The organism is Rickettsia endosymbiont of Urophora cardui, from assembly GCF_964030725.1.
In the GTDB taxonomy this organism is placed as follows: domain Bacteria; phylum Pseudomonadota; class Alphaproteobacteria; order Rickettsiales; family Rickettsiaceae; genus Rickettsia.
In genome coordinates this window covers 402967-518309 of sequence record NZ_CAXIPY010000006.1, presented here as the reverse complement: position 1 = coordinate 518309, position 115343 = coordinate 402967, and the positions used below count along the sequence as shown (strand labels likewise).

Below are 115343 nucleotides of genomic sequence, written 5' to 3'. Positions count from 1 at the left end.
GAAAGATGAATAAAGTGATTCTCAAAAGTTTTTTGTTGTTCGTATGATTCATTATATATTACATCATAGCAAAATGCTATGTCCCCTAAATGCATATAATCAGAATCCCCTAAATTTTCAAGGATAATAGGCTTATTACTAGAAGCTATTTCGTTACCGCTAAAATGTAAATCTTGCCAATTTAATTCATTAGCAGGAAAAGAAAGAACGTTAGTTGCTTTTTCTATATTACGAAATTGCTTGTTTAAGGTCAATATTTCTTCGTTATTTGTTAGCAAAATTGATAGTTCGAATTGCTTTATTTCACTAAAATTATCAAATTGTGATAAGGTTTTTTGAGTAGTTTTTTTAATCAAAGCCTTATTTATTTGCTTATATTCACGCCATTTGCTATAGTTTTTTATAATCTCTACGTTTATCATTACTGAAGTTTTGACAAAAAATTTTTAAAATGATGCTCCTCGCAGCAGAGCTACGAGGTATCTAAAAAAGTTTTAGTTGTTTCTTATGATATCACGAAGCAGAGCTTCGGGGAATTAAACCCTGAGAGATTAATGGTAGAAATGATTTATTAATCCACTGCTCGCTAATTTTACAAAAATCATCGACAAAACAAAATAATGCAGTAATGGCTCTGTTTCATCAATTGTGTAAATTTCGTGAGCCATGAAATCCTACCATCAAATTTGATCATAAAATGAGCCATAGCTTCATTCCAGGCTCTGTCTCATCAATTGTGTAAATTTCGTGAACCATTAAATTCTACCATCAAATTTGATCATAAAATGAGCCATAGCTTCATTCCAATTGGGGATAGGCATAGACCATTTTTTGGTAATATAATCAATTGTCAGATATAAAACCTTAAATACTGCGTCATCATTTGGAAAGATGCGTTTATTCTTAGTAACTTTTCTCAATTGGCTATTCAGCGATTCTATCGCATTTGTAGTGTAAATAATCTTACGAATCTCCTTTGGATATTGCAAGAAAATTATCAAATTATCCCAATTATTATACCAAGATTTAGCTATATGCGGATATTGCTTACTCCATTTTTGATCAAATGACTCAAGAGCTAATTCTGCTTCTTTTTCAGTAGCAGAAGTATAGATTAGTTTCAAATCCGCTGCTAATTGCTTTCTATCTTTATATGATACATATTTGAGGCTATTCCTGATCTGATGGACAATACAAATTTGATGTTCAGTTTTCGGATATACTGATGCAATAGCATCAGACATACCAGTTAGATTATCACTACAAGCAATTAAGATATCTTTTACTCCTCGATTCTTCATTTCAGTAAAATTACCAAGCCAAAATTTAGCTCCTTCATTCTCACTTATCCATAAGCCTAAAATATCCTTTCTGCCAGATAAATCTATTCCTAAAGCTACATATACTGATTTATTAAGAATAAGTTTATCTTGTCTTACTTTCACTACTAAACAGTCAAAATATACTATAGAGTATACTGATTCAAGAGGTCTACTCTGCCAAATCTTGACCTCATCTATTACTTCATCTGTAATCCTGCTGATTAGGCTCTCACTGATCTCAGCTCCATATAATTCTTGCAATTGTGTTTTAATATCAGACACACTCATACCCTTCGCATATAAGGATATTGGAAAGTTCTATAATTAATTAAGCCAGATATAATCAATTTTTAATCTCTCAGGGTTTAATTCCCCGAAGCTCTGCTTCGTGATATCATAAGAAACAACTAAAACTTTTTTAGATACCTCGTAGCTCTGCTGCGAGGAGCATCATTTAAATATAGATATATCATGGCTCATTTAACGATAGATGAAAGATTTAAAATATACGAAATGAATAAGAGTGGTTATAGCTCGCGATATATAGGGACAAAGATTGGCCGTGATAAAAGCACTATATGTTATGAACTCAAGAGAATGAGGCATAATTATAGACCAGATAGGGCTAACACACTTGCTTGCAGTTTAAGGCAAGGTAAGAGAAAAAGAAAATTAGATATTGATAATAATTTACGAGCAGAAATAATAAAGCAGTTAACACAGGGTATTTCACCAGATATAATTTCAGGTAGACGTAAACTATCACGAGATACTGTCAATATTTCTACAGAGAGTATATACCAGTTTATTTATACATCTCCTATAGCACAAAGGCAAAAATTATATTTATCTTTAGCAAGAAAAAGGAAAAATAGGTTGCATCATGGTACAAGAATCAGAAACAAAAGAATTACAATACCAAATCGAGTTTCCATTACTGAAAGACCAGAGATAAATAGAAAGATAGCAGCAATAGGTCATTTAGAAGGTGATTTCACTTTTAACAAAGGTAATCAAAGTCGTAATATAGGCGCTCTTGTGGATATCAGAACACAAAAAGTGTTTCTCACTTTAAACCGTTCAAAAAGAACACAAGATGTGATTGGTAACATGAATAAAAAACTTAAACAATTGTCGCATATAATCAAAAGCATAACGTTAGATAATGGCAAAGAATTTACCAATCATGAACAACTATTGCCAAAATCTGAACGAAAAGTATATTTTTGCAATCCTTATTCTCCATGGCAAAAACCATTGATAGAGAAGATTAACTCAATGGTGCACAGAGTATACTCTAAATCTTTAGATATAAAAAAATTAACAATAAAGCAATTACAAGAAATTGAGGATTTTTTAAATAATTTACCAAGAAAAGTGCTCGGTTATAAAACACCCAATGAGGTATGGGAAGAAAATATAAATCTGGCTTAATTAATACTGGAATTTACCTCCACGCAACAATGCCGCCGCGAGGTGACATTAATAAATCTCTTGAGATTGATCTTTTTCGCTAGGCACGTAATCAAAAACGTCATCATTATAATTGTTGTCTACGATTCCGCTTTCATCTTCAATTATCAGGATGTTCTTGATCTTAAATGCTTCCATAATAGAACCACCAGGCGTGATTTGACCAGTTGCTCTATCTACAGCTTGTAGCTTTATTGAATCAGGTACTTTAAAAGGTAAGGGCGGTTCATCTTTATAAGCGTTACTCATAAAATCAATAAAAATAGGTAATACTACGCTTGATCCTGTCGCTCTTCTTCCTAGAGTTCTTGGCGTATCATATCCAACATAACTACCCACAACTATTTTGGGTGTGAAGCCTATAAACCATGTATCTTTACTATCGTTACTAGTACCGGTTTTTCCGCCGATAATTTTCCCTAATTTCTTTGCAGAGTAAGCAGTTCCCCTATCTACTACACTTGTTAAAAGTGAAGTAATTTGATAGTCACTTGCTGCATCCGTGACCATATAAATATTTTCTGCCGGAATTTCTAATATAGCGTTATCTAAATCATTATCTGAAACGTTACAAGTTGTACATTCTCTATCATCTCTGCGATAAATAACTTTGCCGTTACGATCTTTGATTAATTCAACAAAATGCGGCTTTATTCTTTTGCCACCATTAGCAATAATGCCATAAGCATTAGTTATTCTCTCAAGTGTTGTTTCAATGGAACCAAGTACCATAGAATAAACTTTCTGCGGATTATCATTAATTCCGAATCGCTTCATTATATCAACGATTTTGGTGAGTCCCACCGCAGTTGCTACTCTAACTGTTACAAGATTACGGGATTTTTCAAGTCCGGTACGCATAGTAATTGGTCCTAGAAACTTACCCTCATAATTTTTAGGACGCCAGCTTGGCATACCAGGACCTTGTGAAATCTCAATAGGACCATCATTAAAAATCTGATTTGGTTTAACGCCATTTTCAAGGGCTGCTAGATAAACAAAAGTTTTACTTAAAGAACCTGGTTGACGAAGTGCCTGTGTTACCCTGTCAAATTTACTAGCAAAGAAATCATATCCGCCGACGCTTGCAAGTACCTGTCCAGTATGTGGATTCATGACCATAATAGCACCATTTACTTCTGGAATTTGCCGTAAGGCATAATAATCTTTTACAGGCTCTACAACTATTACATCACCCTTTGTTAGTAGCTTTTTAGCTGATTTAAGCTCACTTTTTGCCCATTTCATTTCAGAAATAGGGATTTTAGATTTAGCTCCGCTTGCAAAACCGATCTCAGCTTGAGTATCAGTAACTTCTAAAACTACAGCGATTTTATATTCTAGAAGCGATGGTGTGGTTGGTAATTTTTTTAGTTCTTCTTGCCAGTTATTAAGTGAGATAGTAGCTATAGCTTTTCTGAAACCACGTTTTCTATCAAAATCTCTAAGACCTTTTCGTAGTGACTCTTCAGCAAATTTTTGCATTTTAGCATCTAAAGAAGTAATAATAGTAAGACCGCTAGTATAAAATTCATCTTTACTACCTAACATTTTAATTACTTCATCCCTAACTTGCTCAGCATAATAATCAGCCGTAACAGTTTCATCCTGATCTCGTTTTCTTAGCGTAATTGGACTATCTACTGCCTCTTTTGCTGCATCGCTTGTGATATAACCATCTTCTAGCATCCGCATTATTACATAATCACGACGCGCTTTAACCCTAGCATAATTTTTCTCAGGATTAAGTTCAGAAGGTGCTTTAGGTAATGCTGCAATAAAAGCTGACTCCGCAATAGTTAGCTCCTCTACTGATTTGTTAAAATAATTTTGTGCGGCAGTAGCAACCCCATACGCACCACGCCCAAAAAATGTTTGATTGAGATATAATTCTAAAATCTGATCTTTGGTAAATACTCTTGAGATCATATAAGATAAAATAGCTTCTTTGATCTTACGTTGAAACGATACTTCATTGGTAAGTAGAAAATTCTTTACTACCTGCTGAGTAATAGTAGAAGCACCCTCCATACGCCTATGATGAAGACAATTTGATATGTTAAGAAACGCTGCCCTAACTATTCCAAATAAATCAACCCCTTGGTGGTTATAGAAATTTTTATCCTCTGCAGCAATAAAGCTTTCTTTTAATGAGGTAGGAATACTGTTAATTGGGATAAATACACGCCGCTCGAAAGCATATTCCTCCATTAATTTTCCATCACGAGAATAAATACGGGTTACCGAGGGAGGATAATATCTTGCTAACTGTCTATAATCAGGTAAATCACGAGAATAGTAATATATTATATAAGCGACAATCCCGCAGCCTATTAAAAAAAGCAAAGCAAAAATTTTAAAACAAAAAAATAGAGATTTATACGGCTCTGTTTCATCAATTGTGTAAATTTCGTGAGCCATTAAATCCTACCATCAAATTTGATCATAAAATGAGCCATAGCTTCATTCCAATTGGGGATAGGCATAGACCATTTTTTGGTAATATAATCAATTGTCAGATATAAAACCTTAAATACTGCGTCATCACTTGGAAAGATGCGTTTATTCTTAGTAACTTTTCTCAATTGGCTATTCAGCGATTCTATCGCATTTGTAGTGTAAAGAATCTTACGAATCTCCTTTGGATATTGCAAGAAAATTATCAAATTATCCCAATTATTATACCAAGATTTAGCTATATGCGGATATTGCTTACTCCATTTTTGATCAAATGACTCAAGAGCTAATTCTGCTTCTTTTTCAGTAGCAGAAGTATAGATTAGTTTCAAATCCGCTGCTAATTGCTTTCTATCTTTATATGATACATATTTGAGGCTATTCCTGATCTGATGGACAATACAAATTTGATGTTCAGTTTTCGGATATACTGATGCAATAGCATCAGACATACCAGTTAGATTATCACTACAAGCAATTAAGATATCTTTTACTCCTCTATTTTTCATCTCAGTAAAATTACCAAGCCAAAATTTAGCTCCTTCATTCTCACTTATCCATAAGCCTAAAATATCCTTTCTGCCAGATAAATCTATTCCTAAAGCTACATATACTGATTTATTAATTAAAAATTTTTTGTCAAAACTTCAGTTTACCAACGGTGACTTATGAATACTCGCATTATCCATTATTACACATTGTCCAGGTTTTAGTGATGGGCATAATAGCTCACCTACCCACTGATTAAATAATTGCTTATCAATATAACCGGAATGCTCTAACGGAGCAATTAATTCTTTGGTGCCCTTATTATAACCAGCAACTATATTTACTCGCTCAGTAGCAAAACCTGCTTGCCCTGAGTAAGCTCTTGTTCCTCTTTCTGACCATCCGTACAACATGGTTATATTATTACTTACCCCCATTTCGTCACAATACACAAGTTTATCAGATGCTATTTGATCAATATATTCCACAAATTGTTTTCTAGCTTCTTCATCCCTGCTTTTGTATTTTGGCTCTTTTTTTATATGTAATTTTCATTCTACTGAAGTTTTGACAAAAAATTTTTATTAAAAAAAGTGGCGAGTGTATCAATCTATAATTTGTATTATATATCAAATAATTTACTTTAAATTGTAGAAATATCGCTTTTAAGCTGATAAAAGCACTAAATATTTAACTTTAAATATAAATTTTTACTTTAGTCAGAAAAATTAGAATTTTTGTCAAAACTTCAGATTCTATGAAGCGTGTCATAAAATGTGCTCATTGGCTGATGAACGAACATTAGAATTACCCATGACGAATATTAAAATTACCCATTTTTGAGTAAAAAATATTGTCTAAAGTGTTACATTATTATCCTCCGATTTTATAGTTAATTTTTTGCCTTTAGCTGTAGCGATTCTATAACTTTCAGTATTGAGTTCAAGAATTGAAGAATGGTGAACCAATCTGTCAATAACTGCTGACGTAGTCATTTCATCTTTAAAAATAGTATTCCATTTTGCAAAAACTAAATTGCTAGTAACTAAACAACCCTCAGCTATAAGCTGAGGGGTTATAAAGTGGAATCGATTAGAAATCGATCATCATTTACTGGCTCACCTTCTTGTTCATCAATATACTGCTGTATCATTTCGTCAGTAATATTACCTGAACTCACCGCCATATATCCTCTAGCCCAAAAATGATTACCCCAAAATTGTTTCCTTAAATGAGCAAATTCTTGCAATAATATTCTTGAGCTACTCCCTTTTAGATATTGTACAAGCTTACTTAAAGCCACTTGAGGACGGTATGAAATAAATATATGAACATGATCACAAGATACTTTACCTGAAATTATATATGCTTCATGTTCCATGCAAATTTGCCTTAATAAATCCCTGACTCTCTCAGTTACTTTTCCTACCAATGCTCTTTTTCTATACTTTGGTATCCATATAATATGTACTTTTAAATCATACTGGCTATGACTATTTTTTCTATAACTTCTCATATCTTTTTATCAATTCGTTGCTAAAGCAACTTCATTATATCTTCCCTTCGCCTGAAGGCGAGGGATTTTTTATCCCCGTAGGGGGACATTAATACACTACGCATTTCATAACGTTCAGCTAATAAGGTAAATAAAACATCAGTTTCTTCACGATTATATGGTACATATGATATATCATCAATTATCAATATTTCAAAATAATCGAATTTTTTAATAATTTGCTTAAGTTTTAAACTAAGCTTTGCTTCTAGTAATTGTTGAACCAAATTAGCTGCTGTTGTATATAATACACGTCTACCAGCAAGACACCACTCACGTGCTAAACCTATACTAAGATGACTTTTGCCAGTGCCAGGATTACCAAAAATAAGTATATTTTCATAGCGATCCATAAATTCTCCTTGTGCAAGATATTGGATCTTAGTTGGCGATAATCCTGGGATACGCTTAATATCAAAGTTGCTTAATAACTTATCTCGAGAGAGTTTTGCTTGCTTCAGCAATCTGGCAATACGTTGTTGTTGTCTATGTTCTAACTCACGTATGGCTAACTCCTGTAGATAATCTATATATGTTTTCTTTTCTTGCTCAAAGCTTTCTGCAACTGATTTATAGCACGATGCAAAAGTAGGTAAGCAAAGGTTCTTGAGTAAATTATTTAGCGGTTGCGGAGTTATTATCTGTTTACTCATGCAACCTCCATTGTTTTAAAGCAATGTAATTGATCATATTCAGACAGTATTGGTTGATTAATTTTTACTGAACAAACAGTTTGAGTCTGGTTATTTAGTAAATCTGTAATATGATCAATTATTGGCTCAATCTTCTTTTCTAATAGCACTTCTAATGCAGTAACTACATTCAATTCTCCATACATTTTTGCTAATTGTAATATTTTAAGATATATTTTATGCCCTTTATATGGATATATAGAGATAAGCTGGTCATATACCTGACGAAATATAGCACGTGGGAATAAAGCTTCATAATATTGATATTGAACAAATGCTCCAGGTTTACGTACTAAACTATCAATAATATGTCTATAATCAATAACATAGCCATTGCTGATTCTAGACATTTTTTGTAAACATTTGTTACCATAGTAAAGCTCTATTTCTTCAGAATAAATATAAGCTTTTAAAGTATAACCTATTAAGCGACTAGGCACAGAATAAGCTACAGATAAAATACTAACTGTACTGCTTGGATTAACACGTACTGATAATATTGTAGGTGCATTCCATTTCCTGATTGGTAACTCTTTTAAATGAACTAATTCTTCAGCTAATTTTTCTTTTCTACAGCTATTTCGCTTTTCTTTAATTTGTGTAAGGAATAATTCATAAGCTTTTAAATCAACAAAATTACGTGATCCACGTAATAGCAGATGTTGATTCACTGCTTGCTTAAATGTATCATGACTTTTTTCAACAGAACCATTTTCATGACTGACGCCTGGATTATTTGGAAAGTTCTATAATTAATTAAGCCAGATATAATCAATTTTTAATCTCTCAGGGTTTAATTCCCCGAAGCTCTGCTTCGTGATATCATAAGAAACAACTAAAACTTTTTTAGATACCTCGTAGCTCTGCTGCGAGGAGCATCATTTAAATATAGATATATCATGGCTCATTTAACGATAGATGAAAGATTTAAAATATACGAAATGAATAAGAGTGGTTATAGCTCGCGATATATAGGGACAAAGATTGGCCGTGATAAAAGCACTATATGTTATGAACTCAAGAGAATGAGGCATAATTATAGACCAGATAGGGCTAACACACTTGCTTGCAGTTTAAGGCAAGGTAAGAGAAAAAGAAAATTAGATATTGATAATAATTTACGAGCAGAAATAATAAAGCAGTTAACACAGGGTATTTCACCAGATATAATTTCAGGTAGACGTAAACTATCACGAGATACTGTCAATATTTCTACAGAGAGTATATACCAGTTTATTTATACATCTCCTATAGCACAAAGGCAAAAATTATATTTATCTTTAGCAAGAAAAAGGAAAAATAGGTTGCATCATGGTACAAGAATCAGAAACAAAAGAATTACAATACCAAATCGAGTTTCCATTACTGAAAGACCAGAGATAAATAGAAAGATAGCAGCAATAGGTCATTTAGAAGGTGATTTAACTTTTAACAAAGGTAATCAAAGTCGTAATATAGGCGCTCTTGTGGATATCAGAACACAAAAAGTGTTTCTCACTTTAAACCGTTCAAAAAGAACACAAGATGTGATTGGTAACATGAATAAAAAACTTAAACAATTGTCGCATATAATCAAAAGCATAACGTTAGATAATGGCAAAGAATTTACCAATCATGAACAACTATTGCCAAAATCTGAACGAAAAGTATATTTTTGCAATCCTTATTCTCCATGGCAAAAACCATTGATAGAGAAGATTAACTCAATGGTGCACAGAGTATACTCTAAATCTTTAGATATAAAAAAATTAACAATAAAGCAATTACAAGAAATTGAGGATTTTTTAAATAATTTACCAAGAAAAGTGCTCGGTTATAAAACACCCAATGAGGTATGGGAAGAAAATATAAATCTGGCTTAATTAATACTGGAATTTACCCTTTTTATGATTTGAGTTATTTTTGTTGGGCTATACATTGGTATTGACTGTAATAAAAAATGTACGTGATCTTTATCTACTCCTATTTCTAAAAATCTAATTTCATAACGATCTTCTATGTGCTCACAAATTTTACACAAATAATCATCTAGTTCTTGATTGAATATTACTCTTCTATACTTTGCCGGCGTTACCAAATGATATATTAGTACTGTGCATTATGACTCTTATGTATATAACTGCTTTCTTCCATTCAAGTAGTATATCACGAAGCAGAGCTTCGGGGAATTAAACCCTGAGAGATTAAACAAACTAAATCTAAAACAAAAGCAAATCCTCCCCTGCCTAAAGTCTAGAGCTTTTAAAGGAAGATATGTTCTAAGCTATGAATAAAAAAAATTTATACTATACCAGAAAGACGTGAGCAAGACTTAAAAAGGTGAGGAAGCCTAAAGCATCGGTTAGGGTAGTCAGAAAGACGCCAGAGCCAGCAGCTGGGTCAATATCGAAATAGTGCAGTAATATCGGAATAGCAGAGCCAAATAACCCTGCTACCAGAAAGTTTAAGATTACAGCAATAGCAAAAATTACGCTAAGATTAAGGTCCATCAGCATCACAAAGCTAAGTCCTGCACCGATAATTGCTAGCACAAAGCCGTTAAAACCCGATACGGCTATTTCTTTCAAGATTATTTTACTTACGTTACTATAATGAATATCTTTATTGGCAAGTGCTCTAACTGTTACTGTCATAACTTGCGTGCCTGCATTGCCGCCCATAGAGGCTACAATAGGCATAGTAGCTGCAAGTGTTACAAGCTTTGCAATAGTATCATTAAAATGATTAATAATAAGCGAAGTCATGCAAGCGGTAATCAGATTAACAAATAACCATGGAAAACGATGTTTTACAGTGTAAAAGAAATTAAAAAAGGTATCTTGTGTATGCACACCGCTTAGCGATAATATATCCTTTTCGGCTTGTTCTTCAATAATATAGATTATATTGTCAATAGATACGCTACCAATTAATTTACCATTTTTATTGACCACTGGCACTATAGTTAAAGCATATTGTTTAAAAATGAAACTAAGTTCAGTTAAAGCGGTGAAACTATCAGCCAGTTTAAAATCTTTACTCATTAAATTTTTCACCAATTCATTTTTTTCATGCTTAATTAAAGTACTAAGCGAGATGATACCGATAGGACGTAGTTTATTGTCTGTAACAATAGCAGCGTGGAAGTCATTTCTGACAGTTTTTATAAAATTTAACGACTCTTTAACAGTCCAATTTTCTTGAAGATTAACAAAGTCTCGCTCTATTACCCTTCCTACTGTATTTTCTGGATATGTACACCCAATAGTGATTTGATGTTTTTTTTCTTTAGAAAGATTGCTTAATATTAAATCTTTAATATCATCATCTAAGTCAATTACAACTTCGATAGCATCTTCTATATCAAGCTTATCAATTAATTCTGCTGACTTTTTTATGCCAAGCGTTTCTATTATTAAAGGTTTGCTATAAGCATTTAATGAAACCAAGGTTTCAGGTTTGATTTTGTCTTGTAGTAGGGGAATGATTATTTTATAGATTTTAGGACTTAAATTATCTAAGAAATCAGCTAAATCAGCATAATGAAGTTCTGCAAGCCTGCTAGCTGCAGCATTATAATTATGATCTTCTAATAAATCATTAATTTGATCAAAAATTTCAGCAAATTGATCATGATGATCAGGTAATATACTTTTGAACATAATGAAATTAGGCATAATTCCTTACCTATAGTCAATTGATTTGAAATTTGTGCTTCGTTGTTCGTCGTCTCGCCTATTATTATAAGCTCTACCCTCACGCCTGTTACAAAATTCAACTGAATTGACTATACATAGTCTGGCTTGCAGACTTATTTAGTTATAATTATTTATTGGTTAACTAGGTTTGACGTAGAACGTAGAATGATGTACGATTTGTTAGTCAATATAAATTACAGAACACAAATAAGCAATAGTTTTTTAACTATGCTCAATAATGGCTTTGTTGCATAAATAAGATTTGTAGAGCAAGAGTGGTGATAATCTGGTAAGATGTCCTGAATTAAAAATAATCCAGATTATATGAGATCTCGGAAGAAAGCCCCTTTTAGTAAATCACGCAAGTATTCTAAATATAAAATAACGAATTGGTCAGAATATAATAATTTTTTACGCAATAGGGGTCGCATAGATTTTATGATTGCCAGTGATTTGGCGATTGGCTGGTATGCTGATTACAGAGAGGAAATGAAACGAGGAAGACCTAGACGCTATAGTGATCACGCTATATTACAGTGTTTGAAGATCAGATGCTTATTCGGTCTTAAGTTACGCCAAACCCAAGGCTTTATAAACTGGCTCTTTGAAATATCGGGTTTATCTATTAGATGTCCAGACTATACAACATTAAGTAAGCGTATGAAGTCATTAGATCTTAGGTATTTACATGGAAATCAAGATAAAAAATGGTAAATGGTAAATTCCAGTATTAATTAAGCCAGATTTATATTTTCTTCCCATACCTCATTGGGTGTTTTATAACCGAGCACTTTTCTTGGTAAATTATTTAAAAAATCCTCAATTTCTTGTAATTGCTTTATTGTTAATTTTTTTATATCTAAAGATTTAGAGTATACTCTGTGCACCATTGAGTTAATCTTCTCTATCAATGGTTTTTGCCATGGAGAATAAGGATTGCAAAAATATACTTTTCGTTCAGATTTTGGCAATAGTTGTTCATGATTGGTAAATTCTTTGCCATTATCTAACGTTATGCTTTTGATTATATGCGACAATTGTTTAAGTTTTTTATTCATGTTACCAATCACATCTTGTGTTCTTTTTGAACGGTTTAAAGTGAGAAACACTTTTTGTGTTCTGATATCCACAAGAGCGCCTATATTACGACTTTGATTACCTTTGTTAAAAGTTAAATCACCTTCTAAATGACCTATTGCTGCTATCTTTCTATTTATCTCTGGTCTTTCAGTAATGGAAACTCGATTTGGTATTGTAATTCTTTTGTTTCTGATTCTTGTACCATGATGCAACCTATTTTTCCTTTTTCTTGCTAAAGATAAATATAATTTTTGCCTTTGTGCTATAGGAGATGTATAAATAAACTGGTATATACTCTCTGTAGAAATATTGACAGTATCTCGTGATAGTTTACGTCTACCTGAAATTATATCTGGTGAAATACCCTGTGTTAACTGCTTTATTATTTCTGCTCGTAAATTATTATCAATATCTAATTTTCTTTTTCTCTTACCTTGCCTTAAACTGCAAGCAAGTGTGTTAGCCCTATCTGGTCTATAATTATGCCTCATTCTCTTGAGTTCATAACATATAGTGCTTTTATCACGGCCAATCTTTGTCCCTATATATCGCGAGCTATAACCACTCTTATTCATTTCGTATATTTTAAATCTTTCATCTATCGTTAAATGAGCCATGATATATCTATATTTAAATGATGCTCCTCGCAGCAGAGGGCTTTGTTGCATAAATAAGATTTGTAGAGCAAGAGTGGTGATAATCTGGTAAGATGTCCTGAATTAAAAATAATCCAGATTATATGAGATCTCGGAAGAAAGCCCCTTTTAGTAAATCACGCAAGTATTCTAAATATAAAATAACGAATTGGTCAGAATATAATAATTTTTTACGCAATAGGGGTCGCATAGATTTTATGATTGCCAGTGATTTGGCGATTGGCTGGTATGCTGATTACAGAGAGGAAATGAAACGAGGAAGACCTAGACGCTATAGTGATCACGCTATATTACAGTGTTTGAAGATCAGATGCTTATTCGGTCTTAAGTTACGCCAAACCCAAGGCTTTATAAACTGGCTCTTTGAAATATCGGGTTTATCTATTAGATGTCCAGACTATACAACATTAAGTAAGCGTATGAAGTCATTAGATCTTAGGTATTTACATGGAAATCAAGATAAAGAATTTAGTTGTATTTCAATGGATAGTACAGGGATACAAGCCTACACAGGGAACGAATGGCTAGAAAATAAGCATGGTAAGCAATATAAGCGTCGCATATGGAAAAAGCTACATATCGTTATAGAAGATCAAGGTATGATACTTGCCGATAGTACCACAGAGCATACTATAGATGATAGATCACAGATTGGACTACTAATAGCTAATGTCAGAGCCAAGGATTTTCTGGGAGATCGAGGGTATGACGGTGAATCTACATATCAATTGTTGAGAAAGAAGAAGATAAAACCAGTTATTAGACCCCCAAACTCTTCAGTAAAAGTTCAATCGCTTAGGGATAAAACTGAGAGAGATGCAGCTGTTATATATCAACAAAACAAAGGATACCAAGCATGGAGGGTAAAGAATAATTATGGTAGAAGGGAGCGTGTAGAGAACACGTTCTTTCGATTTAAAAGAGTCTTTTGCAATGATTGTGTAAATTTTTGTTGAGCCTATATTAGAAGTAATTAAAAATATAGGTAACAGAAATGCAAATAGAGAAGAATAAAAAAATAAATGAAGCAATAGATTTGCTGATAGAAGGTGGAGTAGATTTAAAAACAGTACTAAGTCAGAATGGATTAATTAAGGAATTAACCAAGGGTATTTTAGAGCGAGCACTGCATGCTGAGATGTCAGAACATTTAGGTTATAGCAAGTATGATAGAGCTGAAACTGAGAATGCGAGGAATGGTAGTTTTAGTAAGAATCTGATTAGTGAGAATGGTACTATAGAGCTAAATGTTCCAAGAGACAGACAAGGTAAATTTGAACCTATAATAGTCTCAAAGAAACAAACAAGAATAGATGGCTTAGACCAAAAGATAATATCCTTATATGCGAAGGGTATGAGTGTGTCTGATATTAAAACACAATTGCAAGAATTATATGGAGCTGAGATCAGTGAGAGCCTAATCAGCAGGATTACAGATGAAGTAATAGATGAGGTCAAGATTTGGCAGAGTAGACCTCTTGAATCAGTATACCCTATAGTATATTTTGACTGTTTAGTAGTGAAAGTAAGACAAGATAAACTTATTATTAATAAATCAGTATATGTAGTCTATCCGCCAAAAACACTTCAAATCCTGATCATTTGTAATGGGATAGAGTTTTGACAACAAATTGCTAAGATTTTCAATAAAAATTAATAAGTTATGTTAATTTTTACTGATACATTTCTGTGTTGGTCTAATTTTGATATGGAGCTATTGTTAACGATTTTTTATCGTTCATCTAGTTTTTGCATGATGATATTTTTGATTTATGTGGAGTTAGACACGATTTGTAAATGATTTGCAATGCATCGTAAATTCAAACCAATAGCAGAGATTATTGGATTGATAATATCTCCTATCATACCTTTCAAGAAGTTTCTACCCATCCGACCATATTGCTTTAAGTGACCTATTATTGGTTCTATGGCACTGCGTCTCTTGATCATAGACTTGTCCTCTTGTAACAACTTCTTCCGCGTTTTTGGGGTATATACCTTACTCTTCTCCTTTACATTGCTACCACTATACCCAAGATCAACAAATGATTTCTTTATCTTGATTCCAGTGACACTCTCTACTGCTTCAAAGCTCTGATGCAATGTATGACCATCATAAGGATTATTATGAAACGATTTTGCGGATAAAACAAAATTTCTACGACCACTTACTACTACCGCTACTTTATTGCCAAACTCATATGGCTTGTTGCGTTTTCCCTTTCCTATACACTCTACTTCAGGGGCATGAAAACTATATAATACTTTGTTATCTTCTTTATATTGCTTTTTAGCTTCTCTTTTTAAAACAGATTGGTTATGTATTTGTTTTATTTTTTGCAATACTTCTTGATTTTTGAGAGACAAGTTTAATTGCTTATTTTTGATCTCACGCTCACATACTCTAATCAAACGACCCAGTAATATTTTTAAATGCTTCATTATTTTCCAACGCTTCTTGGCTTTACTATGTTCTTTATATTTCCATAGCTTTACTATATCGCGTTTATAGGTTCTAGCGTATGTTTCATTCAAATGTATACCCAAACTGTTGCAAAGCTTTACTATGCTAAGCCTAGCTTTATCCATTAAATAAACATCGTGTGGGTGTTTGATATTCTTAATTTGTACAGTCGTATCAGCGATGATTAATTCCAAATCTTTTTTTTTAATTGTGTTAGTTTTTATCCCAACCCTGATCAACTCCGATAATATCTCATTATATCCAGCTTCACCTAATACACTACGAAACCGTCGTATACTAGTTTCCGAGATAGCTATGTCTTTTTCTATATATTCCCACCCGCAGAAATACTGCCAATACATATTCTCTTTTAGCTCTTCCTCTGATAATGAATCTGAAAAATTATACATTGCTTGTAGCATCGTTATGCCAAGCATCACTCTATGACATTTTCTATTTCTACCAAATTTCTTAATACAAACATTTTTTGATAACCACTCTTCGAGCCTAGACCAATTTATTAATCGGAAAGTTCTATAATTAATTAAGCCAGATATAATCAATTTTTAATCTCTCAGGGTTTAATTCCCCGAAGCTCTGCTTCGTGATATCATAAGAAACAACTAAAACTTTTTTAGATACCTCGTAGCTCTGCTGCGAGGAGCATCATTTAAATATAGATATATCATGGCTCATTTAACGATAGATGAAAGATTTAAAATATACGAAATGAATAAGAGTGGTTATAGCTCGCGATATATAGGGACAAAGATTGGCCGTGATAAAAGCACTATATGTTATGAACTCAAGAGAATGAGGCATAATTATAGACCAGATAGGGCTAACACACTTGCTTGCAGTTTAAGGCAAGGTAAGAGAAAAAGAAAATTAGATATTGATAATAATTTACGAGCAGAAATAATAAAGCAGTTAACACAGGGTATTTCACCAGATATAATTTCAGGTAGACGTAAACTATCACGAGATACTGTCAATATTTCTACAGAGAGTATATACCAGTTTATTTATACATCTCCTATAGCACAAAGGCAAAAATTATATTTATCTTTAGCAAGAAAAAGGAAAAATAGGTTGCATCATGGTACAAGAATCAGAAACAAAAGAATTACAATACCAAATCGAGTTTCCATTACTGAAAGACCAGAGATAAATAGAAAGATAGCAGCAATAGGTCATTTAGAAGGTGATTTAACTTTTAACAAAGGTAATCAAAGTCGTAATATAGGCGCTCTTGTGGATATCAGAACACAAAAAGTGTTTCTCACTTTAAACCGTTCAAAAAGAACACAAGATGTGATTGGTAACATGAATAAAAAACTTAAACAATTGTCGCATATAATCAAAAGCATAACGTTAGATAGTCTATCCGCCAAAAACACTTCAAATCCTGATCATTTGTAATGGGATAGAGTTTTGACAACAAATTGCTAAGATTTTCAATAAAAATTAATAAGTTATGTTAATTTTTGAGTCTTTTGCAATGATTGTGTAAATTTTTGTTGAGCCTATATTAGAAGTAATTAAAAATATAGGTAACAGAAATGCAAATAGAGAAGAATAAAAAAATAAATGAAGCAATAGATTTGCTGATAGAAGGTGGAGTAGATTTAAAAACAGTACTAAGTCAGAATGGATTAATTAAGGAATTAACCAAGGGTATTTTAGAGCGAGCACTGCATGCTGAGATGTCAGAACATTTAGGTTATAGCAAGTATGATAGAGCTGAAACTGAGAATGCGAGGAATGGTAGTTTTAGTAAGAATCTGATTAGTGAGAATGGTACTATAGAGCTAAATGTTCCAAGAGACAGACAAGGTAAATTTGAACCTATAATAGTCTCAAAGAAACAAACAAGAATAGATGGCTTAGACCAAAAGATAATATCCTTATATGCGAAGGGTATGAGTGTGTCTGATATTAAAACACAATTGCAAGAATTATATGGAGCTGAGATCAGTGAGAGCCTAATCAGCAGGATTACAGATGAAGTAATAGATGAGGTCAAGATTTGGCAGAGTAGACCTCTTGAATCAGTATACCCTATAGTATATTTTGACTGTTTAGTAGTGAAAGTAAGACAAGATAAACTTATTATTAATAAATCAGTATATGTAGCTTTAGGAATAGATTTATCTGGCAGAAAGGATATTTTAGGCTTATGGATAAGTGAGAATGAAGGAGCTAAATTTTGGCTCGGTAATTTTACTGAAATGAAGAATCGAGGAGTAAAAGATATCTTAATTGCTTGTAGTGATAATCTAACTGGTATGTCTGATGCTATTGCATCAGTATATCCGAAAACTGAACATCAAATTTGTATTGTCCATCAGATCAGGAATAGCCTCAAATATGTATCATATAAAGATAGAAAGCAATTAGCAGCGGATTTGAAACTAATCTATACTTCTGCTACTGAAAAAGAAGCAGAATTAGCTCTTGAGTCATTTGATCAAAAATGGAGTAAGCAATATCCGCATATAGCTAAATCTTGGTATAATAATTGGGATAATTTGATAATTTTCTTGCAATATCCAAAGGAGATTCGTAAGATTATTTACACTACAAATGCGATAGAATCGCTGAATAGCCAATTGAGAAAAGTTACTAAGAATAAACGCATCTTTCCAAATGATGACGCAGTATTTAAGGTTTTATATCTGACAATTGATTATATTACCAAAAAATGGTCTATGCCTATCCCCAATTGGAATGAAGCTATGGCTCATTTTATGATCAAATTTGATGGTAGAATTTAATGGTTCACGAAATTTACACAATTGATGAGACAGAGCCGTTTTATATCTGACAATTGATTATATTACCAAAAAATGGTCTATGCCTATCCCCAATTGGAATGAAGCTATGGCTCATTTTATGATCAAATTTGATGGTAGAATTTAATCTCTCAGGGTTTAATTCCCCGAAGCTCTGCTTCGTGATATCATAAGAAATAACTAAAACTTTTTTAGATACCTCGTAGCTCTGCTGCGAGGAGCATCATTTAAATATAGATATATCATGGCTCATTTAACGATAGATGAAAGATTTAAAATATACGAAATGAATAAGAGTGGTTATAGCTCGCGATATATAGGGACAAAGATTGGCCGTGATAAAAGCACTATATGTTATGAACTCAAGAGAATGAGGCATAATTATAGACCAGATAGGGCTAACACACTTGCTTGCAGTTTAAGGCAAGGTAAGAGAAAAAGAAAATTAGATATTGATAATAATTTACGAGCAGAAATAATAAAGCAGTTAACACAGGGTATTTCACCAGATATAATTTCAGGTAGACGTAAACTATCACGAGATACTGTCAATATTTCTACAGAGAGTATATACCAGTTTATTTATACATCTCCTATAGCACAAAGGCAAAAATTATATTTATCTTTAGCAAGAAAAAGGAAAAATAGGTTGCATCATGGTACAAGAATCAGACAGGAGTTTCGCACTTAGCAAAGTTGCGAATCAGTTAAAAGCCATCTGATATTGTTTTGAATTGATGTTTTTATAACTTCCCAAGTTTGTTGATATAAAGTAATGTTTTCATTTATCCTCCTTTTATTCATATCAAGTCAGGCAAATACTGCAAGGCAAATATGATTTCTTTGAGCTCGGCCCGTGCGTGCCTGACAGCGTTCAATACCACAAGTTTGTTTTAATTCTCGATGATAAACCTCTATAGACCAACGTGCCTTAACAATTTTCTCTATTTGCTCACGTGTGGGATTTTCCAAGTTCGTTGTTATGTAATCAATGCGACCATTCTTTGCCACAAACTTAAATACCGTAACCCAACCGTATCCACGTAGGTGAATTTTTAGCCCCTCATCGGGTATCTCTAAACTTTCCAAGCTAACATTATGATTAACTTTTCTATTTTTCCTTAGGGTGGTAACCCATAGCCAGCCTAAATTACGTATATGTTTTAAATTCTCCAACCCGCTATACCAAGCATCCATGACTATGGCATCAGGATTGAGACCTCTTTCTTTAGCTAAAGTAAGCATATCACAAAAATGCTCATTCTTTGTTTTACCATCAGTGTCTTTATCATATATTCTATAATCTACGGGAGTAGATTGAGCAATTTTAGTATTGTAATGTAGTAAGTTTACCATTCCTATACCAGGTATAACATCATGTACAGCTCCAGAATATTGATAACGTACAAGCTCAATCTTCTGACTGTATTGCTTTGATAATAAGGTGTCATCCCCCACTAATAAACACGGTGCTTCCCAATCTATATATTTTGACACTTCCTTATAGATTTCGCTATAGCTAACACGGAAATGTTTCTACCACAGATTAGGAAAAACTTAGGCATTGATCAATAATTTTATGTAAACAGTTTTTAAAGTTAGTCCAGCAATGTTTAATAGGATTTAGATCTGGTGAATATGTGAGTAAATACAAAAACTATGGTAAAAACCTTTTCGCGTTAGCTATAGGACGAAAATCCTTACTCTTTAACCATCGACTTGCACTATCGTGAGATAGATCTACTGGACTCACTTCAGATAATGCCTTGCTAGTATATCTGACACTACTTGCTTGTAAAAATGATTTATATAAGTCCTTGCTACATTTTGTTCTTGTCATTTTTATCTAAAACTATTTTTCTCTAGATTAACATACTTTTTGCTAAGTGCGAAACTCCTGTCAGAAACAAAAGAATTACAATACCAAATCGAGTTTCCATTACTGAAAGACCAGAGATAAATAGAAAGATAGCAGCAATAGGTCATTTAGAAGGTGATTTAACTTTTAACAAAGGTAATCAAAGTCGTAATATAGGCGCTCTTGTGGATATCAGAACACAAAAAGTGTTTCTCACTTTAAACCGTTCAAAAAGAACACAAGATGTGATTGGTAACATGAATAAAAAACTTAAACAATTGTCGCATATAATCAAAAGCATAACGTTAGATAATGGCAAAGAATTTACCAATCATGAACAACTATTGCCAAAATCTGAACGAAAAGTATATTTTTGCAATCCTTATTCTCCATGGCCAAAACCATTGATAGAGAAGATTAACTCAATGGTGCACAGAGTATACTCTCAATCTTTAGATATAAAAAAATTAACAATAAAGCAATTACAAGAAATTGAGGATTTTTTAAATAATTTACCAAGAAAAGTGCTCGGTTATAAAACACCCAATGAGGTATGGGAAGAAAATATAAATCTGGCTTAATTAATACTGGAATTTACCAGTAACTACATTCAATTCTCCATACATTTTTGCTAATTGTAATATTTTAAGATATATTTTATGCCCTTTATATGGATATATAGAGATAAGCTGGTCATATACCTGACGAAATATAGCACGTGGGAATAAAGCTTCATAATATTGATATTGAACAAATACTCCAGGTTTACGTACTAAACTATCAATAATATGTCTATAATCAATAACATAGCCATCTAGACATTTTTTGTAAACATTTGTTACCATAGTAAAGCTCTATTTCTTCAGAATAAATATAAGCTTTTAAAGTATAACCTATTAAGCGACTAGGCACAGAATAAGCTACAGATAAAATACTAACTGTACTGCTTGGATTAACACGTACTGATAATATTGTAGGTGCATTCCATTTCCTGATTGGTAACTCTTTTAAATGAACTAATTCTTCAGCTAATTTTTCTTTTCTACAGCTATTTCGCTTTTCTTTAATTTGTGTAAGGAATAATTCATAAGCTTTTAAATCAACAAAATTACGTGATCCACGTAATAGCAGATGTTGATTCACTGCTTGCTTAAATGTATCATGACTTTTTTCAACAGAACCATTTTCATGACTGACGCCTGGATTATTTCGCGATGGTGCAACATTGTAATAACCAAGCAATTCTTGCCATCTTTCTGTAAATTGTCTACTATTACCACATTGCTTGGTAGCTGCACTTAAATTATCTGTACGATGCTCTGGTAAAACTCCACCTAACTCCCATACAGCTTTTTCAAACCCTGATGCTAATGTATCAAAACTTTCACTATGGCATATGCTAAAAGTTTCCCAACATGAATAAGGCAACATAAAATGAAATAGTAAGTGAGGATATGGTTGCCCACCAATACAAATACCCAATTGATTCATATTGGTCCAATCAGACTGACTCTGTTTGCCAGGAAGAATATTTTGTAAAAAGATTACTGTCTTATCCTTACCATGTGCAGCTCTCCATTGTTTCAACCTTTTCTGCAAACAGCGTAATTGCTTCCCATTATAATTCCCATGATACTTTTCTGTCAAATATGCTAATATGGTAGTTGCTTGCAACTCCGGTGCTGATTCTAGCATTGATTCTATTTCATCCGGCTTTGTTGCATAAATAAGATTTGTAGAGCAAGAGTGGTGATAATCTGGTAAGATGTCCTGAATTAAAAATAATCCAGATTATATGAGATCTCGGAAGAAAGCCCCTTTTAGTAAATCACGCAAGTATTCTAAATATAAAATAACGAATTGGTCAGAATATAATAATTTTTTACGCAATAGGGGTCGCATAGATTTTATGATTGCCAGTGATTTGGCGATTGGCTGGTATGCTGATTACAGAGAGGAAATGAAACGAGGAAGACCTAGACGCTATAGTGATCACGCTATATTACAGTGTTTGAAGATCAGATGCTTATTCGGTCTTAAGTTACGCCAAACCCAAGGCTTTATAAACTGGCTCTTTGAAATATCGGGTTTATCTATTAGATGTCCAGACTATACAACATTAAGTAAGCGTATGAAGTCATTAGATCTTAGGTATTTACATGGAAATCAAGATAAAGAATTTAGTTGTATTTCAATGGATAGTACAGGGATACAAGCCTACACAGGGAACGAATGGCTAGAAAATAAGCATGGTAAGCAATATAAGCGTCGCATATGGAAAAAGCTACATATCGTTATAGAAGATCAAGGTATGATACTTGCCGATAGTACCACAGAGCATACTATAGATGATAGATCACAGATTGGACTACTAATAGCTAATGTCAGAGCCAAGGATTTTCTGGGAGATCGAGGGTATGACGGTGAATCTACATATCAATTGTTGAGAAAGAAGAAGATAAAACCAGTTATTAGACCCCCAAACTCTTCAGTAAAAGTTCAATCGCTTAGGGATAAAACTGAGAGAGATGCAGCTGTTATATATCAACAAAACAAAGGATACCAAGCATGGAGGGTAAAGAATAATTATGGTAGAAGGGAGCGTGTAGAGAACACGTTCTTTCGATTTAAAACTTCTTTTGGTAGTAAGTTTCTATCAAGACATGATCAAAATATGACAAAAGAAATGTCTATTAAATGCCACTTATTAAACAAAATGTTTGAAATTGGTAAACCTATCTCTGTGCCTGTTGGCTAGGCTAGCATTGCGGGGTTAGGGGCAGTATATTCAAAAGCTTATTTATGCAACAAAGCCAAGGCGCGTTGGTCTATAGAAGTTTATCATCGAGAATTGAAACAAACTTGTGGTATTGAATGCTGTCAGGCACGCACGGGTCGAGCTCAAAGAAATCATATTTGCCTTGCTGTATTGGCCTGGCTTGATATGAACAAAAGGAGGATAAATGAAAACATTACTTTATATCAACAAACTTGGGAAGTTATAAAAACATCAATTCAGAACAACATTAAATGGCTTCTAACTAATACACAATTTTGCTAAGTGCGAAACTCCTGGATAAAACCAGTTATTAGACCCCCAAACTCTTCAGTAAAAGTTCAATCGCTTAGGGATAAAACTGAGAGAGATGCAGCTGTTATATATCAACAAAACAAAGGATACCAAGCATGGAGGGTAAAGAATAATTATGGTAGAAGGGAGCGTGTAGAGAACACGTTCTTTCGATTTAAAACTTCTTTTGGTAGTAAGTTTCTATCAAGACATGATCAAAATATGACAAAAGAAATGTCTATTAAATGCCACTTATTAAACAAAATGTTTGAAATTGGTAAACCTATCTCTGTGCCTGTTGGCTAGGCTAGCATTGCGGGGTTAGGGGCAGTATATTCAAAAGCTTATTTATGCAACAAAGCCACTACAATTGGTATAGATATTGCAAAAAGAATTTTTCAAATTCATGGTGTAGATAAAAATGGCAAGACAGTATTAAAGAAAAAATTGATGAGAGATCAGGTTTTGACATTTATGGCTAATTTACCACAATGTTTAGTAGGGATGGAAGCTTGTGGTGGTTCTAGTTATTGGGCAAGAGAAATAACTAAATTAGGGCATGAAGTAAAACTAATGGCACCGCAATTTGTCAAACCATATGTTAAAACTAATAAAAATGATCAAGCAGATGCTGAAGCGATATGTGAAGCCGTGACAAGACCTAATATGAGATTTGTTGCAATTAAAACTATAGAGCAACAAGAAATTTTATCAATACATAGGGTAAGAGAGAGATTGGTAAAAAATCGTACAGCACTTGCTAATGAAATTAGGGGGCTACTACATGAGTTTGGTTTTATTGTTCCTCAAGGCATTAATAAGGTTATCACAAAATTAATTGAGATTTTAGATGCAGGGAAATTAAGCCAGTTAAGTTATCAAACATTTAGTGAACTAAAAGAAGAATTCTTAGATAATAACAGAAAAATAAAAGAGATAGAAAAACGATTAACAATGATAGCAAGTAACCTAACTCAATATCAACGATTAAGAGCTATACCTGGTCTTGGTTTAATTACTGCTACTGCTTTAATAGCATCAATAGGTAATGCTACAAGTTTTGAGAATGGCAGGCAATTATCGGCATGGCTAGGATTAGTGCCAAGACAACATTCAAGTGGTGGGAAGGATAAGCTGCTGGGAATTAGCAAGCGAGGTGATGTATACTTACGCACTTTATTAATTCAAGGGGCTAGAGCTGTACTAAATGCCAAGATAAGATTTACATCGGAAGAACAGAAATCTAAAAAAGATTTTAGCCAATTTACGAAATGGATGTTTAATTTATCTGAGCGAAGTAGCCATAATAAAACGACAGTTGCCATAGCTAATAAGTTGGCAAGAGTGGTGTTTGCTGTACTAAGATCAGGAGATGATTATGTAGAGAGTAAAGTTTGTAGCTAAAGAGTGTGTAGCATAGCACTTATAAGTAAAATAAATGGTGATTTATATAATGAATAGGTAAAAGCAAAACAATATGTAAGAGATTCCAACCCGAAATATGCTTGAGATAATTAATATTGATGGTAAATAAGACAAACCTTAGCTTACAAAAAAACTGCGTTTTTCAGTGGCTCTTTTAGAAGCCGATGGACTGATAAGTATATAGTTTGTAAGCCAGCGAATTCCATCAGGGCTGTAGAATAAATTAGGTTGATTTATCAGCTATAAGCCGGATACATGACTGCATTTGTTTGTTTTTATTATTGATGTTATTTTTTTCTTGCATTCTACAGGAGGTCCATACATGAAAAAATTGGACAAAAAAATGAAGGAGTGTGTTTCCGCAATAAGTTAGAATAAATAGCAATAAACTTAAGAGGAAAGATGAAGAAAAATAAAGTAAAAATTTTCAGTGCTTCAGAAAAAACGGGGATAGTATTAGAATTAATAAAAGAGGAGTCGACACTTGGTCAGTTAGCTTCAAAATATGCAATAAGTGTTAAAACAATTCAAAATTGGAAAAAACAGTTTTTAGGTAATGCGGCATTAGCTTTTGAACCAGCTAAAGTTTTGAGTGAATATCAAGCACAAATAAATCATTTACAAGAGCAAAATGATGAACTTGCTAAAGCTCTTGGTAGAATCACAGTTGAGAGGGACTGGGCCGTGGGAAAGCTCAAAAGCTTGGATTTATCAAATAAAAAGAGTCTTGTACACTCCAAGCTAAATCAACTCTCAAAATCAAGACAGTGTGAACTATTAAAGATTAGTCGATCTACAGCCTACTATAAATCCAAGGAGATGAGTATAAATAAATTAAGTATTTTAAATAGAATAGATGAAATATATACAGATAATCCTGAATTTGGTTATCGCTATATTCATCAACAGTTACTAGAAGATGGTTTTATTGTCGGTAAAGATCGAGTACTGAAATATATGAGGATGATGGGTATAGAAGCTATTTACCCACATAAGAAAAAATCGGAAAGTTCTATAATTAATCTCTCAGGGTTTAATTCCCCGAAGCTCTGCTTCGTGATATCATAAGAAACAACTAAAACTTTTTTAGATACCTCGTAGCTCTGCTGCGAGGAGCATCATTTAAATATAGATATATCATGGCTCATTTAACGATAGATGAAAGATTTAAAATATACGAAATGAATAAGAGTGGTTATAGCTCGCGATATATAGGGACAAAGATTGGCCGTGATAAAAGCACTATATGTTATGAACTCAAGAGAATGAGGCATAATTATAGACCAGATAGGGCTAACACACTTGCTTGCAGTTTAAGGCAAGGTAAGAGAAAAAGAAAATTAGATATTGATAATAATTTACGAGCAGAAATAATAAAGCAGTTAACACAGGGTATTTCACCAGATATAATTTCAGGTAGACGTAAACTATCACGAGATACTGTCAATATTTCTACAGAGAGTATATACCAGTTTATTTATACATCTCCTATAGCACAAAGGCAAAAATTATATTTATCTTTAGCAAGAAAAAGGAAAAATAGGTTGCATCATGGTACAAGAATCAGAAACAAAAGAATTACAATACCAAATCGAGTTTCCATTACTGAAAGACCAGAGATAAATAGAAAGATAGCAGCAATAGGTCATTTAGAAGGTGATTTAACTTTTAACAAAGGTAATCAAAGTCGTAATATAGGCGCTCTTGTGGATATCAGAACACAAAAAGTGTTTCTCACTTTAAACCGTTCAAAAAGAACACAAGATGTGATTGGTAACATGAATAAAAAACTTAAACAATTGTCGCATATAATCAAAAGCATAACGTTAGATAATGGCAAAGAATTTACCAATCATGAACAACTATTGCCAAAATCTGAACGAAAAGTATATTTTTGCAATCCTTATTCTCGGCTCTGTCTCATCAATTGTGTAAATTTCGTGAACCATTAAATTCTACCATCAAATTTGATCATAAAATGAGCCATAGCTTCATTCCAATTGGGGATAGGCATAGACCATTTTTTGGTAATATAATCAATTGTCAGATATAAAACTTTAAATACTGCGTCATCATTTGGAAAGATGCGTTTATTCTTAGTAACTTTTCTCAATTGGCTATTCAGCGATTCTATCGCATTTGTAGTGTAAATAATCTTACGAATCTCCTTTGGATATTGCAAGAAAATTATCAAATTATCCCAATTATTATACCAAGATTTAGCTATATGCGGATATTGCTTACTCCATTTTTGATCAAATGACTCAAGAGCTAATTCTGCTTCTTTTTCAGTAGCAGAAGTATAGATTAGTTTCAAATCCGCTGCTAATTGCTTTCTATCTTTATATGATACATATTTGAGGCTATTCCTGATCTGATGGACAATACAAATTTGATGTTCAGTTTTCGGATATACTGATGCAATAGCATCAGACATACCAGTTAGATTATCACTACAAGCAATTAAGATATCTTTTACTCCTCGATTCTTCATTTCAGTAAAATTACCAAGCCAAAATTTAGCTCCTTCATTCTCACTTATCCATAAGCCTAAAATATCCTTTCTGCCAGATAAATCTATTCCTAAAGCTACATATACTGATTTATTAATAATAAGTTTATCTTGTCTTACTTTCACTACTAAACAGTCAAAATATACTATAGGGTATACTGATTCAAGAGGTCTACTCTGCCAAATCTTGACCTCATCTATTACTTCATCTGTAATCCTGCTGATTAGGCTCTCACTGATCTCAGCTCCATATAATTCTTGCAATTGTGTTTTAATATCAGACACACTCATACCCTTCGCATATAAGGATATTATCTTTTGGTCTAAGCCATCTATTCTTGTTTGTTTCTTTGAGACTATTATAGGTTCAAATTTACCTTGTCTGTCTCTTGGAACATTTATCTCTATAGTACCATTCTCACTAATCAGATTCTTACTAAAACTACCATTCCTCGCATTCTCAGTTTCAGCTCTATCATACTTGCTATAACCTAAATGTTCTGACATCTCAGCATGCAGTGCTCGCTCTAAAATACCCTTGGTTAATTCCTTAATTAATCCATTCTGACTTAGTACTGTTTTTAAATCTACTCCGCCTTCTATCAGCAAATCTATTGCTTCATTTATTTTTTTATTCTTCTCTATTTGCATTTCTGTTACCTATATTTTTAATTACTTCTAATATAGGCTCAACAAAAATTTACACAATCATTGCAAAAGACTCACAAACTTAAATACCGTAACCCAACCGTATCCACGTAGGTGAATTTTTAGCCCTTCATCGGGAATCTCTAAAGTTTCCAAGCTAACATTACGATTAACTTTTCTATTTTTTCTTAGGTTGGTAACCCATATCCAACCTAAATTACGTATATGTTTTAAATTATCCAAACCACTATACCAAGCATCCATAACTATAGCATCAGGCTTGATACCTCTTTCTTTAGCTAAAGTAAGCATATCACAAAAATGCTCGTTCTTTGTTTTACCATCAGTTTCTTTATCATATATTCTATAATCTACAGGAGTAGATTGATCAATTTGAGTATTGTAATGCAGTAAGTTTACCATTCCTATACCAGGTATAACATCATGTACAGCCCCAGAATATTGATAATTTACAAGCTCGATCCTCTTACTGTATTGCTTTGACAATAAGGTGTCATCTCCCACTAATAAACAAGGATCTTCCAGATCAATATATTTTGACACTTTGCTATAGATTTCGCTAGGGCGAAAATCCTTACTCTTTAACCATCGACTTGCACTATCGTGCGATAGATCTAATGGACTTACTTCAGATAATGCTTTGCTAGTATATCTTACACTACTTGCTTGTAAGAATGATTTATATAAATCTTTGCTACATTTTGATCTTGTCATTTTTATCTAAAACTATTTTTCTCTAGATTAGCATATTATTTGCTAAGTGCGAAACTCCTGGCAGAATTAGCTCTTGAGTCATTTGATCAAAAATGGAGTAAGCAATATCCGCATATAGCTAAATCTTGGTATAATAATTGAGATAATTTGATAATTTTCTTGCAATATCCAAAGGAGATTCGTAAGATTATTTACACTACAAATGCGATAGAATCGCTGAATAGCCAATTGAGAAAAGTTACTAAGAATAAACGCATCTTTCCAAATGATGACGCAGTATTTAAGGTTTTATATCTGACAATTGATTATATTACCAAAAAATGGTCTATGCCTATCCCCAATTGGAATGAAGCTATGGCTCATTTTATGATCAAATTTGATGGTAGAATTTAATGGTTCACGAAATTTACACAATTGATGAGACAGAGCCATTTAAAACTTCTTTTGGTAGTAAGTTTCTATCAAGACATGATCAAAATATGACAAAAGAAATGTCTATTAAATGCCACTTATTAAACAAAATGTTTGAAATTGGTAAACCTATCTCTGTGCCTGTTGGCTAGGCTAGCATTGCGGGGTTAGGGGCAGTATATTCAAAAGCTTATTTATGCAACAAAGCCATGCTTATTCGGTCTTAAGTTACGCCAAACCCAAGGCTTTATAAACTGGCTCTTTGAAATATCGGGTTTATCTATTAGATGTCCAGACTATACAACATTAAGTAAGCGTATGAAGTCATTAGATCTTAGGTATTTACATGGAAATCAAGATAAAGAATTTAGTTGTATTTCAATGGATAGTACAGGGATACAAGCCTACACATGGAACGAATGGCTAGAAAATAAGCATGGTAAGCAATATAAGCGTCGCATATGGAAAAAGCTACATATCGTTATAGAAGATCAAGGTATGATACTTGCCGATAGTACCACAGAGCATACTATAGATGATAGATCACAGATTGGACTACTAATAGCTAATGTCAGAGCCAAGGATTTTCTGGGAGATCGAGGGTATGACGGTGAATCTACATATCAATTGTTGAGAAAGAAGAAGATAAAACCAGTTATTAGACCCCCAAACTCTTCAGTAAAAGTTCAATCGCTTAGGGATAAAACTGAGAGAGATGCAGCTGTTATATATCAACAAAACAAAGGATACCAAGCATGGAGGGTAAAGAATAATTATGGTAGAAGGGAGCGTGTAGAGAACACGTTCTTTCGATTTAAAACTTCTTTTGGTAGTAAGTTTCTATCAAGACATGATCAAGATATGACAAAAGAAATGTCTATTAAATGCCACTTATTAAACAAAATGTTTGAAATTGGTAAACCTATCTCTGTGCCTGTTGGCTAGGCTAGCATTGCGGGGTTAGGGGCAGTATATTCAAAAGCTTATTTATGCAACAAAGCCAATAAGCATCTGATCTTCAAACACTGTAATATAGCGTGATCACTATAGCGTCTAGGTCTTCCTCGTTTCATTTCCTCTCTGTAATCAGCATACCAGCCAATCGCCAAATCACTGGCAATCATAAAATCTATGCGACCCCTATTGCGTAAAAAATTATTATATTCTGACCAATTCGTTATTTTATATTTAGAATACTTGCGTGATTTACTAAAAGGGGCTTTCTTCCGAGATCTCATATAATCTGGATTATTTTGAATTCAGGACATCTTACCAGATTATCACCACTCTTGCTCTACAAATCTTATTTATGCAACAAAGCCTTGCAACTCCGGTGCTGATTCTAGCATTGATTCTATTTCATCCCAGTGCTTCACAAATGGATCCTTACGTGTCCTATATTTACGTATTGTGCGTAATTCGCTTGGATACTTATTAATACGTAAATACTTACGTGCCGTTTTTACACTCATACCTGCTTTTGCAGCAGAAATTATCTGATTATATTTTTTGAGCTTTTGCATTAAAATACCTACTTGGTTATTTGTACATGTCATCAGTAATTCTCGAATAATATTTAAATATTTAAAAATAAATTTTTATTCGATTTTACTGTCCATAGTTACTTCTTTTTTATAGGTAATTTTAATGTTCGTTGAGGGTAATTCTAATATTCGTTAGTCATATAGAACTTAATTTTGATAAAACCACCATGGAGCTAGCTAAGAACTGGAGTCAAAAAGTATCTGCAAGTACTATATCAAGATTGCTTAATAAATTAGGTTATAGTTATAAAAAAAACTTTTCTTCATCCCAAAAGGGATATTGGTCTAAGGAATGAGTTTATATTGAAACTAAAAACTATAGATAAACAAGATTTAGTATTTATAGATGAGTCTGGGATAGAAGATAATAGCTGTAGAGAACACGGGTGAAGCATTATCGGTCAAAGATGTTATGGTGAAAAGGTCTATCAACATCAATCACGTATTAGTATGATTGCTGGGCTGTGTGTCAAAGATATGATTGCCCCGATAATATTTGATGGAACATGTAATAAGAACATTTTTGAAACTTATGTACAAGAGATATTGATCAAGGAATTAAAGCCTAGTCAGATAGTCGTAATGGATAATAATGATGCTCCTCGCAGCAGAGCTACGAGGTATCTAAAAAAGTTTTAGTTGTTTCTTATGATATCACGAAGCAGAGCTTCGGGGAATTAAACCCTGAGAGATTAATAAATCAGTATATGTAGCTTTAGGAATAGATTTATCTGGCAGAAAGGATATTTTAGGCTTATGGATAAGTGAGAATGAAGGAGCTAAATTTTGGCTTGGTAATTTTACTGAAATGAAGAATCGAGGAGTAAAAGATATCTTAATTGCTTGTAGTGATAATCTAACTGGTATGTCTGATGCTATTGCATCAGTATATCCGAAAACTGAACATCAAATTTGTATTGTCCATCAGATCAGGAATAGCCTCAAATATGTATCATATAAAGATAGAAAGCAATTAGCAGCGGATTTGAAACTAATCCAGGAGTTTCGCACTTAGCAAAATTGTGTATTAGGCTCTGTCTCATCAATTGTGTAAATTTCGTGAACCATTAAATTCTACCATCAAATTTGATCATAAAATGAGCCATAGCTTCATTCCAATTGGGGATAGGCATAGACCATTTTTTGGTAATATAATCAATTGTCAGATATAAAACTTTAAATACTGCGTCATCATTTGGAAAGATGCGTTTATTCTTAGTAACTTTTCTCAATTGGCTATTCAGCGATTCTATCGCATTTGTAGTGTAAATAATCTTACGAATCTCCTTTGGATATTGCAAGAAAATTATCAAATTATCCCAATTATTATACCAAGATTTAGCTATATGCGGATATTGCTTACTCCATTTTTGATCAAATGACTCAAGAGCTAATTCTGCTTCTTTTTCAGTAGCAGAAGTATAGATTAGTTTCAAATCCGCTGCTAATTGCTTTCTATCTTTATATGATACATATTTGAGGCTATTCCTGATCTGATGGACAATACAAATTTGATGTTCAGTTTTCGGATATACTGATGCAATAGCATCAGACATACCAGTTAGATTATCACTACAAGCAATTAAGATATCTTTTACTCCTCGATTCTTCATTTCAGTAAAATTACCAAGCCAAAATTTAGCTCCTTCATTCTCACTTATCCATAAGCCTAAAATATCCTTTCTGCCAGATAAATCTATTCCTAAAGCTACATATACTGATTTATTAATAATAAGTTTATCTTGTCTTACTTTCACTACTAAACAGTCAAAATATACTATAGGGTATACTGATTCAAGAGGTCTACTCTGCCAAATCTTGACCTCATCTATTACTTCATCTGTAATCCTGCTGATTAGGCTCTCACTGATCTCAGCTCCATATAATTCTTGCAATTGTGTTTTAATATCAGACACACTCATACCCTTCGCATATAAGGATATTATCTTTTGGTCTAAGCCATCTATTCTTGTTTGTTTCTTTGAGACTATTATAGGTTCAAATTTACCTTGTCTGTCTCTTGGAACATTTAGCTCTATAGTACCATTCTCACTAATCAGATTCTTACTAAAACTACCATTCCTCGCATTCTCAGTTTCAGCTCTATCATACTTGCTATAACCTAAATGTTCTGACATCTCAGCATGCAGTGCTCGCTCTAAAATACCCTTGGTTAATTCCTTAATTAATCCATTCTGACTTAGTACTGTTTTTAAATCTACTCCGCCTTCTATCAGCAAATCTATTGCTTCATTTATTTTTTTATTCTTCTCTATTTGCATTTCTGTTACCTATATTTTTAATTACTTCTAATATAGGCTCAACAAAAATTTACACAATCATTGCAAAAGACTCGTGTATTAGTTAGAAGCCATTTAATGTTGTTCTGAATTGATGTTTTTATAACTTCCCAAGTTTGTTGATATAAAGTAATTTTTTCATTTATCCTCCTTTTGTTCATATCAAGCCATGCCAATACAGCAAGGCAAATATGATTTCTTTGAGCTCGACCCGTGCGTGCCTGACAGCATTCAATACCACAAGTTTGTTTTAATTCTCGATGATAAACTTCTATAGACCAACGTGCCTTAACAATTTTCTCTATTTGCTCACGTGTAGGATTCTCTAAATTAGTTGTTATGTAATCAATGCGACCATTTTTTGCCACAAACTTAAATACCGTAACCCAACCGTATCCACGTAGGTGAATTTTTAGCCCTTCATCGGGAATCTCCAAAGTGTCCAAGCTAACATTACGATTAACTTTTCTATTTTTTCTTAGGTTAGTAACCCATATCCAACCTAAATTACGTATATGTTTTAAATTATCCAAACCACTATACCTAGCATCCATGACTATGGCATCAGGATTGATACCTCTTTCTTTAGCTAAAGTAAGCATATCACAAAAATGCTCGTTCTTTGTTTTGCCATCAGTTTCTTTATCATATATTCTATAATCTACAGGAGTAGATTGATCAATTTGAGTATTGTAATGCAGTAAGTTTACCATTCCTATACCAGGTATAACATCATGTACAGCCCCAGAATATTGATAATTTACAATCTCGATCCTCTTACTGTATTGCTTTGACAATAAGGTGTCATCTCCTACTAATAAACAAGGGTCCTCTAGATCAAGATATTTTGACACTTTGCTATAGATTTCGCTAGGGCGAAAATCCTTACTCTTTAACCATCGACTTGCACTATCGTGCGATAGATCTACTGGGCTTACTTCAGATAATGCTTTGCCAGTATATCTTACACTACTTGCTTGTAAAAATGATTTATATAAATCTTTACTACATTTTGATCTTGTCATTTTTATCTAAAACTATTTTTCTCTAGATTAGCATATTCTTTGCTAAGTGCGAAACTCCTGTAATCTATACTTCTGCTACTGAAAAAGAAGCAGAATTAGCTCTTGAGTCATTTGATCAAAAATGGAGTAAGCAATATCCGCATATAGCTAAATCTTGGTATAATAATTGGGATAATTTGATAATTTTCTTGCAATATCCAAAGGAGATTCGTAAGATTATTTACACTACAAATGCGATAGAATCGCTGAATAGCCAATTGAGAAAAGTTACTAAGAATAAACGCATCTTTCCAAATGATGACGCAGTATTTAAGGTTTTATATCTGACAATTGATTATATTACCAAAAAATGGTCTATGCCTATCCCCAATTGGAATGAAGCTATGGCTCATTTTATGATCAAATTTGATGGTAGAATTTAATGGTTCACGAAATTTACACAATTGATGAGACAGAGCCGAAAACGTTAATTGAATCTGTTGGTTGCAGTATTTTATTTTTACCAACTTATTCTCCTGATTTAAATCCTATTGAGCATTACTGGTTTAAAATCAAGAATGAAATTAGGAAAGTTGCAGGAGATTTTGAAACATTCTATGATGCTGTTTACTATGTTCTTAAAAAAGTCACTACCTTATCGCATTAAGCTATACTTCTAATATAGGCTCAACAAAAATTTACACAATCATTGCAAAAGACTCTCTATCCATTCTTCATATATTTTACAAAAATTATCTACTAAATAATATACAGTTATGATACATCTTTTCATGTTGAGTTACTGATCTTTTATTAAAAAAATCTATCATAACTCAACATTAATCTCCTTTAAACCCTTTATCTATAAGCTTTCTATCTATCCCTTATCCTAAATTAGCGTTGATACACTCGTCACTTTTTTTAATCTCTCAGGGTTTAATTCCCCGAAGCTCTGCTTCGTGATATACTACTTGAATGGAAGAAAGCAGTTATATACATAAGAGTCATAATGCACAGTACTAATATATCATTTAGTAACGCCGGCAAAGTATAGAAGAGTAATATTCAATCAAGAACTAGATGATTATTTGTGTAAAATTTGTGAGCACATAGAAGATCGTTATGAAATTAGATTTTTAGAAATAGGAGTAGATAAAGATCACGTACATTTTTTATTACAGTCAATACCAATGTATAGCCCAACAAAAATAACTCAAATCATAAAAAGTATTACTTCTAAGAAAATGTTTGAGAAATATCCAAATCTTAAAGAAAAATTATGGGGAAGTGAGTTTTGGAGTAAAGGATATTTTATGAGCACAGTAGGTAAACATGGTGATGAGCAGAAATTACGTAGTCCCTCCGCCAAAACTCTAAAAAATATCACTTGTGTCACTAATTTCCAAAAATAGTGCGATTTTAGAGCAAATTACTCTAATTTTGAGGGCTGATTTTAAATTTTTGTATTAAAAACCACACTATTTCCCAAAATGCATTCATTTTTTTATTGTCATTTTTTTGTATTTCCATAAGCTTTTGATATAAAACCTTTCATTTTCTTATGGATTTTACTATGCATTTTTGCCTTAAAACCCTATTGCCTATAAGGCTTTTAGAGTTTTGGCGGACGGACTACGTAATTATGTACAGAATCAAGGTTCAGGCAAACCTTCTTATAAAGCATTTCAACAAAAACAGTTAAAGCTTTTTGGATAGATACCTCGTAGCTCTGCTGCGAGGAGCATCATTAAAAATTTTTTGTCAAAACTTCAGTTAATTCAGTTTACTATAAAAATTTAAAAAGAAATGGTAGCGAGGGAGGGATTTGAACCCCCGACACACGGATTATGATTCCGTCGCTCTAACCAACTGAGCTACCCCGCCAAAGATGTGTTTTTATTGTGGATTTTGCTGTAAATGCGATATTTTATTGTTCTTCAGTTAGTCTTAATTGCGTCCAATCTAAAAGCGTATTCTATATTATTTAGTTAGTTATTGCATGGCTCAGAGAATGCCCTACATGTCCTTCCCGCTTAAGGCTTGCCCTGCGTGGAACATTTTTCCATCCTATCCCGTGGCTTGTACCTAGTTATTGCATGGCTTCAATGTCATTCTCGCTTAAGACTTGCCCTGTGTGTATCGAAAAACGTGATCGGTGTCATCAGTTGCTTGGGAACTAGATCCAGAAAATAATAAAAATACTAATTTTATTAGTATTTTTAACTGGATCCCGTGAATAAATCACGGGGATGACAGGGGAAACTGATCTACGCAACAATACCGCCACGGGATGACGCAGAGGGCGTTTTTCGATCCACGCAATAATGCTTCACCTACACGAAAACAAAATAAAACAATAAATTAACGTTTAGAGAATTGTGTTTTCTTACGTGCTTTATGTTGCCCGTATTTCTTACGCTCTACTACTCTAGAATCACGTGTTAAGAAACCACCTTTACGTAAAACAGCATGAAAGTCTGGAGCTGATTGTGCTAATGCTTTAGATATACCGTGCAAGATAGCACCTTTCTGTCCTGAAATACCACCACCTCTAACTGTACAAACTATATCATACTGATTATTAGTCTTCGTTAAAGTAAAAGGTTGCAATATAGTTTTAACTTGCGTTTCAGAAGCAAAATATTGATCTAAACTTTTTTTATTAACAATTACTTGCCCTTTTCCTGGTTTAAGCCAAACTCGTGCTATAGCGTTTTTTCTTTTACCAGTAGCATAGAATCTACCTGAGTTATCCATTTTCTCTTTAGGAGTTTTAACTGTTTGTTTATCAGCAATTAAAGCTTCCTTATTTAGCGGCTTTTCTACTTTGTCTGTTTTAATCTTTAACGTTGTCATAGTTGATTACTTCTTATTTTTTGGATTTTGGCTTGCAAAATCATAAATTACAGGCTGCTGTCCTGCGTGAGGATGTGCATTATTTGCATAAATATATAGATTACTCATTTGCTTAGCACCTAAAGCATTTCTTGTAATCATTCTTTTAACTGCCATTTTAATGACTCGCTCAGGGTGTTTACCACTTAAAATTTTACCTGCAGTAGTATCCTTAATACCGCCTGGGAATCCCGTATGTCTATAATATATCTTCCCATCTTTAGGATTTGCTTTTTTACCGGTTAATGTTACATGCTCTGCATTGATTATGATTATATTATCACCACAATCCATATGAGGAGTAAAGCTAGGTTTATGTTTACCACGAAGCATATTAGCAACTCTACTTGCAAGTCTCCCAAGTACAACATTTTTTGCGTCTATAACCCACCATTTTTTTTCAATTTCCGATGGTTTTGCAGAATAAGTTTTCACAACAATATCTTTTTAATTAAAATTTTTGAATAAAGATCTAAAGCCATATTTAATAGCATTAATACCAGTAGTTTGTCAAGTTATATTTAGTACTATTTGTTTCCGAATATTATTTTTCTATCGGTAGAAAAATATAAGTTTTTATTAGCAGTTAAACCATAATAATGGATATTATTAATGATTTTAGTAATATTTGGCACTGTACCTAAATGATCATTATTATCTAAATCAAAGCTATATAAAACACCACTCATAGAAATAATATCTAGGCTGCGGCTGCCGTTATTCTCTGCTATAAAAGGTGCTAAGAAAGTAGAAGCTTTGAGTTTTTTGGAATCTTTTCCATCATTTAAATCAGCTACAAATTTTACTAAGCCTGTTTCAGGATTAAAAGCAGCTACCTGCCTTGCATTATTTGTGACAAATAAACTATTACCGATTAAGGATATTGATTGAATATCCTCAGCATTTACTTGCCAAATAGCTGCTCCTGTATCGAGATTTAATTTAATAAGCTTACCAAGCCCTGTTGCTATATATAAATTATTATTATCATAAATAGGAGCACATAAAATACTAGCTTCTTCAAAATTTGGTATAGCTACATGATCGAAACTTGCAAATTCAAAATTCCATTTTACTTCACCATTTTTTGTATTTAATGCAAGTATTTGTCCGGAATTATAAGTTATTATTACACTATCTTTATGTACTATCGGTGTCATGAAATAGCTTGCTGATAGAACTTCAGCTAAACTCTCATGCTCCCAAACGTTTTTTAAAGTTTCAGCATTTAAAGCTGTTGTTTGATTGCTGATTGTTTGGACTAAAACCGTGCTATCATTTAGCATAACCGGTTTTGTTCGGATGATATCAGGAAGCTGTTTTCTAATTATTTCATAACCTGTTTTTGCGTCAAGTACTACTAACAATCTTGAACCATATGTTACATATAATTTGTCGTTATAATGTAAAATGCCGCCACCAATGTAATTATCTTTTTTATTTCGGCTTAAATTATAAGACCAAATAACTTTATTTTTCTCTATAGAAAATGCTGAAACATTTGACCTTATATCTAACGCATAAATCATATCACCTACAAAAACAGGCTCTGTAATGGTTTTATTTTTAACAAAATCATATCGTTTGTTTTTTAACATATTTGGATTAAATGCATATATATTTGCACTGTTCCCTAAATATATTGGCTCGTTAGATTGCAGAGATAATTTAGGAGTTAATTCAACTATATTTTTTACTCTTTTTGGACCAAGTGCGTTACATGCACTTAAAATAATGAGCGGTAATAATAAACTTACTATTTTTTTGATCATATTTCTCCTTTAATTCTATTATTTAGCTCTATCTAAGCCTGCAAGCAAAGCTTTTGCTTGATCTTTTAGTAAATCTGAAGTGTTATTTGATGCTACTAAACGTCTTAAATTCTTTTCTGCTTCTGCAAGCATATTACTCTTAATATCCCAAATAGCTTTCATAATATTTGCCGTAGCCCAAAAAGGCTTATTTTCATCATCAAAATAATTTAAATATTTCACTAATTTTTCTTTGTCAGCAATATCTAGCTTTTCGTCATCGATAACGAGACTACACCATGCAATACGAGCATATGAAGTAACGATTTCTGAATATTCCTTATTTTCAATAATCTTACTGAGTAAATCTTTGGCTTCGGAATTTTGTTGCCCTGAAAGTTTTATAGCAACTTGCTCTAGTAAAGCAATCTCTTTTATCTTAGTATCACTAATGCTAACTAAATTCTCTAAGGTACTAATAGCAAGTTCCTTATTGCCTTGCACAGCTTCTAAATTAACTGCTTTAACAAAAATATCACCATTTTTTTGGTTATTTTCAATTTGCTTATTTTTATTGTTATTATTAATGACCATTATAGTAATAGCTATTAAGGCAATAATTATTACTATAGGTAAAAGTCTTTTAAAAAAAATTAGCCTTTTTTCTTCATTTTGATCATTTAATACTTCGTCTAGAATATCTGTCATATTTTTTATTTTGATTTAGTGGTACAGCCAAATTTGAGCTTAGCATCCTCTGCCATTTTTTTAGATGCAGCTGTCCTGTTACTTGGGAATTCCTTATTCAGCTTATCAAGTATATTGCAAGCTTCCGTAGTCTTTTTTAATTCGCCAAGCGAAAGTGCTAGCTTTAATAGACCATCAGAAGATTTTGCTCCTTTTGGTGATTCTTTATAACCTTTCAAGTAATTGACAGCAGCCGTATTATAATCTTTTTGTTTAAAAAAGCATTCTCCATACCAAAAATAAGCATTACTAATCATTGAACTCTTAGGATATTTTTGGATAAAGTTTTTGAATTTATTTTTAGCATCATCAGTTTTATTATCTTTGTAAGAAGCAAGAGCTAAATCATAAGCTTGTTTATCAGGTGCAACATCCTTGTTAGGTTCAGGAGCAGTTTTTACTTCCTCTACGTTATTAGGCAGATCTTTAAGCAGACTTATGTCAAAAATATCAGGGGTATTTTGATGATCTGTTTCCGAAGTTTCAGTGTTTTCATTTAGTTGTGGAATATTAGAATTTTTGCTTAATATATCAATTTTATGCTGTAAAACCTCAATTTTACCAATCAATCTTCTAATTTCTTGCTCTTGCTCATCCAATCTACTTTCAAAATCATTACTTGCTGCATATTTTAAAGGTTGTCCCTTTATAGTCCCGCTTTCTGCAAACGTTAATAATGAAAATAAAAGAGTAAATATTAAAATAACTAGCTTCATATTATTTTTTTATTTTTACAATAATGTTTCTTATAATACTGAAAATTTTCTAACATTCCACATGTTTTTAAAAATCTTATAATAAACTATCATATACCGCAGATATTTTATATTTCAATGCTGCCGTCATAAGCAAAAGTCAGTATAATAGTAGTTCCTTCATTTATTTTACTTTGCAAATCAAATTTACCATTCATAAGCTCAACTAACTTTTTAGTAAGGGGTAGTCCGAGTCCAGTACCTTCATATTTGCGTCTAAGTTCACTATCAATCTGTCCAAATGTTGATAAAGTTTTTGGAATATCTTTTTCTTCAATACCAATACCGGTATCTATAACTTTTATATATACTAATTTAGCTAGCTCATCTTTTGCCATTGTAACAGTAACGCTTCCACCAAAGTTTGTAAATTTCACCGCATTTGATAAAAGATTTAAAAATACTTGCTTAAGTCTTTTTGGATCTGCCTTTATAACGATATGCTCTTTTGGTGACTTGTTAACTAATTCTACTCCAGCTTGATCAGCACGAGGCTTAACAAGTATAAGTGACGAGCTAACCAATTTATTTAAATCAAGATCAATACTATCTACTTTTAGCTTATCTGCAGAAGCCTTAGAAAGATCCAAAATATCGTTAATCATACTAAGTAGATGCTTACCGGCATCATTAATATCTTTAATATAATTTCTACTTTTTTCTGGATCTTTTTCTGACATTAAAATTTCAGAAAAGCCTATTATGGCGTTCAGGGGTGTTCGTAACTCATGACTAATATTGGCAAAGAATTTTGTATTTGATGAACTAGTCTTTTCTACCTTTATTATTTCAGCTTTTAAATTTCTATTTGTTATTAGCTGCTCTTCGATAATATGCCTAGCATAATTAGTATTACTAACAATTATGGTACAAAATATTATAAAGATAATAATAAAAGTTATAAAAACTTTTTGCTCAAGAGATATTATATTTTGCCATTGATTAGTAATATTAGTATTAATCTCAAGTATTGCATCTACTGGAAAATTGTTTAAATCACTACCTATAATAGGTATATAGCTAGTAATAAAAGAAGCTTTTTTTTCTGTTAAATCATTTTCATTCTGAATTATAACCCTAGGAAGTAATATATGACTTGTAACGCCTTCAAGAGCACTTAATAAAGGTGCTTTTGCAGTAAGAGATCTAAAAAAATATTTATCAATTTTTGCGGTGAATATTTCAACTAAACTATCATCTGGATAATTATCCACACTATACATATTTAGCATATTACTGGTAATAAATTTATTACCGTTAAGATCATACAGAGAAATGTTAATATCAAGATTAGTAAACCAATCAGCAGTAATAATGACAAAATCAATGAATTCTTGATCTTGTAATAATTTTAAATAGCCAAATTTATGTAATTTATTAATTACATTTTCATGAGCATTCCAAATATTGCGGGTATAAAGACAAGCAATTTTAGTGTTTTGTAAAGCTAACTGTTTTACTATCATCTCTTTTATCATAAAATAACGATAAAACATCATATTTATGACAATATTAAGAAATAATACAACAAATGATAATCTGACTATATATTTATTATGGTTCATTATCACCTTATTTTTCTGTATAGTATAGTGGACTAATGGTATGGACCTCCTGATATAGAGAATGAAAAGCAGTTGCTAATCTTCTAGGGTTAATATTTAACATATTAAAACAACAATTAAGGAGGTCCATATGGAGGTTACTACAATTGGTATAGATATTGCAAAAAGAATTTTTCAAATTCATGGTGTAGATAAAAATGGCAAGACAGTATTAAAGAAAAAATTGATGAGAGATCAGGTTTTGACATTTATGGCTAATTTACCACAATGTTTAGTAGGGATGGAAGCTTGTGGTGGTTCTAGTTATTGGGCAAGAGAAATAACTAAATTAGGGCATGAAGTAAAACTAATGGCACCGCAATTTGTCAAACCATATGTTAAAACTAATAAAAATGATCAAGCAGATGCTGAAGCGATATGTGAAGCCGTGACAAGACCTAATATGAGATTTGTTGCAATTAAAACTATAGAGCAACAAGAAATTTTATCAATACATAGGGTAAGAGAGAGATTGGTAAAAAATCGTACAGCACTTGCTAATGAAATTAGGGGGCTACTACATGAGTTTGGTTTTATTGTTCCTCAAGGCATTAATAAGGTTATCACAAAATTAATTGAGATTTTAGATGCAGGGAAATTAAGCCAGTTAAGTTATCAAACATTTAGTGAACTAAAAGAAGAATTCTTAGATAATAACAGAAAAATAAAAGAGATAGAAAAACGATTAACAATGATAGCAAGTAACCTAACTCAATATCAACGATTAAGAGCTATACCTGGTCTTGGTTTAATTACTGCTACTGCTTTAATAGCATCAATAGGTAATGCTACAAGTTTTGAGAATGGCAGGCAATTATCGGCATGGCTAGGATTAGTGCCAAGACAACATTCAAGTGGTGGGAAGGATAAGCTGCTGGGAATTAGCAAGCGAGGTGATGTATACTTACGCACTTTATTAATTCAAGGGGCTAGAGCTGTACTAAATGCCAAGATAAGATTTACATCGGAAGAACAGAAATCTAAAAAAGATTTTAGCCAATTTACGAAATGGATGTTTAATTTATCTGAGCGAAGTAGCCATAATAAAACGACAGTTGCCATAGCTAATAAGTTGGCAAGAGTGGTGTTTGCTGTACTAAGATCAGGAGATGATTATGTAGAGAGTAAAGTTTGTAGCTAAAGAGTGTGTAGCATAGCACTTATAAGTAAAATAAATGGTGATTTATATAATGAATAGGTAAAAGCAAAACAATATGTAAGAGATTCCAACCCGAAATATGCTTGAGATAATTAATATTGATGGTAAATAAGACAAACCTTAGCTTACAAAAAAACTGCGTTTTTCAGTGGCTCTTTTAGAAGCCGATGGACTGATAAGTATATAGTTTGTAAGCCAGCGAATTCCATCAGGGCTGTAGAATAAATTAGGTTGATTTATCAGCTATAAGCCGGATACATGACTGCATTTGTTTGTTTTTATTATTGATGTTATTTTTTTCTTGCATTCTACAGGAGGTCCATACATGAAAAATCAAGACAAAAAAATGAGTAGTATGTTTTCCTAATTTTTCGATTATCAGGCAGCAATTTGCTGATAATTTTGCATATAATTCAGATATACATTCATAGGCTTTTTATAACCAATACTTGAATGAAATCTGTGATAATTATATTTATTCAGATAATGATCAATCCCCTCTTTTAACTCTTTAACATTGTTAAAATCATTGATAAAGATACAATTATATTTTAAAGTTCTAAAAAACCTTTCTATTACTATATTATTAATACTTCTACCTTTGCCATTCATTGAAATTTGGATATCATGCTCCTTGAGAATATTTATGTGGTCATAACTGGTATATTGGCTACCTTGATCACTATTCAATATCTGTGGAGCGTTATACTTACTTAGAGCTTGTTTCAAGACATCAGTTACAAGAGATGCATCCATAGAATTTGACAGTTTATAGCTCAATATGGCCTTGCTATGCCAATCTATAATAGCTGCCACATACATAAAGCCACCATTAGTGCTAATGTAAGTAATGTCACCAACTCCAAACCTCAATGATGCTCCTCGCAGCAGAGCTACGAGGTATCTAAAAAAGTTTTAGTTGTTTCTTATGATATCACGAAGCAGAGCTTCGGGGAATTAAACCCTGAGAGATTAATAAATCATTTCTACCATTAATTAATAAAAACCCTACAAGAAAGCCTGAAATAAGCTATTCTGAGCTGTTAACAATAGTGCTTTTATACCATCAATCACCTTGTAAAAACTTTAAATATTTTTATATGTCCTATCTACAATTATATAAATCAGACTTTGTATCTCTTCCATCATATACTCGTTTTATAGCTCTAAAACCAAGAGTTCTGAGTTATTTAGTTTTATTACTTGAATGGTATATGCAGGCAGCTCAATCTACGGGAGTTTCTTATATTGACGCCACATCTTTAGAGGTTTGTCATCGAAAAAGAATCTCTCGTAATAAAGTCTTTGCCGGTATTGCTGCTTTGGGTAAAACAACAAAAAGTTGGTTTTTTGGTCTAAAATTACATTTGGTTATTAACGAAAAAGGTGAGATTCAAGGTCTAAAACTAACGCCTGGTAATGTAGATGATAGAGCGCCGGGTTCGATAATCACCAAACATATCACGGGATTATTGTTTGGCGATAAGGGTTATATCAAACAGGAGCTCTTTGATGATCTATACAGCAAAGGAATCAAGTTAGTAACTGGCATAAAGAAGAAAATGAAGAATAAACTTATGCCATTATTTGAAAAAATATTATTACGCAAACGCTCAATTATCGAAACAGTATTTAGTGTGCTGAAGGGTGCTTTCGAGATCGAACATACAAGACATAGATCAATTTGGAATGCCTTTGTACATATCTTATCCGCCCTAATTGCATACTGTATGAAACCTAACAAACCTGCTATATCTCAAAATTAGCTAATCCAGAATTCAGCAGGAGTTTCGCACTTAGCAAATAATATGCTAATCTAGAGAAAAATAGTTTTAGATAAAAATGACAAGATCAAAATGTAGCAAAGATTTATATAAATCATTCTTACAAGCAAGTAGTGTAAGATATACTAGCAAAGCATTATCTGAAGTAAGTCCATTAGATCTATCGCACGATAGTGCAAGTCGATGGTTAAAGAGTAAGGATTTTCGCCCTAGCGAAATCTATAGCAAAGTGTCAAAATATATTGATCTGGAAGATCCTTGTTTATTAGTAGGAGATGACACCTTATTGTCAAAGCAATACAGTAAGAGGATCGAGCTTGTAAATTATCAATATTCTGGGGCTGTACATGATGTTATACCTGGTATAGGAATGGTAAACTTACTGCATTACAATACTCAAATTGATCAATCTACTCCTGTAGATTATAGAATATATGATAAAGAAACTGATGGTAAAACAAAGAACGAGCATTTTTGTGATATGCTTACTTTAGCTAAAGAAAGAGGTATCAAGCCTGATGCTATAGTTATGGATGCTTGGTATAGTGGTTTGGATAATTTAAAACATATACGTAATTTAGGTTGGATATGGGTTACCAACCTAAGAAAAAATAGAAAAGTTAATCGTAATGTTAGCTTGGAAACTTTAGAGATTCCCGATGAAGGGCTAAAAATTCACCTACGTGGATACGGTTGGGTTACGGTATTTAAGTTTGTGGCAAAAAATGGTCGCATTGATTACATAACAACTAATTTAGAGAATCCTACACGTGAGCAAATAGAGAAAATTGTTAAGGCGCGTTGGTCTATAGAAGTTTATCATCGAGAATTGAAACAAACTTGTGGTATTGAATGCTGTCAGGCACGCACGGGTCGAGCTCAAAGAAATCATATTTGCCTTGCTGTATTGGCCTGGCTTGATATGAACAAAAGGAGGATAAATGAAAACATTACTTTATATCAACAAACTTGGGAAGTTATAAAAACATCAATTCAGAACAACATTAAATGGCTTCTAACTAATACACAATTTTGCTAAGTGCGAAACTCCTGTTCAGGTTACAAATGCGATAGAATCGCTGAATAGCCAATTGAGAAAAGTTACTAAGACAGGAGTTTCGCACTTAGCAAAAAGTATGTTAATCTAGAGAAAAATAGTTTTAGATATAGCTAACGCGGAAAGGTTTTTACCATAGTTTTTGTATTTACTCACATATTCACCAGATCTAAATCCTATTAAACATTGCTGGACTAACTTTAAAAACTGTTTACGTAAAATTATTGATCAATGCCTAAGTTTTTCCTAATCTGTGGTAGAAACATTTCCGTGTTAGCTATAAAAATGACAAGAACAAAATGTAGCAAGGACTTATATAAATCATTTTTACAAGCAAGTAGTGTCAGATATACTAGCAAGGCATTATCTGAAGTGAGTCCAGTAGATCTATCTCACGATAGTGCAAGTCGATGGTTAAAGAGTAAGGATTTTCGTCCTAGCGAAATCTATAAGGAAGTGTCAAAATATATAGATTGGGAAGCACCGTGTTTATTAGTGGGGGATGACACCTTATTATCAAAGCAATACAGTCAGAAGATTGAGCTTGTACGTTATCAATATTCTGGAGCTGTACATGATGTTATACCTGGTATAGGAATGGTAAACTTACTACATTACAATACTAAAATTGCTCAATCTACTCCCGTAGATTATAGAATATATGATAAAGACACTGATGGTAAAACAAAGAATGAGCATTTTTGTGATATGCTTACTTTAGCTAAAGAAAGAGGTCTCAATCCTGATGCCATAGTCATGGATGCTTGGTATAGCGGGTTGGAGAATTTAAAACATATACGTAATTTAGGCTGGCTATGGGTTACCACCCTAAGGAAAAATAGAAAAGTTAATCATAATGTTAGCTTGGAAAGTTTAGAGATACCCGATGAGGGGCTAAAAATTCACCTACGTGGATACGGTTGGGTTACGGTATTTAAGTTTGTGGCAAAGAATGGTCGCATTGATTACATAACAACGAACTTGGAAAATCCCACACGTGAGCAAATAGAGAAAATTGTTAAGGCACGTTGGTCTATAGAGGTTTATCATCGAGAATTAAAACAAACTTGTGGTATTGAACGCTGTCAGGCACGCACGGGCCGAGCTCAAAGAAATCATATTTGCCTTGCAGTATTTGCCTGGCTTGATATGAATAAAAGGAGGATAAATGAAAACATTACTTTATATCAACAAACTTGGGAAGTTATAAAAACATCAATTCAAAACAATATCAGATGGCTTTTAACTGATTCGCAACTTTGCTAAGTGCGAAACTCCTGTAAGAATAAACGCATCTTTCCAAATGATGACGCAGTATTTAAGGTTTTATATCTGACAATTGATTATATTACCCAAAAATGGTCTATGCCTATCCCCAATTGGAATGAAGCTATGGCTCATTTTATGATCAAATTTGATGGTAGAATTTAATGGTTCACGAAATTTACACAATTGATGAGACAGAGCCAATAATGTCCCTACTTCATGCTACTATCTTAACTGTTTTTCCTGAAATGTTTCCCAGCACTTTAGGGCATTCTTTGGTTGGGCAAGCTCTGCAAAAAAATATTTGGTCATATGCTGTTATCAATATCCGTGATTTCGGTTTAACCAAGCATAAAAATGTTGACGATGAAGCTTATGGCGGCGGCGATGGGCTGATAATGCGTCCTGACGTGCTGGGTAATGCGATAGATCACGCCTTATCTTTAAATCCAAAAGCTAAAATTTACTACCCCTCACCTCGTGGTAAAGTCTTTACACAAGGCTTTGCTAAAAAGATGTTACAGGATACAAATATTATATTCTTGTGTGGACGTTACGAAGGGATTGACGAACGTGTAATTGAAGAGTATAATATAACCGAAATTAGTGTAGGCGACTACATTTTATCCGGCGGGGAAATACCCACTCTCACCATTCTTGATTGCTTAATTAGGCTGCTGCCTGGGGTTTTAATGAACCAGAATACCCTTTCTTCTGAGTCTTTTGAGAAAGACGGGGAATTTGAGGGAGGGCTTGAATGCGGCTTATATACAAGACCTGAAGTTTGGCGTAACCGAAAAGTACCGAGTGTTTTATTATCCGGTAATCATAAATTGATTAATGAATGGAAAAAAGAACAGTCGCTCATGATTACAAAATTACGTCGTCCGGAATTATTAAAAGATTTATAGAGACAAGGAAAGGAGTTAACAAATGAATATTATTGACCGCTTTGAACAGGAAAACATTTCAAAGCTTATTGAAAATAAAAAAATTCCTGATTTTAAAGCTGGTGATACAGTTAAAGTGACCGTAAAAATAGTTGATAGATCAGTTGAGAAAGATGGTAAAGAAAAGCTGACTGAAAGATTCCAAGCGTATGAGGGTGTGGTTATTGCTAAAAGAAATCGTGGCATTACCTCTTCGTTTTTAGTGCGTAAAATTAGCCATGGTGAGGGTGTTGAGAGACGCTTTATGACTTATTCACCAGTAGTACATGCTATTGATGTAGTAAAATATGGTGTAGTTCGTCGTGCTAAACTTTACTATTTAAGAGAAAGAAGTGGTAAATCAGCGAGAATCAAAGAAAGACATATGTATATTGCTAAAAAGCCTAAAGCTAAAGTAGCTGAGGCTGTTTAATCTTAATCGTCATTCCTGTTTGAGGCTTTATTGATGACTCAGAGGTCATTCCCGCTTAAGGCTTTGCCCGCGTGGATCAAGTTTCCCCTGTCATCCCGTGATTTATGAACTAGAGCCAGTTAAAAATACTAATAACGCTAATTTAGGATAAGGGATAGATAGAAAGCTTATAGATAAAGGGTTTAAAGGAGATTAATCTCTCAGGGTTTAATTCCCCGAAGCTCTGCTTCGTGATATACTACTTGAATGGAAGAAAGCAGTTATGTACATAAGAGTCATAATGTCACAGTACTAATATATCATTTAGTAACGCCGGCAAAGTATAGAAGAGTAATATTCAATCAAGAACTAGATGATTATTTGTGTAAAATTTGTGAGCACATAGAAGATCGTTATGAAATTAGATTTTTAGAAATAGGAGTAGATAAAGATCACGTACATTTTTTATTACAGTCAATACCAATGTATAGCCCAACAAAAATAACTCAAATCATAAAAAGTATTACTTCTAAGAAAATGTTTGAGAAATATCCAAATCTTAAAGAAAAATTATGGGGAAGTGAGTTTTGGAGTAAAGGATATTTTATGAGCACAGTAGGTAAACATGGTGATGAGCAGAAATTACGTAATTATGTACAGAATCAAGGTTCAGGCAAACCTTCTTATAAAGCATTTCAACAAAAACAGTTAAAGCTTTTTGGATAGATACCTCGTAGCTCTGCTGCGAGGAGCATCATTCTTCTCTATCAATGGTTTTTGCCATGGAGAATGGCTTTGTTGCATAAATAAAATTTGTAGAGCAAGAGTGGTGATAATCTGGTAAGATGTCCTGAATTAAAAAATAATCCAGATTATATGAGATCTCGGAAGAAAGCCCCTTTTAGTAAATCACGCAAGTATTCTAAATATAAAATAACGAATTGGTCAGAATATAATAATTTTTTACGCAATAGGGGTCGCATAGATTTTATGATTGCCAGTGATTTGGCGATTGGCTGGTATGCTGATTACAGAGAGGAAATGAAACGAGGAAGACCTAGACGCTATAGTGATCACGCTATATTACAGTGTTTGAAGATCAGATGCTTATTCGGTCTTAAGTTACGCCAAACCCAAGGCTTTATAAACTGGCTCTTTGAAATATCGGGTTTATCTATTAGATGTCCAGACTATACAACATTAAGTAAGCGTATGAAGTCATTAGATCTTAGGTATTTACATGGAAATCAAGATAAAGAATTTAGTTGTATTTCAATGGATAGTACAGGGATACAAGCCTACACAGGGAACGAATGGCTAGAAAATAAGCATGGTAAGCAATATAAGCGTCGCATATGGAAAAAGCTACATATCGTTATAGAAGATCAAGGTATGATACTTGCCGATAGTACCACAGAGCATACTATAGATGATAGATCACAGATTGGACTACTAATAGCTAATGTCAGAGCCAAGGATTTTCTGGGAGATCGAGGGTATGACGGTGAATCTACATATCAATTGTTGAGAAAGAAGAAGATAAAACCAGTTATTAGACCCCCAAACTCTTCAGTAAAAGTTCAATCGCTTAGGGATAAAACTGAGAGAGATGCAGCTGTTATATATCAACAAAACAAAGGATACCAAGCATGGAGGGTAAAGAATAATTATGGTAGAAGGGAGCGTGTAGAGAACACGTTCTTTCGATTTAAAACTTCTTTTGGTAGTAAGTTTCTATCAAGACATGATCAAAATATGACAAAAGAAATGTCTATTAAATGCCACTTATTAAACAAAATGTTTGAAATTGGTAAACCTATCTCTGTGCCTGTTGGCTAGGCTAGCATTGCGGGGTTAGGGGCAGTATATTCAAAAGCTTATTTATGCAACAAAGCCAAGGCGCGTTGGTCTATAGAAGTTTATCATCGAGAATTGAAACAAACTTGTGGTATTGAATGCTGTCAGGCACGCACGGGTCGAGCTCAAAGAAATCATATTTGCCTTGCTGTATTGGCCTGGCTTGATATGAACAAAAGGAGGATAAATGAAAACATTACTTTATATCAACAAACTTGGGAAGTTATAAAAACATCAATTCAGAACAACATTAAATGGCTTCTAACTAATACACAATTTTGCTAAGTGCGAAACTCCTGACTTCTAAGAAAATGTTTGAGAAATATCCAAATCTTAAAGAAAAATTATGGGGAAGTGAGTTTTGGAGTAAAGGATATTTTATGAGCACAGTAGGTAAACATGGTGATGAGCAGAAATTACGTAATTATGTACAGAATCAAGGTTCGGGCAAACCTTCTTATAAAGCATTTCAACAAAAACAGTTAAAGCTTTTTGGATAGATACCTCGTAGCTCTGCTGCGAGGAGCATCATTATGTTGTTTTCTTTTATTACTTCTGCTAGCCTTTCTTGGTGTTCAAAAAATATACTCATGTTAACAATCCCATATAGTAAGTGATTTTATGCTATACGAAAAATTTGAACACAACATCAATAATTTAATAGGTGGTTTTGGCTTATCTAAAATAGCTATTGCGGTTTCTGGCGGTAGTGATTCCGTAGCACTGCTTTATCTTGCAAATATCTGGGTTAAAAAAAATAATATAGAGTTATTTGTTTTATCGGTTGACCATAATTTAAGAGAGCAATCAAAGCAGGAAATTGAGTATATCCAAAATACTGCTAACGATTTAGGGCTTAAGTTTTATAGCCTTTTGTTCGATCATCAAAATAATTTTTCTAATTTACAGGAGCGAGCAAGAAAAGGGCGTTATGATTTAATGACTTCATTGTGCCAGAAGCTTGATATATTAGTTCTATTAACCGCTCACCATGAAGATGATTACATAGAAAATTTTTGCCTTAGATTAGAGCGTAAAAGCGGCGTATTCGGACTTAGCAGTAGCAGCGTAAACTGGCATAATAATACGCAAATAATTAGACCTTTGTCTAATATTCCTAAAAGCGAATTAGTAAATTATTTAGCTACAAATAATATTAAATGGTTTGAAGATCAATCAAATTTATCGACTAAATATAGACGTAATACTATTCGGCAGAAATTAGCTCAAGAGGAAGTTTATATTAAAGATGATATAATTACTCAGCAAATTAAAGTTAATGAATTAGTAGAAAATAAGTTTAAACCGGAATTAATATCCGCAATAGCCGAATCGGTAAAGATATCTGAATATGGCTTTGCTTTTCTTGATTTAATGAAATTTAGCGGATTTTCACAAGAAGTACGAGTGCAGCTAATTAATTTTTTATTGATAATAATTAGCGGACAGCAACGCTCGGTTCGTTTCTATTCGGTAGAGCCTATTTTAAAATTAATTAGGCAAAGTTTGGATTTTAAAAATACTCTGCATGGTTGCGTAATTAAGCGTATGCAAAATAAATTATTAATATATCGGGAATTTGGTAAAAAGCTACCAGAAAGTAAGTTATTATTAGATAAGCAAATTGTTTGGGATAATCGCTTTCGTATTACAAAAAACCATGACATAGAAAATTGTGTAGCAACATATTTATCTCTAGAAGATTATAAAATAATCAAGAAAGAACTAGATCTAGAAGTTTTAAAAATCCTATCTTGTGGAAACCACAATGCGATTTTATTTACCTTACCTATTGTTAAAATACTTGAAAAAGTTGTAGCAATACCACATATATCGTACTATGATAACGACATAAAGAGTTTTAACGTCTCTTTTGCTCCGGATTTTACATCTCGTTTTACACATTTTTACTGAGTCAGTTAATCTCTCAGGGTTTAATTCCCCGAAGCTCTGCTTCGTGATATCATAAGAAACAACTAAAACTTTTTTAGATACCTCGTAGCTCTGCTGCGAGGAGCATCATTAATAAGATTATTAAACTGGTAAAAATGTTTTTGTTTATAATTAATGATTTTTGTTAGGTTTTGTATCAATGAATAATCAAGGTAAAAATATTATAGTTTGGGCAGTAATTTTTGTTTTTGTAATACTGCTTTTCAATGTTTTTCAGTCTGACGGGTTACTTAGCAGTAAAAATAATATATCTTTCTCAGAATTTTTAACAAAAGTCGATAAGAAAACTGTTAACTCGGTTAAAATTCAAGGAAGAATAATAGAAGGAACTTCAAATGATGGGTCTAATTTTAGCACTTATGCTCCTGATTATCCTGATTTAGTAAATCGTCTAAATAATAATGACGTTAATATAGAAGTCGTGCCACCTGAAACAAGAATGCACACCTTTTTAAGCTTTTTAATTTCTTGGTTTCCAATGCTTTTATTAATCGGTGTTTGGGTTTTCTTTATGCGACAAATGCATGGCGGTGGTAAAGCTATGGGATTCGGTAAATCTAAAGCCAAACTTTTGTCGGATAAGGGTCCAAAAATAACTTTCAAAGATGTAGCTGGTATTGACGAAGCAAAAGACGAATTAACCGAAATAGTAGATTTTTTACGAGATCCAAGCAAGTTCCAAAAGCTTGGCGGTAAAATACCTAAAGGTTGTTTGCTCATAGGTCCTCCAGGAACCGGTAAGACACTGCTTGCTAAAGCAATTGCAGGTGAGGCTAACGTACCATTTTTTAGTATCTCTGGTTCTGATTTTGTTGAGATGTTTGTAGGCGTTGGTGCTAGCCGTGTGCGTGATATGTTTGAGCAGGGCAAGCGTAACGCTCCATGTATTATCTTTATTGATGAGATTGATGCGGTAGGTCGCCATAGAGGTATTGGTATGGGCGGCGGCAATGATGAGCGTGAGCAAACACTAAATCAGATGCTAGTAGAGATGGACGGGTTTGAAGCAAACGAAGGAGTTGTGATTATTGCAGCTACCAACCGTCCTGACGTACTTGATCACGCTTTATTAAGACCAGGTAGGTTCGATAGGCAAATTACTGTCTCAAATCCTGATATTGATGGACGAGAAAAAATACTACAAGTGCATTTAAAGAAAGTAAAATACAGCACTAAAATCGTACCAAGAATTATTGCCAGAGGAACACCAGGATTTTCTGGTGCTGAACTTGCTAATTTAGTTAATGAAGCTGCTCTTATTGCTGCAAGGCGTAATAAAAAAGAAGTAGAAATGCATGATTTGGAAGAGGCAAAAGATAAGGTCATGATGGGGGTTGAGCGTCGCTCAATGATTATGTCTGATGAGCAGAAAAAACTAACAGCATATCATGAGGGAGGACATGCTTTAGTTGGTTTATATTGTCTTGCCTCTGATCCTATTCATAAAGCTACGATTATTCCACGTGGTAGAGCTCTTGGCATGGTTATGAGATTACCGGAAAATGATCGTTTTTCAATGCCACGTGATAAGATGGAGGCCGATATTGCGGTAGCCATGGCTGGTAGAGTAGCTGAAGAAATTATATTTGGTAAAGAAAAGGTAACTTCAGGAGCATCATCAGATATAAAGATGGCAACCAGAATGGCAAAGGCAATGGTTACCGATTGGGGGCTTAGCGATAAGGTCGGTCCTGTGTACCATGGAAGTGCTAGTGAAGATATGTATACTAATAGAAATAGTTCTAGTGATAGATCGGAAATTACTTCAGAGTTAATAGATGAAGAAGTAAAGAAAATTGTTACTACCGGCTATGATTTAGCAAAAGACATTTTAACTAAGCACTTAGATCAACTTCATATACTTGCTAAAGCCTTAATAGAATATGAAACATTATCAGGTCAGCAAATTAAAAATTTACTTAGCAGCAGACAGCTAGACTCTGAAGAAGAAAATAACTTTCCTTTTGGTGCGGCATCATCTACCATAAAAATAGCCGAAGAAAAAGACCTTAAGAAAGCAAAACCAATTAAAGCTAAAAAGGAAGATAAAAGCTAATAAATGTATTTTTGGGAATTCAAATGTATAAGTTTATAGATTTATTTTGCGGTATTGGTGGTTTTAGAAAGGCTCTTGAAAGCAAAAACCTTGAGTGTGTTTTTTCATCTGACATAGATAAGGATGTACAAGAGGCATATAAAAGAAATTTTGGTGATAAACCACATGGTGACATTACTGAGATACCGGCAAATAAAATCCCTAAACATGATATCTTATGTGCTGGCTTCCCTTGTCAATCTTTTAGTATTTCAGGTAAAAGAGGTGGTATAGAAGATAATAACGGCAAACTATTTTATGAAATAATAAGAATAGCACAATATCATAAACCTTATATATTATTGCTTGAGAATGTAAAAAACATTCTGAATATTGATAACGGAAATGTAAATGATGCTCCTCGCAGCAGAGCTACGAGGTATCTAAAAAAGTTTTAGTTGTTTCTTATGATATCACGAAGCAGAGCTTCGGGGAATTAAACCCTGAGAGATTAAAACCATAGATCAAAAATTAGAAGAAATTGGTTATAAAGTATATAGACATATATTAAATGCTTCTCTATTTGGCGTGCCACAAGCTCGGGAAAGAGTTGATTTTGTTTGCTTACGAAAAGACTTTAGTAACGCTAATTTAGGATAAGGGATAGATAGAAAGCTTATAGATAAAGGGTTTAAAGGAGATTAATGTTGAGTTATGATAGATTTTTTTAATAAAAGATCAGTAACTCAACATGAAAAGATGTATCATAACTGTATATTATTTAGTAGATAATTTTTGTAAAATATATGAAGAATGGATAGAACACCGTCTATTATCAACAAATCAGCAAAGGCATAGAATAGGAAAATTAAGTCTTGCAGAATTGATGACAATAGTCATATATTGTTATCTATCGCCTTGCAAGGACTTTAAAAACTATTATTTATACTACTTACCGCATAAATATAAGGGTTACTTTAATTTACCATGTTATAGTAGAATAGTACAATTATGGCCAAGGTTAATATTGCCATTGTCAATAATGTCGCAATTACTACGAGGTGAAGATACAGGAATATATTTTATTGATTCAACAAAACTATCTATTTGTCATGCTAAGCGCACTTCTAGTAATAGAGTTTTTGGTAAAATTGCCAAAGTTGGGATGAGTAGTTATGGTTGGTTTATGGGATTTAAATTACATTTAATCATTAATCATAAAGCAGAGATTATAGCTGTTAAAATAACAAAAGCAAATAGAGCTGATTTATCTGTTCTTGAATCTATAACTCAGAAGATAACAGGTAAGGTATTTGGTGATAAAGCATATATTTGTAAAGAGTTATGGTTTAAACTCTATTCTAGAAATTTAAGAATGATAACTAATATTCGCAAGGATATGAAGAATTATTTACTAGAATTAGAAGATAAAGCTATGTTACGTAAACGATCATTAATTGAATCAGTATTTAATATACTAAAAAATAGAATGAACCTAGAGCATACAAGGGGAAAGTTCTATAATTAATTAAGCCAGATATAATCAATTTTTAATTAAATATAGATATATCATGGCTCATTTAACGATAGATGAAAGATTTAAAATATACGAAATGAATAAGAGTGGTTATAGCTCGCGATATATAGGGACAAAGATTGGCCGTGATAAAAGCACTATATGTTATGAACTCAAGAGAATGAGGCATAATTATAGACCAGATAGGGCTAACACACTTGCTTGCAGTTTAAGGCAAGGTAAGAGAAAAAGAAAATTAGATATTGATAATAATTTACGAGCAGAAATAATAAAGCAGTTAACACAGGGTATTTCACCAGATATAATTTCAGGTAGACGTAAACTATCACGAGATACTGTCAATATTTCTACAGAGAGTATATACCAGTTTATTTATACATCTCCTATAGCACAAAGGCAAAAATTATATTTATCTTTAGCAAGAAAAAGGAAAAATAGGTTGCATCATGGTACAAGAATCAGAAACAAAAGAATTACAATACCAAATCGAGTTTCCATTACTGAAAGACCAGAGATAAATAGAAAGATAGCAGCAATAGGTCATTTAGAAGGTGATTTAACTTTTAACAAAGGTAATCAAAGTCGTAATATAGGCGCTCTTGTGGATATCAGAACACAAAAAGTGTTTCTCACTTTAAACCGTTCAAAAAGAACACAAGATGTGATTGGTAACATGAATAAAAAACTTAAACAATTGTCGCATATAATCAAAAGCATAACGTTAGATAATGGCAAAGAATTTACCAATCATGAACAACTATTGCCAAAATCTGAACGAAAAGTATATTTTTGCAATCCTTATTCTCCATGGCAAAAACCATTGATAGAGAAGATTAACTCAATGGTGCACAGAGTATACTCTAAATCTTTAGATATAAAAAAATTAACAATAAAGCAATTACAAGAAATTGAGGATTTTTTAAATAATTTACCAAGAAAAGTGCTCGGTTATAAAACACCCAATGAGGTATGGGAAGAAAATATAAATCTGGCTTAATTAATACTGGAATTTACCAGGCATAGATCTCCTGTTAATTTCTTGGTGCATATTCTAGCTTGTGTTACTTCTTATGCTATCACTAAATCTCGTATAAAACTTGATGCTTTAGCTCCAGAACAACTTCTCTTATCCTAAATTGGCGTTAGTAGTGAATATAATCTGAAATATATAAAACCAAAAGAATCATATGAAAATGTTTTGCTCAATGATATTTTAGAGAAAGATATTGATAAGAATTTATATATTGATAGAAGTGATATTGTTTTAAATGCTAATTCTGTTGAGAAGCAGTTAAAACCAATTAGAATAGGACAAGTTAAAAGGTGGTCAAGGTGAAAGGATTTACAGCCCTTTAGGTCATTCTATTACTTTATCAGCTTTTGGCGGTGGTGTTGGTGCTAGAACAGGTCTATATTATATAAATGATAGAGTAAGAAGATTATCAATTAATGAATGTAAATCTTTAATGGGTTTTCCTAAAGATCATTATGTTGCAGATGGTTTAAAGGGCTATAGACAACTAGGTAATGCAGTAATTCCACAAATAGTAGCAAATATTTATGACTCAATTAGTGAGTAATAGAAATGCGTATATAGGTAAAGATGCTGAACTGCTTTTTAAGAGTAGTATCGTTAATCATTCTGACATCATTGATAAAGTTAGAGATATTTTTGGGATAAAAGGTAGTTTTTTTACACGCTATTAATACCGGCATGTACGCAGAAAAATCTGATGTTAAAATAGGTTTTAGTTGTGGTCATAATATAGATGTAAGTATTAAAGCGTATAAAAAAGCATTTGCGTATAATCAACTTACAAGAGCATCAATAAGTAATTTTTGTAAAGTATTTAATTTAGATTGCCTAGATTATTTACAGAACCTAATAATCAATAAATCAAAAAATGTTAAATCAAATCTAATTCCATTAGAAGAACAAGAAAAAATACTATCAATCTTTCAGCCTATTGCTAAAGAAATAGTTAAATGGTCATTTTCAAATGACTGCAGTTTTGACAAAAATTCTAATTTTTCTGACTAAAGTAAAAAATTATATTTAAAGTTAAATATTTAGTGCTTTTATCAGCTTAAAAGCGATATTTCTACAATTTAAAGTAAATTATTGGATATATAATACAAATTATAGATTGATACACTCGCCACTTTTTTTAATAAAAATTTTTTGTCAAAACTTCAGAAATGAAGATACTAGAGAATTGTTAGCAGGAGTTTCGCACTTAGCAAATAATATGCTAATCTAGAGAAAAATAGTTTTAGATAAAAATGACAAGATCAAAATGTAGCAAAGATTTATATAAATCATTCTTACAAGCAAGTAGTGTAAGATATAGCTAACGCGGAAAGGTTTTTACCATAGTTTTTGTATTTACTCACATATTCACCAGATCTCAATCCTATTAAACATTGCTGGACTAACTTTAAAAACTGTTTACGTAAAATTATTGATCAATGCCTAAGTTTTTCCTAATCTGTGGTAGAAACATTTCCGTGTTAGCTATATACTAGCAAAGCATTATCTGAAGTAAGTCCATTAGATCTATCGCACGATAGTGCAAGTCGATGGTTAAAGAGTAAGGATTTTCGCCCTAGCGAAATCTATAGCAAAGTGTCAAAATATATTGATCTGGAAGATCCTTGTTTATTAGTGGGAGATGACACCTTATTGTCAAAGCAATACAGTAAGAGGATCGAGCTTGTAAATTATCAATATTCTGGGGCTGTACATGATGTTATACCTGGTATAGGAATGGTAAACTTACTGCATTACAATACTCAAATTGATCAATCTACTCCTGTAGATTATAGAATATATGATAAAGAAACTGATGGTAAAACAAAGAACGAGCATTTTCGTGATATGCTTACTTTAGCTAAAGAAAGAGGTATCAAGCCTGATGCTATAGTTATGGATGCTTGGTATAGTGGTTTGGATAATTTAAAACATATACGTAATTTAGGTTGGATATGGGTTACCAACCTAAGAAAAAATAGAAAAGTTAATCGTAATGTTAGCTTGGAAACTTTAGAGATTCCCGATGAAGGGCTAAAAATTCACCTACGTGGATACGGTTGGGTTACGGTATTTAAGTTTGTGGCAAAAAATGGTCGCATTGATTACATAACAACTAATTTAGAGAATCCTACACGTGAGCAAATAGAGAAAATTGTTAAGGCGCGTTGGTCTATAGAAGTTTATCATCGAGAATTGAAACAAACTTGTGGTATTGAATGCTGTCAGGCACGCACGGGTCGAGCTCAAAGAAATCATATTTGCCTTGCTGTATTGGCCTGGCTTGATATGAACAAAAGGAGGATAAATGAAAACATTACTTTATATCAACAAACTTGGGAAGTTATAAAAACATCAATTCAGAACAACATTAAATGGCTTCTAACTAATACACAATTTTGCTAAGTGCGAAACTCCTGGTTAGTTTTATACCAGAGAGAAGAAAATTTAATGCGTATATATGCAATGAAAGATATTCTCAAATCTTTAAATTATGATATTATTTTTACAAATAAAGGTAATATTATTATAGGTAATTATATCGTAATTCAGAGAAAAGGTGGTAATGGTTCTTTAAGCAAAACAATCCCTAAAGATTCAATTAAGCACCCCGGTAATAATATTCAATTAAAATTAAAGATTTTGTTGATGGTATGAAAGATTATGAATTAGCTAATTATTTCGTCAAATTTTAGAAGAGTATATAGTATGGCAGAGTTAAGGTTACCGCCAAATTCAGTTGTAAAAAAAGGTAAGGAACATAAAGCAAAAGGTGATGTATCTAATCTTAGAAAAATAAAAATTTATAGATATGATCCTGACCTTGATGAAAATCCTACTATTGATAGTTTTGAAATAGATTTAAGCAAAACCGGTCCGATGGTTTTGGATGCTTTAATTAAAATCAAAAACGAAATTGATTCTACTGTAACTTTTAGACGTTCTTGTCGTGAGGGAATTTGTGGCAGTTGTGCAATGAATATTGATGGCACAAATACTTTAGCATGTATTAAGCCTATCGAAGAAATTTCAGGCGATATTAAAATCTATCCACTTCCTCATATGAAAGTGGTAAAAGATTTAGTGCCGGATATGTCGCATTTTTATGCACAATATGAATCTATAGAACCATGGCTTAAAACCGATAGCCCAGCTCCATCCAATGTTGAAAGATTGCAGTCGATTAAAGATCGAGAGAAGCTTGACGGATTATATGAATGCATATTATGTGCATGCTGTTCTACTTCTTGTCCTAGCTATTGGTGGAATGGTGATAAATATTTAGGTCCTGCAATTTTACTTCAGGCATATAGATGGATTGCCGACTCACGGGATGATCATACAGGCGAGCGTCTAGAGACTTTAGAAGATCCGTTCAAGCTCTATAGATGTCATACGATCATGAATTGTACTAAAACCTGTCCGAAAGGTCTAAATCCTGCTAAGGCTATTTCTGAGATCAAAGGTCTAATTGCTGAACGGCACGGAGTGTGATTTTCGTTTGGAACGTCATTGCGAGGAAATTACGAAGTAAGGAAGTATAAAAAATGCTAATTTATAGCATTTTTTGAGTCTTTTGCAATGATTGTGTAAATTTTTGTTGAGCCTATATTAGAAGTAATTAAAAATATAGGTAACAGAAATGCAAATAGAGAAGAATAAAAAAATAAATGAAGCAATAGATTTGCTGATAGAAGGCGGAGTGGCTTTGTTGCATAAATAAGATTTGTAGAGCAAGAGTGGTGATAATCTGGTAAGATGTCCTGAATTAAAAATAATCCAGATTATATGAGATCTCGGAAGAAAGCCCCTTTTAGTAAATCACGCAAGTATTCTAAATATAAAATAACGAATTGGTCAGAATATAATAATTTTTTACGCAATAGGGGTCGCATAGATTTTATGATTGCCAGTGATTTGGCGATTGGCTGGTATGCTGATTACAGAGAGGAAATGAAACGAGGAAGACCTAGACGCTATAGTGATCACGCTATATTACAGTGTTTGAAGATCAGATGCTTATTCGGTCTTAAGTTACGCCAAACCCAAGGCTTTATAAACTGGCTCTTTGAAATATCGGGTTTATCTATTAGATGTCCAGACTATACAACATTAAGTAAGCGTATGAAGTCATTAGATCTTAGGTATTTACATGGAAATCAAGATAAAGAATTTAGTTGTATTTCAATGGATAGTACAGGGATACAAGCCTACACAGGGAACGAATGGCTAGAAAATAAGCATGGTAAGCAATATAAGCGTCGCATATGGAAAAAGCTACATATCGTTATAGAAGATCAAGGTATGATACTTGCCGATAGTACCACAGAGCATACTATAGATGATAGATCACAGATTGGACTACTAATAGCTAATGTCAGAGCCAAGGATTTTCTGGGAGATCGAGGGTATGACGGTGAATCTACATATCAATTGTTGAGAAAGAAGAAGATAAAACCAGTTATTAGACCCCCAAACTCTTCAGTAAAAGTTCAATCGCTTAGGGATAAAACTGAGAGAGATGCAGCTGTTATATATCAACAAAACAAAGGATACCAAGCATGGAGGGTAAAGAATAATTATGGTAGAAGGGAGCGTGTAGAGAACACGTTCTTTCGATTTAAAACTTCTTTTGGTAGTAAGTTTCTATCAAGACATGATCAAAATATGACAAAAGAAATGTCTATTAAATGCCACTTATTAAACAAAATGTTTGAAATTGGTAAACCTATCTCTGTGCCTGTTGGCTAGGCTAGCATTGCGGGGTTAGGGGCAGTATATTCAAAAGCTTATTTATGCAACAAAGCCATGGGTTACCACCCTAAGGAAAAATAGAAAAGTTAATCATAATGTTAGCTTGGAAAGTTTAGAGATACCCGATGAGGGGCTAAAAATTCACCTACATGGATACGGTTGGGTTACGGTATTTAAGTTTGTGGCAAAGAATGGTCGCATTGATTACATAACAACGAACTTGGAAAATCCCACACGTGAGCAAATAGAGAAAATTGTTAAGGCACGTTGGTCTATAGAGGTTTATCATCGAGAATTAAAACAAACTTGTGGTATTGAACGCTGTCAGGCACGCACGGGCCGAGCTCAAAGAAATCATATTTGCCTTGCAGTATTTGCCTGGCTTGATATGAATAAAAGGAGGATAAATGAAAACATTACTTTATATCAACAAACTTGGGAAGTTATAAAAACATCAATTCAAAACAATATCAGATGGCTTTTAACTGATTCGCAACTTTGCTAAGTGCGAAACTCCTGTAAAGGATATGTTATGAGCACAGTAGGTAAACATGGTGATGAGCAGAAATTACGTAATTATGTACAGAATCAAGGTTCAGGCAAACCTTCTTATAAAGCATTGCAACAAAAACAGTTAAAGCTTTTTGGATAGATACCTCGTAGCTCTGCTGCGAGGAGCATCATTATAGAAGAAATATAAAATAATGTCATTGCGAGGAGGGACATAGTCCCGACGCGGCAATCTAGGAAAAATTATGAAACAACTGGCTGTATATATTATTACTAACAAAGAATGAACATAAATTGGAGAAATTTATATGATAAAATTATTTAACTGGATTGCCACGTCGCCTGTGGCTCCTCGCAATGACAAATAATATGACTAATAACACCAAAAGTATAACGTTAAATCTTGGTCCGCAACATCCGGCAACGCACGGCGTTTTAAGGCTAATTCTTGAAATGGATGGGGAAGTAGTAAATAATGCTGATCCTCACATTGGATTACTTCATCGTGGTACGGAAAAGCTGATTGAGCATAAAACATACTTGCAGGCTATTCCTTATTTTGATCGTCTTGATTATGTTTCGCCAATGTGCCAAGAACACGCTTTTGCTTTAGCTGCTGAGTCGCTATTAGAGTGCGAAATACCACGAAGAGCTCAGTTTATCAGGGTGCTATTCTCAGAACTAACGAGAATCCTGAACCACACCTTGAATATAGGCAGCCAAGCTTTAGACGTCGGAGCAACCACCCCTTTATTATGGCTATTTGAAGAGCGTGAGAAAATCATGGAATTTTACGAACATGTTTCCGGCTCTCGTATGCACTCAAACTATTTCAGACCGGGCGGCGTTGCTGAGGATTTACCTGATGGCTTACTCGAGGATATCGACAAATTTATTGATCAGTTTCCTCCTAAGCTTCAAGATATTGAGGGATTATTAAATGAAAATCGACTTTGGAAGCAAAGATTAGTTGATATAGGCGTTGTTTCTCAAAAAGAGGCGATGGATTGGGGCTTTTCAGGTCCGATGCTTAGAGGCTCAGGTATAGCTTGGGATTTGCGTAAATCAAACCCTTACGACGTATATAGTGAAATGGATTTTGAAGTACCGATTGGCAAAAATGGCGATTGTTATGACAGATATTTAGTACGTATGCTTGAAATGTATGAATCTGTTAAAATAATCAAGCAATGTATAGAAAAAATGCCGCAAGGTCCGGTTAAAACCGATGATCCAAAATTAGCACCACCAACAAGGGCTAAAATGAAAGAATCTATGGCAGCGATGATCCATCACTTTAAGCTTTATACTGAAGGGTATGATGTTCCAGTGGGTGAAACTTACAAAGCAGTAGAAGCCCCAAAAGGTGAATTTGGCGTGTATTTATACTCTACTGGTGGTAATAGACCTTATAGATGCCGAATCAAAGCTCCAGGATTTGCTCACTTGCAGGGACTTGATTTTATGTCCAAAGGTCATTTAATGGCAGATGTTATTACTATTATAGCAACGCTTGATATAGTATTTGGTGAGATCGATAGGTAGACTCGTTTTATTTGAAAAATTGGCTACGTCGCTTCTCATTTTTGATCCTCACGTACTAAGGTGTACGCTGCGGTCAAAAATTCCGAGGCTTCTTGCTCTTTTCCAAATAAAACTTCGTCTACTAAATTATTCATGATATTAGGAGTATATGAATACAAAAATTACAAATTTTAGTTTTGATAAGAAAAATTTAAGTCTAGCGGAGGATATCATAAAAAAATATCCACCAGAGGGCAAAAGAAGTGCCATATTACCACTTCTTGATTTAGCTCAACGTCAAAATGGTGGTTGGTTGCCTGTTCCTGCTATTGAGTATGTGGCAAATATACTAGAAATGCCGTATATGCGAGCTTATGAGGTGGCAACTTTTTATACTATGTTTAATCTCAAGCCTGTTGGTAAGAATCATATCCAAGTGTGCACTACTACCCCTTGTTGGCTACGTGGTAGCGATGATATAATAAAAACTTGCAAAGAAAAACTTGGTATAAAAGATGAAGAAGTTACAAAAGATCAGAAATTTAGCTTAATAGAAATCGAATGTTTAGGAGCATGCGTTAACGCTCCCATAGTGCAAATTAACGACGATTATTATGAAGATTTAACACCGAAAAAGATGGAATCAATTATAGATAAGCTATCCAATGAGTAAAATAATTTTACTATTAATTAGGTTCTACCAATACTTCATCTCCCCGTTGCTAGGTAATAATTGCCGCTTTTACCCTACTTGTTCAGATTATGCTAAAGATGCTATAACCTCGCACGGCAATATAAAAGGATTGTGGCTTGCTATTAAAAGAATAATCAAATGCCAGCCGCTTTGTGATGGTGGATATGATCCTGTTCCAATTTCTATAAAAAATTCTAAAATATCTAGTAAAAAAATATAAAGTTTTAAATATATGTTTATACGTATAACTGAAGTTTTGACAAAAATTCTAATTTTTCTGACTAAAGTAAAAATTTATATTTAAAGTTAAATATTTAGTGCTTTTATCAGCTTAAAAGCGATATTTCTACAATTTAAAGTAAATTATTGGATATATAATACAAATTATAGATTGATACACTCGCCACTTTTTTTAATAAAAATTTTTTGTCAAAACTTCAGGTATAAGAATGAAATGACAAAATTAGTTAGAGATTTAATTCCAAAAATTATCTTAAAATCAGGCAGAATACCGGTTACTTATATTGCTGAAGCACGCGAGTATAAAGAATTATTAAACAGTAAGCTACTAGAAGAAGTAGAAGAATTTTTACAAGATGAGCATATAGAAGAAGTGGCAGACATACTAGAAGTGCTTGAAACAATTTGTAACATTAATATAAACTAGAAGATATAATGATGCTCCTCGCAGCAGAGCTACGAGGTATCTAAAAAAGTTTTAGTTGTTTCTTATGATATCACGAAGCAGAGCTTCGGGGAATTAAACCCTGAGAGATTAATGATATAGCAGAATATGAAATTACTGAATTTACTCCTACAAAATGGCACGAAAATTTAAATATTTTTTTTTCAAAAACATGATTAATACCATTATCTCGAGAATTCTTTGCAAGAGATACTAATATAGTAAGTCAGGAGCTGCTGGGTAAAGTGTTATACTTTCAAGGTAAAACAGCTATTATTACTGAAACTGAAAGCTATATCGGACAAGACGATCCAGCTTGTCATGCTGCAAGAGGTCGTACAAAAAGAACTGATATAATGTTTGGTCCGGCTGGTTTTAGCTATGTTTATCTGATTTACGGCATGTATTATTGCCTAAACTTTGTAACCGAAACTGATGGCTTTCCTGCAGCTACTTTAATTAGAGGAGCATATATTATTTCTACTAAGGATTTATATACCGCAGATACTTCAAAAGTTGAAAGTCAAATAGAGTCTTTTGCAATGATTGTGTAAATTTTTGTTGAGCCTATATTAGAAGTAATTAAAAATATAGGTAACAGAAATGCAAATAGAGAAGAATAAAAAAATAAATGAAGCAATAGATTTGCTGATAAAAGGCGGAGTAGATTTAAAAACAGTACTAAGTCAGAATGGATTAATTAAGGAATTAACCAAGAAGGGTATTTTAGAGCGAGCACTGCATGCTGAGATGTCAGAACATTTAGGTTATAGCAAGTATGATAGAGCTGAAACTGAGAATGCGAGGAATGGTAGTTTTAGTAAGATGTAATAGTTGAGATACCGTCTTGAGTGTCAACAACTTTTTCATTATTTTACCTCAATTTTATTTTACAGGGTTTTTATATTTGCACTAAAAGATGTTTTGTTATTAAGAACACCATAAATTATGTGAAGCAACTTACGCATAGCAGCAATCACTATAACCATTTTAGATTTTCCAACATTGCTCAAACGTTGACTAAAATCCTTAATAATCGGATTATGTTTTATAGCAACTATGGCAGGCATATAAAAAGCTTTACGTAAATTAGCATCTCCTGTTTTTGATATTTTTCCTATTCCATGGACAGAAGTGCCTGATTGTTTTGGCTTTGGGTTAAGACCAACAAACGCAGCTAGTTGTTTTGCAGAATTAAAATTTTCTACAACAAGAAAAGCAAGTATCACTCCTATTGTTTTTTCTCCTATACCAGGGATTGAATCAAGAAGTTTACTTTTATCATGTAAGTCTTTGTGTCCTTTAATATGATTAGAGATAAGTTCTTCTACTTCCTTAATTTGCTTATCCAGAAATTCAATATGAATCATAATGTTAATGGCAACTGCTTTACTTGCTCCGCTCAATCTATTATTTTCTTGATTTTTATTAGCAATCAAACTATCCAAGCGTCTTACCCATTGTTGTAATTCTTTAATATGTATAGGGGTTGGTTGCCAAAGATCAGGTTGCATAGCCTTGCAAAAAGAAGCTATCAATTCACAATCAGATTTGTCAGTTTTAACTCTTGAAAGCTTGCTCATTGCAAAGCCCTTGATGCGAGCTGGATTTACGACACTCACTTTAAATGTATTATCATAAAGATATTGAGCTAACCTAACTTCGTAACCACCTGTTGATTCCATACAAGCGTGAGCAGTATCTATTCCCTTTTTTTCTAACCATTGTTTTAGTGCAGCAAAGCCTTTTGCAGTATTATTAAACTTTTTGGTTTTGATTTTATTATCATTTAATAAAGCTACGTCAAATGTTGCTTTAGAAATATCTATACCCAAAATAATGCTACTCATATTTGACCTTCTATGTTAATAATAAGTAGAATACCCAAAGATCAACCTTGTAAATACAGGTTCATTGATTAATTTCAAGACCTAAGAATACCGTCCGATCTTTAATGAGTATGTGAAGACTAATTGTTTGATCTCAACTACAGGGTTACATAGCCCTAAGATTTAATACGGCATATTAGTCTTCTTACTTAAGTGCCCTTAAGTATCTTATAGTTGTTTACTAAAGACAATACTAAGATACAAGATTATATCTTACATTTAGTAAAATAAATTAATTATTAAATGGAGATAAAGAATGAACTTAAATCAAAAAATAATAAAACCAAAATTAGGTTTACTTGAATTAGCTAAGAGCCTTGGTAGTATATCATCAGCATGTAAAGCGATGGGATATAGTAGAGATAGTTATTACAGATTTAAAGAACTGTATGAAACTGGTGGCGAAGAAGCGTTGTATGAAATTAGTCGAAGAAAGCCAATAATAGCGAATAGAGTTGATCCTGCTGTAGAGAAAGCAGTACTAGATATGGCAATAGAATATCCAGCATATGGTCAGCTAAGAGTATCAAATGAGCTTAAAAAGACAGGTGTACTTGTATCACCTGGGGGAGTAAGATCAATTTGGTTACGTAATGATTTAAACAACATCAGTAAAAGACTTAAAGCATTAGAAGCAAAAATGGCTCAAGATGGTATTGTGCTTACTGAGGCACAATTACAAGTGCTAGAGAAGCGTCGTAATGAAAAAGAAGCTCATGGAGAAATTGAGACACAGCATCCAGGGTATCTAGGATGCCAAGATACATATTATGTAGGCAACTTTAAGGGTATAGGTAAGGTTTATTCTCAGGTATTTATTGATAGCTACAGCAGAGTAGCTGATGTTAAACTATATACTGATAAAACAGCTTTAACTGCTGCTGATATGCTTAATGACCGAGTGTTACCATGGTATGAGACTCAAGGGATACCAATACTTCGTATTCTGACAGATCGTGGGTCAGAATATAAGGGGAATATAGAGCATCATGCTTTTGAATTATTTCTAAGTATCGAAGGTATAGAGCATACTACTACTAAAGCATATTCTCCTCAAACAAACGGTATGTGTGAGCGTTTTAATAAAACCATGAAACAAGAATTCTTTGATACAGCTATGCGGAAAAAGATTTATACAGCTCTTGATGACCTACAATTAGATCTTGATATCTGGCTAGAGTATTTCAATAATGAAAGACCTCATTCTGGTAAATATTGTTATGGAAAAACTCCTATGCAAACTTTTAAGGATAGTAAGAAATTAGCTGTTGAAAAGAATAATGAAATCTTGTATCTTGAATATGTATCTGACAGTCAAAATTTAACTGACAATCAGGGGCAAAATTTATAGTGTCTGTAAGATCAAATCTTAACTTGTCTATCCGCCAAAAACACTTCAAATCCTGATCATTTGTAATGGGATAGAGTTTTGACAACAAATTGCTAAGATTTTCAATAAAAATTAATAAGTTATGTTAATTTTTACTGATACATTTCTGTGTTGGTCTAATTTTGATATGGAGCTATTGTTAACGATTTTTTATCGTTCATCTAGTTTTTGCATGATGATATTTTTGATTTATGTGGAGTTAGACACGATTTGTAAATGATTTGCAATGCATCGTAAATTCAAACCAATAGCAGAGATTATTGGATTGATAATATCTCCTATCATACCTTTCAAGAAGTTTCTACCCATCCGACCATATTGCTTTAAGTGACCTATTATTGGTTCTATGGCACTGCGTCTCTTGATCATAGACTTGTCCTCTTGTAACAACTTCTTCCGCGTTTTTGGGGTATATACCTTACTCTTCTCCTTTACATTGCTACCACTATACCCAAGATCAACAAATGATTTCTTTATCTTGATTCCAGTGACACTCTCTACTGCTTCAAAGCTCTGATGCAATGTATGACCATCATAAGGATTATTATGAAACGATTTTGCGGATAAAACAAAATTTCTACGACCACTTACTACTACCGCTACTTTATTGCCAAACTCATATGGCTTGTTGCGTTTTCCCTTTCCTATACACTCTACTTCAGGGGCATGAAAACTATATAATACTTTGTTATCTTCTTTATATTGCTTTTTATAGCTAACACGGAAATGTTTCTACCACAGATTAGGAAAAACTTAGGCATTGATCAATAATTTTACGTAAACAGTTTTTAAAGTTAGTCCAGCAATGTTTAATAGGATTTAGATCTGGTGAATATGTGAGTAAATATAAAAACTATGGTAAAAACCTTTCCGCGTTAGCTATAGCTTCTCTTTTTAAAACAGATTGGTTATGTATTTGTTTTATTTTTTGCAATACTTCTTGATTTTTGAGAGACAAGTTTAATTGCTTATTTTTGATCTCACGCTCACATACTCTAATCAAACGACCCAGTAATATTTTTAAATGCTTCATTATTTTCCAACGCTTCTTGGCTTTACTATGTTCTTTATATTTCCATAGCTTTACTATATCGCGTTTATAGGTTCTAGCGTATGTTTCATTCAAATGTATACCCAAACTGTTGCAAAGCTTTACTATGCTAAGCCTAGCTTTATCCATTAAATAAACATCGTGTGGGTGTTTGATATTCTTAATTTGTACAGTCGTATCAGCGATGATTAATTCCAAATCTTTTTTTTTAATTGTGTTAGTTTTTATCCCAACCCTGATCAACTCCGATAATATCTCATTATATCCAGCTTCACCTAATACACTACGAAACCGTCGTATACTAGTTTCCGAGATAGCTATGTCTTTTTCTATATATTCCCACCCGCAGAAATACTGCCAATACATATTCTCTTTTAGCTCTTCCTCTGATAATGAATCTGAAAAATTATACATTGCTTGTAGCATCGTTATGCCAAGCATCACTCTATGACATTTTCTATTTCTACCAAATTTCTTAATACAAACATTTTTTGATAACCACTCTTCGAGCCTAGACCAATTTATTAATTCTCTTAATTTATATAGCTTATTATTTGGGTTTAATTCTTCTTTTAATTTATAACCAAACAGTTTCCCTTGTTCTTGCGATTTGATAATGTTGTCTATTGGCATTGACTGAAATCCATAAGGTTTATGACCATATTTTATCATTTTCTTACGGATTGTTGTATTACTTCTTGTCTTAAAACCATATTATCTATAAGGCTTGTAGAGTTTTGGCGGACGGACTAACTTCTACATTAGTGATGAACGAACATTAGAATTACCCATGACGAATATTAAAATTACCCATTTTTGAGTAAAAAATATTGTCTAAAGTGTTACATTATTATCCTCCGATTTTATAGTTAATTTTTTGCCTTTAGCTGTAGCGATTCTATAACTTTCAGTATTGAGTTCAAGAATTGAAGAATGGTGAACCAATCTGTCAATAACTGCTGACGTAGTCATTTCATCTTTAAAAATAGTATTCCATTTTGCAAAAACTAAATTGCTAGTAATTAATACACTACGCATTTCATAACGTTCAGCTAATAAGGTAAATAAAACATCAGTTTCTTCACGATTATATGGTACATATGATATATCATCAATTATCAATATTTCAAAATAATCGAATTTTTTAATAATTTGCTTAAGTTTTAAACTAAGCTTTGCTTCTAGTAATTGTTGAACTAAATTAGCTGCTGTTGTATATAATACACGTCTACCAGCAAGACACCACTCACGTGCTAAACCTATACTAAGATGACTTTTGCCAGTGCCAGGATTACCAAAAATAAGTATATTTTCATAGCGATCCATAAATTCTCCTTGTGCAAGATATTGGATCTTAGTTGGCGATAATCCTGGGATACGCTTAATATCAAAGTTGCTTAATAACTTATCTCGAGAGAGTTTTGCTTGCTTCAGCAATCTGGCAATACGTTGTTGTTGTCTATGTTCTAACTCACGTATGGCTAACTCCTGTAGATAATCTATATATGTTTTCTTTTCTTGCTCAAAGCTTTCTGCAACTGATTTATAGCACGATGCAAAAGTAGGTAAGCAAAGGTTCTTGAGTAAATTATTTAGCGGTTGCGGAGTTATTATCTGTTTACTCATGCAACCTCCATTGTTTTAAAGCAATGTAATTGATCATATTCAGACAGTATTGGTTGATTAATTTTTACTGAACAAACAGTTTGAGTCTGGCTATTTAGTAAATCTGTAATATGATCAATTATTGGCTCAATCTTCTTTTCTAATAGCACTTCTAATGCAGTAACTACATTCAATTCTCCATACATTTTTGCTAATTGTAATATTTTAAACCTGAATTCTGGAATGATGCTCCTCGCAGCAGAGCTACGAGGTATCTAAAAAAGTTTTAGTTGTTTCTTATGATATCACGAAGCAGAGCTTCGGGGAATTAAACCCTGAGAGATTAATCTAGGTTTGGAAGTAAGTATTTACAAGGGATAGAAGATACTCTATATAATTTTTAGCAAAAAAACAAGAGTATCCCCATGAAGAAAGATATTACTGCATTATTTTGTTTTGTCGATGATTTTTGTAAAATTAGCGAGCAGTGGATTAATAAATCATTTCTACCATTAATTAATAAAAACCCTACAAGAAAGCCTGAAATAAGCTATTCTGAGCTGTTAACAATAGTGCTTTTATACCATCAATCACCCTGTAAAAACTTTAAATATTTTTATATGTCCTATCTACAATTATATAAATCAGACTTTGTAACTCTTCCATCATATACTCGTTTTATAGCTCTAAAACCAAGAGTTCTGAGTTATTTAGTTTTATTACTTGAATGGTATATGCAGGCAGCTCAATCTACGGGAGTTTCTTATATTGACGCCACATCTTTAGAGGTTTGTCATCGAAAAAGAATCTCTCGTAATAAAGTCTTTGCCGGTATTGCTGCTTTGGGTAAAACAACAAAAAGTTGGTTTTTTGGTCTAAAATTACATTTGGTTATTAACGAAAAAGGTGAGATTCAAGGTCTAAAACTAACGCCTGGTAATGTAGATGATAGAGCGCCGGTTTCGATAATCACCAAACATATCACGGGATTATTGTTTGGCGATAAGGGTTATATCAAACAGGAGCTCTTTGATGATCTATACAGCAAAGGAATCAAGTTAGTAACTGGCATAAAGAAGAAAATGAAGAATAAACTTATGCCATTATTTGAAAAAATATTATTACGCAAACGCTCAATTATCGAAACAGTATTTAGTGTGCTGAAGGGTGCTTTCGAGATCGAACATACAAGACATAGATCAATTTGGAATGCCTTTGTACATATCTTATCCGCCCTAATTGCATACTGTATGAAACCTAACAAACCTGCTATATCTCAAAATTAGCTAATCCAGAATTCAGGTTTTAAGATATATTTTATGCCCTTTATATGGATATATAGAGATAAGCTGGTCATATACCTGACGAAATATAGCACGTGGGAATAAAGCTTCATAATATTGATATTGAACAAATGCTCCAGGTTTACGTACTAAACTATCAATAATATGTCTATAATCAATAACACAGCCATTGCTGATTCTAGACATTTTTTGTAAACATTTGTTACCATAGTAAAGCTCTATTTCTTCAGAATAAATATAAGCTTTTAAAGTATAACCTATTAAGCGACTAGGCACAGAATAAGCTACAGATAAAATACTAACTGTACTGCTTGGATTAACACGTACTGATAATATTGTAGGTGCATTCCATTTCCTGATTGGTAGAACTAATTCTTCAGCTAATTTTTCTTTTCTACAGCTATTTCGCTTTTCTTTAATTTGTGTAAGGAATAATTCATAAGCTTTTAAATCAACAAAATTACGTGATCCACGTAATAGCAGATGTTGATTCACTGCTTGCTTAAATGTATCATGACTTTTTTCAACAGAACCATTTTCATGACTGACGCCTGGATTATTTCGCGATGGTGCAACATTGTAATAACCAAGCAATTCTTGCCATCTTTCTGTAAATTGTCTACTATTACCACATTGCTTGGTAGCTGCACTTAAATTATCTGTACGATGCTCTGGTAAAACTCCACCTAACTCCCATACAGCTTTTTCAAACCCTGATGCTAATGTATCAAAACTTTCACTATGGCATATGCTAAAAGTTTCCCAACATGAATAAGGCAACATAAAATGAAATAGTAAGTGAGGATATGGTTGCCCACCAATACAAATACCCAATTGATTCATATTGGTCCAATCAGACTGACTCTGTTTGCCAGGAAGAATATTTTGTAAAAAGATTACTGTCTTATCCTTACCATGTGCAGCTCTCCATTGTTTCAACCTTTTCTGCAAACAGCGTAATTGCTTCCCATTATAATTCCCATGATACTTTTCTGTCAAATATGCTAATATGGTAGTTGCTTGCAACTCCGGTGCTGATTCTAGCATTGATTCTATTTCATCCCAGTGCTTCACAAATGGATCCTTACGTGTCCTATACAGGAGTTTCGCACTTAGCAAATAATATGCTAATCTAGAGAAAAATAGTTTTAGATAAAAATGACAAGATCAAAATGTAGCAAAGATTTATATAAATCATTCTTACAAGCAAGTAGTGTAAGATATACTAGCAAAGCATTATCTGAAGTAAGTCCATTAGATCTATCGCACGATAGTGCAAGTCGATGGTTAAAGAGTAAGGATTTTCGCCCTAGCGAAATCTATAGCAAAGTGTCAAAATATATTGATCTGGAAGATCCTTGTTTATTAGTGGGAGATGACACCTTATTGTCAAAGCAATACAGTAAGAGGATCGAGCTTGTAAATTATCAATATTCTGGGGCTGTACATGATGTTATACCTGGTATAGGAATGGTAAACTTACTGCATTACAATACTCAAATTGATCAATCTACTCCTGTAGATTATAGAATATATGATAAAGAAACTGATGGTAAAACAAAGAACGAGCATTTTTGTGATATGCTTACTTTAGCTAAAGAAAGAGGTATCAAGCCTGATGCTATAGTTATGGATGCTTGGTATAGTGGTTTGGATAATTTAAAACATATACGTAATTTAGGTTGGATATGGGTTACCAACCTAAGAAAAAATAGAAAAGTTAATCGTAATGTTAGCTTGGAAACTTTAGAGATTCCCGATGAAGGGCTAAAAATTCACCTACGTGGATACGGTTGGGTTACGGTATTTAAGTTTGTGGCAAAAAATGGTCGCATTGATTACATAACAACTAATTTAGAGAATCCTACACGTGAGCAAATAGAGAAAATTGTTAAGGCGCGTTGGTCTATAGAAGTTTATCATCGAGAATTGAAACAAACTTGTGGTATTGAATGCTGTCAGGCACGCACGGGTCGAGCTCAAAGAAATCATATTTGCCTTGCTGTATTGGCCTGGCTTGATATGAACAAAAGGAGGATAAATGAAAACATTACTTTATATCAACAAACTTGGGAAGTTATAAAAACATCAATTCAGAACAACATTAAATGGCTTCTAACTAATACACAATTTTGCTAAGTGCGAAACTCCTGCTATATTTACGTATTGTGCGTAATTCGCTTGGATACTTAATGATGCTCCTCGCAGCAGAGCTACGAGGTATCTAAAAAAGTTTTAGTTGTTTCTTATGATATCACGAAGCAGAGCTTCGGGGAATTAAACCCTGAGAGATTAACCTAAAACTCCCCTATTCTACTACTACACGCATCAGCATAACTAAAGGCATAGATAAGCTATGGCGTTATGTTGTCACCAACCCTATTGATTTAACGAAAATATCATTTTAACTAAAAGCAGAAATTTGGAAGAAAATTATTGGAGCGGGTGAAGGGATTCGAACCCTCGACTTCGACCTTGGCAAGGTAGCGCTCTACCCCTGAGCTACACCCGCTTAAATATAGAATAATTAGCTGTGGGCATTTTAATATATGAATTTAAGGGGATAAAATTCATTATTAATATTAAACGCCCTTGTGCTTTTTATTTAAGCGACTTTGAATATAAGAAATAATGGAATAAATTGCAACAGTTAAATTAGAAAAATGATGCTCCTCGCAGCAGAGCTACGAGGTATCTAAAAAAGTTTTAGTTGTTTCTTATGATATCACGAAGCAGAGCTTCGGGGAATTAAACCCTGAGAGATTAATTTATTGCATTTATTTTTAAAATGATTTTTTCAGTTCATAAATCAACTCAAGAGCTTCTTTAGGCGAGAGTTTATCGGGATCTATGGTTTTAAATTTTTCTTCAAGTTTAGAATTCTGCACCTGTTTAGAAGGTTCAAGAGCAAATAAACTCAAATTATTTGACTCCGTCGATAAAATATTCTTTTCTTTACCTGCTGCATTTTTTTCAAATTTGAGCAGAATCTGCTCGGCTCTATTAATAACGCTCGCAGGCAGCCCCGCTAAGGCTGCAACATGAATGCCATACGATCTATCAGCTGCACCTGCTATAATATTATACAAAAACAAAATATCTTTGCCTGATTCCTCAATAGCAATAGTGTAATTTTGCATAGCTGGCAGAAAATTATCCATAATAGTTAGCTCATGATAATGCGTAGCAAACAAACAGCGACATTTCAGTTTGTCATGGATGTATTCAAGCACCGACCAAGCAATAGATACACCATCATAAGTTGAAGTACCTCTGCCGACCTCATCTAGTATAATTAGAGAGTTTTTAGTAGATTGTGCAAGGATCGCCGACGTCTCTAGCATTTCTGCCATAAAAGTCGATTGTCCTTTAATCAGGTCGTCAGCTGCCCCGATTCTGCTAAATATTTTATCCACCATCCCTATTCTAGCACTTTTAGCAGGCACGAATGAACCTATTTGAGCAATGATTGCGATAATGGCATTTTGCCGCAGGAAAGTACTTTTACCTGCCATATTAGGACCAGTGATTAGCCAAATACGCTCCGCTTCCGATAAATGACAATCATTATGCACAAAGCTTTTTCTCTCTTTATTCAACGCCTCTTCGACTACCGGATGCCGCCCTTTTACGATGTCAAAGCTTAAATCATCGGTAAATTCAGGTCTGACATAATCATTTTCGCTTGCAATATAAGCAAAGTTACAAAACACATCAATACCGCTTAAAGAACTGGCAAGAATCCGTAAATAATCGGATTGTTTCGTTACCCGCTTGCATATATCTTCGTATAACTCTTTTTCCAAACTTACTACCAAAGTTTTAGCATTAACTAAATCACTTTCTAGTTTTTGTAACTCAATTGTAGTATAACGCACGCTATTAACAGTCGTTTGACGATGAATAAATTTAGCATCATTAATCTTATTAGCATTTTTAGCGGTGATATCGATAAACAGCCCTATCACATTATTATGAGATATCTTTAAACTATCTATCCCTGTTTCTCTTTTATACTGATCTTTTAGTTTCTCAATATGTAATTTGCCGTTATTAATCAGATCATGCAACTGTAATACTTTCGGATGGTATGAATGTTTTATAACACCACCATCATTTAAATTATTTGGAGCATCTTCACATATGCTTTCTTCTATTAAATTATATAGCTCATCATTTCTTATTAAAGGCTTAACGATTTTTTCAATAAAACTTGGTAGCTCAAAACCATAATTATCAAAGAATATTTCTTTGATAGAGTTAGCCGTCTCTAACGTATATTTGATACTAAGCAAATCACGCCCCGAACCTCTATTCATAGTAATACGGGTTAAACAACGCTCTATATCGCTGGTTTTCTTTAGTAGCTCACGAACTGTTGCGGTTATATCTAGATTAGAATAGAAAAAGTCCGTTATATTTAAACGCTGATTTATTTTATGAGTATCAGTTAACGGGCTTGATAGGAAATTATATAACACTCTACCTCCTTGTTTGGTAACAGTGTGATTAAGAGTGCTAAGCAAACTTCCTTTATTCCCCCCGCATGAATTTGTGACAATCTCAAGATTACGCCTTGTCGAAAAATCAATTGTCATATAGCTATGAAAATCGATAATCTTCGGCTTTGGTAAATTCGGGATATTTTCTTTTTGCGTTAGGGTAAGATATTCCAAAATACTACCTATCGCACAAATTTGACTATTAGATATTTCCCCTACCCCTTTAATATCTTTCATCTTATAAAAATCGAGAATAATCTTTTCACATTTATTAGCGGCAAAAAAACTATCAACTTGGTAAGTGATGCGGAAATTTAGTTGTTTGGAAATATTACTCGCAAGATCGGAAGATCGTAAATACTCACTAAGTAAAATTTCACGAGGTTTTAGACGGGCAAGTTCATTAAGAATTTCAAGATCAGGGACGTTAACTACAAAAATCGTGGAAGTAGAAAGATCAGCATAGCAAAGTGCTGCCGTATCCTTGTTTTTCGGCACAACAAGACTTGCTAGATAATTTGGCTCAGCAGTGGTAATAAGATTTTCTTCAATCACTGTGCCAGGCGTTATAATCCGGGTAACATTTCTATTAACTACTGCCTTATAACCGCCTCTATTCTTTGCTTCTTCTGGAGTTTCGAGCTGATCACAAATAGCGACCTTATAATTTTCTTCGATTAATTTAGTTAGGTAATTTTCAAGAGCATGGTAAGGTACGCCGCACATTGGTACTTCTTCATCACCATTCTTACCCCTCTTAGTTAGGGCAATACCAAGCACACCACTAGCAAGCACCGCATCTTCATAAAACATTTCATAAAAATCACCCATTCTAAAAAGCAATAAGCAATCTAGGTGAGCAAATTTAATATCTAAATATTGCTGCATCATTTTAGTAGCAGCATCATAACCGTATTTATGCTTAAACTCTTGAAAATTCATACCAAGTAAAATTATTTATATACTGGCTTATGACTATATAAGAATGTGCTAATGAATTAAATATATATTTTTTATTATCAGATTTTTAGATAATCATTGCCGTGTTTCTCAACATATTCTTTATATTTACCTTTAAAATCGATAATATTCCTTTTATGAGAAAGAGCGATAATTCTAGTTGCTAAACTTGCGAAATCACGATCGTGAGTCACTAATATTACTTACTGGTACCCTCAAAATCGACCAAGGCTTTTTTAAGTGCTTCTCGTGATTCTAAATCAAGATGGTTTGTTGGCTCGTCAAGAACCAAAATATTGCTTTTTTCTAGTATCATTTTAGCAAGTAATAATCTTGCTCCCTCACCACCGCTTAAATTTAGGATATTTTTATTTACTTCATCGCTACGAAATAATACCTGCCCCAATATATTTCTTACGGTGTTTTCTGTTTCTTTTTCAGCATAATTTTTAAGCCAGTCAAGAATGCTAATATTTTCATTAAGCAATTCATGATGATCTTGAGCAAAATAGGATATTTGTGCTTCATATCCCCATTCATAACTACCCTGATCAGCTTCTATTTTATTCATCAAAATTTTTAATAACGCCAATTTAGGATAAGAGAAGTTGTTCTAGAGCTAAAGCATCAAGTTTTATACGAGATTTAGTGATAGCATAAGAAGTAACACAAGCTAGAATATGCACCAAGAAATTAACAGGAGATCTATGCCTTGTATGCTCTAGGTTCATTCTATTTTTTAGTATATTAAATACTGATTCAAATGATGCTCCTCGCGGCTTTGTTGCATAAATAAAATTTGTAGAGCAAGAGTGGTGATAATCTGGTAAGATGTCCTGAATTAAAAAATAATCCAGATTATATGAGATCTCGGAAGAAAGCCCCTTTTAGTAAATCACGCAAGTATTCTAAATATAAAATAACGAATTGGTCAGAATATAATAATTTTTTACGCAATAGGGGTCGCATAGATTTTATGATTGCCAGTGATTTGGCGATTGGCTGGTATGCTGATTACAGAGAGGAAATGAAACGAGGAAGACCTAGACGCTATAGTGATCACGCTATATTACAGTGTTTGAAGATCAGATGCTTATTCGGTCTTAAGTTACGCCAAACCCAAGGCTTTATAAACTGGCTCTTTGAAATATCGGGTTTATCTATTAGATGTCCAGACTATACAACATTAAGTAAGCGTATGAAGTCATTAGATCTTAGGTATTTACATGGAAATCAAGATAAAGAATTTAGTTGTATTTCAATGGATAGTACAGGGATACAAGCCTACACAGGGAACGAATGGCTAGAAAATAAGCATGGTAAGCAATATAAGCGTCGCATATGGAAAAAGCTACATATCGTTATAGAAGATCAAGGTATGATACTTGCCGATAGTACCACAGAGCATACTATAGATGATAGATCACAGATTGGACTACTAATAGCTAATGTCAGAGCCAAGGATTTTCTGGGAGATCGAGGGTATGACGGTGAATCTACATATCAATTGTTGAGAAAGAAGAAGATAAAACCAGTTATTAGACCCCCAAACTCTTCAGTAAAAGTTCAATCGCTTAGGGATAAAACTGAGAGAGATGCAGCTGTTATATATCAACAAAACAAAGGATACCAAGCATGGAGGGTAAAGAATAATTATGGTAGAAGGGAGCGTGTAGAGAACACGTTCTTTCGATTTAAAACTTCTTTTGGTAGTAAGTTTCTATCAAGACATGATCAAAATATGACAAAAGAAATGTCTATTAAATGCCACTTATTAAACAAAATGTTTGAAATTGGTAAACCTATCTCTGTGCCTGTTGGCTAGGCTAGCATTGCGGGGTTAGGGGCAGTATATTCAAAAGCTTATTTATGCAACAAAGCCATGCCGCATTACCTAAAAACTGTTTTTTCCAATTTTGAATTGTTTTAACACTTATTGCATATTTTGAAGCTAACTGACCAAGTGTCGACTCCTCTTTTATTAATTCTAATACTATCCCCGTTTTTTCTGAAGCACTGAAAATTTTTACTTTATTTTTCTTCATCTTTCCTCTTAAGTTTATTGCTATTTATTCTAACTTATTGCGGAAACACACTCCTTCATTTTTTTGTCCAATTTTTTCAGTCCATTATAACTTTGTTTCGAAGATTCCTTTGCAACACCTGAATATAAACCATGATTTTTAGTAAAAACTGTAATAATAAACGTATTTTCCTTTAACGGTTTTTTAGCAATTATTACTCCTATATCTTTTATGTTCATGATTTTTTCAGTAACGCTTTAGCCTCTTCAGAATTACCCGTATATACTATATTTTTATAATTTAGTTTCATTGCAGTAAACAAAGCTGCATGGTCATCGTCAACATTCACAATAACATCTATAACTTTTTTAGGAAATTCTTTTTGTAAAGTTTCAAGCATATGATCAACTACTAGCATACCATAATATTTTACACTGCTTTCAGAATTTGTTAATATATAATCACCTTGTGCAGAAGATAAAAAATCTCGTGCATCTTCCACATTTTCCACCTTATAAACTACACTCATTTTATTATCTCTTTTAATTTTATTCATCCACCACGGGATGACAGGGTTGGAACAATCCCTATGCAGGAATAACCTAACTACTCCCTGCCATAAGCTTATAAGCTTCCACATCTTCAAGCCATTCAGCATTTTCTATCAAATATTGCTCTTGAAACTGGGCAAGTTTTGGATCAGGTTCTCCTGATAAATTTTTAAGTCCGTCAAACAAAATACCTACAAAGCCGATATTATTCTTTTCGCAATAATTTTGCATATCTTCTATATGATTGTTGCGATCATCAACAAACACGATAAAACTAGCTTGTAGCTCTTTAGAAAATTTGGCTAAAGCACCACTTTTTGAATGGTTACCTGTTATAAATATCCCTTTATAAAACACAGCATCATCTTTTTTAGCTGAATTAAAAATTGCCAATTTTTTATTGTCAGAAAATTCTATACCTAAACTTTTCAATTCTTCATATCGCCATTCTTGCATAGATGGAATATTACCAAATTTCCCTGTACTCATCTGTGTAAGGGCATAAACAAAATAATTTTTTTTAAGAGTATTTAAAACCTGCACCCACTCTTCATCAATCAGTATCACTTTCCGCTGCAAACGCCAATTACTGACACTCTCTTCAAAATTATCATAATTGCTTTTATTTGCCTTGATCCTATCAATCATTTGATTATAGGGCGTTTTTCTAAAAATAACTGATTTCAGCGTTATAATAGTATCGTCTACATCTAGAAAAAATGATGCTCCTCGCAGCAGAGCTACGAGGTATCTAAAAAAGGTTTAGTTGTTTCTTATGATATCACGAAGCAGAGCTTCGGGGAATTAAACCCTGAGAGATTAATGCCTCGACGGGTATATTTTTTATTAACTCAAGAATTTCTGAAGCTGAGGAAGCTGTTGTAAATGAGGAGGTGATGTTGTGCATATATTATTATTTATTTGTTTAAGTTTTTCCGTCATTGCGAGGAAAGGCAAAGCCTTGACGCGGCAATCTCAGGAGTCTTACTTCATGAGATTGCCACGCTCTACTTACCACTCGCTCGCAATGACAACTTACTCCCCCTGTGCCAAGCTATAACCAGCTGCTCCATCAAACTCAAAAAGGTTTTCTACTGTGATGAAGTCGATATTTGCTTTGCTTAAGGTCTCAAGTAATTTCGTTATGTCTAAATGTTTAAGCTCTACTCCATCTTTAGCCATAAAACGACAACACCAATGATCAGATATGGTCTCGAATCTTGTATCACGAGGCCATAATTTCAGCCCTTTAGAAGAGATTGTTTTTAGCTCAAAATTACCAATATCAAGCTTATTTACCTTATCAGCTATATCATGAGCAGAAGCGACATTCATACCTACAAATATATCTGTGCCAACTAATTTTTTCACCTCTTTAGTGTTGATTTTATATGTGGTATTACTTTCTTGCTTTTTAGTAACTAACGGATAATCTGCTTTAGCTAATGTCTCTGGCTTCTGACCTAGCCTTTTTACTACCTCTTCAGCGAATTCTTTTGTGCCGACCTTTTTAGTAGAATGGTCTTTGTTATATATATCTGCCGTGTGCATGCCGTCTTCTATAGTCTTCTTCCAAGCATTTTCTATCAAGGTTGCAATATCACCCTGCCCTATATACACTAACATCATTATAGCAGCATTTAATAGCCCTGATGGGTTTGCGATGTCTTGACCTGCAATATCAGGAGCACTACCATGCACTGCTTCAAACATTGCATAATGCTCTCCAATATTGGCAGAACCAGCGAGTCCTACAGAGCCGGAAATTTCAGCAGCTACATCAGAAATAATATCACCATACAAATTAGAAGTTACGATAACATCAAATATTTCCGGTTTAGTCGCAAGCCTTGCAGTGCCGATATCGATAATATAATGCTCATTATTAATTTGCGGATATTCTTTGGCAATCTCATTAAATACTTTATGAAAAATCCCATCGGAAAATTTCATGATATTATCCTTACTTAAACAAGTAACTTTTTTGCGGTTATTTTTTACTGCATACTCAAAGGCATATCTGATAATTTTCTCACAACCGGTACGGCTAATAAGCTTAACCGATTCATACATATTATGCGTCTGGCGGTATTCTATACCGGCATATAAATCTTCTTCATTTTCACGTATGATAGTCAGGTTTAGATTTGGATGCTGAGTTTTAGTAAAAGGATGCAACGAAACAGACGGGCGAATATTGGCAAAAAGCTGTAACGTCTTACGAATCGTAACATTTAGGCTTTTATATCCTCCTCCTTGCGGTGTAGTAATCGGAGCTTTAAGTATAATGCCCGTGCGTTCTATCGACTCCCAACTTTGTTCACTTATACCTGAACTATAATGCTTTACATAGAGCTTTTCCCCTACTTCTATAGTCTCTAAGCGGATTCGTGCTTCAGCTTTCCGTAATATATACAGCACGGCTTCCATTATGTCAGGACCTATACCATCCCCGTATGCAATTGTAATCGGTGTAAATTCTGCCATATTGATACTTAATGATGCTCCTCGCAGCAGAGCTACGAGGTATCTAAAAAAGTTTTAGTTGTTTCTTATGATATCACGAAGCAGAGCTTCGGGGAATTAAACCCTGAGAGATTAATAATTATAATTGATTTGGACTTCTTTTAATCTCTCATTCAATATAAAAGTTACTTCAGAAGTTATATTTAAATTATCTTTCGCATATAAAATTTGAGCACTTGGAATGACTAAATTAACGCTATATTTTTCTGCAAGCTCACTAATTATTGTAATCGTTAATTCATGAATTTTGCTCATAGCTTCAGCATGAGCTTGCTCAAGTCTTGCTTTTTTACTCTGAATTTCTTTTTTTACTTCAGTAACTTTTTCATAAAATTCGCTTACTTTCTTTTCAAACTCATCTTCACTTAAAGAAGAACGTTCTTTCATCACGCTTTCTTCCATAGGTTTAAATTCTGCTTCTTTGGCGTTAATATCTTTTTGAATTTTTTGATTAATTTTTTCAACTTTATTACGCAAATTTTTTATAGCCATTGATCCTTCTAAAATCGATTGAACATCAACAATAGCCACTCTAACTTTAAAATTATCTTCTTTGTTTGGCAACTCTGCCTGAACAAAATATGAAAAACTTATTATTAAAAGCAACCCTAATAATCTATACTGCACGATATAACTCTGTTTTTATTAAATAGACCGTTATTGATGACGAATAATCTAAAACACTCCACTAATCAAGAATAAATAACATAATATGATTTGTCTAGCCTGAATATTACCCTAGCATTTGTACATCCACCTCTTGCTGCCTTTCTGTACATTCACCATCATATTTATGATCTTCTTGATCATCGCCCATACTAACATCCTTATCACTATTACTATCCTCAAGCTCTGGTTCTGTCAAAGGTTCTTCCAGGTTAACATTATCAACCCCATGAATTTTATTAACCTGAATTCTGGATTAGCTAATTTTGAGATATAGCAGGTTTGTTAGGTTTCATACAGTATGCAATTAGGGCGGATAAGATATGTACAAAGGCATTCCAAATTGATCTATGTCTTGTATGTTCGATCTCGAAAGCACCCTTCAGCACACTAAATACTGTTTCGATAATTGAGCGTTTGCGTAATAATATTTTTTCAAATAATGGCATAAGTTTATTCTTCATTTTCTTCTTTATGCCAGTTACTAACTTGATTCCTTTGCTGTATAGATCATCAAAGAGCTCCTGTTTGATATAACCCTTATCGCCAAACAATAATCCCGTGATATGTTTGGTGATTATCGAAACCGGCGCTCTATCATCTACATTACCAGGCGTTAGTTTTAGACCTTGAATCTCACCTTTTTCGTTAATAACCAAATGTAATTTTAGACCAAAAAACCAACTTTTTGTTGTTTTACCCAAAGCAGCAATACCGGCAAAGACTTTATTACGAGAGATTCTTTTTCGATGACAAACCTCTAAAGATGTGGCGTCAATATAAGAAACTCCCGTAGATTGAGCTGCCTGCATATACCATTCAAGTAATAAAACTAAATAACTCAGAACTCTTGGTTTTAGAGCTATAAAACGAGTATATGATGGAAGAGTTACAAAGTCTGATTTATATAATTGTAGATAGGACATATAAAAATATTTAAAGTTTTTACAAGGTGATTGATGGTATAAAAGCACTATTGTTAACAGCTCAGAATAGCTTATTTCAGGCTTTCTTGTAGGGTTTTTATTAAAATGATGCTCCTCGCAGCAGAGCTACGAGGTATCTAAAAAAGTTTTAGTTGTTTCTTATGATATCACGAAGCAGAGCTTCGGGGAATTAAACCCTGAGAGATTAATGGTAGAAATGATTTATTAATCCACTGCTCGCTAATTTTACAAAAATCATCGACAAAACAAAATAATGCAGTAATATCTTTCTTCATGGGGATACTCTTGTTTTTTTGCTAAAAATTATATAGAGTATCTTCTATCCCTTGTAAATACTTACTTCCAAACCTAGATTAAAAAAATCTATCATAACTCAACATTAATCTCCTTTAAACCCTTTATCTATAAGCTTTCTATCTATCCCTTATCCTAAATTAGCGTTAGAAAAGTCTATATCCAGAGGGATACCAGATCATAGAAATATTAGAAATAATCATCAGGTCAAACCATTTGCACCAGTAATACGCAAACGTAATAAACATGGTAAGTTGGAAATTACAATAAAATCAAGTTTTGATGGAAGTAATCAAATTACCAAAACCTCATTTAATCTCTCAGGGTTTAATTCCCCGAAGCTCTGCTTCGTGATATCATAAGAAACAACTAAAACTTTTTTAGATACCTCGTAGCTCTGCTGCGAGGAGCATCATTAAAAAGCTAGAATTACCCAATAATATTAGTGAGTATAAACCAGCAATATTAGACAAAATTGCTACAGTTTTTGATACATTATGTACCCAAATAGAATAAATAAATTTTGTTATTACTAAAAAAGTATAAAAAAATTGGAATACATTTCTCCTTATGGAAAGGATTTTGTCAAAACTTCAGCTCTTAATATCTCTACACCATTATTCTTACATATCTCTTGGATTAGGTCCTTGACTCTCATACCAATATATTATAGCGATATTTAGTCACCCATACTAGATAAGTGCAATCGTAAACTGTGTGGCTTAGCTTCTTGTAATACTGCATCTCTTCATTCTATATGTTAAAACGACGCACTGCAAGTGCGGGGTTTTTCTCCCAAATTTGGGACAATAAAAATTTTTTGTCAAAACTTCAGGTTTGGCGATAAGGGTTATATCAAACAAGAGCTTTTTGATGATCTATACAGTAAAGGACTCAAGTTAGTAACTGGCATAAAGAAGAAAATGAAGAATAAACTTATGCCATTATTTGAAAAAATATTATTACGCAAACGCTCAATTATCGAAACAGTATTTAGTGTGCTGAAGGGTTCTTTCGAGATCGAGCATACAAGACATAGATCAATTTGGAATGCCTTTGTACATATCTTATCCGCACTAATTGCATACTGTATGAAACCTAACAAACCTGCTATATCTCAAAATTAGCTAATCCAGAATTCAGGTTACAAAAATCATCGACAAAACAAAATAATGCAGTAATATCTTTCTTCATGGGGATACTCTTGTTTTTTTTGCTAAAAATTATATAGAGTATCTTCTATCCTTTGTAAATACTTACTTCCAAACCTAGATTAATCTCTCAGGGTTTAATTCCCCGAAGCTCTGCTTCGTGATATCATAAGAAACAACTAAAACTTTTTTAGATACCTCGTAGCTCTGCTGCGAGGAGCATCATTCCAGAATTCAGGTCTATAGCTTGTATCTGCTAGGTCTATTAAAAGTTGCAGTTCTGAAGCTAAAAATACTATAACTGAAAAAATGTTAGCACTAAGAGCTGATATAAAAATAAAATAATTTTTGACTAATCAATAAACCTTCTTTATTATTTCCCACAAGTAAACTTTCAAATAAATGCCGGTTATGAACAAAAATATAAAACTATTTTTTGCAGCAATTTTTATCGTATTCAGTATGGGAAATAACATTATTTTGGCTGACGATTACCCTAAAAGCGAACAAGAGCAGAAATGGGATGAAGTAGGTTCAATAGCTGGGGAAGAAGGACTAGTTTTTAGACCAGGTAGAATTAAAAATGAATCTACTAAAGCAGCTGGTTGCTCAATTAATAAATACCTATGGCAAGCATCAATAAACACTTTAAGTGTTATTCCTCTTGCATCAGCTGACTCAAATGGTGGTGTTATCATTACAGAATGGTATAGCCCTCCCGCTACACCCAATTTTCGTTTTAAAATAAACATATTTATTAAGGATGATGTGATACATCCTGACGCAATTGAAGTAAAAGTATTTGAAGAAGTGTTAAAGAATAAACAATGGGTAATGAATGAAAATACTTCGAATCTTGCTATCACACTTGAAGACAAAATTCTAAGAAGAGCAAGAGAAATATATATTAATAGTGCAAAGTAGAATACTCTTGGTGTCATCCCGCGACTTGATCGTGGGATCTCAGTACGCAGTCTGTGAAACAAGACCCCGTGATCAAGTCACGGGGTGACAAGAAAATAGTCAAAAAATAAAAAACATGAATATCGAACAAAAATGGCAACAAATTTGGCAAGATGAAAAAGCCTTTGAAGTACCAAATGAAAGCAGCAAACCTAAATATTATGTTTTAGAGATGCTACCTTACCCATCCGGTAAAATTCACGTAGGTCACGTACGTAATTACTCTATAGGCGATGTAGTTGCTAGATTTATGACCATGCAAGGCTTTAACGTACTTCATCCTATGGGCTGGGACTCTTTCGGCTTGCCGGCAGAAAATGCAGCAATAAAAAACAACTCTCACCCAAAAGAGTGGACTTATTCGAATATCGAGAATATGAAAAAGCAGCTGAAATCGATGGGCTTTTCTTATGATTGGTCTAGAGAAATAAATAGCTGCGACCCTGGTTATTATAAACATGAGCAAAAATTCTTCTTAGAGCTTTATGAAAGAAATCTTGCTTATCAAAAAGAATCGCTTGTTAATTGGGATCCGGTTGATAATACTGTGCTTGCAAACGAACAGGTTGTTGACGGGCGTGGTTGGCGTTCAGGTGCGTTAGTTGAAAAGCGTTATTTAAAGCAATGGTTCTTAAAAATCACGCATTATGCTGAAGAGTTATTGAATGAGATTCCAAATTTAACGGAGTGGCCTGAAGCAGTCCGCTCTATGCAAGAAAAATGGATCGGTAAATCTGTAGGTGCTAACTTTCGTTTCAAAATTAAAGATAATGAAGATGTTATAGAGGTTTTCTCAACTAAGCCTGAAACTATCTTTGGAGCTAGCTTTGTTGGTATTGCGTTCAATCATCCGATAGTAGCAAAATTAATTTCTAAAACTCCTGCAATAGAAAATTTTATCGCTAAATGCTCTAATATAACCGGCTCTGCTGAGCTTGATAAAGCTGAGAAAGAGGGAATATTTACAGGGTTGTATGTTATTCATCCTTTTGACTCAAATATAACTATACCTGTTGTTATTACTAATTTCGTGTTGATGGATTACGGCACAGGTGCAGTTTTTGGTTGTCCTGCTCATGATCAACGTGACCATGAGTTAGCTGTTAAAATGAATTTACCTATAAAGCAGGTAATTGAAGCAGATATTGATGTGCAGAAAACTGCCTATACTAAAGATGGAATAATTATTAATTCTGGTTTTCTAAATGGCTTATCTACTAATGAAGCTAAGCAAAGAGTCATAGAAGAATTTGAGAAATTAGGCATAGGCAAACGCACAATAAATTATCGCCTGAAAGATTGGGGGATCTCAAGACAACGTTTTTGGGGCTGTCCTATCCCTATAATTCATTGTGATTCTTGCGGTTTAGTACCTGTACCTGACTCGGATTTACCGGTTACACTACCTGATGACGTGAAATTTGATGGTCATGGCAATCCTTTAGACAATCACCCAACTTGGAAGCATGTTAACTGCCCAAAATGTAGCAAGCCTGCTATTCGTGAGACCGATACTTTTGATACATTCTTTGAATCTTCTTGGTATTTCACAAGATATTGTAATAGCCAAGCTCTAGAAATGACCGACAAAAAAGCTTGTGATTATTGGTTGCCGGTTGATAAATATATTGGCGGAATTGAACATGCGGTAATGCATTTATTATATGCAAGATTTTTTACTAAGGTAATGAATGAGCAGGATTATATTAGCGTCCGTGAACCTTTTAAAGGATTATTCACGCAAGGTATGGTGCTGCATGCTACTTATAAAGACGAGCATAATAATTGGCTATATCCTGAGGAAGTAATTAAAAAAGGTAATGAATTTTTCCATAAAGATAATGGTGGTTTGGTTACACAAGGTCGCATCGAGAAAATGAGTAAATCCAAAAAAAACCTCATTGATCTTAAAACTATGCAACAACAATATGGTGCAGATGCAATAAGATTTTTCGTATTATCTGACAGCCCACCGGAAAAAGATTTAGAATGGTCAGCAAGCGGTATTGAGGGGAGTGCACGTTTTATCAATAAACTTGAACAGATGCAAGAAACGATAATAAAGCTTTCAGATAACAACAATAATAATAAGGAGCTTAGCCGCTTAATTCATTTTACCATCAAACATGTTGCTGATGATATAAAACATTTTGCTTTAAATAGAGCAATAGCACGTATGCGTGAACTTTTTAATGCTATATTGAGCGAGATAAATAAAGAAGAAATTGACGTGCAGAACGCAAAACACGGCTTTAATGTACTAATTCAGCTATTAAATCCTTTCATTCCACATATTACAGAAGAAATTTGGCAAAAGCTTGGTCATAAAACATTTTTATATAATGCGGCATTTCCTACTTTTGATGAATCGATGCTAGAGCTAGACACATATGTTATAGCAGTTCAGGTTAACGGCAAACTTCGTGATACTTATGAGTTTAATACATCCGCAAGTGAAGATGAAATAAAGCAAATTGCTATTAACTTACCGAAAGTTCAAAAATTTTTAGAAGGCAAAGAACCTAAAAAAATTATCCTTGTTCCTAAAAAGATCATAAATATTATTTGTTGAAGATTCTCATCACGCAACTCCTGTCATCCCGTGACTTGATCACGGGATGACATCTTATAATAACCTAACAAATTGTCATATTTTACCTAAATAATGATGCTCCTCGCAGCAGAGCTACGAGGTATCTAAAAAAGTTTTAGTTGTTTCTTATGATATCACGAAGCAGAGCTTCGGGGAATTAAACCCTGAGAGATTAAACTATCCATAAACATTGTGACAAAAATCTTATAAAAAAATGTTGCTTTCTTTTAGATTCGGCATTAACGTATATATTTATGTCAACATTTTAGGGTAAGTCATAATGTCACTGATAGATGTTTTAATAGTAGACGATGAAGAAGATATACGGAATATCATTGCTGCAATTTTAAAGGATGAGGGTTTTAATCCTAAAGTTGCAGCTAATAGTACGCAAGTTCTTAAAATACTTGCTGAAAAGCCAGTATCTGCGGTGATACTTGATATTTGGCTTCAAGGAAGTGAGATGGATGGTCTTGGTATCTTAGAGGTGATTAAAAAACGCTACCCTTTAATGCCAGTAATAATTATTAGTGGTCATGGTACAATAGAGATAGCAGTAAATGCTATAAAAATGGGAGCTTACGACTATATAGAAAAACCTTTTAATAATGATAAATTAGTTATTTTGCTTAAAAGAGCTTGTGAAGTTACAAAGCTAAAACGTGAGAATATAGATTTAAAATCAAAAGTTATAGATAAGACTGAGCTAGTAGGCAACTCCACTATTACTTTAAAATATAAAGCAGAAATAGACAAAGCGGCAAGCTCCAGTAGCCGTATTATGATTCATGGTAAAGTAGGTAATGGTAAAGAGTTAACAGCAAGATTAATTCATAAAAAATCAAAGAGAGTTAATAATCCATTCATTATTTTCAGTCCTACCTGCATGACTTTAGAAAAAATCAATCAAGAGTTATTTGGGGAAGCAGAAAAACAAGAAAGCAATAATAACAGTAACAAACGACTTACTATTTTAGAGTTTGCTAATAACGGCACTTTATATATAGACGAAGTTAGCAATATCCCAGTTCCAATTCAAATAAAATTATTAAAATTTTTAAAAGATCATACCATAAAAAAACCTTGTGGGAAAATTGTCAAAGTTGACATAAAAATCATCACTGGCACTTCTAAAAATATTCAAGAAGAGGTTAATAATGGTAGGTTTTTAGAAGATTTATATTATCGCCTAAATGTATCGTCATTAAAAGTACCATCATTATTTGAGAGAAAAGAAGATATACCACTGCTAGTCAAATATTTCGTTAAACAACTTTCAAAATTTTCAGGTCTAAAGGAACGTGTTTTTGCCGATGAAACTATTGCTGCATTACAATCTTACGAGTGGCCAGGTAATATTAGACAGTTACGCAACGTTGTTGAGTGGACTTTAATTATGAATCCTATCACTTCAGGAAATAATGAAATCATTAAACCCTATATGATACCTTCAGAGATTCTAGCAAACAGCGTTAATTTAACTAAACTTGAAGATAGCTTTGATATGCTATCTATGCCCCTTAGAGAAGCTAGAGAAGTTTTTGAACGCCAATATTTATCAGCACAAATGAGTCGTTTTAATAATAATATTTCGAAAACATCTTCATTTGTCGGTATGGAGCGATCAGCATTGCATCGTAAATTAAAACTATTAAGCTTGCATATACCTCCAACTGGAAGAATCAATGAGGAGGAATATGAAGAAGCAAACGCCTAATCTACTTCTAGTATTTACTTTTTCGCTATTCTTAACTAACTGCTCTGAACCTACACGTGATGCAAATGGTTTATTAACTGATAACCAAAGTACTGTAATTAGGAATTACATAATATCACAAAATGCTAAAAACCTTAAAGTTAACCTTAAAGGACAATTTGGCTCAAATCTAAGAGGATTAAAACTAATTGGAGTAAAATTAATAGACGCAGATTTATCAGAGGTAGATTTAACTTCATGCGCAATATTACGTGCTGATTTTACTGGAGCTAATTTACAAAAAGCTATCTTAACAAATGCTATTATACAAGAAAGTAATTTTGCAAATGGGACAATACAAAATGTTTCAGGATATAACTCTGATTTCCAAGGCTCTATTTTTGATAATATTACTCTGCAAGATATAAATTTTGTTCAGGCAAATTTTAGTAATACTGCTTTTAGTAAAACTACTATTAAAAATGTAAATTTTGAAAATGCTAAGCTTGAAAATATATTATGGAATAACAATACTCTTGATGGGGTTAATTTTCAAAAAGCCGTTCTTAAAAGCAATAGTTTTAAAAATACTAATATAGAAAATTCAATATTTTATGGTGCAGATTTAGAGGGGAGTATCATAAATAATACTAATTTTACTAATAATTATTTTGAATCTAGCGACTTAAGTAGAGCGCAATTAACTGCCGTAATAATTAAGGATTCTAATTTTACACAAAGTATATTTAATGAGATAAATTTTAACAATGTGCAGGCTAATAACTCTATTTTTTCTTATACTACTTTTCAAGGTTCAACTCTGCAAAATATCAGTATAGTTAAATGTGATTTACAAAGTAGTGTAATTAGCGGCGCTACTTTAACTCAGTTTAAAGTAGATACTAGCTTATTAAATAATGTAAGCCTAAATGATATTAAGTTTAATAATTTATCGATAAAAAATAGTAACGCTAATTTTGCAAGATTTAATAAAATGGCTGGGGTAAATATTACTTTCAACAATTTAAGTTGGACTAATAATATCTTTAGCAATAATGATGTTAAGCAGTTCACAGTAATTAATACCGACTTCACTAATAGTGAATTATCAAACTCAAATATAAGCAATAGTCAGTTTAGTAATGTCAATTTTTCTAAAACATTAATGCAAAATGTAAATTTTTCGGATGTAAAAATTACTTCAGGAAATTTAAATCAGATAGCTTTAATAGGATCTAATTTAACAAATATGACATTTAACTGAAGTTTTGACAAAAATTCTAATTTTTCTGACTAAAGTAAAAATTTATATTTAAAGTTAAATATTTAGTGCTTTTATCAGCTTAAAAGCGATATTTCTACAATTTAAAGTAAATTATTTGATATATAGTCCGTCCGCCAAAACTCTACAAGCCTTATAGATAATATGGTTTTAAGACAAGAAGTAATACAACAATCCGTAAGAAAATGATAAAATATGGTCATAAACCTTATGGATTTCAGTCAATGCCAATAGACAACATTATCAAATCGCAAGAACAAGGGAAACTGTTTGGTTATAAATTAAAAGAAGAATTAAACCCAAATAATAAGCTATATAAATTAAGAGAATTAATAAATTGGTCTAGGCTCGAAGAGTGGTTATCAAAAAATGTTTGTATTAAGAAATTTGGTAGAAATAGAAAATGTCATAGAGTGATGCTTGGCATAACGATGCTACAAGCAATGTATAATTTTTCAGATTCATTATCAGAGGAAGAGCTAAAAGAGAATATGTATTGGCAGTATTTCTGCGGGTGGGAATATATAGAAAAAGACATAGCTATCTCGGAAACTAGTATACGACGGTTTCGTAGTGTATTAGGTGAAGCTGGATATAATGAGATATTATCGGAGTTGATCAGGGTTGGGATAAAAACTAACACAATTAAAAAAAAAGATTTGGAATTAATCATCGCTGATACGACTGTACAAATTAAGAATATCAAACACCCACACGATGTTTATTTAATGGATAAAGCTAGGCTTAGCATAGTAAAGCTTTGCAACAGTTTGGGTATACATTTGAATGAAACATACGCTAGAACCTATAAACGCGATATAGTAAAGCTATGGAAATATAAAGAACATAGTAAAGCCAAGAAGCGTTGGAAAATAATGAAGCATTTAAAAATATTACTGGGTCGTTTGATTAGAGTATGTGAGCGTGAGATCAAAAATAAGCAATTAAACTTGTCTCTCAAAAATCAAGAAGTATTGCAAAAAATAAAACAAATACATAACCAATCTGTTTTAAAAAGAGAAGCTAAAAAGCAATATAAAGAAGATAACAAAGTATTATATAGTTTTCATGCCCCTGAAGTAGAGTGTATAGGAAAGGGAAAACGCAACAAGCCATATGAGTTTGGCAATAAAGTAGCGGTAGTAGTAAGTGGTCGTAGAAATTTTGTTTTATCCGCAAAATCGTTTCATAATAATCCTTATGATGGTCATACATTGCATCAGAGCTTTGAAGCAGTAGAGAGTGTCACTGGAATCAAGATAAAGAAATCATTTGTTGATCTTGGGTATAGTGGTAGCAATGTAAAGGAGAAGAGTAAGGTATATACCCCAAAAACGCGGAAGAAGTTGTTACAAGAGGACAAGTCTATGATCAAGAGACGCAGTGCCATAGAACCAATAATAGGTCACTTAAAGCAATATGGTCGGATGGGTAGAAACTTCTTGAAAGGTATGATAGGAGATATTATCAATCCAATAATCTCTGCTATTGGTTTGAATTTACGATGCATTGCAAATCATTTACAAATCGTGTCTAACTCCACATAAATCAAAAATATCATCATGCAAAAACTAGATGAACGATAAAAAATCGTTAACAATAGCTCCATATCAAAATTAGACCAACACAGAAATGTATCAGTAAAAATTAACATAACTTATTAATTTTTATTGAAAATCTTAGCAATTTGTTGTCAAAACTCTATCCCATTACAAATGATCAGGATTTGAAGTGTTTTTGGCGGATAGACTATATAATACAAATTATAGATTGATACACTCGCCACTTTTTTTAATAAAAATTTTTTGTCAAAACTTTACAAATAACGGCTCTGTCTCATCAATTGTGTAAATTTCGTGCACCATTAAATTCTACCATCAAATTTGATCATAAAATGAGCCATAGCTTCATTCCAATTGGGGGTAGGCATAGACCATTTTTTGGTAATATAATCAATTGTCAGATATAAAACCTTAAATACTGCGTCATCATTTGGAAAGATGCGTTTATTCTTAGTAACTTTTCTCAATTGGCTATTCAGCGATTCTATCGCATTTGTAGTGTAAATAATCTTACGAATCTCCTTTGGATATTGCAAGAAAATTATCAAATTATCCCAATTATTATACCAAGATTTAGCTATATGCGGATATTGCTTACTCCATTTTTGATCAAATGACTCAAGAGCTAATTCTGCTTCTTTTTCAGTAGCAGAAGTATAGATTAGTTTCAAATCCGCTGCTAATTGCTTTCTATCTTTATATGATACATATTTGAGGCTATTCCTGATCTGATGGATGACTAACGAATATTAGAATTACCCTCAACGAACATTAAAATTACCTATAAAAAAGAAGTAACTATGGACAGTAAAATCGAATAAAAATTTATTTTTAAATATTTAAATATTATTCGAGAATTACTGATGACATGTACAAATAACCAAGTAGGTATTTTAATGCAAAAGATCAAAAAATATAATCAGATAATTTCTGCTGCAAAAGCAGGTATGAGTGTAAAAACGGCACGTAAGTATTTACGTATTAATAAGTATCCAAGCGAATTACGCACAATACGTAAATATAGGACATGTAAGGATCCATTTGTGAAGCACTGGGATGAAATAGAATCAATGCTAGAATCAGCACCGGAGTTGCAAGCAACTACCATATTAGCATATTTGACAGAAAAGTATCATGGGAATTATAATGGGAAGCAATTACGCTGTTTGCAGAAAAGGTTGAAACAATGGAGAGCTGCACATGGTAAGGATAAGACAGTAATCTTTTTACAAAATATTCTTCCTGGCAAACAGAGTCAGTCTGATTGGACCAATATGAGAGTCTTTTGCAATGATTGTGTAAATTTTTGTTGAGCCTATATTAGAAGTAATTAAAAATATAGGTAACAGAAATGCAAATAGAGAAGAATAAAAAAATAAATGAAGCAATAGATTTGCTGATAGAAGGCGGAGTAGATTTAAAAACAGTACTAAGTCAGCATGGATTAATTAAGGAATTAACCAAGGGTATTTTAGAGCGAGCACTGCATGCTGAGATGTCAGAACATTTAGGTTATAGCAAGTATGATAGAGCTGAAACTGAGAATGCGAGGAATGGTAGTTTTAGTAAGACAGGAGTTTCGCACTTAGCAAATAATATGCTAATCTAGAGAAAAATAGTTTTAGATAAAAATGACAAGATCAAAATGTAGCAAAGATTTATATAAATCATTCTTACAAGCAAGTAGTGTAAGATATACTAGCAAAGCATTATCTGAAGTAAGTCCATTAGATCTATCGCACGATAGTGCAAGTCGATGGTTAAAGAGTAAGGATTTTCGCCCTAGCGAAATCTATAGCAAAGTGTCAAAATATATTGATCTGGAAGATCCTTGTTTATTAGTGGGAGATGACACCTTATTGTCAAAGCAATACAGTAAGAGGATCGAGCTTGTAAATTATCAATATTCTGGGGCTGTACATGATGTTATACCTGGTATAGGAATGGTAAACTTACTGCATTACAATACTCAAATTGATCAATCTACTCCTGTAGATTATAGAATATATGATAAAGAAACTGATGGTAAAACAAAGAACGAGCATTTTTGTGATATGCTTACTTTAGCTAAAGAAAGAGGTATCAAGCCTGATGCTATAGTTATGGATGCTTGGTATAGTGGTTTGGATAATTTAAAACATATACGTAATTTAGGTTGGATATGGGTTACCAACCTAAGAAAAAATAGAAAAGTTAATCGTAATGTTAGCTTGGAAACTTTAGAGATTCCCGATGAAGGGCTAAAAATTCACCTACGTGGATACGGTTGGGTTACGGTATTTAAGTTTGTGGCAAAAAATGGTCGCATTGATTACATAACAACTAATTTAGAGAATCCTACACGTGAGCAAATAGAGAAAATTGTTAAGGCGCGTTGGTCTATAGAAGTTTATCATCGAGAATTGAAACAAACTTGTGGTATTGAATGCTGTCAGGCACGCACGGGTCGAGCTCAAAGAAATCATATTTGCCTTGCTGTATTGGCCTGGCTTGATATGAACAAAAGGAGGATAAATGAAAACATTACTTTATATCAACAAACTTGGGAAGTTATAAAAACATCAATTCAGAACAACATTAAATGGCTTCTAACTAATACACAATTTTGCTAAGTGCGAAACTCCTGTAAGAATCTGATGAGTGAGAATGGTACTATAGAGATAAATGTTCCAAGAGACAGACAAGGTAAATTTGAACCTATAATAGTCTCAAAGAAACAAACAAGAATAGATGGCTTAGACCAAAAGATAATATCCTTATATGCGAAGGGTATGAGTGTGTCTGATATTAAAACACAATTGCAAGAATTATATGGAGCTGAGATCAGTGAGAGCCTAATCAGCAGGATTACAGATGAAGTAATAGATGAGGTCAAGATTTGGCAGAGTAGACCTCTTGAATCAGTATACCCTATAGTATATTTTGACTGTTTAGTAGTGAAAGTAAGACAAGATAAACTTATTATTAATAAATCAGTATATGTAGCTTTAGGAATAGATTTATCTGGCAGAAAGGATATTTTAGGCTTATGGATAAGTGAGAATGAAGGAGCTAAATTTTGGCTTGGTAATTTTACTGAAATGAAGAATCGAGGAGTAAAAGATATCTTAATTGCTTGTAGTGATAATCTAACTGGTATGTCTGATGCTATTGCATCAGTATATCCGAAAACTGAACATCAAATTTGTATTGTCCATCAGATCAGGAATAGCCTCAAATATGTATCATATAAAGATAGAAAGCAATTAGCAGCGGATTTGAAACTAATCTATACTTCTGCTACTGAAAAAGAAGCAGAATTAGCTCTTGAGTCATTTGATCAAAAATGGAGTAAGCAATATCCGCATATAGCTAAATCTTGGTATAATAATTGGGATTATAATGGACTAATGGTATGGACCTCCTGATATAGAGAATGAAAAGCAGTTGCTAATCTTCTAGGGTTAATATTTAACATATTAAAACAACAATTAAGGAGGTCCATATGGAGGTTACTACAATTGGTATAGATATTGCAAAAAGAATTTTTCAAATTCATGGTGTAGATAAAAATGGCAAGACAGTATTAAAGAAAAAATTGATGAGAGATCAGGTTTTGACATTTATGGCTAATTTACCACAATGTTTAGTAGGGATGGAAGCTTGTGGTGGTTCTAGTTATTGGGCAAGAGAAATAACTAAATTAGGGCATGAAGTAAAACTAATGGCACCGCAATTTGTCAAACCATATGTTAAAACTAATAAAAATGATCAAGCAGATGCTGAAGCGATATGTGAAGCCGTGACAAGACCTAATATGAGATTTGTTGCAATTAAAACTATAGAGCAACAAGAAATTTTATCAATACATAGGGTAAGAGAGAGATTGGTAAAAAATCGTACAGCACTTGCTAATGAAATTAGGGGGCTACTACATGAGTTTGGTTTTATTGTTCCTCAAGGCATTAATAAGGTTATCACAAAATTAATTGAGATTTTAGATGCAGGGAAATTAAGCCAGTTAAGTTATCAAACATTTAGTGAACTAAAAGAAGAATTCTTAGATAATAACAGAAAAATAAAAGAGATAGAAAAACGATTAACAATGATAGCAAGTAACCTAACTCAATATCAACGATTAAGAGCTATACCTGGTCTTGGTTTAATTACTGCTACTGCTTTAATAGCATCAATAGGTAATGCTACAAGTTTTGAGAATGGCAGGCAATTATCGGCATGGCTAGGATTAGTGCCAAGACAACATTCAAGTGGTGGGAAGGATAAGCTGCTGGGAATTAGCAAGCGAGGTGATGTATACTTACGCACTTTATTAATTCAAGGGGCTAGAGCTGTACTAAATGCCAAGATAAGATTTACATCGGAAGAACAGAAATCTAAAAAAGATTTTAGCCAATTTACGAAATGGATGTTTAATTTATCTGAGCGAAGTAGCCATAATAAAACGACAGTTGCCATAGCTAATAAGTTGGCAAGAGTGGTGTTTGCTGTACTAAGATCAGGAGATGATTATGTAGAGAGTAAAGTTTGTAGCTAAAGAGTGTGTAGCATAGCACTTATAAGTAAAATAAATGGTGATTTATATAATGAATAGGTAAAAGCAAAACAATATGTAAGAGATTCCAACCCGAAATATGCTTGAGATAATTAATATTGATGGTAAATAAGACAAACCTTAGCTTACAAAAAAACTGCGTTTTTCAGTGGCTCTTTTAGAAGCCGATGGACTAATGGTATGGACCTCCTGATATAGAGAATGAAAAGCAGTTGCTAATCTTCTAGGGTTAATATTTAACATAATGATGCTCCTCGCAGCAGAGCTACGAGGTATCTAAAAAAGTTTTAGTTGTTTCTTATGATATCACGAAGCAGAGCTTCGGGGAATTAAACCCTGAGAGATTAAAACAACAATTAAGGAGGTCCATATGGAGGTTACTACAATTGGTATAGATATTGCAAAAAGAATTTTTCAAATTCATGGTGTAGATAAAAATGGCAAGACAGTATTAAAGAAAAAATTGATGAGAGATCAGGTTTTGACATTTATGGCTAATTTACCACAATGTTTAGTAGGGATGGAAGCTTGTGGTGGTTCTAGTTATTGGGCAAGAGAAATAACTAAATTAGGGCATGAAGTAAAACTAATGGCACCGCAATTTGTCAAACCATATGTTAAAACTAATAAAAATGATCAAGCAGATGCTGAAGCGATATGTGAAGCCGTGACAAGACCTAATATGAGATTTGTTGCAATTAAAACTATAGAGCAACAAGAAATTTTATCAATACATAGGGTAAGAGAGAGATTGGTAAAAAATCGTACAGCACTTGCTAATGAAATTAGGGGGCTACTACATGAGTTTGGTTTTATTGTTCCTCAAGGCATTAATAAGGTTATCACAAAATTAATTGAGATTTTAGATGCAGGGAAATTAAGCCAGTTAAGTTATCAAACATTTAGTGAACTAAAAGAAGAATTCTTAGATAATAACAGAAAAATAAAAGAGATAGAAAAACGATTAACAATGATAGCAAGTAACCTAACTCAATATCAACGATTAAGAGCTATACCTGGTCTTGGTTTAATTACTGCTACTGCTTTAATAGCATCAATAGGTAATGCTACAAGTTTTGAGAATGGCAGGCAATTATCGGCATGGCTAGGATTAGTGCCAAGACAACATTCAAGTGGTGGGAAGGATAAGCTGCTGGGAATTAGCAAGCGAGGTGATGTATACTTACGCACTTTATTAATTCAAGGGGCTAGAGCTGTACTAAATGCCAAGATAAGATTTACATCGGAAGAACAGAAATCTAAAAAAGATTTTAGCCAATTTACGAAATGGATGTTTAATTTATCTGAGCGAAGTAGCCATAATAAAACGACAGTTGCCATAGCTAATAAGTTGGCAAGAGTGGTGTTTGCTGTACTAAGATCAGGAGATGATTATGTAGAGAGTAAAGTTTGTAGCTAAAGAGTGTGTAGCATAGCACTTATAAGTAAAATAAATGGTGATTTATATAATGAATAGGTAAAAGCAAAACAATATGTAAGAGATTCCAACCCGAAATATGCTTGAGATAATTAATATTGATGGTAAATAAGACAAACCTTAGCTTACAAAAAAACTGCGTTTTTCAGTGGCTCTTTTAGAAGCCGATGGACTGATAAGTATATAGTTTGTAAGCCAGCGAATTCCATCAGGGCTGTAGAATAAATTAGGTTGATTTATCAGCTATAAGCCGGATACATGACTGCATTTGTTTGTTTTTATTATTGATGTTATTTTTTTCTTGCATTCTACAGGAGGTCCATACATGAAAAAATTGGACAAAAAAATGAAGGAGTGTGTTTCCGCAATAAGTGAGAATAAATAGCAATAAACTTAAGAGGAAAGATGAAGAAAAATAAAGTAAAAATTTTCAGTGCTTCAGAAAAAACGGGGATAGTATTAGAATTAATAAAAGAGGAGTCGACACTTGGTCAGTTAGCTTCAAAATATGCAATAAGTGTTAAAACAATTCAAAATTGGAAAAAACAGTTTTTAGGTAATGCGGCATTAGCTTTTGAACCAGCTAAAGTTTTGAGTGAATATCAAGAACAAATAAATCATTTACAAGAGCAAAATGATGAACTTGCTAAAGCTCTTGGTAGAATCACAGTTGAGAGGGACTGGGCCGTGGGAAAGCTCAAAAGCTTGGATTTATCAAATAAAAAGAGTCTTGTACACTCCAAGCTAAATCAACTCTCAAAATCAAGACAGTGTGAACTATTAAAGATTAGTCGATCTACAGCCTACTATAAATCCAAGGAGATGAGTATAAATAAATTAAGTATTTTAAATAGAATAGATGAAATATATACAGATAATCCTGAATTTGGTTATCGCTATATTCATCAACAGTTACTAGAAGATGGTTTTATTGTCGGTAAAGATCGAGTACTGAAATATATGAGGATGATGGGTATAGAAGCTATTTACCCACATAAGAAAAAATCTACTTCTCGAAACGATAGTGAGCATAAGATCTATAGCTACTTACTTGATCAATATTGGACTAAATCTGGCTCAACAAAGCAAGTGTATGTGCCTAATGTGAATGAGGTTTGGAGTGGTGACATTACTTACATTAGAACTAATGGTGGCTTTATGTATATGGCAGCTATTATAGATTGGCATAGCAAGGCCATATTGAGCTATAAACTGTCAAATTCTATGGATGCATCTCTTGTAACTGATGTCTTGAAACAAGCTCTCAGTAAGTATAACGCTCCACAGATATTTAATAGTGATCAAGGTAGCCAATATACCAGTTATGACCACATAAATAGGTAAATTCCAGTATTAATTAAGCCAGATTTATATTTTCTTCCCATACCTCATTGGGTGTTTTATAACCGAGCACTTTTCTTGGTAAATTATTTAAAAAATCCTCAATTTCTTGTAATTGCTTTATTGTTAATTTTTTTATATCTAAAGATTTAGAGTATACTCTGTGCACCATTGAGTTAATCTTCTCTATCAATGGTTTTTGCCATGGAGAATAAGGATTGCAAAAATATACTTTTCGTTCAGATTTTGGCAATAGTTGTTCATGATTGGTAAATTCTTTGCCATTATCTAACGTTATGCTTTTGATTATATGCGACAATTGTTTAAGTTTTTTATTCATGTTACCAATCACATCTTGTGTTCTTTTTGAACGGTTTAAAGTGAGAAACACTTTTTGTGTTCTGATATCCACAAGAGCGCCTATATTACGACTTTGATTACCTTTGTTAAAAGTTAAATCACCTTCTAAATGACCTATTGCTGCTATCTTTCTATTTATCTCTGGTCTTTCAGTAATGGAAACTCGATTTGGTATTGTAATTCTTTTGTTTCTGATTCTTGTACCATGATGCAACCTATTTTTCCTTTTTCTTGCTAAAGATAAATATAATTTTTGCCTTTGTGCTATAGGAGATGTATAAATAAACTGGTATATACTCTCTGTAGAAATATTGACAGTATCTCGTGATAGTTTACGTCTACCTGAAATTATATCTGGTGAAATACCCTGTGTTAACTGCTTTATTATTTCTGCTCGTAAATTATTATCAATATCTAATTTTCTTTTTCTCTTACCTTGCCTTAAACTGCAAGCAAGTGTGTTAGCCCTATCTGGTCTATAATTATGCCTCATTCTCTTGAGTTCATAACATATAGTGCTTTTATCACGGCCAATCTTTGTCCCTATATATCGCGAGCTATAACCACTCTTATTCATTTCGTATATTTTAAATCTTTCATCTATCGTTAAATGAGCCATGATATATCTATATTTAAATGATGCTCCTCGTAGCTCTGCTGCGAGGAGCATCATTTATAGAACTTTCCATATTCTCAAGGAGCATGATATCCAAATTTCAATGAATGGCAAAGGTAGAAGTATTGATAATATAGTAATAGAAAGGTTTTTTAGAACTTTAAAATATAATTGTATCTTTATTAATGATTTTAACAATGTTAAAGAGTTAAAAGAGGGGATTGATCATTATCTGAATAAATATAATTATCACAGATTTCATTCAAGTATTGGTTATAAAAAGCCTATGAATGTATATCTGAATTATATGCAAAATTATCAGCAAATTGCTGCCTGATAATCGAAAAATTAGGAAAACATACTACTCATTTTTTTGTCTTGATTTTTCATGTATGGACCTCCTGTAGAATGCAAGAAAAAAATAACATCAATAATAAAAACAAACAAATGCAGTCATGTATCCGGCTTATAGCTGATAAATCAACCTAATTTATTCTACAGCCCTGATGGAATTCGCTGGCTTACAAACTATATACTTATCAGTCCATCGGCTTCTAAAAGAGCCACTGAAAAACGCAGTTTTTTTGTAAGCTAAGGTTTGTCTTATTTACCATCAATATTAATTATCTCAAGCATATTTCGGGTTGGAATCTCTTACATATTGTTTTGCTTTTACCTATTCATTATATAAATCACCATTTATTTTACTTATAAGTGCTATGCTACACACTCTTTAGCTACAAACTTTACTCTCTACATAATCATCTCCTGATCTTAGTACAGCAAACACCACTCTTGCCAACTTATTAGCTATGGCAACTGTCGTTTTATTATGGCTACTTCGCTCAGATAAATTAAACATCCATTTCGTAAATTGGCTAAAATCTTTTTTAGATTTCTGTTCTTCCGATGTAAATCTTATCTTGGCATTTAGTACAGCTCTAGCCCCTTGAATTAATAAAGTGCGTAAGTATACATCACCTCGCTTGCTAATTCCCAGCAGCTTATCCTTCCCACCACTTGAATGTTGTCTTGGCACTAATCCTAGCCATGCCGATAATTGCCTGCCATTCTCAAAACTTGTAGCATTACCTATTGATGCTATTAAAGCAGTAGCAGTAATTAAACCAAGACCAGGTATAGCTCTTAATCGTTGATATTGAGTTAGGTTACTTGCTATCATTGTTAATCGTTTTTCTATCTCTTTTATTTTTCTGTTATTATCTAAGAATTCTTCTTTTAGTTCACTAAATGTTTGATAACTTAACTGGCTTAATTTCCCTGCATCTAAAATCTCAATTAATTTTGTGATAACCTTATTAATGCCTTGAGGAACAATAAAACCAAACTCATGTAGTAGCCCCCTAATTTCATTAGCAAGTGCTGTACGATTTTTTACCAATCTCTCTCTTACCCTATGTATTGATAAAATTTCTTGTTGCTCTATAGTTTTAATTGCAACAAATCTCATATTAGGTCTTGTCACGGCTTCACATATCGCTTCAGCATCTGCTTGATCATTTTTATTAGTTTTAACATATGGTTTGACAAATTGCGGTGCCATTAGTTTTACTTCATGCCCTAATTTAGTTATTTCTCTTGCCCAATAACTAGAACCACCACAAGCTTCCATCCCTACTAAACATTGTGGTAAATTAGCCATAAATGTCAAAACCTGATCTCTCATCAATTTTTTCTTTAATACTGTCTTGCCATTTTTATCTACACCATGAATTTGAAAAATTCTTTTTGCAATATCTATACCAATTGTAGTAACCTCCATATGGACCTCCTTAATTGTTGTTTTAATATGTTAAATATTAACCCTAGAAGATTAGCAACTGCTTTTCATTCTCTATATCAGGAGGTCCATACCATTAGTCCACTATCTAGTATAGGTTTAGCACGTGAGTGGTGTCTTGCTGGTAGACGTGTATTATATACAACAGCAGCTAATTTGGTTCAACAATTACTAGAAGCAAAGCTTAGTTTAAAACTTAAGCAAATTATTAAAAAATTCGATTATTTTGAAATATTGATAATTGATGATATATCATATGTACCATATAATCGTGAAGAAACTGATGTTTTATTTACCTTATTAGCTGAACGTTATGAAATGCGTAGTGTATTAATCTCTCAGGGTTTAATTCCCCGAAGCTCTGCTTCGTGATATCATAAGAAACAACTAAAACTTTTTTAGATACCTCGTAGCTCTGCTGCGAGGAGCATCATTCCAGAATTCAGGTTGAAAAAGAAGCAGAATTAGCTCTTGAGTCATTTGATCAAAAATGGAGTAAGCAATATCCGCATATAGCTAAATCTTGGTATAATAATTGGGATAATTTGATAATTTTCTTGCAATATCCAAAGGAGATTCGTAAGATTATTTACACTACAAATGCGATAGAATCGCTGAATAGCCAATTGAGTCCGTCCGCCAAAACTCTAAAAGCCTTATAGGCAATAGGGTTTTAAGGCAAAAATGCATAGTAAAATCCATAAGAAAATGAAAGGTTTTATATCAAAAGCTTATGGAAATACAAAAAAATGACAATAAAAAAATGAATGCATTTTGGGAAATAGTGTGGTTTTTAATACAAAAATTTAAAATCAGCCCTCAAAATTAGAGTAATTTGCTCTAAAATCGCACTATTTTTGGAAATTAGTGACACAAGTGATATTTTTTAGAGTTTTGGCGGAGGGACAATTGAGAAAAGTTACTAAGAATAAACGCATCTTTCCAAATGATGACGCAGTATTTAAGGTTTTATATCTGACAATTGATTATATTACCAAAAAATGGTCTATGCCTATCCCCAATTGGAATGAAGCTATGGCTCATTTTATGATCAAATTCGATGGTAGAATTTAATGGTTCACGAAATTTACACAATTGATGAGACAGAGCCCATGTCTTGATAGAAACTTACTACCAAAAGAAGTTTTCAATCGAAAGAACGTGTTCTCTACACGCTCCCTTCTACCATAATTATTCTTTACCCTCCATGCTTGGTATCCTTTGTTTTGTTGATATATAACAGCTGCATCTCTCTCAGTTTTATCCCTAAGCGATTGAACTTTTACTGAAGAGTTTGGGGGTCTAATAACTGGTTTTATCTTCTTCTTTCTCAACAATTGATATGTAGATTCACCGTCATACCCTCGATCTCCCAGAAAATCCTTGGCTCTGACATTAGCTATTAGTAGTCCAATCTGTGATCTATCATCTATAGTATGCTCTGTGGTACTATCGGCAAGCATCATACCTTGATCTTCTATAACGATATGTAGCTTTTTCCATATGCGACGCTTATATTGCTTACCATGCTTATTTTCTAGCCATTCGTTCCCTGTGTAGGCTTGTATCCCTGTACTATCCATTGAAATACAACTAAATTCTTTATCTTGATTTCCATGTAAATACCTAAGATCTAATGACTTCATACGCTTACTTAATGTTGTATAGTCTGGACATCTAATAGATAAACCCGATATTTCAAAGAGCCAGTTTATAAAGCCTTGGGTTTGGCGTAACTTAAGACCGAATAAGCATCTGATCTTCAAACACTGTAATATAGCATGATCACTATAGCGTCTAGGTCTTCCTCGTTTCATTTCCTCTCTGTAATCAGCATACCAGCCAATCGCCAAATCACTGGCAATCATAAAATCTATGCGACCCCTATTGCGTAAAAAATTATTATATTCTGACCAATTCGTTATTTTATATTTAGAATACTTGCGTGATTTACTAAAAGGGGCTTTCTTCCGAGATCTCATATAATCTGGATTATTTTTAATTCAGGACATCTTACCAGATTATCACCACTCTTGCTCTACAAATCTTATTTATGCAACAAAGCCATACCTCGTAGCTCTGCTGCGAGGTATCTATCCAAAAAGCTTTAACTGTTTTTGTTGAAATGCTTTATAAGAAGGTTTGCCTAAACCTTGATTCTGTACATAATTACGTAATTTCTGCTCATCACCATGTTTACCTACTGTGCTCATAAAATATCCTTTACTCCAAAACTCACTTCCCCATAATTTTTCTTTAAGATTTGGATATTTCTCAAACATTTTCTTAGAAGTAATACTTTTTATGATTTGAGTTATTTTTGTTGGGCTATACATTGGTATTGACTGTAATAAAAAATGTACGTGATCTTTATCTACTCCTATTTCTAAAAATCTAATTTCATAACGATCTTCTATGTGCTCACAAATTTTACACAAATAATCATCTAGTTCTTGATTGAATATTACTCTTCTATACTTTGCCGGCGTTACTAAATGATATATTAGTACTGTGACATTATGACTCTTATGTATATAACTGCTTTCTTCCATTCAAGTAGTATATCACGAAGCAGAGCTTCGGGGAATTAAACCCTGAGAGATTAAAAAAAGTGGCGAGTGTATCAATCTATAATTTGTATTATACATCAAATAATTTACTTTAAATTGTAGAAATATCGCTTTTAAGCTGATAAAAGCACTAAATATTTAACTTTAAATATAAATTTTTACTTTAGTCAGAAAAATTAGAATTTTTGTCAAAACTTCAGCAATTAAGACTTCTTTTTAAACATCTCTAGCATTCTTTTTGTGACTATGAATCCGCCAAAGATATTGATAGATGCAAGCAGCGTTGCAAAAATCCCTAGCAAGCCAGAAAAACCAAAAGCACTACTACTTGCTGCTATCATAGAACTTAACACTATAATGCCTGAAATAGCGTTAGTGATTGACATAAGTGGAGTGTGTAATGCTGGAGTTACTTTCCATATTACATAATAGCCTACAAAAGAAGCTAGTACAAAAACTGTTATAGCAAACACTAAAGGATCAATAGTAGAAGCTGCAACTTGCGAGCTGCCATCTATCACTAAATCTTTTAATTTATCTGATAGTTCTTGGGTATTTTTGGCAATTTCACTAGCTTGCTTAGCTATTATTGGTAATTGATTCATATTTTTTCTTTTGGTTGTGTTATGTATTAAGTATGTGGTGAGATATACGAAGATCAACTTGGAAAAGAGCAAGGAGTCTATAAGTCGAGGAGCGGAGCGTACACTTTAGTACGTGAGCACCACAGATCTTATAAGACGACGTAGCCAATTTTTCAAGTTCATCGAGTACACTTCTCGTTCACAATTTTGCCATCCTTAGTAACTAACATAGACTGCACTAACTCATCATCCATATTAAGTTTGTCGTCTTGGAGTGCATAATTTAAAAAATTATATAAATTCTTAGAATATAATTTTGAGCTATCAGTTGCAATTTTAGCAGCAAGGTTTGATAAACCTATTATAGTAACGCCATGTTTAGTAATAATTTTATCGAGTTCCGAGCCTTCAACATTTCCACCCGTTGCGGTTGCTATATCAACAACAATCGATCCATACTTCATTGATTTTAGCATTTTGTCTGTAACAAGCAAAGGTGCTTTTTTCCCAGGAATTTGTGCAGTAGTAATAACTATATCATAGTTTTTGATGATTTTTGCTAAAAATTCCTCTTGTTTAGCTTTATAGCTTTCAGAGCTTTCCCCAGCATAGCCTGATTTATCTTGTAGATCCTCTTGCAGTTCTGGCGAAACAAATTTGGCCCCTAAGCTCTCTACTTGTTCCTTTGTTGCCGATCTTACATCGTATCCTGCAACAACGCTACCAAGTCTTTTTGCTGTTGCAATTGCTTGTAGTCCTGCAACACCGATACCAAGTATTAGAGTTTTACAAGGTGAAACAGTACCTGCTGCCGTCATCATCATTGGAAAAGCTTTAGTATAATGATAGCTCGCTTCAATTACTGCCCTATATCCTACTAGGTTACTTTGCGAAGATAGAGCGTCCATATTCTGGGCTTTAGTGATTCTTGGCACTAACTCCATTGCAAAGCTAGTCAGATTTTTTTTAGCTGCTGCTTTGATATATTCGTGATTCAAATAAGGCGATAGAAGCCCAATAATAACAGCTCCTTTTTTCGCAAATTCAAGCTCGCTATATTTATCGCTAACAGGTGATGGCTGAACCTTTAATATAATATCAGCATCAGAAATAATTTCGAGTGGTACTGCAGATATTTTAGCACCTACTGCTATATATTCTTCATCAAGAAAGCCAGCATAAGCCCCTATATCTTTCTCGACAGTAACGGCAAAGCCTTTTTTAACCAAAAGGCTAGCTACTTCAGGTGTTATAGCAACTCGTGTTTCGTGCTTTACTTTTTCTCTTAAGGCAACAATTTTCATAAATACTATTTGTTTTAAGTATATAACTAAGGTATTCTAAACATAATTTACAATATAAAACAATGAAAATGAAAAAGATATTTTTTTTAATTATCGTTTGTATTTTTACAAATTCGATTGCGGCATTTGGATCAGATGATAAAGCGGCTATTTTAGAGCTAAAAACATATCTGCGTACGATGAAATCGATTGCAGTAGATTTTACACAAGAAGATTCTAAAGGTAATATAACTCAAGGAAAATTGTTAATCAGTAAGCCTTATAACTTTAGATGTAATTATTACCCTCCTTTCCCTATAATTATAGTAGGTACTAAAAATTTTGTATCAATGTATGATTATGATATGGAACAAATAAGCCGTATTGCTAGGGATGAAAATATATTTAATTTTTTACTTGAGGATAATGAAAATTTTGACAAAGATTTTGTGGTTGAATCGGTTGTCAGTGAAAAAGACCTCTTGAGAATTAATATCTATCACAAAGTAACTGAGCGACATAGTGAAATTACTTTAAATAAAGCTAATAAACAAATTGAGTTGCTTAAAATATTTGAGGATACTAATGTAGTAACTATTAAATTTGATAATATGGTCAAAGTACAAAAATTTGATGAAGATTTATTTAAGTTAAAAAATCCTGAGATATATGGTGTACCCGAAAGGTTAACAAAATCAGAAATAGAAAAAAAATATGTTGTTTCTTCTAGCTAAAAAGGTTATGTTAATTATGCTAGTAGTGGGCATCGTGCTTATTTAGTTGGTCAGGTCCGAGAGGAAGCAGCCAGAGTAGGATTCGCTGGGTCACTACTAGTAACAGTTTTCCATCATTGCGAGAAAATTGCGAAGTAATTGACGAAGCAATCTCGTAAAGCAGGAGTATAAAATTCCTGAGATTGCCACGCTCCTTGCAGTCGCTCGCAATGACGATAATTTCTAAAATTTAAATCGTGACCGATATAAATTCAAATAATCAATATATCCCTTTTGCTAGGAAATATCGTCCAAGTAGTTTCGCTGAACTGCATGGGCAAGAGGTACTTGTAAAGGTCTTAAGTTATACTATCCTGAATAATCGCCTAGCTGGTGGGTATCTTTTAACAGGTATTAGGGGAGTCGGTAAAACTACATCCGCTCGTATTATTGCTAAAGCGGTAAACTGCTCTGCTTTAATTACTCAAGGTAATGATATTAAGACGTGTGAGCAATGTGTAAATTGCGTTAGTTTCAACAACCATAACCACTCTGACATAATTGAAATCGATGCGGCAAGTAAAACTAGCGTTGATGATATACGCAGAATTATAGAGTCAGCTGAGTATAAGCCGCTGCAAGGAAAGTATAAAATATTTATTATTGATGAAGTGCATATGCTTTCTAAAGGTGCTTTTAATGCACTTCTTAAGACTTTAGAAGAGCCACCTCCACATGTGATATTTATTTTTGCAACAACCGAAGTGCAGAAAATCCCAGCAACGATTATTTCAAGATGTCAAAGATATGATTTAAAACGTCTTAGCTTTGAAGAAATTTTTAAGCTACTTGAGTATATAGTTAAAGAAGAAAGTCTAAAAACAGATATAGAAGCTTTAAGAGTAATAGCTTATAAATCAGACGGTTCTGCTCGTGATGCGGTATCTATTCTAGATCAGGCAGCTAGTTTATCCGCTAAATCTGATAGTATGATTACAAGACAAGCGATTAATCAGATGCTTAGGCTTGTCGACAATAATGTTATACTAGAATTTAGTGAGTGTATAGTTAATAGAGATATCGCAAATAGTATTTCTCTAATAAATAAGCTTTATTCTTCTTCAGTTAATCTTGAAACATTTATAGAATCAGTATCAGAATTTATAGCTTATCTTAATAAGGTGAAGATGTTGCCTAGCTATAGCATGCCGTTATACGAGTCGTTTAATGACAGAATTAAAAATATTTTAGGTAAAATTAGTTTTCCGCATTTATCAATTTTATGGCAAATATATAGTAAAGGAGTAGCAGAAATCAAAATTTCTTATAATCAACTTATTGAAACTGAAATGTTGATTATAAAATCAATATATTCAGCCTCGTTGCCATTGGATGATTCACCGAGTGATAATAGAGATTTAAAACAGCCATCTACTGAAGAAATAAAAAAAAAATTTGAAATTGTAGATTTTCTTAAGTATCTTTATGAAAATAATGAGATAGAAATATATTATTTTTTATTGAACAGTATAGAACTTAAAAATTTTTATGATAATAAATTAGAAATTGTGAGTTCTGAGATAACAAGCAAAATAAAGAAACAAATAGAAAATTTATTGTTTGCTTTTAGTAATGAAAAAATCGAAATTATAATATTAAAAGAGCAGCAACAAACGATTCTAAAAAGTCAATTAACAGATAAAATTGAATCAGATGATGGTTTTAGTTTAATAAAAAAACATTTTCCTGATGCAAAAATTATGGATATTCTACTTAAAAATTAAAGGATAAAATTATGGTAAACTTTAATCAATTTTTAAAACAAGCTCAAACAATGCAGAAAAAAATGCAAGAAGCACAAGAGCAAATGGCAAATACTAGATATACTGGTAAAGCAGGAGGTGGGCTTGTAGAAATTATAGCAACAGGCAAAGGTGAAGTTGAAAAGGTTTCAATAGATGCATCCCTGCTAAAAGCAGAAGAAAAAGAGATGTTGGAGGATTTAATTAAAGTCGCCTTTAACGATGCAAAACAGAAATGTGATGCAGATTCACAAAATTCTATGTCAGGTGCTTTAAGCGGTATGAGTTTGCCACCAGGCTTTAAGATGCCTTTTTAATGTAAATTACTGGACCCGTGGTCGAGCCACGGCATAACATTTGGAGTCTTTTGCAATGATTGTGTAAATTTTTGTTGAGCCTATATTAGAAGTAATTAAAAATATAGGTAACAGAAATGCAAATAGAGAAGAATAAAAAAATAAATGAAGCAATAGATTTGCTGATAAAAGGCGGAGTAGATTTAAAAACAGTACTAAGTCAGAATGGATTAATTAAGGAATTAACCAAGGGGATTTTAGAGCGAGCACTGCATGCTGAGATGTCAGAACATTTAGGTTATAGCAAGTATGATAGAGCTGAAACTGAGAATGCGAGGAATGGTAGTTTTAGTAAGAATCTGATTAGTGAGAATGGTACTATAGAGCTAAATGTTCCAAGAGACAGACAAGGTAAATTTGAACCTATAATAGTCTCAAAGAAACAAACAAGAATAGATGGCTTAGACCAAAAGATAATATCCTTATATGCGAAGGGTATGAGTGTGTCTGATATTAAAACACAATTGCAAGAATTATATGGAGCTGAGATCAGTGAGAGCCTAATCAGCAGGATTACAGATGAAGTAATAGATGAGGTCAAGATTTGGCAGAGTAGACCTCTTGAATCAGTATACCCTATAGTATATTTTGACTGTTTAGTAGTGAAAGTAAGACAAGATAAACTTATTATTAATAAATCAGTATATGTAGCTTTAGGAATAGATTTATCTGGCAGAAAGGATATTTTAGGCTTATGGATAAGTGAGAATGAAGGAGCTAAATTTTGGCTTGGTAATTTTACTGAGATGAAAAATAGAGGAGTAAAAGATATCTTAAGTGCTTGTAGTGATAATCTAACTGGTATGTCTGATGCTATTGCATCAGTATACCCGAAAACTGAACATCAAATTTGTATTGTCCATCAGATCAGGAATAGCCTCAAATATGTATCATATAAAGATAGAAAGCAATTAGCAGCGGATTTGAAACTAATCTATACTTCTGCTACTGAAAAAGAAGCAGAATTAGTTCTTGAGTCATTTGATCAAAAATGGAGTAAGCAATATCCGCATATAGCTAAATCTTGGTATAATAATTGGGATAATTTGATAATTTTCTTGCAATATCCAAAGGAGATTCGTAAGATTATTTACACTACAAATGCGATAGAATCGCTGAATAGCCAATTGAGAAAAGTGGCTAAGAATAAACGCATCTTTCCAAATGATGAAGCAGTATTTAAGGTTTTATATCTGACAATTGATTATATTACCAAAAAATGGTCTATGCCTATCCCCAATTGGAATGAAGCTATGGCTCATTTTATGATCAAATTTGATGGTAGGATTTAATGGCTCACGAAATTTAGGTAAATTCCAGTATTAATTAAGCCAGATTTATATTTTCTTCCCATACCTCATTGGGTGTTTTATAACCGAGCACTTTTCTTGGTAAATTATTTAAAAAATCCTCAATTTCTTGTAATTGCTTTATTGTTAATTTTTTTATATCTAAAGATTTAGAGTATACTCTGTGCACCATTGAGTTAATCTTCTCTATCAATGGTTTTTGCCATGGAGAATAAGGATTGCAAAAATATACTTTTCGTTCAGATTTTGGCAATAGTTGTTCATGATTGGTAAATTCTTTGCCATTATCTAACGTTATGCTTTTGATTATATGCGACAATTGTTTAAGTTTTTTATTCATGTTACCAATCACATCTTGTGTTCTTTTTGAACGGTTTAAAGTGAGAAACACTTTTTGTGTTCTGATATCCACAAGAGCGCCTATATTACGACTTTGATTACCTTTGTTAAAAGTTAAATCACCTTCTAAATGACCTATTGCTGCTATCTTTCTATTTATCTCTGGTCTTTCAGTAATGGAAACTCGATTTGGTATTGTAATTCTTTTGTTTCTGATTCTTGTACCATGATGCAACCTATTTTTCCTTTTTCTTGCTAAAGATAAATATAATTTTTGCCTTTGTGCTATAGGAGATGTATAAATAAACTGGTATATACTCTCTGTAGAAATATTGACAGTATCTCGTGATAGTTTACGTCTACCTGAAATTATATCTGGTGAAATACCCTGTGTTAACTGCTTTATTATTTCTGCTCGTAAATTATTATCAATATCTAATTTTCTTTTTCTCTTACCTTGCCTTAAACTGCAAGCAAGTGTGTTAGCCCTATCTGGTCTATAATTATGCCTCATTCTCTTGAGTTCATAACATATAGTGCTTTTATCACGGCCAATCTTTGTCCCTATATATCGCGAGCTATAACCACTCTTATTCATTTCGTATATTTTAAATCTTTCATCTATCGTTAAATGAGCCATGATATATCTATATTTAAATGATGCTCCTCGCAGCAGAGCTACGAGGTATCTAAAAAAGTTTTAGTTGTTTCTTATGATATCACGAAGCAGAGCTTCGGGGAATTAAACCCTGAGAGATTAAAAATTGATTATATCTGGCTTAATTAATTATAGAACTTTCCTTACACAATTGATGAAACAGAGCCGAAGATACAGGAATATATTTTATTGATTCAACAAAACTATCTATTTGTCATGCTAAGCGCACTTCTAGTAATAGAGTTTTTGGTAAAATTGCCAAAGTTGGGATGAGTAGTTATGGTTGGTTTATGGGATTTAAATTACATTTAATCATTAACCATAAAGCAGAGATTATAGCTGTTAAAATAACAAAAGCAAATAGAGCTGATTTATCTGTTCTTGAATCTATAACTCAGAAGATAACAGGTAAGGTATTTGGTGATAAAGCATATATTTGTAAAGAGTTATGGTTTAAACTCTATTCTAGAAATTTAAGAATGATAACTAATATTCGCAAGGATATGAAGAATTATTTACTAGAATTAGAAGATAAAGCTATGTTACGTAAACGATCATTAATTGAATCAGTATTTAATATACTAAAAAATAGAATGAACCTAGAGCATACAAGGCATAGATCTCCTGTTAATTTCTTGGTGCATATTCTAGCTTGTGTTACTTCTTATGCTATCACTAAATCTCGTATAAAACTTGATGCTTTAGCTCCAGAACAACTGCTCTTATCCTAAATTGGCGTTACAAATCTTATTTATGCAACAAAGCCATGGCTCATTTTATGATCAAATTTGATGGTAGGATTTAATCTCTCAGGGTTTAATTCCCCGAAGCTCTGCTTCGTGATATCATAAGAAACAACTAAAACTTTTTTAGATAGTCCGTCCGCCAAAACTCTACAAGCCTTATAGATAATATGGTTTTAAGACAAGAAGTAATACAACAATCCGTAAGAAAATGATAAAATATGGTCATAAACCTTATGGATTTCAGTCAATGCCAATAGACAACATTATCAAATCGCAAGAACAAGGGAAACTGTTTGGTTATAAATTAAAAGAAGAATTAAACCCAAATAATAAGCTATATAAATTAAGAGAATTAATAAATTGGTCTAGGCTCGAAGAGTGGTTATCAAAAAATGTTTGTATTAAGAAATTTGGTAGAAATAGAAAATGTCATAGAGTGATGCTTGGCATAACGATGCTACAAGCAATGTATAATTTTTCAGATTCATTATCAGAGGAAGAGCTAAAAGAGAATATGTATTGGCAGTATTTCTGCGGGTGGGAATATATAGAAAAAGACATAGCTATCTCGGAAACTAGTATACGACGGTTTCGTAGTGTATTAGGTGAAGCTGGATATAATGAGATATTATCGGAGTTGATCAGGGTTGGGATAAAAACTAACACAATTAAAAAAAAAGATTTGGAATTAATCATCGCTGATACGACTGTACAAATTAAGAATATCAAACACCCACACGATGTTTATTTAATGGATAAAGCTAGGCTTAGCATAGTAAAGCTTTGCAACAGTTTGGGTATACATTTGAATG

The 115343-nt window shown here is 33.0% G+C and carries 100 protein-coding genes, 2 tRNA genes, 1 other RNA gene and 37 pseudogenes (2 of these 140 only partly in view); 83 read left to right on the top strand and 57 right to left on the bottom strand.

Annotated elements, in window-relative coordinates; translation table 11 throughout:
* On the bottom strand, nucleotides 1–422 hold the 5' portion of the coding sequence (gene ybeY, locus AAHI98_RS10620; RefSeq protein WP_342225839.1) for an rRNA maturation RNase YbeY. Its footprint begins 130 nt before the window's first position; 422 of the gene's 552 nt are visible here — the first part of the coding sequence; its start codon is at nucleotides 420–422; the stop codon falls past the left edge of the window.
* Nucleotides 423–755: 333 nt separating this feature from the next.
* A pseudogene (locus AAHI98_RS10615) lies at nucleotides 756–1631 on the bottom strand (IS256 family transposase); the annotation flags it as partial.
* 162 nt (nucleotides 1632–1793) lie between these two features.
* Here AAHI98_RS10615 and AAHI98_RS10610 point away from each other — a divergent pair.
* Nucleotides 1794–2756 carry an IS30 family transposase gene (locus tag AAHI98_RS10610; protein WP_342225838.1) on the top strand — a complete coding sequence of 321 codons (963 nt, stop codon included), beginning with the start codon at nucleotides 1794–1796 and terminating at the stop codon, nucleotides 2754–2756.
* Between the two features lie 48 nt (nucleotides 2757–2804).
* Here AAHI98_RS10610 and AAHI98_RS10605 read toward each other — a convergent pair whose 3' ends face one another.
* The 7 genes and pseudogenes from AAHI98_RS10605 to AAHI98_RS10575 all read right to left on the bottom strand — a co-directional run bounded on the left by AAHI98_RS10605 (nucleotide 2805) and on the right by AAHI98_RS10575 (nucleotide 8659).
* Nucleotides 2805–5216, bottom strand: a complete 2412-nt coding sequence (locus AAHI98_RS10605; RefSeq protein ID WP_342225837.1) for a penicillin-binding protein 1A — start codon at nucleotides 5214–5216, stop codon at nucleotides 2805–2807.
* Nucleotides 5216–5881, bottom strand: a pseudogene (locus AAHI98_RS10600) (IS256 family transposase); the annotation flags it as partial. The gene AAHI98_RS10605 and the pseudogene AAHI98_RS10600, both read right to left, overlap by 1 nt.
* Before the next feature lie 18 nt (nucleotides 5882–5899).
* Nucleotides 5900–6193, bottom strand: a complete 294-nt coding sequence (locus tag AAHI98_RS10595; RefSeq protein ID WP_342226185.1) for a transposase — start codon at nucleotides 6191–6193, stop codon at nucleotides 5900–5902.
* Between the two features lie 405 nt (nucleotides 6194–6598).
* Nucleotides 6599–6805 carry an ATP-binding protein gene (locus tag AAHI98_RS10590; RefSeq protein WP_342226184.1) on the bottom strand — a complete coding sequence of 69 codons (207 nt, stop codon included), beginning with the start codon at nucleotides 6803–6805 and terminating at the stop codon, nucleotides 6599–6601.
* A gap of 11 nt (nucleotides 6806–6816) precedes the next feature.
* Entirely contained in the window at nucleotides 6817–7257 is a 441-nt protein-coding gene (tnpA, locus tag AAHI98_RS10585) for an IS200/IS605 family transposase (protein ID WP_342224764.1), read from the bottom strand.
* Nucleotides 7258–7277: 20 nt separating this feature from the next.
* Entirely contained in the window at nucleotides 7278–7949 is a 672-nt protein-coding gene (locus AAHI98_RS10580) for an ATP-binding protein (protein WP_342225836.1), read from the bottom strand.
* Nucleotides 7946–8659: a Mu transposase domain-containing protein gene (locus tag AAHI98_RS10575; RefSeq protein ID WP_342225835.1), complete on the bottom strand. Its 714-nt coding sequence runs from the start codon at nucleotides 8657–8659 to the stop codon at nucleotides 7946–7948. The genes AAHI98_RS10580 and AAHI98_RS10575 overlap by 4 nt, the downstream gene beginning before the upstream one ends.
* A 228-nt stretch (nucleotides 8660–8887) precedes the next feature.
* On the opposite strand from AAHI98_RS10575, the gene AAHI98_RS10570 reads away from it, so the two are divergent.
* Complete coding sequence (locus tag AAHI98_RS10570) at nucleotides 8888–9850, top strand: IS30 family transposase (protein WP_342224646.1); 963 nt, start codon at nucleotides 8888–8890, stop codon at nucleotides 9848–9850.
* Between the two features lie 8 nt (nucleotides 9851–9858).
* Here AAHI98_RS10570 and tnpA (AAHI98_RS10565) read toward each other — a convergent pair.
* Both tnpA (AAHI98_RS10565) and mgtE read right to left on the bottom strand, forming a co-directional pair.
* Nucleotides 9859–10121, bottom strand: a pseudogene (tnpA, locus tag AAHI98_RS10565) (IS200/IS605 family transposase); the annotation flags it as partial.
* Between the two features lie 152 nt (nucleotides 10122–10273).
* On the bottom strand, nucleotides 10274–11644 hold the full coding sequence (gene mgtE / locus AAHI98_RS10560) for a magnesium transporter (protein ID WP_342225834.1): 1371 nt from the start codon (nucleotides 11642–11644) through the stop codon (nucleotides 10274–10276).
* A gap of 345 nt (nucleotides 11645–11989) precedes the next feature.
* Between mgtE and AAHI98_RS10555 the strand changes: the two genes are divergently transcribed.
* Nucleotides 11990–12379 carry a transposase gene (locus AAHI98_RS10555; RefSeq protein ID WP_342225833.1) on the top strand — a complete coding sequence of 130 codons (390 nt, stop codon included), beginning with the start codon at nucleotides 11990–11992 and terminating at the stop codon, nucleotides 12377–12379.
* 20 nt (nucleotides 12380–12399) lie between these two features.
* Here the strand turns inward: AAHI98_RS10555 and AAHI98_RS10550 are convergent, their stop codons facing one another.
* Nucleotides 12400–13362 (bottom strand): IS30 family transposase, encoded by a 963-nt coding sequence (locus AAHI98_RS10550; protein WP_342224646.1) that lies wholly within the window; start codon nucleotides 13360–13362, stop codon nucleotides 12400–12402.
* Between the two features lie 122 nt (nucleotides 13363–13484).
* Between AAHI98_RS10550 and AAHI98_RS10545 the strand changes: the two genes are divergently transcribed.
* Together AAHI98_RS10545 and AAHI98_RS10540 are read left to right on the top strand one after the other, a co-directional pair.
* Nucleotides 13485–14357 carry an IS5 family transposase gene (locus AAHI98_RS10545; protein WP_342225832.1) on the top strand — a complete coding sequence of 291 codons (873 nt, stop codon included), beginning with the start codon at nucleotides 13485–13487 and terminating at the stop codon, nucleotides 14355–14357.
* A gap of 38 nt (nucleotides 14358–14395) precedes the next feature.
* Nucleotides 14396–14968, top strand: a pseudogene (locus tag AAHI98_RS10540) (IS256 family transposase); the annotation flags it as partial.
* A gap of 203 nt (nucleotides 14969–15171) precedes the next feature.
* On the opposite strand, the gene AAHI98_RS10535 reads toward AAHI98_RS10540, so the two are convergent.
* A complete protein-coding gene (locus AAHI98_RS10535) occupies nucleotides 15172–16428 on the bottom strand; it encodes an IS5 family transposase (RefSeq protein ID WP_342225830.1) in 1257 nt (418 codons plus the stop codon).
* Between the two features lie 124 nt (nucleotides 16429–16552).
* Here AAHI98_RS10535 and AAHI98_RS10530 point away from each other — a divergent pair.
* From AAHI98_RS10530 to AAHI98_RS10520, 3 genes and pseudogenes are all read left to right on the top strand, one after another.
* Nucleotides 16553–17284, top strand: a pseudogene (locus tag AAHI98_RS10530) (IS30 family transposase); the annotation flags it as partial.
* 143 nt (nucleotides 17285–17427) lie between these two features.
* Nucleotides 17428–18642: an IS256 family transposase gene (locus AAHI98_RS10525; RefSeq protein WP_342224662.1), complete on the top strand. Its 1215-nt coding sequence runs from the start codon at nucleotides 17428–17430 to the stop codon at nucleotides 18640–18642.
* 262 nt (nucleotides 18643–18904) lie between these two features.
* Nucleotides 18905–19339, top strand: a pseudogene (locus AAHI98_RS10520) (transposase); the annotation flags it as partial.
* A gap of 8 nt (nucleotides 19340–19347) precedes the next feature.
* On the opposite strand, the pseudogene AAHI98_RS10515 reads toward AAHI98_RS10520, so the two are convergent.
* Nucleotides 19348–20175, bottom strand: a pseudogene (locus tag AAHI98_RS10515) (IS701 family transposase); the annotation flags it as partial.
* Nucleotides 20176–20317: 142 nt separating this feature from the next.
* Nucleotides 20318–20500, bottom strand: coding sequence for a hypothetical protein (locus AAHI98_RS10510; RefSeq protein ID WP_342225658.1), 183 nt, complete (start codon nucleotides 20498–20500; stop codon nucleotides 20318–20320).
* Nucleotides 20501–20553: 53 nt separating this feature from the next.
* Here AAHI98_RS10510 and AAHI98_RS10505 point away from each other — a divergent pair.
* A pseudogene (locus tag AAHI98_RS10505) lies at nucleotides 20554–21099 on the top strand (IS30 family transposase); the annotation flags it as partial.
* Between the two features lie 217 nt (nucleotides 21100–21316).
* Here the strand turns inward: AAHI98_RS10505 and AAHI98_RS10500 are convergent.
* Nucleotides 21317–22213, bottom strand: coding sequence for a Mu transposase domain-containing protein (locus AAHI98_RS10500; RefSeq protein ID WP_342225829.1), 897 nt, complete (start codon nucleotides 22211–22213; stop codon nucleotides 21317–21319).
* 100 nt (nucleotides 22214–22313) lie between these two features.
* Between AAHI98_RS10500 and AAHI98_RS10495 the strand changes: the two genes are divergently transcribed.
* The 6 genes and pseudogenes from AAHI98_RS10495 to AAHI98_RS10470 all read left to right on the top strand — a co-directional run.
* Nucleotides 22314–23276 carry an IS5 family transposase gene (locus AAHI98_RS10495; RefSeq protein ID WP_342224734.1) on the top strand — a complete coding sequence of 321 codons (963 nt, stop codon included), beginning with the start codon at nucleotides 22314–22316 and terminating at the stop codon, nucleotides 23274–23276.
* A gap of 57 nt (nucleotides 23277–23333) precedes the next feature.
* A pseudogene (locus AAHI98_RS10490) lies at nucleotides 23334–23579 on the top strand (transposase); the annotation flags it as partial.
* Nucleotides 23580–23894, top strand: coding sequence for a hypothetical protein (locus tag AAHI98_RS10485; RefSeq protein WP_342225828.1), 315 nt, complete (start codon nucleotides 23580–23582; stop codon nucleotides 23892–23894).
* Nucleotides 23895–23957: 63 nt separating this feature from the next.
* Entirely contained in the window at nucleotides 23958–24992 is a 1035-nt protein-coding gene (locus tag AAHI98_RS10480; RefSeq protein ID WP_458693697.1) for an IS110 family RNA-guided transposase, read from the top strand.
* A gap of 423 nt (nucleotides 24993–25415) precedes the next feature.
* The gene (locus AAHI98_RS10475) at nucleotides 25416–26081 is read left to right on the top strand and encodes an IS3 family transposase (protein ID WP_342225345.1); all 666 of its coding nucleotides are present in this window, start codon (nucleotides 25416–25418) and stop codon (nucleotides 26079–26081) included.
* A 71-nt stretch (nucleotides 26082–26152) separates the two neighbouring features.
* Nucleotides 26153–26962: pseudogene (locus AAHI98_RS10470) on the top strand (IS30 family transposase); the annotation flags it as partial.
* Here the strand turns inward: AAHI98_RS10470 and AAHI98_RS10465 are convergent.
* Nucleotides 26962–28176, bottom strand: coding sequence for an IS256 family transposase (locus AAHI98_RS10465; protein ID WP_342224684.1), 1215 nt, complete (start codon nucleotides 28174–28176; stop codon nucleotides 26962–26964). The pseudogene AAHI98_RS10470 and the gene AAHI98_RS10465 overlap by 1 nt on opposite strands.
* Nucleotides 28177–28245: 69 nt before the next feature.
* Nucleotides 28246–28908 (bottom strand): annotated as a pseudogene (locus tag AAHI98_RS10460) (transposase); the annotation flags it as partial.
* A 60-nt stretch (nucleotides 28909–28968) separates the two neighbouring features.
* Between AAHI98_RS10460 and AAHI98_RS10455 the strand changes: the two are divergent.
* The 3 genes and pseudogenes from AAHI98_RS10455 to AAHI98_RS10445 form a co-directional block, all read left to right on the top strand.
* Nucleotides 28969–29301, top strand: a pseudogene (locus AAHI98_RS10455) (transposase); the annotation flags it as partial.
* A complete protein-coding gene (locus AAHI98_RS10450) occupies nucleotides 29301–29471 on the top strand; it encodes a hypothetical protein (protein ID WP_342225825.1) in 171 nt (56 codons plus the stop codon). The pseudogene AAHI98_RS10455 and the gene AAHI98_RS10450, both read left to right, overlap by 1 nt.
* A 28-nt stretch (nucleotides 29472–29499) precedes the next feature.
* Nucleotides 29500–30264: an IS5 family transposase gene (locus AAHI98_RS10445; protein WP_342226181.1), complete on the top strand. Its 765-nt coding sequence runs from the start codon at nucleotides 29500–29502 to the stop codon at nucleotides 30262–30264.
* A 38-nt stretch (nucleotides 30265–30302) separates the two neighbouring features.
* Here the strand turns inward: AAHI98_RS10445 and AAHI98_RS10440 are convergent, their stop codons facing one another.
* Nucleotides 30303–30557, bottom strand: coding sequence for a transposase (locus AAHI98_RS10440; protein ID WP_342225824.1), 255 nt, complete (start codon nucleotides 30555–30557; stop codon nucleotides 30303–30305).
* 69 nt (nucleotides 30558–30626) lie between these two features.
* Nucleotides 30627–30875, bottom strand: a complete 249-nt coding sequence (locus AAHI98_RS10435) for a hypothetical protein (protein ID WP_342225823.1) — start codon at nucleotides 30873–30875, stop codon at nucleotides 30627–30629.
* A gap of 438 nt (nucleotides 30876–31313) precedes the next feature.
* Here AAHI98_RS10435 and AAHI98_RS18180 point away from each other — a divergent pair, with 438 nt between their 5' ends.
* Nucleotides 31314–31502: a transposase gene (locus AAHI98_RS18180; protein WP_410526232.1), complete on the top strand. Its 189-nt coding sequence runs from the start codon at nucleotides 31314–31316 to the stop codon at nucleotides 31500–31502.
* Between the two features lie 52 nt (nucleotides 31503–31554).
* Nucleotides 31555–31860, top strand: a pseudogene (locus tag AAHI98_RS10425) (transposase); the annotation flags it as partial.
* A gap of 70 nt (nucleotides 31861–31930) precedes the next feature.
* Here AAHI98_RS10425 and AAHI98_RS10420 read toward each other — a convergent pair.
* Nucleotides 31931–33145 carry an IS256 family transposase gene (locus tag AAHI98_RS10420; protein ID WP_342224662.1) on the bottom strand — a complete coding sequence of 405 codons (1215 nt, stop codon included), beginning with the start codon at nucleotides 33143–33145 and terminating at the stop codon, nucleotides 31931–31933.
* A 38-nt stretch (nucleotides 33146–33183) separates the two neighbouring features.
* A complete protein-coding gene (locus AAHI98_RS10415; protein ID WP_342225822.1) occupies nucleotides 33184–34188 on the bottom strand; it encodes an IS701 family transposase in 1005 nt (334 codons plus the stop codon).
* 62 nt (nucleotides 34189–34250) lie between these two features.
* On the opposite strand from AAHI98_RS10415, the pseudogene AAHI98_RS10410 reads away from it, so the two are divergent.
* The 3 pseudogenes from AAHI98_RS10410 to tnpA (AAHI98_RS10400) all read left to right on the top strand — a co-directional run.
* Nucleotides 34251–34610: pseudogene (locus AAHI98_RS10410) on the top strand (transposase); the annotation flags it as partial.
* Nucleotides 34604–34834 (top strand): annotated as a pseudogene (locus tag AAHI98_RS10405) (transposase); the annotation flags it as partial. The pseudogenes AAHI98_RS10410 and AAHI98_RS10405, both read left to right, overlap by 7 nt.
* A 308-nt stretch (nucleotides 34835–35142) precedes the next feature.
* A pseudogene (tnpA, locus tag AAHI98_RS10400) lies at nucleotides 35143–35519 on the top strand (IS200/IS605 family transposase); the annotation flags it as partial.
* 455 nt (nucleotides 35520–35974) lie between these two features.
* On the opposite strand, the gene AAHI98_RS10395 reads toward tnpA (AAHI98_RS10400), so the two are convergent.
* From AAHI98_RS10395 to AAHI98_RS10365, 7 genes are all read right to left on the bottom strand, one after another.
* Nucleotides 35975–36051: transfer RNA gene (locus AAHI98_RS10395), tRNA-Met, on the bottom strand.
* Nucleotides 36052–36528: 477 nt separating this feature from the next.
* Entirely contained in the window at nucleotides 36529–37023 is a 495-nt protein-coding gene (rpsI, locus tag AAHI98_RS10390) for a 30S ribosomal protein S9 (protein ID WP_011476917.1), read from the bottom strand.
* A gap of 6 nt (nucleotides 37024–37029) precedes the next feature.
* Complete coding sequence (gene rplM, locus AAHI98_RS10385) at nucleotides 37030–37497, bottom strand: 50S ribosomal protein L13 (protein ID WP_342225821.1); 468 nt, start codon at nucleotides 37495–37497, stop codon at nucleotides 37030–37032.
* A 92-nt stretch (nucleotides 37498–37589) separates the two neighbouring features.
* The gene (locus tag AAHI98_RS10380; protein WP_342225820.1) at nucleotides 37590–38834 is read right to left on the bottom strand and encodes an outer membrane protein assembly factor BamB family protein; all 1245 of its coding nucleotides are present in this window, start codon (nucleotides 38832–38834) and stop codon (nucleotides 37590–37592) included.
* An 18-nt stretch (nucleotides 38835–38852) separates the two neighbouring features.
* Nucleotides 38853–39521, bottom strand: a complete 669-nt coding sequence (locus tag AAHI98_RS10375; protein WP_342225819.1) for a DUF2659 family protein — start codon at nucleotides 39519–39521, stop codon at nucleotides 38853–38855.
* 5 nt (nucleotides 39522–39526) lie between these two features.
* Complete coding sequence (gene ybgF, locus AAHI98_RS10370) at nucleotides 39527–40276, bottom strand: tol-pal system protein YbgF (protein ID WP_342225818.1); 750 nt, start codon at nucleotides 40274–40276, stop codon at nucleotides 39527–39529.
* A 107-nt stretch (nucleotides 40277–40383) separates the two neighbouring features.
* Nucleotides 40384–41880, bottom strand: coding sequence for a sensor histidine kinase (locus AAHI98_RS10365; RefSeq protein WP_342225817.1), 1497 nt, complete (start codon nucleotides 41878–41880; stop codon nucleotides 40384–40386).
* A 130-nt stretch (nucleotides 41881–42010) separates the two neighbouring features.
* Here AAHI98_RS10365 and AAHI98_RS10360 point away from each other — a divergent pair, with 130 nt between their 5' ends.
* Nucleotides 42011–43060, top strand: a complete 1050-nt coding sequence (locus AAHI98_RS10360) for an IS110 family RNA-guided transposase (RefSeq protein ID WP_342224642.1) — start codon at nucleotides 42011–42013, stop codon at nucleotides 43058–43060.
* Nucleotides 43061–43456: 396 nt separating this feature from the next.
* Here AAHI98_RS10360 and AAHI98_RS10355 read toward each other — a convergent pair.
* Nucleotides 43457–43936, bottom strand: a pseudogene (locus tag AAHI98_RS10355) (IS3 family transposase); the annotation flags it as partial.
* Between the two features lie 113 nt (nucleotides 43937–44049).
* Between AAHI98_RS10355 and AAHI98_RS10350 the strand changes: the two are divergent.
* The 30 genes and pseudogenes from AAHI98_RS10350 to AAHI98_RS10205 all read left to right on the top strand — a co-directional run.
* Nucleotides 44050–44844, top strand: coding sequence for an IS982 family transposase (locus AAHI98_RS10350; protein ID WP_458693696.1), 795 nt, complete (start codon nucleotides 44050–44052; stop codon nucleotides 44842–44844).
* A 76-nt stretch (nucleotides 44845–44920) separates the two neighbouring features.
* Complete coding sequence (locus AAHI98_RS10345; protein ID WP_342224656.1) at nucleotides 44921–45901, top strand: IS701 family transposase; 981 nt, start codon at nucleotides 44921–44923, stop codon at nucleotides 45899–45901.
* Nucleotides 45902–46204: 303 nt separating this feature from the next.
* A complete protein-coding gene (locus AAHI98_RS10340) occupies nucleotides 46205–47185 on the top strand; it encodes an IS701 family transposase (protein ID WP_342224659.1) in 981 nt (326 codons plus the stop codon).
* A pseudogene (locus AAHI98_RS10335) lies at nucleotides 47186–47350 on the top strand (IS256 family transposase); the annotation flags it as partial.
* A 41-nt stretch (nucleotides 47351–47391) separates the two neighbouring features.
* Entirely contained in the window at nucleotides 47392–48096 is a 705-nt protein-coding gene (gene trmD / locus AAHI98_RS10330) for a tRNA (guanosine(37)-N1)-methyltransferase TrmD (protein WP_342226179.1), read from the top strand.
* A gap of 22 nt (nucleotides 48097–48118) precedes the next feature.
* Nucleotides 48119–48547, top strand: coding sequence for a 50S ribosomal protein L19 (gene rplS, locus AAHI98_RS10325; protein WP_342225815.1), 429 nt, complete (start codon nucleotides 48119–48121; stop codon nucleotides 48545–48547).
* 246 nt (nucleotides 48548–48793) lie between these two features.
* A complete protein-coding gene (tnpA, locus tag AAHI98_RS10320; protein WP_342225814.1) occupies nucleotides 48794–49252 on the top strand; it encodes an IS200/IS605 family transposase in 459 nt (152 codons plus the stop codon).
* Between the two features lie 150 nt (nucleotides 49253–49402).
* A complete protein-coding gene (locus AAHI98_RS10315) occupies nucleotides 49403–50365 on the top strand; it encodes an IS5 family transposase (protein ID WP_342224734.1) in 963 nt (320 codons plus the stop codon).
* A gap of 57 nt (nucleotides 50366–50422) precedes the next feature.
* Nucleotides 50423–50668: pseudogene (locus AAHI98_RS10310) on the top strand (transposase); the annotation flags it as partial.
* Entirely contained in the window at nucleotides 50662–50883 is a 222-nt protein-coding gene (locus AAHI98_RS10305) for a transposase (protein ID WP_342225813.1), read from the top strand. The pseudogene AAHI98_RS10310 and the gene AAHI98_RS10305, both read left to right, overlap by 7 nt.
* Before the next feature lie 121 nt (nucleotides 50884–51004).
* Nucleotides 51005–52297, top strand: coding sequence for a tRNA lysidine(34) synthetase TilS (gene tilS / locus AAHI98_RS10300; RefSeq protein WP_342225812.1), 1293 nt, complete (start codon nucleotides 51005–51007; stop codon nucleotides 52295–52297).
* A gap of 178 nt (nucleotides 52298–52475) precedes the next feature.
* The gene (ftsH, locus tag AAHI98_RS10295) at nucleotides 52476–54392 is read left to right on the top strand and encodes an ATP-dependent zinc metalloprotease FtsH (protein WP_342225811.1); all 1917 of its coding nucleotides are present in this window, start codon (nucleotides 52476–52478) and stop codon (nucleotides 54390–54392) included.
* 23 nt (nucleotides 54393–54415) lie between these two features.
* A complete protein-coding gene (locus AAHI98_RS10290) occupies nucleotides 54416–54829 on the top strand; it encodes a DNA cytosine methyltransferase (RefSeq protein ID WP_342225810.1) in 414 nt (137 codons plus the stop codon).
* A 52-nt stretch (nucleotides 54830–54881) separates the two neighbouring features.
* Nucleotides 54882–55031, top strand: coding sequence for a DNA cytosine methyltransferase (locus AAHI98_RS10285; RefSeq protein WP_342226177.1), 150 nt, complete (start codon nucleotides 54882–54884; stop codon nucleotides 55029–55031).
* A gap of 91 nt (nucleotides 55032–55122) precedes the next feature.
* Nucleotides 55123–55887: pseudogene (locus AAHI98_RS10280) on the top strand (IS982 family transposase); the annotation flags it as partial.
* Nucleotides 55888–55942: 55 nt separating this feature from the next.
* Entirely contained in the window at nucleotides 55943–56905 is a 963-nt protein-coding gene (locus tag AAHI98_RS10275) for an IS30 family transposase (RefSeq protein ID WP_342224646.1), read from the top strand.
* Nucleotides 56906–57374: 469 nt separating this feature from the next.
* A complete protein-coding gene (locus tag AAHI98_RS10270) occupies nucleotides 57375–57488 on the top strand; it encodes a hypothetical protein (protein ID WP_342225808.1) in 114 nt (37 codons plus the stop codon).
* A gap of 134 nt (nucleotides 57489–57622) precedes the next feature.
* On the top strand, nucleotides 57623–57949 hold the full coding sequence (locus AAHI98_RS10265) for a hypothetical protein (protein WP_342225807.1): 327 nt from the start codon (nucleotides 57623–57625) through the stop codon (nucleotides 57947–57949).
* Between the two features lie 477 nt (nucleotides 57950–58426).
* Nucleotides 58427–59344: pseudogene (locus AAHI98_RS10260) on the top strand (IS701 family transposase); the annotation flags it as partial.
* Nucleotides 59345–59596: a PDDEXK family nuclease gene (locus AAHI98_RS10255; protein WP_342225805.1), complete on the top strand. Its 252-nt coding sequence runs from the start codon at nucleotides 59345–59347 to the stop codon at nucleotides 59594–59596.
* Between the two features lie 51 nt (nucleotides 59597–59647).
* Nucleotides 59648–60433, top strand: coding sequence for a succinate dehydrogenase iron-sulfur subunit (locus tag AAHI98_RS10250; protein WP_342225804.1), 786 nt, complete (start codon nucleotides 59648–59650; stop codon nucleotides 60431–60433).
* A gap of 294 nt (nucleotides 60434–60727) precedes the next feature.
* On the top strand, nucleotides 60728–61690 hold the full coding sequence (locus AAHI98_RS10245) for an IS5 family transposase (RefSeq protein ID WP_342224734.1): 963 nt from the start codon (nucleotides 60728–60730) through the stop codon (nucleotides 61688–61690).
* Nucleotides 61691–61748: 58 nt separating this feature from the next.
* A pseudogene (locus tag AAHI98_RS10240) lies at nucleotides 61749–62198 on the top strand (transposase); the annotation flags it as partial.
* On the top strand, nucleotides 62199–62345 hold the full coding sequence (locus AAHI98_RS10235) for a hypothetical protein (RefSeq protein ID WP_342225802.1): 147 nt from the start codon (nucleotides 62199–62201) through the stop codon (nucleotides 62343–62345). It begins immediately after the preceding pseudogene.
* Nucleotides 62346–62572: 227 nt separating this feature from the next.
* A complete protein-coding gene (nuoD, locus tag AAHI98_RS10230; RefSeq protein WP_342226176.1) occupies nucleotides 62573–63748 on the top strand; it encodes an NADH dehydrogenase (quinone) subunit D in 1176 nt (391 codons plus the stop codon).
* A 148-nt stretch (nucleotides 63749–63896) separates the two neighbouring features.
* A complete protein-coding gene (gene nuoE / locus AAHI98_RS10225) occupies nucleotides 63897–64400 on the top strand; it encodes an NADH-quinone oxidoreductase subunit NuoE (RefSeq protein ID WP_342225801.1) in 504 nt (167 codons plus the stop codon).
* The gene (yidD, locus tag AAHI98_RS10220) at nucleotides 64393–64641 is read left to right on the top strand and encodes a membrane protein insertion efficiency factor YidD (protein ID WP_342225800.1); all 249 of its coding nucleotides are present in this window, start codon (nucleotides 64393–64395) and stop codon (nucleotides 64639–64641) included. Before nuoE ends, yidD begins: the two co-directional genes overlap by 8 nt.
* 234 nt (nucleotides 64642–64875) lie before the next feature.
* Nucleotides 64876–65088 carry a nucleoside triphosphate pyrophosphohydrolase gene (locus AAHI98_RS10215; RefSeq protein WP_342225799.1) on the top strand — a complete coding sequence of 71 codons (213 nt, stop codon included), beginning with the start codon at nucleotides 64876–64878 and terminating at the stop codon, nucleotides 65086–65088.
* 197 nt (nucleotides 65089–65285) lie between these two features.
* Nucleotides 65286–65636: pseudogene (locus AAHI98_RS10210) on the top strand (DNA-3-methyladenine glycosylase); the annotation flags it as partial.
* A gap of 73 nt (nucleotides 65637–65709) precedes the next feature.
* Nucleotides 65710–65931: pseudogene (locus AAHI98_RS10205) on the top strand (transposase); the annotation flags it as partial.
* A 65-nt stretch (nucleotides 65932–65996) separates the two neighbouring features.
* Here AAHI98_RS10205 and AAHI98_RS10200 read toward each other — a convergent pair.
* Nucleotides 65997–66956 (bottom strand): transposase, encoded by a 960-nt coding sequence (locus AAHI98_RS10200; protein WP_342224639.1) that lies wholly within the window; start codon nucleotides 66954–66956, stop codon nucleotides 65997–65999.
* Between the two features lie 295 nt (nucleotides 66957–67251).
* Between AAHI98_RS10200 and AAHI98_RS10195 the strand changes: the two genes are divergently transcribed.
* Nucleotides 67252–68346 carry an IS481 family transposase gene (locus AAHI98_RS10195; protein ID WP_342224693.1) on the top strand — a complete coding sequence of 365 codons (1095 nt, stop codon included), beginning with the start codon at nucleotides 67252–67254 and terminating at the stop codon, nucleotides 68344–68346.
* A gap of 228 nt (nucleotides 68347–68574) precedes the next feature.
* Here the strand turns inward: AAHI98_RS10195 and AAHI98_RS10190 are convergent, their stop codons facing one another.
* From AAHI98_RS10190 to AAHI98_RS10175, 4 genes are all read right to left on the bottom strand, one after another.
* A complete protein-coding gene (locus AAHI98_RS10190) occupies nucleotides 68575–69033 on the bottom strand; it encodes a transposase (protein ID WP_342224960.1) in 459 nt (152 codons plus the stop codon).
* 205 nt (nucleotides 69034–69238) lie between these two features.
* Nucleotides 69239–70108, bottom strand: coding sequence for a transposase (locus AAHI98_RS10185; RefSeq protein ID WP_342225797.1), 870 nt, complete (start codon nucleotides 70106–70108; stop codon nucleotides 69239–69241).
* Nucleotides 70109–70270: 162 nt separating this feature from the next.
* On the bottom strand, nucleotides 70271–71062 hold the full coding sequence (gene istB / locus AAHI98_RS10180; RefSeq protein ID WP_342225796.1) for an IS21-like element helper ATPase IstB: 792 nt from the start codon (nucleotides 71060–71062) through the stop codon (nucleotides 70271–70273).
* Nucleotides 71059–71235 carry a hypothetical protein gene (locus tag AAHI98_RS10175; protein WP_342224661.1) on the bottom strand — a complete coding sequence of 59 codons (177 nt, stop codon included), beginning with the start codon at nucleotides 71233–71235 and terminating at the stop codon, nucleotides 71059–71061. Before AAHI98_RS10175 ends, istB begins: the two co-directional genes overlap by 4 nt.
* 231 nt (nucleotides 71236–71466) lie before the next feature.
* Here AAHI98_RS10175 and AAHI98_RS10170 point away from each other — a divergent pair, with 231 nt between their 5' ends.
* Complete coding sequence (locus AAHI98_RS10170) at nucleotides 71467–72327, top strand: IS982 family transposase (protein WP_342225178.1); 861 nt, start codon at nucleotides 71467–71469, stop codon at nucleotides 72325–72327.
* A 12-nt stretch (nucleotides 72328–72339) separates the two neighbouring features.
* Here the strand turns inward: AAHI98_RS10170 and AAHI98_RS10165 are convergent, their stop codons facing one another.
* Complete coding sequence (locus AAHI98_RS10165) at nucleotides 72340–73464, bottom strand: Mu transposase domain-containing protein (RefSeq protein ID WP_342225795.1); 1125 nt, start codon at nucleotides 73462–73464, stop codon at nucleotides 72340–72342.
* A gap of 39 nt (nucleotides 73465–73503) precedes the next feature.
* Here AAHI98_RS10165 and AAHI98_RS10160 point away from each other — a divergent pair, with 39 nt between their 5' ends.
* A complete protein-coding gene (locus tag AAHI98_RS10160; RefSeq protein WP_342224656.1) occupies nucleotides 73504–74484 on the top strand; it encodes an IS701 family transposase in 981 nt (326 codons plus the stop codon).
* Between the two features lie 149 nt (nucleotides 74485–74633).
* A pseudogene (locus AAHI98_RS10155) lies at nucleotides 74634–74753 on the top strand (DNA-3-methyladenine glycosylase); the annotation flags it as partial.
* A 29-nt stretch (nucleotides 74754–74782) separates the two neighbouring features.
* Here AAHI98_RS10155 and AAHI98_RS10150 read toward each other — a convergent pair.
* The 4 genes and pseudogenes from AAHI98_RS10150 to AAHI98_RS18670 all read right to left on the bottom strand — a co-directional run.
* Nucleotides 74783–74857: transfer RNA gene (locus tag AAHI98_RS10150), tRNA-Gly, on the bottom strand.
* A 271-nt stretch (nucleotides 74858–75128) separates the two neighbouring features.
* On the bottom strand, nucleotides 75129–77789 hold the full coding sequence (gene mutS, locus AAHI98_RS10145) for a DNA mismatch repair protein MutS (protein WP_342225794.1): 2661 nt from the start codon (nucleotides 77787–77789) through the stop codon (nucleotides 75129–75131).
* Nucleotides 77790–78006: 217 nt separating this feature from the next.
* Entirely contained in the window at nucleotides 78007–78399 is a 393-nt protein-coding gene (locus tag AAHI98_RS10140; RefSeq protein ID WP_342225793.1) for an ATP-binding cassette domain-containing protein, read from the bottom strand.
* Nucleotide 78400: 1 nt separating this feature from the next.
* Nucleotides 78401–78568 (bottom strand): annotated as a pseudogene (locus tag AAHI98_RS18670) (IS982 family transposase); the annotation flags it as partial.
* 101 nt (nucleotides 78569–78669) lie between these two features.
* On the opposite strand from AAHI98_RS18670, the gene AAHI98_RS10135 reads away from it, so the two are divergent.
* Nucleotides 78670–79632 (top strand): IS5 family transposase, encoded by a 963-nt coding sequence (locus tag AAHI98_RS10135; RefSeq protein WP_342224734.1) that lies wholly within the window; start codon nucleotides 78670–78672, stop codon nucleotides 79630–79632.
* A gap of 1 nt (nucleotide 79633) precedes the next feature.
* On the opposite strand, the gene AAHI98_RS10130 is transcribed toward AAHI98_RS10135, so the two are convergent.
* From AAHI98_RS10130 to AAHI98_RS10095, 8 genes and pseudogenes are all read right to left on the bottom strand, one after another.
* Nucleotides 79634–79852 carry a helix-turn-helix domain-containing protein gene (locus AAHI98_RS10130; protein ID WP_342225792.1) on the bottom strand — a complete coding sequence of 73 codons (219 nt, stop codon included), beginning with the start codon at nucleotides 79850–79852 and terminating at the stop codon, nucleotides 79634–79636.
* Nucleotides 79853–79941: 89 nt separating this feature from the next.
* A pseudogene (locus AAHI98_RS10125) lies at nucleotides 79942–80070 on the bottom strand (recombination protein O N-terminal domain-containing protein); the annotation flags it as partial.
* Complete coding sequence (locus AAHI98_RS10120) at nucleotides 80067–80360, bottom strand: hypothetical protein (protein WP_342226175.1); 294 nt, start codon at nucleotides 80358–80360, stop codon at nucleotides 80067–80069. The gene AAHI98_RS10120 and the pseudogene AAHI98_RS10125, both read right to left, overlap by 4 nt.
* A 73-nt stretch (nucleotides 80361–80433) precedes the next feature.
* Nucleotides 80434–81057: a DUF2608 domain-containing protein gene (locus tag AAHI98_RS10115; RefSeq protein ID WP_342226174.1), complete on the bottom strand. Its 624-nt coding sequence runs from the start codon at nucleotides 81055–81057 to the stop codon at nucleotides 80434–80436.
* Nucleotides 81058–81417: 360 nt separating this feature from the next.
* Nucleotides 81418–82869, bottom strand: a complete 1452-nt coding sequence (locus AAHI98_RS10110; RefSeq protein WP_342225791.1) for an NADP-dependent isocitrate dehydrogenase — start codon at nucleotides 82867–82869, stop codon at nucleotides 81418–81420.
* A 111-nt stretch (nucleotides 82870–82980) separates the two neighbouring features.
* Complete coding sequence (locus AAHI98_RS10105; RefSeq protein WP_342225790.1) at nucleotides 82981–83535, bottom strand: OmpH/Skp family outer membrane protein; 555 nt, start codon at nucleotides 83533–83535, stop codon at nucleotides 82981–82983.
* A gap of 106 nt (nucleotides 83536–83641) precedes the next feature.
* Nucleotides 83642–83773, bottom strand: coding sequence for a hypothetical protein (locus AAHI98_RS10100; RefSeq protein ID WP_342225789.1), 132 nt, complete (start codon nucleotides 83771–83773; stop codon nucleotides 83642–83644).
* 61 nt (nucleotides 83774–83834) lie between these two features.
* Nucleotides 83835–84796: pseudogene (locus AAHI98_RS10095) on the bottom strand (IS982 family transposase).
* A gap of 855 nt (nucleotides 84797–85651) precedes the next feature.
* Between AAHI98_RS10095 and AAHI98_RS10085 the strand changes: the two are divergent.
* The 6 genes and pseudogenes from AAHI98_RS10085 to AAHI98_RS10060 all read left to right on the top strand — a co-directional run.
* Nucleotides 85652–85942 (top strand): annotated as a pseudogene (locus tag AAHI98_RS10085) (transposase); the annotation flags it as partial.
* Nucleotides 85943–86377: 435 nt separating this feature from the next.
* A complete protein-coding gene (locus tag AAHI98_RS10080) occupies nucleotides 86378–86890 on the top strand; it encodes a DUF3576 domain-containing protein (protein ID WP_342225788.1) in 513 nt (170 codons plus the stop codon).
* A gap of 115 nt (nucleotides 86891–87005) precedes the next feature.
* Nucleotides 87006–89501, top strand: a complete 2496-nt coding sequence (gene leuS / locus AAHI98_RS10075; protein WP_342225787.1) for a leucine--tRNA ligase — start codon at nucleotides 87006–87008, stop codon at nucleotides 89499–89501.
* A gap of 301 nt (nucleotides 89502–89802) precedes the next feature.
* Nucleotides 89803–91239, top strand: coding sequence for a sigma-54-dependent transcriptional regulator (locus AAHI98_RS10070; protein ID WP_342225786.1), 1437 nt, complete (start codon nucleotides 89803–89805; stop codon nucleotides 91237–91239).
* Nucleotides 91208–92473, top strand: a pseudogene (locus tag AAHI98_RS10065) (pentapeptide repeat-containing protein); the annotation flags it as partial. The gene AAHI98_RS10070 and the pseudogene AAHI98_RS10065, both read left to right, overlap by 32 nt.
* A 212-nt stretch (nucleotides 92474–92685) precedes the next feature.
* On the top strand, nucleotides 92686–94047 hold the full coding sequence (locus AAHI98_RS10060) for an IS5 family transposase (protein WP_342224717.1): 1362 nt from the start codon (nucleotides 92686–92688) through the stop codon (nucleotides 94045–94047).
* A 317-nt stretch (nucleotides 94048–94364) separates the two neighbouring features.
* On the opposite strand, the pseudogene AAHI98_RS10055 reads toward AAHI98_RS10060, so the two are convergent.
* Nucleotides 94365–94802: pseudogene (locus tag AAHI98_RS10055) on the bottom strand (transposase); the annotation flags it as partial.
* Between the two features lie 123 nt (nucleotides 94803–94925).
* Here AAHI98_RS10055 and AAHI98_RS10050 point away from each other — a divergent pair.
* The 7 genes and pseudogenes from AAHI98_RS10050 (at nucleotide 94926) to AAHI98_RS10020 (ending at nucleotide 101396) form a co-directional block, all read left to right on the top strand.
* Nucleotides 94926–95375: a hypothetical protein gene (locus AAHI98_RS10050; RefSeq protein ID WP_342225785.1), complete on the top strand. Its 450-nt coding sequence runs from the start codon at nucleotides 94926–94928 to the stop codon at nucleotides 95373–95375.
* 38 nt (nucleotides 95376–95413) lie between these two features.
* A pseudogene (locus tag AAHI98_RS10045) lies at nucleotides 95414–95644 on the top strand (transposase); the annotation flags it as partial.
* 49 nt (nucleotides 95645–95693) lie between these two features.
* A complete protein-coding gene (locus AAHI98_RS10040) occupies nucleotides 95694–96674 on the top strand; it encodes an IS701 family transposase (protein ID WP_342224656.1) in 981 nt (326 codons plus the stop codon).
* Nucleotides 96675–96689: 15 nt separating this feature from the next.
* A pseudogene (locus AAHI98_RS10035) lies at nucleotides 96690–97439 on the top strand (IS256 family transposase); the annotation flags it as partial.
* Nucleotides 97440–97546: 107 nt separating this feature from the next.
* Nucleotides 97547–98596 (top strand): IS110 family RNA-guided transposase, encoded by a 1050-nt coding sequence (locus AAHI98_RS10030; protein WP_342224642.1) that lies wholly within the window; start codon nucleotides 97547–97549, stop codon nucleotides 98594–98596.
* A 388-nt stretch (nucleotides 98597–98984) separates the two neighbouring features.
* Nucleotides 98985–100034: an IS110 family RNA-guided transposase gene (locus AAHI98_RS10025; RefSeq protein ID WP_342224642.1), complete on the top strand. Its 1050-nt coding sequence runs from the start codon at nucleotides 98985–98987 to the stop codon at nucleotides 100032–100034.
* Between the two features lie 423 nt (nucleotides 100035–100457).
* Complete coding sequence (locus AAHI98_RS10020; RefSeq protein ID WP_342225782.1) at nucleotides 100458–101396, top strand: IS3 family transposase; 939 nt, start codon at nucleotides 100458–100460, stop codon at nucleotides 101394–101396.
* Between the two features lie 13 nt (nucleotides 101397–101409).
* On the opposite strand, the gene AAHI98_RS10015 is transcribed toward AAHI98_RS10020, so the two are convergent.
* Complete coding sequence (locus AAHI98_RS10015) at nucleotides 101410–102372, bottom strand: IS30 family transposase (protein ID WP_342224646.1); 963 nt, start codon at nucleotides 102370–102372, stop codon at nucleotides 101410–101412.
* A gap of 70 nt (nucleotides 102373–102442) precedes the next feature.
* Between AAHI98_RS10015 and AAHI98_RS10010 the strand changes: the two are divergent.
* Nucleotides 102443–102706: pseudogene (locus AAHI98_RS10010) on the top strand (integrase core domain-containing protein); the annotation flags it as partial.
* A gap of 396 nt (nucleotides 102707–103102) precedes the next feature.
* On the opposite strand, the gene AAHI98_RS10005 reads toward AAHI98_RS10010, so the two are convergent.
* Entirely contained in the window at nucleotides 103103–104152 is a 1050-nt protein-coding gene (locus AAHI98_RS10005) for an IS110 family RNA-guided transposase (protein ID WP_342224642.1), read from the bottom strand.
* Between AAHI98_RS10005 and AAHI98_RS10000 the strand changes: the two genes are divergently transcribed.
* The 3 genes and pseudogenes from AAHI98_RS10000 to AAHI98_RS09990 all read left to right on the top strand — a co-directional run.
* The gene (locus AAHI98_RS10000; protein WP_342225781.1) at nucleotides 104099–104542 is read left to right on the top strand and encodes an ATP-binding protein; all 444 of its coding nucleotides are present in this window, start codon (nucleotides 104099–104101) and stop codon (nucleotides 104540–104542) included. The two genes, AAHI98_RS10005 and AAHI98_RS10000, sit on opposite strands and share 54 nt — an antisense overlap.
* A gap of 77 nt (nucleotides 104543–104619) precedes the next feature.
* A pseudogene (locus AAHI98_RS09995) lies at nucleotides 104620–104814 on the top strand (transposase); the annotation flags it as partial.
* Nucleotides 104815–105076: 262 nt separating this feature from the next.
* Nucleotides 105077–105244: pseudogene (locus AAHI98_RS09990) on the top strand (IS256 family transposase); the annotation flags it as partial.
* On the opposite strand, the gene AAHI98_RS09985 reads toward AAHI98_RS09990, so the two are convergent.
* From AAHI98_RS09985 to AAHI98_RS09965, 4 genes are all read right to left on the bottom strand, one after another.
* A complete protein-coding gene (locus tag AAHI98_RS09985; RefSeq protein ID WP_342225779.1) occupies nucleotides 105241–106152 on the bottom strand; it encodes an IS5 family transposase in 912 nt (303 codons plus the stop codon). The pseudogene AAHI98_RS09990 and the gene AAHI98_RS09985 sit on opposite strands and share 4 nt — an antisense overlap.
* 111 nt (nucleotides 106153–106263) lie before the next feature.
* Nucleotides 106264–106722 carry an IS200/IS605 family transposase gene (gene tnpA, locus AAHI98_RS09980; protein ID WP_342225778.1) on the bottom strand — a complete coding sequence of 153 codons (459 nt, stop codon included), beginning with the start codon at nucleotides 106720–106722 and terminating at the stop codon, nucleotides 106264–106266.
* Nucleotides 106723–106943: 221 nt separating this feature from the next.
* Nucleotides 106944–107345 carry an NAD(P) transhydrogenase subunit alpha part 2 gene (locus AAHI98_RS09975; protein ID WP_342225777.1) on the bottom strand — a complete coding sequence of 134 codons (402 nt, stop codon included), beginning with the start codon at nucleotides 107343–107345 and terminating at the stop codon, nucleotides 106944–106946.
* Between the two features lie 158 nt (nucleotides 107346–107503).
* Nucleotides 107504–108628 (bottom strand): NAD(P) transhydrogenase subunit alpha, encoded by a 1125-nt coding sequence (locus AAHI98_RS09965; protein ID WP_342225776.1) that lies wholly within the window; start codon nucleotides 108626–108628, stop codon nucleotides 107504–107506.
* Nucleotides 108629–108696: 68 nt separating this feature from the next.
* Between AAHI98_RS09965 and AAHI98_RS09960 the strand changes: the two genes are divergently transcribed.
* The 5 genes from AAHI98_RS09960 to AAHI98_RS09940 all read left to right on the top strand — a co-directional run bounded on the left by AAHI98_RS09960 (nucleotide 108697) and on the right by AAHI98_RS09940 (nucleotide 112770).
* Entirely contained in the window at nucleotides 108697–109341 is a 645-nt protein-coding gene (locus tag AAHI98_RS09960) for an outer membrane lipoprotein carrier protein LolA (RefSeq protein ID WP_342226172.1), read from the top strand.
* Nucleotides 109342–109355: 14 nt separating this feature from the next.
* An RNA gene (gene ffs / locus AAHI98_RS09955) (signal recognition particle sRNA small type) lies at nucleotides 109356–109449 on the top strand.
* 128 nt (nucleotides 109450–109577) lie between these two features.
* The gene (gene dnaX, locus AAHI98_RS09950; RefSeq protein ID WP_342225775.1) at nucleotides 109578–111104 is read left to right on the top strand and encodes a DNA polymerase III subunit gamma/tau; all 1527 of its coding nucleotides are present in this window, start codon (nucleotides 109578–109580) and stop codon (nucleotides 111102–111104) included.
* 11 nt (nucleotides 111105–111115) lie between these two features.
* Nucleotides 111116–111439, top strand: a complete 324-nt coding sequence (locus AAHI98_RS09945) for a YbaB/EbfC family nucleoid-associated protein (RefSeq protein WP_016948420.1) — start codon at nucleotides 111116–111118, stop codon at nucleotides 111437–111439.
* 116 nt (nucleotides 111440–111555) lie between these two features.
* Nucleotides 111556–112770 carry an IS256 family transposase gene (locus AAHI98_RS09940; protein WP_342225774.1) on the top strand — a complete coding sequence of 405 codons (1215 nt, stop codon included), beginning with the start codon at nucleotides 111556–111558 and terminating at the stop codon, nucleotides 112768–112770.
* Nucleotides 112771–112804: 34 nt separating this feature from the next.
* Here the strand turns inward: AAHI98_RS09940 and AAHI98_RS09935 are convergent, their stop codons facing one another.
* On the bottom strand, nucleotides 112805–113767 hold the full coding sequence (locus tag AAHI98_RS09935; RefSeq protein ID WP_342224646.1) for an IS30 family transposase: 963 nt from the start codon (nucleotides 113765–113767) through the stop codon (nucleotides 112805–112807).
* A gap of 179 nt (nucleotides 113768–113946) precedes the next feature.
* Between AAHI98_RS09935 and AAHI98_RS09930 the strand changes: the two are divergent.
* Nucleotides 113947–114516 (top strand): annotated as a pseudogene (locus AAHI98_RS09930) (IS982 family transposase); the annotation flags it as partial.
* A 20-nt stretch (nucleotides 114517–114536) separates the two neighbouring features.
* Here AAHI98_RS09930 and AAHI98_RS09925 read toward each other — a convergent pair.
* Nucleotides 114537–114674: a hypothetical protein gene (locus tag AAHI98_RS09925; RefSeq protein ID WP_342225773.1), complete on the bottom strand. Its 138-nt coding sequence runs from the start codon at nucleotides 114672–114674 to the stop codon at nucleotides 114537–114539.
* Nucleotides 114675–114739: 65 nt separating this feature from the next.
* Here AAHI98_RS09925 and AAHI98_RS09920 point away from each other — a divergent pair, with 65 nt between their 5' ends.
* A protein-coding gene (locus AAHI98_RS09920) for an IS5 family transposase (RefSeq protein WP_342224717.1) crosses the window boundary here: on the top strand, nucleotides 114740–115343 show its beginning. 758 nt of this gene lie beyond the right edge of the window; the window shows 604 of its 1362 coding nt (coding positions 1–604); its start codon is at nucleotides 114740–114742; the stop codon falls past the right edge of the window.

What these genes read in the sequence shown, in the direction of transcription:
- AAHI98_RS10610 (WP_342225838.1), top strand. Translation starts at nt 1,794, where the DNA reads ATGGCTCATTTAACGATAGATGAAAGATTTAAAATATACGAAATGAAT.
- AAHI98_RS10605 (WP_342225837.1), bottom strand. Translation starts at nt 5,216, where the DNA reads ATGGCTCACGAAATTTACACAATTGATGAAACAGAGCCGTATAAATCT.
- tnpA (WP_342224764.1), bottom strand. Translation starts at nt 7,257, where the DNA reads ATGAGAAGTTATAGAAAAAATAGTCATAGCCAGTATGATTTAAAAGTA.
- AAHI98_RS10580 (WP_342225836.1), bottom strand. Translation starts at nt 7,949, where the DNA reads ATGAGTAAACAGATAATAACTCCGCAACCGCTAAATAATTTACTCAAG.
- AAHI98_RS10570 (WP_342224646.1), top strand. Translation starts at nt 8,888, where the DNA reads ATGGCTCATTTAACGATAGATGAAAGATTTAAAATATACGAAATGAAT.
- mgtE (WP_342225834.1), bottom strand. Translation starts at nt 11,644, where the DNA reads ATGCCTAATTTCATTATGTTCAAAAGTATATTACCTGATCATCATGAT.
- AAHI98_RS10555 (WP_342225833.1), top strand. Translation starts at nt 11,990, where the DNA reads ATGAGATCTCGGAAGAAAGCCCCTTTTAGTAAATCACGCAAGTATTCT.
- AAHI98_RS10550 (WP_342224646.1), bottom strand. Translation starts at nt 13,362, where the DNA reads ATGGCTCATTTAACGATAGATGAAAGATTTAAAATATACGAAATGAAT.
- AAHI98_RS10545 (WP_342225832.1), top strand. Translation starts at nt 13,485, where the DNA reads ATGAGATCTCGGAAGAAAGCCCCTTTTAGTAAATCACGCAAGTATTCT.
- AAHI98_RS10525 (WP_342224662.1), top strand. Translation starts at nt 17,428, where the DNA reads ATGCAAATAGAGAAGAATAAAAAAATAAATGAAGCAATAGATTTGCTG.
- AAHI98_RS10510 (WP_342225658.1), bottom strand. Translation starts at nt 20,500, where the DNA reads ATGACAAGAACAAAATGTAGCAAGGACTTATATAAATCATTTTTACAA.
- AAHI98_RS10500 (WP_342225829.1), bottom strand. Translation starts at nt 22,213, where the DNA reads ATGCTAGAATCAGCACCGGAGTTGCAAGCAACTACCATATTAGCATAT.
- AAHI98_RS10495 (WP_342224734.1), top strand. Translation starts at nt 22,314, where the DNA reads ATGAGATCTCGGAAGAAAGCCCCTTTTAGTAAATCACGCAAGTATTCT.
- AAHI98_RS10475 (WP_342225345.1), top strand. Translation starts at nt 25,416, where the DNA reads ATGAAGAAAAATAAAGTAAAAATTTTCAGTGCTTCAGAAAAAACGGGG.
- AAHI98_RS10465 (WP_342224684.1), bottom strand. Translation starts at nt 28,176, where the DNA reads ATGCAAATAGAGAAGAATAAAAAAATAAATGAAGCAATAGATTTGCTG.
- AAHI98_RS10450 (WP_342225825.1), top strand. Translation starts at nt 29,301, where the DNA reads ATGGTTCACGAAATTTACACAATTGATGAGACAGAGCCATTTAAAACT.
- AAHI98_RS10440 (WP_342225824.1), bottom strand. Translation starts at nt 30,557, where the DNA reads ATGAGATCTCGGAAGAAAGCCCCTTTTAGTAAATCACGCAAGTATTCT.
- AAHI98_RS10435 (WP_342225823.1), bottom strand. Translation starts at nt 30,875, where the DNA reads ATGACATGTACAAATAACCAAGTAGGTATTTTAATGCAAAAGCTCAAA.
- AAHI98_RS18180 (WP_410526232.1), top strand. Translation starts at nt 31,314, where the DNA reads ATGATTGCTGGGCTGTGTGTCAAAGATATGATTGCCCCGATAATATTT.
- AAHI98_RS10420 (WP_342224662.1), bottom strand. Translation starts at nt 33,145, where the DNA reads ATGCAAATAGAGAAGAATAAAAAAATAAATGAAGCAATAGATTTGCTG.
- AAHI98_RS10415 (WP_342225822.1), bottom strand. Translation starts at nt 34,188, where the DNA reads ATGACAAGATCAAAATGTAGTAAAGATTTATATAAATCATTTTTACAA.
- rpsI (WP_011476917.1), bottom strand. Translation starts at nt 37,023, where the DNA reads ATGACAACGTTAAAGATTAAAACAGACAAAGTAGAAAAGCCGCTAAAT.
- AAHI98_RS10380 (WP_342225820.1), bottom strand. Translation starts at nt 38,834, where the DNA reads ATGATCAAAAAAATAGTAAGTTTATTATTACCGCTCATTATTTTAAGT.
- AAHI98_RS10375 (WP_342225819.1), bottom strand. Translation starts at nt 39,521, where the DNA reads ATGACAGATATTCTAGACGAAGTATTAAATGATCAAAATGAAGAAAAA.
- ybgF (WP_342225818.1), bottom strand. Translation starts at nt 40,276, where the DNA reads ATGAAGCTAGTTATTTTAATATTTACTCTTTTATTTTCATTATTAACG.
- AAHI98_RS10365 (WP_342225817.1), bottom strand. Translation starts at nt 41,880, where the DNA reads ATGAACCATAATAAATATATAGTCAGATTATCATTTGTTGTATTATTT.
- AAHI98_RS10360 (WP_342224642.1), top strand. Translation starts at nt 42,011, where the DNA reads ATGGAGGTTACTACAATTGGTATAGATATTGCAAAAAGAATTTTTCAA.
- AAHI98_RS10345 (WP_342224656.1), top strand. Translation starts at nt 44,921, where the DNA reads ATGACAAGATCAAAATGTAGCAAAGATTTATATAAATCATTCTTACAA.
- AAHI98_RS10340 (WP_342224659.1), top strand. Translation starts at nt 46,205, where the DNA reads ATGACAAGAACAAAATGTAGCAAGGACTTATATAAATCATTTTTACAA.
- trmD (WP_342226179.1), top strand. Translation starts at nt 47,392, where the DNA reads ATGTCCCTACTTCATGCTACTATCTTAACTGTTTTTCCTGAAATGTTT.
- rplS (WP_342225815.1), top strand. Translation starts at nt 48,119, where the DNA reads ATGAATATTATTGACCGCTTTGAACAGGAAAACATTTCAAAGCTTATT.
- tnpA (WP_342225814.1), top strand. Translation starts at nt 48,794, where the DNA reads ATGGAAGAAAGCAGTTATGTACATAAGAGTCATAATGTCACAGTACTA.
- AAHI98_RS10315 (WP_342224734.1), top strand. Translation starts at nt 49,403, where the DNA reads ATGAGATCTCGGAAGAAAGCCCCTTTTAGTAAATCACGCAAGTATTCT.
- tilS (WP_342225812.1), top strand. Translation starts at nt 51,005, where the DNA reads ATGCTATACGAAAAATTTGAACACAACATCAATAATTTAATAGGTGGT.
- ftsH (WP_342225811.1), top strand. Translation starts at nt 52,476, where the DNA reads ATGAATAATCAAGGTAAAAATATTATAGTTTGGGCAGTAATTTTTGTT.
- AAHI98_RS10290 (WP_342225810.1), top strand. Translation starts at nt 54,416, where the DNA reads ATGTATAAGTTTATAGATTTATTTTGCGGTATTGGTGGTTTTAGAAAG.
- AAHI98_RS10275 (WP_342224646.1), top strand. Translation starts at nt 55,943, where the DNA reads ATGGCTCATTTAACGATAGATGAAAGATTTAAAATATACGAAATGAAT.
- AAHI98_RS10270 (WP_342225808.1), top strand. Translation starts at nt 57,375, where the DNA reads ATGGGTTTTCCTAAAGATCATTATGTTGCAGATGGTTTAAAGGGCTAT.
- AAHI98_RS10265 (WP_342225807.1), top strand. Translation starts at nt 57,623, where the DNA reads ATGTACGCAGAAAAATCTGATGTTAAAATAGGTTTTAGTTGTGGTCAT.
- AAHI98_RS10250 (WP_342225804.1), top strand. Translation starts at nt 59,648, where the DNA reads ATGGCAGAGTTAAGGTTACCGCCAAATTCAGTTGTAAAAAAAGGTAAG.
- AAHI98_RS10245 (WP_342224734.1), top strand. Translation starts at nt 60,728, where the DNA reads ATGAGATCTCGGAAGAAAGCCCCTTTTAGTAAATCACGCAAGTATTCT.
- nuoD (WP_342226176.1), top strand. Translation starts at nt 62,573, where the DNA reads ATGACTAATAACACCAAAAGTATAACGTTAAATCTTGGTCCGCAACAT.
- nuoE (WP_342225801.1), top strand. Translation starts at nt 63,897, where the DNA reads ATGAATACAAAAATTACAAATTTTAGTTTTGATAAGAAAAATTTAAGT.
- yidD (WP_342225800.1), top strand. Translation starts at nt 64,393, where the DNA reads ATGAGTAAAATAATTTTACTATTAATTAGGTTCTACCAATACTTCATC.
- AAHI98_RS10215 (WP_342225799.1), top strand. Translation starts at nt 64,876, where the DNA reads ATGACAAAATTAGTTAGAGATTTAATTCCAAAAATTATCTTAAAATCA.
- AAHI98_RS10200 (WP_342224639.1), bottom strand. Translation starts at nt 66,956, where the DNA reads ATGAGTAGCATTATTTTGGGTATAGATATTTCTAAAGCAACATTTGAC.
- AAHI98_RS10195 (WP_342224693.1), top strand. Translation starts at nt 67,252, where the DNA reads ATGAACTTAAATCAAAAAATAATAAAACCAAAATTAGGTTTACTTGAA.
- AAHI98_RS10185 (WP_342225797.1), bottom strand. Translation starts at nt 70,108, where the DNA reads ATGATAAAATATGGTCATAAACCTTATGGATTTCAGTCAATGCCAATA.
- istB (WP_342225796.1), bottom strand. Translation starts at nt 71,062, where the DNA reads ATGAGTAAACAGATAATAACTCCGCAACCGCTAAATAATTTACTCAAG.
- AAHI98_RS10170 (WP_342225178.1), top strand. Translation starts at nt 71,467, where the DNA reads ATGAAGAAAGATATTACTGCATTATTTTGTTTTGTCGATGATTTTTGT.
- AAHI98_RS10160 (WP_342224656.1), top strand. Translation starts at nt 73,504, where the DNA reads ATGACAAGATCAAAATGTAGCAAAGATTTATATAAATCATTCTTACAA.
- mutS (WP_342225794.1), bottom strand. Translation starts at nt 77,789, where the DNA reads ATGAATTTTCAAGAGTTTAAGCATAAATACGGTTATGATGCTGCTACT.
- AAHI98_RS10135 (WP_342224734.1), top strand. Translation starts at nt 78,670, where the DNA reads ATGAGATCTCGGAAGAAAGCCCCTTTTAGTAAATCACGCAAGTATTCT.
- AAHI98_RS10130 (WP_342225792.1), bottom strand. Translation starts at nt 79,852, where the DNA reads ATGAAGAAAAATAAAGTAAAAATTTTCAGTGCTTCAGAAAAAACGGGG.
- AAHI98_RS10120 (WP_342226175.1), bottom strand. Translation starts at nt 80,360, where the DNA reads ATGAGTGTAGTTTATAAGGTGGAAAATGTGGAAGATGCACGAGATTTT.
- AAHI98_RS10110 (WP_342225791.1), bottom strand. Translation starts at nt 82,869, where the DNA reads ATGGCAGAATTTACACCGATTACAATTGCATACGGGGATGGTATAGGT.
- AAHI98_RS10080 (WP_342225788.1), top strand. Translation starts at nt 86,378, where the DNA reads ATGAACAAAAATATAAAACTATTTTTTGCAGCAATTTTTATCGTATTC.
- leuS (WP_342225787.1), top strand. Translation starts at nt 87,006, where the DNA reads ATGAATATCGAACAAAAATGGCAACAAATTTGGCAAGATGAAAAAGCC.
- AAHI98_RS10070 (WP_342225786.1), top strand. Translation starts at nt 89,803, where the DNA reads ATGTCACTGATAGATGTTTTAATAGTAGACGATGAAGAAGATATACGG.
- AAHI98_RS10060 (WP_342224717.1), top strand. Translation starts at nt 92,686, where the DNA reads ATGATAAAATATGGTCATAAACCTTATGGATTTCAGTCAATGCCAATA.
- AAHI98_RS10050 (WP_342225785.1), top strand. Translation starts at nt 94,926, where the DNA reads ATGACATGTACAAATAACCAAGTAGGTATTTTAATGCAAAAGATCAAA.
- AAHI98_RS10040 (WP_342224656.1), top strand. Translation starts at nt 95,694, where the DNA reads ATGACAAGATCAAAATGTAGCAAAGATTTATATAAATCATTCTTACAA.
- AAHI98_RS10030 (WP_342224642.1), top strand. Translation starts at nt 97,547, where the DNA reads ATGGAGGTTACTACAATTGGTATAGATATTGCAAAAAGAATTTTTCAA.
- AAHI98_RS10025 (WP_342224642.1), top strand. Translation starts at nt 98,985, where the DNA reads ATGGAGGTTACTACAATTGGTATAGATATTGCAAAAAGAATTTTTCAA.
- AAHI98_RS10020 (WP_342225782.1), top strand. Translation starts at nt 100,458, where the DNA reads ATGAAGAAAAATAAAGTAAAAATTTTCAGTGCTTCAGAAAAAACGGGG.
- AAHI98_RS10015 (WP_342224646.1), bottom strand. Translation starts at nt 102,372, where the DNA reads ATGGCTCATTTAACGATAGATGAAAGATTTAAAATATACGAAATGAAT.
- AAHI98_RS10000 (WP_342225781.1), top strand. Translation starts at nt 104,099, where the DNA reads ATGAATTTGAAAAATTCTTTTTGCAATATCTATACCAATTGTAGTAAC.
- AAHI98_RS10005 (WP_342224642.1), bottom strand. Translation starts at nt 104,152, where the DNA reads ATGGAGGTTACTACAATTGGTATAGATATTGCAAAAAGAATTTTTCAA.
- AAHI98_RS09985 (WP_342225779.1), bottom strand. Translation starts at nt 106,152, where the DNA reads ATGAGATCTCGGAAGAAAGCCCCTTTTAGTAAATCACGCAAGTATTCT.
- tnpA (WP_342225778.1), bottom strand. Translation starts at nt 106,722, where the DNA reads ATGGAAGAAAGCAGTTATATACATAAGAGTCATAATGTCACAGTACTA.
- AAHI98_RS09975 (WP_342225777.1), bottom strand. Translation starts at nt 107,345, where the DNA reads ATGAATCAATTACCAATAATAGCTAAGCAAGCTAGTGAAATTGCCAAA.
- AAHI98_RS09965 (WP_342225776.1), bottom strand. Translation starts at nt 108,628, where the DNA reads ATGAAAATTGTTGCCTTAAGAGAAAAAGTAAAGCACGAAACACGAGTT.
- AAHI98_RS09960 (WP_342226172.1), top strand. Translation starts at nt 108,697, where the DNA reads ATGAAAAAGATATTTTTTTTAATTATCGTTTGTATTTTTACAAATTCG.
- AAHI98_RS09945 (WP_016948420.1), top strand. Translation starts at nt 111,116, where the DNA reads ATGGTAAACTTTAATCAATTTTTAAAACAAGCTCAAACAATGCAGAAA.
- AAHI98_RS09940 (WP_342225774.1), top strand. Translation starts at nt 111,556, where the DNA reads ATGCAAATAGAGAAGAATAAAAAAATAAATGAAGCAATAGATTTGCTG.
- AAHI98_RS09935 (WP_342224646.1), bottom strand. Translation starts at nt 113,767, where the DNA reads ATGGCTCATTTAACGATAGATGAAAGATTTAAAATATACGAAATGAAT.